Genomic DNA, 89,323 nt, shown 5'->3' on the forward strand with positions numbered 1-89,323 from the left:
AACCGGCCCCGATGACGCACCGGTTGCCGATGGTGACGCCGGCCAGGATCATCGCCCGCATGCCGATGTAGACGTCGTCGCCGATGGTGATCGGCGCGGTCCAGTCGAGGTCGGGATGGTCCTTGCGCAGGATCAACGTGCCACCGTCGTGGGTGACGAACTGGACCTCGGAGGTGATGTAGACGTTGTCGCCGATGGTGATCAGCCACGGCTCCGAACCGAACATCGCCCGGTTGACCCCGTAGAACCTGACCCGACCGGTCAGGTTGACCCCCAGGGACCGGACGAACGCCTCGGGGTCACGGGACGCGGCCAGATGGTCCCGCACCCGCCGGGCCATCGTACGAACACGACTGGGCACTGACTGTCCTCGATCGCAGGGGACGGCTACGGACCACCGGACCGGGCAGGCGGGCCCGGTCACTGGGGAAACGAGTCGGGTCCGGCCAGGGTGACGCCGGTTCCGCCCCGGACGGGATCAGCGACAGAACTGGCGGGCATGCGCCAGCACGTTCGGTTCCCGATGGCGTTGCCGCCAGTGCCGGTACCGCCGTCCGGCGGTGCCCTTCGCCTCGGCCCGCTCCTCGGGCGACCGGGCGGCGAGCAGGTCGAGAGCCCGGCTGAGGCCGGCCGCCGTCGCCGGCCGTACCACCAGCCCGCCGGTGTCGGCGATCAGCTCACTGAACGGCGTGTTGTCCGAACAGACGACCGGGCAGCCGGAGGCCAGGCTCTCCAGGATCACGTGACCGAAGTTCTCGCCGAGGGTGGGGAAGAGGAAGGCGTCGTACCGGCTGAAGGTCGGCAGGACGTCCGCCGCCGCGAGTTCGCCGAGGTAGCGGACCCGGACGTGGCCCGGCATGGCCGCGATGATCCGCTGGCATCGCGACCAGTAGTGCGGGTCCTCCGGCGGCCCGAAGATGTCGAACTCCATCGGCCGGGTGGTGCCGGCCACCGCCTCCAGGGCCGTGGACAGGTTCTTCATCGGCGAGATCCGGCCGACGAAAACCAACCGCAGCGGCCCGTCGTGCGCGCGGGCCGGCGGTGCCGGGTGCTCCGGGATCGGGCTCTCATTGCCGTTCACCATCACCTGCGCCCACGGCATGTTCGCCCGGATCTGCTTCTCCTCCAGACCGCTGCACGCCTGCCAGCGCACCCGCAACCGGCGCAGCAGCGGTGCCCACACCGCCAGGAAGAGCCGCTTCTTGGCGGTCCTGATCGCGAGGGCGCCGGGCGACAGCTCACCGCGCGGGGCGACCAGGATGGCCCCGACACGCACCAGGCGCAGCGCCACCACCAGGATCGACAGCACCGAGAACAGCGACCAGATGCTGTTGACGTAGAGCAGGTCGATCGGGCGGGAGCGGACGTGCCGGATCAGTCGGACCCAGTGCCGCGGTGCCCGGGGGTCCAGGTAGAACACGGCGGAGCGGTCGTCGCGCCGCAGCAACCGTCCGGACAGCCCGGGGTAGGGTGCTGGCGAGTGGAGATCCCGGTCCCGGGTGATCAGGGTGACGTCGAGGTCCCCCGGCAGGGTGTCCAGGATGAACCGCAGGGAACGGATCGGGCCACCACCACGGAAGCCCGGCTCGAACACACCTGCGGTCGCCACCACCCGGTAGTTGCGCGCGGTGTCGGCGGACCGGACCGCCCGCTTCGACGACGCCGCAGCATCGTCGGGGGGACGGGTTCTTGTCAGCTTTACCATCGGGCCCACCTTCACCGTGCCGTCCGCGGATCGGCACTCCACCTGAGTATCGGGAACGCAATGACAGCGAGGAGGGCGTCGGAAGCCGTCGGGCGCGGCCCGTACCGGATGCCCTCGCGACCTACGGACACCGGCCACCGCTGCCCTGCCGGCGCGGTCGGTGCCGCGAGGGGGTCCAGATGACGGAGAGCGACCGGCGTTCTCCGTGGCCGAGGGAGCAACGGTTGACTACCGACGTGGTAATCGTAGGTGTGGGCGGGATGGGCCGTGAGATATACGGCGTAATTCGACTGCTGAACGCCCGGCCGGTCGACGGGACCAGTTGGCGGGTGCTCGGCTTCGTCGACGACCACCCCACCGAGCCCAATGTGGAACTCGTGCGTCGGCTCGGTGTTCCGTTCCTCGGGCCGACCCGCTGGCTGGCCGGGCAGCCGTCCACCACCCGGGTGGCGCTGGGGGTGGGACACCCGCAGCTGCGCCGCGAGACCGACCAGGTGCTCGCCCGGTACGGCCTGCCCGCCGCCACCGTGGTGCATCCGGCTGCCGAGATCGGCCCGGACTGCGTCTTCCAGGAGGGCCTGTTCGCCGCCGGCGGTGCCAGGGTGACGACGAACGTGGCGCTGGGCCGCCATGTACACCTCAACCAGAACTGCACCGTGGGCCATGACGCCGTCCTGGGTGACCATGTCTCGGTCAACCCGCTCGCGGCGATCTCCGGCTACTGCCGCCTGGGCGACGGCGTCATGGTGGGCACCACCGCCGCCGTCCTGCCGAGGCTGACGGTCGGCCGGGACGCCATCGTGGGGGCGGGCGCCTGTGTGACCCGGGACGTCCCGGCGGGCACGGTGGTCACGGGCGTGCCGGCCCGGCCGGTCAGCCGGTCAGCGGCGGATGCCCGCCCAGTCGTGATGCCGGCGCACGGTCGAGAGGATGAAGTCGACCACCCGGCGTGACGTGTCCGGGACCTGGTAGTCGAGCGGGCAGGCGACCGGGCCGGCCGCCACCTGGGCCACCACCACCCGCACGCCCTCCACCACCCCGGCCGGGTCCAGACCCGTCATCACGATCGCCCCGCAGTCCAGCGCCTCGGGGCGCTCGATGGACTCGCGCAGGGTCACCGCCGCGAACCCGAGGATCGCCGCCTCCTCGCTGACGGTGCCGCTGTCGGACAGCGTGCACCGGGCGTGCCGTTGCAGGGTGACGTAGTCGAAGAAGCCGAACGGCTCGTGGAAGGTGATGCCGTCCAGGAGCGTGCCGTCGACGGCGAGCGACTCCAGGCGCTTGCGGGTGCGCGGGTGGGTGGAGACCAGCAGCGGCAGTCGCCACTCGTCGCGGACGGCGCAGAGGCAGTCCAGCAGCCGGCGGAGTCGATCCGGGTGGTCGACGTTCTCCTCGCGGTGGGCGCTGACGACGAAGTAGCCGCCCGGTTCGAGTTCGAGCTGCGCCAGGATGGCGGACCGTTCGATCTGCGGCCGGTAGTGGTCGAGCACCTCCCGCATGGGTGAGCCGGTGTGCAGGATCCGGCGGGGGTGCAGGCCCTCGGCGAGCAGGTTGCGCCGGGCGTGCTCGGAGTAGACCAGGTTGAAGTCGGCGACGTGGTCGACCAGCTGGCGGTTGGTCTCCTCCGGGACGTTGAGGTCGAAGCAGCGGTTGCCCGCCTCCATGTGGTAGACGGGAACCTTCATCCGTCGCGCCATCAACGCCGAGATGGCGCTGTTGGTGTCGCCGAGCACCAGCAGCGCGTCCGGGCGCAGCTCACCGATCGCCTGCTCGGTGCCGACCAGCACGGCACCGAGCAGGCTGCCGAGCGACCGGGTGTCGGCCCGCAGGAAGCGGTCCGGGGACCGGACACCCAGCTCGGTGAAGAAGATGTCGGACAGTGCGGGATCCCAGTTCTGTCCCGTGTGCACCAGGGTGTGCTCCACGGTCCGGTCCAACATGTCGATCACCCGGGCCAGGCGGATGATCTCCGGCCTGGTCCCGACGACGGTCATCACCCGGGTCACTGGACGCCTCCTCGTAGCCGATGGTGGGATTGGGGGCACCGCCCGGCGGGCGGTCGGGTCGGTCTCACGACGACCGGCCCTGTGGGGGCACCCGGCGCACCGGGTCGGTGATCGTCTGCCGTGCCTGGTCGAGAACACTGATCCGCGGCCGGCTCGCCCGCCACCGGCGGTAGGCGGCCCCCGCCGCCGCCCGGGCCGCCTGCCGCTGCGCGGGCGAGGCGGTGGCGAGCTGGGTGACCAGTGCACCCAACGCCGCCGGGGTCAACTCGGTGAGGACCTGCCCGCCACCGTCGCGCAACACGGTCGTCCACGGTGTCCGGTCCGAGCAGATCACCGGGCAGCACGCCGCCAGGCTCTCCGCGATGGCGTTGCCGAAGTTCTCACCCCGGGTCGGCAGGACGAACGCGTCGTACCGGGAGAAGGTCTCGCCGACCTGCTCGGGGCGCAGCTCTCCCCGGTAGCTGACCACGGACGGGTCCGGCAGGGCCGCTCGCAGCTCCACACAGCGCTGCCAGTACTTCGAGTCCTCCAGCGGGCCGTAGATGTCCAGCCGCACCTGCGCCCGCACCTGGGCGAGCGCGGCGATCAGCAGGTCCAGGTTCTTTATCGGGGAGATCCGTCCGATGAAGACCAGTCGTGCGTGGTCGGTCGCCGGCAACTCGGCCGGCGCGCGACGCGGCTCCGGGCCACTGGCGATCGCGACGACACCGATCCGGGCCCGGGGCAGCGCCCGTCGGATGTCGACGGCCTCCAGCGGCGTACTGGCGTGCCACAGCACCCTGGGCCCCCGCAGCATCCATCGCCAGCCGGCCAGGAACATCCGCTTACGGGCCCGGTGCAGGCCGAGAGCGGCGGCACCGAACTCGCCCCGTGGAGCCACCAGGATGCGATCCACCCGCAGCAGGCCGAGCCGGGCCGCGACGATGGGCAGAATCGAGAAGGTCGACCAGACGCTGTTCACGTAGAGCAGGTCGAATCGCACCGCCCGCAGGGAACGCCAGAGCGTCCGCCAGTGCGCCGGGTGTCGGACACCGAGGTAGAAGATGCGCGTCCGGCCACGTCGTACCCAGGTGCCGGAGAGCCCGGCGTAGGGATCGCTGGCGCCGAGGTCACGGTCCCGGGTCAGCAGGGTCGTCGAGACGTCGGCGCTGGCCGTGTCGAGCACGTCGGAGATGGAGCGGACCGGGCCTCCGGCCCGCCAGCCGGGGCTGAAGTAGCTCGCCGTGACCAGGACCCGGAACTTCCCCCGGTCGACACTCGCCAACCGTGTTCTGACGTCCGCCGCGGGGGTGGTGTCGCTGGCCATCCTCGCTCCTCGCTCAAGAGGTGGAACTGAGTGGGCCAACGAGCGAACGGCCATTCAGTGACCACGCCTCGCAATTTTATTCAATTCGCCGCCACGGGCCGAGGAATGGTGGCCGGCCGCCCGGATGAGGGTATAAGGATGTCGCGGAAAAAGTCTCTGGCACAGCACGAGAGGACCTCCATGTCGCGAGTGGCACTCATATCCGGCACCACCGGCCAGGACGGCAGCTACCTGGCGGAGTTCCTGCTCGACAAGGGATACACGGTGCACGGGATAAAAAGAAGATCGTCTTCGTTCAACACCGAGCGGATCGACGGCGTGGATGTGCATCCCCGCAGTGGCGACGCACGCCTTTTCCTCCATTACAGCGACCTGTCCGACCCGGCCTCGTTGACCTCGCTGATCCGGGACATCCGGCCTGACGAGATCTACAACCTCGGCGCGCAGAGCCATGTCCGCGTCTCCTTCGACATCCCGGGTTACACCGCGGACGTCACCGGGCTGGGCGCCCTGCGGATGCTGGAGGCGGCGCGGGCGGCCGACATCGGCTGCCGCTTCTACCAGGCGTCCTCCTCGGAGATGTTCGGCTCCACCCCGCCCCCGCAGCGCGAGGAGACCCCGTTCCACCCCCGCAGCCCGTACGCGTGCGCCAAGGTCTACGCCTTCTGGTCGGCGGTCAACTACCGCGAGTCGTGGGACATGTTCTGCGTCAACGGCATCCTGTTCAACCACGAGAGCCCCCGGCGGGGCGAGAACTTCGTGACCCGCAAGATCACTCGCGCGGTGGCCAGGATCGAGGCCGGCATCCAGGACAAACTCTACCTGGGCAACCTCGACGCGGTCCGGGACTGGGGTTACGCCCCGGAGTACGTCGAGGCGATGTGGCTTGCCCTGCAGCAGGACACCCCGCAGGACTACGTGGTGGCCACCGGCGAGGGACACTCCGTCCGCGAGTTCGTCGAGGCCGCCTTCGACCGGGTCGGGCTCGACTGGCAGCGGTATGTGGAGATCGACCCCGCCTACTTCCGGCCCGCCGAGGTCGACGCGCTCATCGGTGACTTCAGCAAGGCCCGGCGGCACCTGGGCTGGGCGCCGAAGACCCTGTTCGGCGACCTGGTACGGGTGATGGTGGACGCCGACCGACAACTCCTGGAGGACGAGCGGATGGGACGCCTCGTGCGGGTGGACCGATGAGGATCACCGTCGAGGCCACCCCGATCCGGCCCGGCCACGCCGCCGGGGTCGAAGCCTTCACCTACGGCCTGCTGACCGGCATGGCCGCCGACCCCTCCCACGACCTGCGGGTGAACGTCCTGCGCGGCACCCTCGACCAGTGGCGTGACCAGGTGTCCGCTGATCAGATCGGTTGGAGCGAAATCGGCCAGCCACTGCGCTCGGACACCGCCCCCGGGCAACTGCTGCGCCGTTGGACACCCACGCGGGTCCGCGACTCGCTCGCCGTCCGGAGGGCGGTCAACGTGGTCCGGCAGCGCTCGGTCCCCCGGCAGCGTGGATCGGACATCACGCTGTACCCGTTCCACAGCGCCCCGATCGGGCCCGGCCCGTCGGTCGTCGTCGTGCATGACCTGCGACACCTGCACGCCGCCTTCCACGCCCCCGGCTTCGCCGCCGTGGTCCGGGAGAACGTGGCCCGCGCGTCCGCCCTCGTGGTCACCTGGCCGCACCCGTACCGGGAGACCCTGCGGCTGTTCCCCGAGGCGGCGGAGCGGACCGCGCTCATCCCGACCCCGACGTTCCAGCCCGCGCCCGCCCGCGCCGCCGCGCGACCGGAACCGGGCCTGCTGGTCTACCCGTCCTCCACCGCGGCCCACAAGAACCACGCGACGCTGCTGGAGGCGATGGCGTCGCTCCCGCAGTGCCGGCTGGTCTGTCCCGGCCCGCTGGTCGAGCCCGAGGCCAGTCGCCTGCTCGCCCGCGCCGCGCTCCCCGACCTGCGGGGCCGGGTGTCCTTCCCCGGGTTCGTCACCCTCGACGAGTTGAACGCCCTCTACGCCCGCGCCGACGCCGTGGTGATCCCGTCGCTCTGGGAGGCGGCGAGCGGGGCGATGCTGGAGGCGTTCAGCTGGGGGTTGCCCGTCGCCTGCGCCGACGCCGAGCCACTGCTGGCGCAACTGGAGTTCACCGGCGCCGAGGCGGCGGTCTTCCGGGCCACGGAGCCGGCGTCCCTCGCCGAGGCGGTCCAGCGGCTGCTGGCCGACCGGGCGCACTACGCCACCGCCGCCCGGCACGCCAACGGCCGGTTGGCCGCCCGCACCTGGACGGCGACCGGTGGCGACTACCTCGACGTGCTGCGGTGGGTGGCGCAGGGACGACCGGGACCGATGCCCAGATCCACGTTCGCCGCCGAACTCACCAGGGAGGAAGCACCGTGAGCATGGGGGACGACCGCTATCCGGTAGCCCGACCGAGCCTCTCCGACCTGGAGGAACGGTACGTTCTCGATGCTCTCAGGAGCGGATGGGTATCCTCCCAGGGCCCCTACCTCAACGACTTCGAGGACCGTTTCGCCCGGCGGTGCGCCACCGGGACGGCGGTCGCGACGACGAACGGCACGGTCGCCCTGCACCTGGTCCTGGCCGCCGCCGGGATCGGTCCGGGCGACGAGGTCATCGTCCCCGCGATGACCTACGTGGCCACCGCCAACGCCGTCGCGTACTGCGGGGCACGCGCCGTCTGTGTGGACGTGCTGCCACAGAGCTGGTGCATCGACCCCGCCGCGGTCCAGGCCGCGATCGGGCCACGCACCCGGGCGGTCATCGCCGTCGACCTGTACGGCCACCCCGCCGACTATCCCGCCCTGCGCGCGCTGTGCCACCGGCACGGCCTGCTCCTGGTGGCCGACGCGGCGGAGTCCTTCGGGGCCACTGTCGACGGGCACCCGACCGGTTCGCTGGCCGACGCCACCACCTTCTCGTTCTTCGGCAACAAGGTGATCACCGCAGGTGAGGGTGGCTGTGTGACCACGTCCGACGAGGCGCTGGCCGACCGGATGCGCCTGTTGCGCAACCAGGGCATGGACCCGCGGCGGCGGTACTACTTCCCGGTGCTGGGCTACAACTACCGGATGACCAACCTGTCCGCCGCGCTGCTCTGCGCCCAGCTCGACCGGGCCGACGAGATCATCGCCCGGCGGGACGCGGTGATCGCCGGCTACGAGGCGCAGCTGGCCGACGAGCCGGCGCTGTCGGCACAGCCGGTGGTCGCCGGCGTCCGCCGCGCACCGTGGATGGCCGCCTTCCTGGTCGGGCCCGAAGGGGACGCCGTCTCCCGGGACGCGGTGGCCCGGGCGCTCGACCGGCTCGGCGTGGAGACCCGGCCCTTCTTCGTGCCGATCCCCGACCTGCCGGCGCACCGTGATCCGGGCGCGCACTGCCCGGTGACCGTCGACCTAAGCAGGCGCGGCATCAACCTGCCCACCTATCCGGAGCTGACCGACGCGGGGGTCAAGACGGTGGTGGAGCGCGTCCGCGCCGCCCTGTCGACCGTCGCCTGACCCGTCGGCCGTCCCCTGCGGCCCGCCCGGCTCACCCGCCGGGCGGGCCCGGGTCGGCTCACCCGCCGGGCGGGACCGGGTCGAGCCGGCGGTGTGCCGGCGCGCGGTGCGCCGCACGGTGCCGCAGCAGCAGCAGGTAGCTGCCAGCCCAGGCGACCGCGCTGACCAGAGCGAGCGCCGCGAGCGCACCGGCCGCGCCGGTGGCCCCGAACAGCACCGCCGCGCCGACGACCACGGGCACCCGTAATCCGCCCAGCAGGATGCCGAGCAGAATCGCCCGCCGGTTCGCCTGCTCCACCCGCAGCCCGGCGAAGCCGACGGCAGCCGGCACCGCGAACAGGCTCTCCAGCGCCAGCAGTACCAGCAGGCTGCGGGCCAGGTCCCAGTTGCCGCCGAGCAGCGTTCTGCCGACCGCGTCGGGCAGGAGGGCGACCGCAGCCGTCATCGGCAGGATGCCGGCAGCCACGAGCAGCGAGACCCGAACGGCCGCCCTGGACCGCACCGCCCGGGACTCGGTACGGCTGCGGGCCAGGTACGGCAGGGTCAGCGTGGCGGCGGTGGACAGCACCAGGTTCACCGGCCCCAGCAGCGTCCTTCCGGCGCTCAACGCCCCGACCACCGAGGTGCCCGCGAAGGCGGCCACCGCGCTCAGCGACAACTGCGCCGATCCGGTGGTCAGCAGGAACTGCGTGCCGAACCCCACCGCGACGCGGCTCTCCACCCGGCCGACGCGCCAGCCGGGTCGCAGGGCGTAGCCGCGCCGGACCCCGACGACCACGCCGATCAGCCCCCCGCCGAGCGCCCAGACGCCGACCACGGACGGCGCGTCGACCCACCGGAGCAGGCCGGCCAGCGCGGCACCACCGGTGACCGCCGCCCAGGTGGCCTCCTGCACCAGCGCCCCCGACGGGGTGCCGACGCCGACGGCGATCGCCTTGGTGTAGTCGTAGAGCACCAGACCCGGCAGGGCGAGGCCCACACACACCAGATAGGGCGAGCCGTACCCCGCACCGGCGGCACCGAGCACGGCGCCGCAGACCGTGCCGAGCAGGGTGACCCGCCGGGCGGCGGAGGTGACGCCCGTCCCCGCCGCCAGGACGGCATCGGTCACCATGCTGCGGACCAGCCCGGAGCCGAGAACGTAGAACGAGAAGGCCAGGGCGAACTCGCCCACCCCGCCGATCGACTCCAGCCGGGTGACAGTGATCGCCACCAGCAGGTTGCCGCCGCTGGACAACCCCCCGACGAGCAGGGCGAGCACGGCCCGACCACCGCTGCGGGGGACGACCGGGGCGTCGCTACGACCGACGCGGGAGCGGGCCCGAACGGTCACCGGGCGGCACCCACCGGCAGCGGCACCGGGCCGTCCCGCCGGGGGTACCGGGCGGTCGCCTGTCGCATGCCCTGCCGCCACTGCGGATCGGGACGCCCGGAGGACACGATGAACACCGCGTACGGGGCGAGCACGAGGAAGCTGACGGGATAGCACCGCAGCAGCCCGCGGACGAACTCCCGCTGACGTTCCACCCGGGCACCACACCCCGGACGGGTCATGCGCGCGCCCGCGCGGGGAAGCTGCGGGCCAACCACAGCAGAGAGAAGACCGCCATCGCCGACACCACGTGTTGCACGAACCCGATCATCGAGTCGGGATAGGTGCCGGACCACAGCAACGCGTCGGAGAACACCAGACAGACCAGACTCAACCGGGCCGGGCCGGGCCGGCCCCGCCAGCGCATCAACAGCGCCACGAACCCGGCCCAGAAGGCGTGTACGGCCACCACCCCGTCGGGACCGTCGAAGAACCACATGTTGCCCAGCAACAGGAAGTTGGAGGCCGACGTCCGGCTACCGCCGAGGTACTGGTTGATCTGTTGTCCGGTCGTCAGAGCCGGCCGGTCGGGGTCCAGGATCCGTGGCACCAGACCGTACCTGAGGTAGTCGATGCCCTCGGGCTGACCGAGGTCGACGGGAACCTCCGTCTCCGAGACGACAGTCAGTTGCCGGTCCAGGCGCATCCGGTCCGTCGCGGTGACCGCGTCGTCCACCGCGACGCCCTGGTCCTCCCGTAACCCGTTGCGGTAGTCGAACATGGCCGGCCACAGCAGCACCAACATCAGCGTGCCGACCATCAGGTACCGCAACCGGAACACGCCGCAGACCACCCCGGCGGTGACCGCGAAGAAGACGAAGGCGATCAGTGGCGCCGTGAGGGCGGTCAGCACGGTGACGACAGCCTTGCTGACGACGAGCGCGCCCAGCCAGGCGCACAGCTTCGCCTTGGACAGGTAACCGCCGAGGTGGCTGGCGACCAGCAGCGCGAACCCGAGCGCCGCCCAACCGGAGAACAACTTGGTCACCGCCACCATCGGCGTGTCGGCCGTCTCCCCGGAGATCTGCGCGACGAGGTTCCCCTCCCCGAGGTGCGCCCCCAGCAGTTCGGCCCCGATGCTGATCAGCACGACCAGGCGGGCCACCGGATAGATCCCGGGGTGCCGGGCGGTCGCCTGGCGCATGCCGCGCCGCCACTGCGGATCGGGCCGCCCGAGGAGCAGGCAGAACGTCTCCACGGTGACGGTGCCCAGCAACGCCAGGCCCACCAGGAACATGATGAAGCCGGTGCGCGGATTGTCATTGACCACCGCCATCGGCAGGATCAACAGCGCGTACGGGGCGAGCACCAGGAAGCTGACGGGATAGCAGCGCAGCAGCTGGCCGACCAGTTCCCGCTGACGTCCCGACGACGCGGCACGGGCCGGACGGGCTGCCCGGGGCTCGACGACACCGATCTCGGAACCAGGGTTGGAGACCGCCCTGGACCAGGTCATCGTCCGCCCCCCTCATCCCGTTTTCGGTCGCCTCATGGGCAACGATCGAGTCGAGATCACGAAACGCCCCGGAGCGGAAACTCCGGGTACCGGGGGCAGCACGACGTGCGCCCCGCCCGGTGGCCGGACGGGGCGCAGGGCAACCTCCGGGACTACTCCAGCACGGCGTCGACCAGGGCCTTCGCCTCCTGCTGAAGCTGGGCCAGGTGCTCCGGCCCCTGGAACGACTCGGCATAGATCTTGTAGACGTCCTCGGTGCCGGACGGCCGGGCCGCGAACCAGCCCGACCCGGTGGTCACCTTCAGCCCGCCGATGGATGCCCCGTTGCCCGGGGCGCTGGTCAGGGTGGCGGTGATCGGCTCACCGGCCAGCTCGGTGGCGGTGACCTGCTCCGGGGAGAGCCGGCCGAGCACCGCCTTCTGCTCCCGGCTGGCCGGGGCGTCGATCCGGGCGTACGCGGGTGCGCCGAAGCGTTCGGTCAGCGCGGCGTAGTGCTCGCTCGGGGTCCGGCCGGTGCTGGCGATGATCTCGGCGGCGAGCAGGCAGAGCAGGATGCCGTCCTTGTCGGTGGTCCAGGTGCTGCCGTCGCGGCGCAGGAACGACGCCCCGGCGCTCTCCTCGCCGCCGAAGCCGACAGTGCCGTCGAGCAGCCCGGGGACGAACCACTTGAAGCCGACCGGCACCTCCAGCAGCGGTCGGCCCAGGTCGGCGGCGATCCGGTCGATCATCGAGGAGGAGACCAGGGTCTTGCCGACGGCCGCCGACGGGCTCCACCGCGTCCGGGTGCGGAACAGGTGGCCGATCGCCACCGCCAGGTAGTGGTTGGGGTTGAGCAGGCCCCCGTCGGGGGTGACGATCCCGTGCCGGTCGGCGTCGGCGTCGTTGCCGGTGGAGACCTGGAACCGGTCCCGGGCGGCGATCAGCGACGCCATCGCGTTCGGCGACGAGCAGTCCATCCGGATCTTGCCGTCCCCGTCCAGGGTCATGAACCGCCAGGTCGGGTCCACCAACGGGTTGATCACGGTGAGGTCGAGCCGGTGCCGCTCGGCGATCTCACCCCAGTAGGCGACGCTGGCCCCGCCGAGCGGGTCGGCGCCGATCCGCACCCCGGCGTCGCGGATCGCGTCGATGTCGAGCACCGACGGCAGGTCGTCGACGTAGCCGGCGAGGAAGTCGTACGTGCCGGTGGTGTCGGCGGCGCGCGCCCGCGCGTACGGGATGCGTCTGACCTCCTTGAGCCCGGCGGCCAGGATCGCGTTCGCCCGGTCCTGGATCCACGTCGTGACGTCGGTGTCGGCGGGCCCGCCGTTGGTCGGGTTGTACTTGAAGCCGCCGTCGTCGGGCGGGTTGTGCGACGGGGTGATCACGATGCCGTCGGCGAGCCCGTCGGTGCGGCCCCGGTTGTGGGTGAGCACGGCGTGCGACAGCGCCGGGGTGGGGGTGTAGCCGTCGCGGCTGTCCCGCAGCACGGTCACCCCGTTGGCGGCGAGCACCTCCAACGCGCTGACCTCGGCGGGGGCGGAGAGCGCGTGGCTGTCCCGGGCGAGGAAGAGCGGGCCGGTGAGACCCTGTTCCCGGCGGTAGTCGCAGAGCGCCTGGGTGACCGCGAGGATGTGATCCTCGTTGAAGGCGTTGCGCAGGCTGGACCCCCGGTGGCCGGAGGTGCCGAAGGAGACCTGCTGCGCCGGGTCGTCCGGGTCCGGGTGCTCGGCGTAGTAGGCGGTCACCAGCCGGGGCACGTCGACCAGGTCGGCGGGCTCGGCGGGCTGTCCGGCACGGGGGTGGGCCACTGCGGAAACCTCCTTGGGGTACGGGTCGGTGCGCTGTCTTCCCCGGCGTCGGCCGGGTCACACCCGGCTCAGGGCTCGACGCGCTGACCCTTGCCGATGACGACGATGCCGTTGTCGGAGACGGTGTAGCGCTGCCGGTCCTTCTCCAGATCCACGCCGATCTCGGCACCCTCGGGCACGAAGACGTTCTTGTCGAGAATGGCGTTGCGCACCACCGCGTGCCGGCCGATCTCGACGCCCTCCATCAGCACCGCGCCGTCGACCTGCGCCCAGGAGTGCACCTTGACCTTCGGCGAGACGACCGAGTTCTCCACCAGCGAACCGGAGACCACCGCGCCGGGCGAGATCATCGACCCGACCGCCCGACCGACCCGCTCGCCCCACTGGTGGACGAACTTCGCCGGCGGGTAGGGCGGCTGGTCGGTGTAGATGGGCCAGTCGAAGTTGTAGAGGTTGAACACCGGGTGCACGTTGATCAGATCCATGTGCGCGTCGTAGAACGAGTCGAGCGTCCCCACGTCCCGCCAGTAGCCGCGGTCCCGGTCGGTGCTGCCGGGCACCTCGTTGTCCTGAAAGTCGTAGACGTTGGCTTCGCCCCGCTCGACCAGCATCGGGATGATGCTGCCGCCCATGTCGTGCTTGCTGGTCTTGTCGGCCGCGTCCCGCTCCACGGCCTCGCAGAGCGCCTTGGAGGAGAAGACGTAGTTGCCCATCGAGGCGTAGATCTGGTCCGGGGCGTCGGGCAGGCCGACCGCGTCGGTGGGCTTCTCCCGGAAGGCCCGGATCCGCTTGCCGTCCTCGCCGACCTCGATCACGCCGAACTGGTCGGCCATCGACAGCGGCTGCCGGATGCCGGCGACGGTGACCGCCGCGCCGGAGGCGATGTGGGCGTCGACCATCTGCCGGGGGTCCATCCGGTAGATGTGGTCGGCACCGAAGACGATCACGTGGTCCGGCTGCTCGTCGTTGATCAGGTTGAAGCTCTGGTAGATCGCGTCGGCGGAGCCGGCGAACCACCACGGGCCCCGGCGCTGCTGGGCCGGCACCGGCGTGACGTAGTTGCCGAGCAGCGTCGACATCCGCCAGGTCTTGGTGATGTGCCGGTCCAGCGAGTGGGATTTGTACTGGGTCAGCACGACGATCTTGAGAAAGCCGGCGTTCGCCAGATTGGACAGGACGAAATCGACCATGCGGTACATCCCGCCGAACGGGACGGCCGGCTTGGCCCGGTCCGCGGTGAGCGGCATGAGGCGCTTGCCCTCTCCGCCGGCCAGGACGATCGCGAGCACCTTGGCAGCCATGACCAGACGCTATCCATACCGCTGCGACTTCACCACTCGTACGGGCACAGTTCCGTGACCGGTGCGCGGCCGGATTCTGCACTAGGGTGCCGGGCATGACCGACTCCGCCCCGCTGCGCGTGGACCTGCTGACCCGCGAGTACCCGCCGGAGGTGTACGGCGGCGCCGGGGTGCACGTCGAGTACCTGGCCCGGGAGCTGCGCCGGCTCGCCGACGTCCGGGTGCACTGCTTCGGCGCGGAGCGTGCCGAGCCGGGCGTCACCGCGTACCCCGAGCCGGCCGGCCTGGACGGCGCGAACGCCGCGCTGCGCACCATGGGCGTCGACCTGGCGATGGCCGCCGGGTGCGCCGGCACCGACGTGGTGCACAGCCACACCTGGTACGCCAACCTGGCCGGGCACACCGCGAAGCTGCTGTACGGGGTGCCGCACGTGGTGACCGCGCACAGCCTGGAGCCGCTGCGCCCGTGGAAGGCCGAACAACTCGGCGGCGGCTACGCGCTCTCCTCCTGGTGCGAGCGGACGGCCATGGAGTCCGCCGACGCGATCGTCGCGGTCAGCGCGGGGATGCGGCGGGACGTGCTGACCGCCTACCCGGCGGTGAACCCGGACCGGGTCCGGGTGGTCTACAACGGCATCGACACCGCCCAGTACGCCCCGGACCACGGCACCGACGTGCTCGACCGGCTCGGCATCGACCCCGCCCGCCCCAGCGTGGTGTACGTCGGGCGGATCACCCGGCAGAAGGGCCTGCCCTACCTGCTGCGCGCCGCCCGCGAGCTGCCCGCCGACACCCAGCTGGTGCTGCTCGCCGGCGCCCCGGACACCCCGGAGATCGCCGCCGAGGTGGAGGGGCTGGTCACCGAGCTGCGGGCCAACCGGTCCGGGGTGGTCTGGGTGGCCGAGATGCTGCCCAAGCCCGAGGTGATCCAGGTGCTCACCCACGCCACCATCTTCGTCTGCCCCTCGGTCTACGAGCCGATGGGCATCGTCAACCTGGAGGCGATGGCCTGCGAGACGGCGGTGGTGGCGACCGCCACCGGCGGCATCCCGGAGGTGGTCGCCGACGGTGAGACCGGGCTCCTGGTCCCGATCGAGCAGGCCGGCGACGGCAGCGGCAACCCGCTGGACCCGGACCGCTTCGTCGCCGACCTCGGCGCGACGATCAACGAGTTGCTGGCCGACCCGAAGCGCACCGAGGCGTTCGGTCTCGCCGGCCGGCAGCGGGCCGTCGACCACTTCTCCTGGGACGCCATCGCCGTCCAGACCCTGGAGCTGTACCGCTCGCTGCGCGCATAGGGAGAGGTCCGGTACAGTTTTCTGTACTTACCTCGGAGGTGGTCATGCGGACCGTGAACTTCACCCAGCTACGGCAGAACCTGGCCGCCGAACTCGACAGCGTCATCAACGACGCGGAGGAAGTGGTGGTCACTCGGTCGGGTCACGAGCCGGTGGTGATCGTGCCGCTCGCGGAGTACGAGTCGATGAAGGAGACCGAGTACCTGCTGCGCAGTCCGAGCAACGCCGCGGCCCTGCGCCGATCGATCGCGGAGCTCGACGAGGGTGACGCGGCCGAGCGGAACCTGGTCGACCCGGCGACCGTACGAGACGTCGCGTGAGGCTGGTCTTCACCGCGACGGCGTGGAGCCAGTACCTCAGCCACACGGATCGCAAACTGGTCAAGCGCATCAACGACCTCATCGCGGACGTCATGCGCAACGAATACGAGGGCATCGGCAAGCCGGAGCCCCTGCGGGGTGAGCTGTCCGGCTTCTGGTCCCGCCGGATCGATCGCGAACACCGGTTGGTGTACCGCATCACCAAGGACGACGTCGAGATCATCGCCTGCCGGTACCACTACGGTGACCGCTAGCCGGGTCAGGTGACGCGGAGGGTGGCGGCGAGGCGGGCCAGTTCGGGCGGGGCGGCGGCGGAACGGGCCACCACGGCGACCAGGGGCCGTACCGCCGGGCGGTCGTGCACCTCGCTGCGCGCGGTGCGCTCCGCCTCCAGCACCGCCCGGCCGGCGCGGAGCAGGTTGCCGCCGAGCACGTAGGCATGGGCGGCGTCGAGCAGGTACGCGGCCCGGTGCTCGGGGGGCAGCCACCGCCACTCGTCGCCGGCCACCAGCCGCTCGTGGCGTACCGTCGCCGCCGTGACCTCGCCGAGGGCGGCCTCGGCGACCACCCGCGCGGCCTCGACCGCCGCGCCGCCGCCCTCGGCCCCGGCTTCGCGGGCGGCCCGGCCGGCCCGGTCGAGCAGATCCCGGGCGGCCCGCCCGTCACCCCGCCCGGCGGCGGCCAGGCCGGCCTGGAGCAGCAGCGTCCCGAGCAGGGCCGGGTCGACCGACGGGCCGTCACCGGTCGTCGACGAGGTCGCCCAGGGCGTGCCCGGTGAACGCCCCGACAGGAGGCGGTGGGCGGCGACGGCGGCGGCCTCCATCGCGGCCCGCCCCCGGCCGCCGTGGCGCAGGGCCTGGGCCAGCGGCACGGTGGCGGTGGCGGCCACCCCCGGGTCCCTGGTGACCTGCGCGGCGGCCACCGCCCGGTCGGCGGCCAGCCAGGCCACCTCCGGCCGGTCGACCTTGAGCAGCACCAGCGCGACCAGGCCGTACCCCCGCACCAGCAGACAGCCGGTCGCCCGACCGGGCCGGCGGGCCCGCGCCGCGCGGACGGCGTCGACCAGGCCGGGCAGCAGGACGAGCAGTTCCGGGTACCGGGCGTGCCGGTAGCTCTGCTCCGCGTGGGCCAGGCGGGTGCGCAACTCCGCGACGTCGGGCGGCCGGGCCGGCGGCTCGACGTGGTAGCGGGCCAGCGCCGCCAGCACCGCGTCGACACCGGTGGTGGCGGATTCCGGTCGCGCCGACTCCCCCGCCGACCCGGCGAGCAGCACCTCCAGGTCGATGCGGAGCGTCTCGGCGACCATCCGGAGGTTGGACACCTGTTCCAGCCGGCGCACCCCGCGCTCGACCTTGTCGACCCAGCTCTTCGACTTGCCGAGCTGGTCGGCGAACTGCTGTTGCGTCATGTTGCGCCGCACCCGCCACTGGGCGACCCGGCGGCCCACCGGCAGCTCGTTCACCGCCGGCCCGTCCCGCTCACACCGTGTCGCGCCTGGTGAGATTCTGGACCGGCTGACGAGAGGTGGTCCCATGCCCCGCAAGCCCGTCTATGAACAGGTCGTTGACGACGTCATCGCGTCGGTCCGCAGCGGCACACTCAAACCCGGCGACAGACTGCCGACGATCGCTCAACTCGCCCAGCAGTACAGCTCGTCCGACAACCCGATCAACGAGCGCTCTGGATCCTGGATGAGCGGGGCTGGATCGAGGTGCACCAAGGCAAGGGGTCGTTCGTCGCGCCGAAGCCTCCCGCCTAGCGCGGAAACCGCTGCTGGACACCCAACAGCCCGGAATAGATAGCCCGCCCGCACAATGCGTAACCCCGACGGGGGTACCACTCTCCAGAAGGTCGTATGACTGTCAGGCATAAGAATGCCTGACAGTCATACGGGTCTCCGACGAAAGTACTGCCGGACGGAGGCAGACTCCATGACCATCCCGATGGGCTACCGGAAGATCGCCGCCGACCTGCACGCCCGTATCCAGCAGGGCGAGTACCCGCCGGAGAGCCGGCTGCCCACCTACGCCGAGTTGGCCCGGCTCTACTCGGCAAGCGTCTCGACCGTGCAGCGAGCGGTGATGCTCCTACAGGCCCACGGGATCATCGTCGGCGTTCAGGGGGCCGGCCTGTACGTCGCCGCGACTCCCGCCACCTGAACATCCCCGCCCAGCACAGCGGATGCGGCCGGCTACCCGGCGGTGGGAGCCGGCACCCTGCGCCACTCACTCGCAGGTACGACGTGTGCCCGGCTGGCAGGGGGATGCCAGCCGGGCACACGTGTCTCCGGACAGGTGACGCGGGGAGGGGATCCGACGCGGGGCAGGGGCCTGAGAGGGGGCAGGGACCTACCGCACGGCTGGGCCGCGTGCAGCACCGCCGGAGAGCTACAGGCGGGACGGATGCCCGCCGCAGCGGGGAGGGCTACGAGCAGGGTCGGACCCAGGCGGTGCTGACCCAGCCGTTGGTGTCGCCGCTGTCGTTCCACAGCGAGACGTGGTAGCGGCCGTTGGCCTCCTGCGCGGCGAACATCCGGGTGTTGTAGCCGACCGAGTGCGGCCACTTCGTGGTCGACGAGGTGCTGTCCACGAACACGGACAGGCTGACGGCGGTGGAGCACTTGCTGTACTGGTAGTAGGCCGCCTGGGCGGCACCACCGGTGGCCACGGTCGCGCCGAGGCTGGTCAGGGCGGTCACCGTCAGGAGGGCGAGCGCGCGCTTGCTGGTCGTTCTCACGGGGTACCTCCGGGTCGTCGGGTGTGGTGGGTGCGGGGCCGCGGCGGCGTCACCGCCGGTGCGGTGCGGCGGCCGGGCTCAGCAGGCGCGGACCCAGGCGGTGCTGACCCAGCCGTTGGTGTCGCCCGACGTGTCCCAGAGCGAGACGTGGTAGCGGCCGTTGGCTTCCTGCGCCGCGTACATGACGTTGTTCCAGCCGATCGAGTGCGGCCACCGCGTGGTCGACGAGGTGCTGTCGACGAAGAAGGAGAGCGAGACCGCGTCGGAGCACTTCCGGTACTGGTAGTAACCGGCCTGGGCGGCGGTGCCGGGCACCGCGCCCACGACGAGGCCGGCGATCGTGGCACCCGCTACGAGGGCCGCCGCGCGGGATTTGAGGCGATTCATCATACCTCCAGATCATGATCCGTCGATTGACCCGGCCGACCATACACACGTGGTGATCAACCCGCAACGCCACGTGTCCGGAGCTGGGGAAACGGCCGCAGGCGACGGCCGGACCGAGAAGGAGACGCTTGATTGAGCGCGAGAGGATCTCGCACAGTAGGTTGAGCGGGTGAGCGGACGGTTCCCGATCGAAGACGTCTCCCCCGTCGTCGCCTGCGGTCGCTACCCGGCCAAGGCGGTGGTCGACGAGGTGGTACCGGTGTCGGCACGCGCCTACCGGGAAGGGCACGACGCGCTCGGCTGCAACGTGGTCTGGTACGGCCCGGACGGCGCGGCCCGCCCGTTCACCCGGATGCGGCCGGGCGAACCGGGGCAGGACCGCTGGCACGCCACCATCCGACCGGACGCCGTCGGCGAGTGGACCTTCACCGTCGAGGCGTTCCAGGACCCGTATCTGACCTGGCAGAACGCGGTGACCAAGAAGGTCGCCGCCGGGCAGGGGGCGGCCGAACTGGCCAACGACCTGGCCGAGGGCGTCCGGGTGCTGACCGCCGCCCTGCCACTCGTGCCGGCCGCCGAGGCCGGACGGCTCACGGCGGCGGTGGCGGCGCTGGGCGACCAGCAGGCCGACCTGGCCCACCGGGTCACCCCGGCCCTCGACCTGGCCGACCTGCTCTGGGCCCACCCGGTGCGGGAGTTGGTCACCACCGGCACGCCGCACCGGCTCTGGGTGGACCGCCCCCGGGCGCTCTTCTCCGCCTGGTACGAGTTCTTCCCCCGCTCCGAGGGCGCGGTCCCGGCCACCGTCGACGCGCCGGCCCGCTCGGGCACCTTCGTCACGGCACTGGACCGGCTGCCCGGGGTCGCGGCGATGGGCTTCGACGTGCTCTACCTGCCGCCGATCCACCCGATCGGCCGGGTCAACCGCAAGGGCCGCAACAACGCGCTGACCGCCGGCCCGGACGACGTCGGCTCGCCGTGGGCGATCGGCGCGGCCGAGGGCGGCCACGACGCCATCCACCCCGACCTGGGTACGCCGGCCGACTTCCGCGCCTTCGTCGCCGCCGCCGCCGAACAGGGCCTGGAAGTGGCGCTGGACCTGGCGTTGCAGTGCGCCCCCGACCACCCGTGGGTCACCGAGCACCCGGAGTGGTTCACCACCCGCGCCGACGGCAGCATCGCGTACGCGGAGAACCCGCCCAAGAAATACCAGGACATCTACCCGGTCAACTTCGACAACGACCCCGACGGCATCCGGGCCGAGGTGCTGCGGGTGGTGCGGCACTGGATCGGCGAGGGCATCCGGATCTTCCGGGTGGACAACCCGCACACCAAGCCGTTCGACTTCTGGCACCGGTTGATCGCCGAGGTGAAACGGACCGACCCGGACGTGCTCTTCCTGGCCGAGGCGTTCACCCGGCCGGCGATCATGCACGGGCTCGGCAAGATCGGCTTCACCCAGTCGTACACCTATTTCACCTGGCGCACGACGGCCGCCGAGATGCGGGAGTACTGCGAGGAACTGGTCGCCTCGGTCGACTGGATGCGGCCCAACTTCTGGCCCAACACCCCGGACATCCTGCACGAGTCCCTGCAACACGGGGGACCGCCGATGTTCAAGATCCGGGCGGTGCTGGCCGCGCTACTCAGCCCCTCCTGGGGCATGTACGCCGGCTTCGAACTGTTCGAGCACGTCGCCCGCCCCGGCGCGGAGGAATACCTCGACAACGAGAAGTACGAGCTGCGCCCCCGGGACTGGGCCGGCGCGCAGGCACACGGCCGCTCGCTGGCCCCGTTCGTCGCCACCCTCAACCGGGTACGGCGCGAGCACCCGGCCCTGCACCGGCTGCGCAACCTGGTCTTCCACGACATCGACAACCCGGCGCTGCTCTGCTGGTCCAAGCGCGACCCGGACACCGGCGACACGGTCATCGTGATCTGCTCGTTCGACTCGCACACCGTGCAGTGGGGCAACACCACCCTGGACATGCCGGCGCTCGGCTTCGACTGGCACGAACGGTTCACCGTGCACGACGAGCTGACCGGGGCCAGCTACGAGTGGGGCCAGCGCAACGCGATCCGGCTCGACCCGTACCTGCAACCCGCGCACGTGCTGACGGTCCGCCGCCCGCCGACACCACCCACCACGATGCCGGCCGGCGCGGAGCCGGCGGAGCTGACCGTGGCGGACGTCCCCGACGAACTCTCCGGCGGCACCGCGCCGACCACCCCCGCCCCGGAGGTCGACCGGTCGCCCGGCCCCACCGCGACCCGCACCGCCGGCACCGGCCGCAAAATCAAGAACGGCCGGGCCAGGACCGGCCGGACCCCGCACGGCAGCACCCCGACCGACCCCGCCTCGAAGGACGTCAGATGGACCAGCTGATCGCCGGCGCGACGCACGACCCGCACGCCCTGCTCGGCGCACACCCCGCCGACGGGTGGACCACGATCCGCACCATGCGGCGGGGTGCCGGTGACGTGGCGCTGCTGGTCGGCGACGACCGGCACCCGATGAAGCGGGTGCACGACGTCGGCGTCTTCGAGGCCCGCGTCGAGGGCAGCGTGCTCGACTACCGGGTCGAGGTCGACGGCGGGGTCACCGACGACCCGTACCGTCACCCGCCGACCCTGGGCGAGCTGGACCTGCACCTGATCGGCGAGGGCCGGCACGAACGGCTCTGGGAGGCGCTCGGCGCGCGGGTCCGCGACGGCGGCGTCGCCTTCTCGGTGTGGGCCCCGAACGCCCGTGGGGTACGGGTGATCGGCGACTTCACCGGCTGGGGCGCCGACGACGGCTGGCCGATGCGCTGCCTCGGCTCCAGCGGCGTCTGGGAGATCTTCGTGCCCGGCGCGCAGGAAGGTGCCCGGTACAAGTACCGCGTCCTCGGCGCCGACGGGCAGTGGCGGGACAAGGCCGACCCGATGGCCGCCTACGCCGAGGTGCCGCCGGCCACCGCCTCGGTGGTGCACCGGTCCCGCTACGAGTGGTCCGACGCACTCTGGCTGGAGCGCCGGGCCCGCCGGCAGCCGCACCGGGAACCGATGAGCGTGTACGAGGTGCACCTCGGCTCGTGGCGGCCCGGCCTCAGCTACCGGGAGCTGGCCGAGCAGCTCACCGCGTACGTCACCGAGATGGGCTTCACGCACGTGGAGTTCCTGCCGGTGATGGAGCACCCGTTCGGCGGTTCCTGGGGCTACCAGGTCACCGGTTACTTCGCGCCGACCTCCCGGTTCGGCGACCCGGACGACTTCCGGCACCTGGTGGACCGGCTGCACGCCGCCGGCATCGGGGTCCTGCTGGACTGGGTGCCCGCGCACTTCCCCAAGGACGAGTGGGCGCTGGCCCGCTTCGACGGCACCCCGCTCTACGAGCACCCCGACCCGCGCCGCGGCGAGCACCCCGACTGGGGCACGTACGTCTTCGACTTCGGTCGCCGCGAGGTGCGCAACTTCCTGGTCGCCAACGCGCTCTACTGGTGCGACGAGTTCCACATCGACGGCCTGCGGGTGGACGCGGTCGCCTCGATGCTCTACCTGGACTACTCCCGCCCCGAGGGGCAGTGGCTGCCCAACCAGCACGGCGGCCGGGAGAACCTGGAGGCGATCGCCTTCATGCAGGAGGTCAACGCCACCGTCTACAAGCACCACGCCGGGGTGGTGCTGATCGCCGAGGAGTCCACCGCCTGGCCCGGGGTGACCCGACCCACCAGCGACGGCGGGCTCGGCTTCGGCTTCAAGTGGAACATGGGCTGGATGCACGACACCCTGCTCTACACCGCGAAGGACCCGATCTACCGGCAGCACCACCACCATCAGCTCACCTTCTCCCTGGCGTACGCCTGGAGCGAGAACTACGTGCTGCCGATCAGCCACGACGAGGTGGTGCACGGCAAGGGTTCGCTGGTCGCCAAGATGCCCGGCGACACCTGGCAGCGGCTGGCCAACGTACGGGCGCTGCTGGCGTACATGTGGGCGCACCCGGGCAAGCAACTGCTCTTCATGGGCTGCGAGCTGGGCGACGACCGGGAGTGGAGCGAGGAACGCGGCCTCGACTGGTATCTCCTGCACGATCCGGCACGGGCCGGGGTACAGCGGCTGGTCGCCGACCTCAACGCCGCCTACCGGGACACCCCGGCGCTGTGGGCGCAGGACACCGACCCGGCCGGGTTCCGCTGGATCGCCGGGGACGACGTCGCCAACAACGCGGTCTCCTTCGTCCGGATCGCCCCGGACGGCGCGACCCTGGTCTGCGTGGCGAACTTCTCCGCGAGCCCGCTGGAGGACTACCGGGTCGGCCTGCCGGCCGGCGGCACCTGGACCGAGGTGATCAACACCGACGCCCAGCACTACGGCGGCTCCGGCGTGGGCAACCTCGGCGCGGTGCACGCCCAGGACGTCCCCTGGCACGGCCTGCCCGCCTCGGTGGCGCTGCGGGTCCCCCCGCTCGGCGTGCTCTGGCTCCGCCGCGACTGACCCACCCGCCCGGGACGCCGGTCGGGCCGGGGATCAGACCAGGCCGGCGTCGCGGAGCAGCTTCCACAGGCCGGCGCCGTCGGGGGCGGAGAGCCACTTCTGCCCCACCGGCCCCGCCGACGACGGCCGGTCGTTCGGCACGGGCAGGCTACCGGCGAGCACCGACTGGGTCGGGGAGAGCCGGCGGATCGCCACCCCGGCGACGTTCTCCGGGTGGGCGACGGCGAACTCCCGGTAGATCTCCTGGTCGTGCTGCCCGTCGTCGCCGATCAGCAGCCAGCGCACGTCGGGGAACTCGGTGGCCAGCCGGGCCAGGGTGGCCCGCTTGTGTTCCCGGCCGCTGCGGAACCAGCGGTCGGCCGTCGGCCCCCAGTCGGTGAGCAGCAGCGGGCCGGCCGGATAGAGGTGCCGGGACAGGAACCGGGTCAGCGTCGGCGCGACGTTCCACGCGCCGGTGGACAGGTAGAACACCGGGCTGCCCGGGTGGGCGGTGACCAGGCGTTCATAGAGCACCGCCATGCCCGGCACCGCCGTGCGGGCGTGCTCGTCGAGGACGAAGGTGTTCCACGCGGCCAGCATGGGTCGGGGCAGCGCGGTGACCATGACCGTGTCGTCGATGTCGGAAAGGATGCCGAGGCGCACCTCCGGGTCGATCACCCGCACCAGCGCCTCGACCGGTTCGGCGTCGGCGACCCGCAGCCGCACCGAGGCCCAGCCGGGGTTGAAGTCGGCCTTGACCACGGTGTCGACGAAGCCGCTGCGGTCGGCGCGGGCGGTGTGTACGCCGTCGCCGGCCTCGATGGTGACCTCGACGTGCTTGGCGGGCAGGGTGGTGAAGCTGCGCCAGCCGCGTACCTTCTCCAGCCGGCCCTGCCGCCGGTCGGGGCGGCTGAGCAGCACCCGGCACAGCACCCGGGCCCAACCGGGGGCGCCGTAACCGGCGTACGCGACGATGTTGGGTTGCCAGCCGGTGCGGCGCAGCCGGCGCTCCACCAACTGGTGCAGGGCGTCCTCGATCCGCGCGGCCCGGTGCAGGGTGGGTACGGCCAGCTGGCTCGCGGTGGTGGAGGGCACGCTGCAACCCTGCCACAGGAGTCCGGCAGCGGCCAGGCGAGCGACCAGGAGCACCGCGGGTCGAGCGCCCCAGGTGAGCGGCGGCGCACACGGCAGACGGCCGACGCCCCGGACCGGGCGGAAAACGAGCCGAGCCGGGCCGGGCGGGAGACGAGCCGGGCGGGCGCGCTGGGCGGGGCGGGCGCGGCCGGTGTCGGGGTCAGCCGCTCCGATCCGGCCCGGGAGTCCCGGACGGCGTGACACACTCCGGTCGGGACGACGACGGGGGCGTTGGTCGTGTCGACACGTGTACCGCCCGACCGCGCGCGGCTGGACCGTCCCGCGCTGGTCGCGCTGCTGCTCGGGCTGGCCGGGGTGGGCTACCGGCTGGTCCTGACCCTGCTGACGGTGCCCGCCGCGAACAGCGACGAGGCGACCTTCGGGCTGGCCGCGATGCACATCGCCGCCGGCCGGGAGCACCCCGTCTTCCTGTACGGGCAGCACTACATGGGCATGGTCGAGTCCTACCTGGCCGCCCCGCTGGTGGCGCTGGCCGGACCGGGTTGGCCGGTGCTGCGGTTGCCGCTGGTCGCGTTGTACGCGCTCTTCCTCTGGTTGTCGTACCGGCTGAGCCGGCGGCTCTACCGGCCGTGGTTCGCCACCTTCACCGTCGGGCTGCTGGCGCTCGGCACCGAACGGGTGGTCCGCGACCAGCTCACCGTCGTCGGCGGGCGACCCGAGGGAAAACCGATGGTGCTGGCGATCCTGTTGATCGCGGTGGGGCTGGCGCAGCGGCGGGGCCGGTGGCGGCGGCCCGGGTGGCGGCGGGCGGCGGCGGGGCTGGCGGGGTGGTGCGCCGGGGCGGCGCTCTGGTCCGACTGGCTGCTCGCCCCCTACCTGGCGGTCGCCTGCCTGCTGCTGCTCTATGCCGCCCGCCGGGAGCTGCGGGGCTGGCCGGGGCTGCTACTGGTGGCGGGATTCGCGGTCGGGGTGGCCCCGCTGGTCTGGGACAACCTGGTCGCACCGCCGGGCGCGGACTCGTGGTCGGTGCTGCGCCAGCTCAGCGCCGGCACCGGGCCGACGCCGCCGCTGGTCGACCGGGTGCGCGGGGGCCTGCTGACGGGGGTACCGCTGGCCACCGGCCTCTGCCCGGTCACCGGTTGCGCCCGTCGGCAGGAGTGGTTCGGGGTGCTCTACCCGGCGCTGCTGGTCGCCGCCGCCGGGCTCGCCCTGGTCGGCTACCGCCGGACCGCGGGCCGGCCGACCGCCGCGCGGGTCCGGCCCGTCGCCCAGCTCGCCCTGCTCGCCGGTGCCGCCCTGACCCTGTTGTCGTACGTCCGCAGCCCGCCCGCCGCGACCGACCCGCTGGCCAACGCCCGCTACCTGGCGGTGTTGCAGATCTCCCTGCCGGCGGTGCTCTGGCCGCTCTGGCTGGCGGCGGTGGCCTGCTGGCGGGGCACCGTCGGGATGGTCGGCCGGCTGGTCGGGGCGGGTGCCACGGCGGTGCTGGCCGGGTTGACCGCCACCGCCCTGGTGGCGACCGGGCTGTTCCTGACGGCGCTGGACGCGCCCCGGGCCGACCAGCGGCGGGCCCGGGAGTTGGCCGACGCGGTACGTCGTACCGGGCTGCGGGAGGTCTACGGCGACTACTGGACCTGCAACCGGTTGATCTTCGACACCGGTGAACGGGTGGTCTGCGCGGTGCTCGACGGGCAGCTCACCCCGGGGCAGAACCGGTACCGGCCGTACTGGCGGCAGGTGGAGCGGGCGGAGCGGCCCGGGTACGTGCTGCCGGTCGACTCCCCGGCGGAACGCCGGCTGCGGGGGCTGCTCGGTGACCGGGCCGACCCCGCCCGGCTGGTCGAGGTCGCCGGATACCGGGTGTACCACCCGGCGAGCGCCGTCCGGCCGTGGCGCTGACCTCGGCCCGTACGCTTTCCGGGTGCTCATCCTGCTGCCGCCCTCCGAGGGCAAGGCCGACGCCGGCACCGGTCGTCGGCTCGACCTGTCCCGGCTCTCCCTGCCCGAGCTGACCCCGGCCCGCGAGGAGGTGCTGACCGCCCTGATGGCGCTCGGTGCCGCCGGCCGGTCGGACGGGCCCGGTGCCGCAGACGCCGCCCTGGCCGCCCTCGGGTTGACCACCGGTCAGCGGGGCGAACTGGCCCGCAACGCCCGGCTGGACCGGGCCGCCACCGCACCGGCCGGGCAGGTCTACACCGGGGTGCTCTACGAGGCGCTCGGTCTGGCCACCCTGCCGCCCGGGGCGCTGCGGGCGGCCCGCCGCTCGGTGCTGGTCAGCTCGGGGCTGTGGGGCGCGGTACGCCTCACCGACCGGATCCCGCCGTACCGGTGCCCGATCGGGGCGCGGTTGCCGGGGGTGGGGGCGCTGTCGGCGTACTGGCGGCGGGTGTTGTCACCGGTGCTGACGGCGGCGGCCGGCAGCGGCCCGGTGCTGGACCTGCGGTCCGCCGCGTACGCGGCGACCTGGCTGCCGCCGACGGAGCTGGCCGGACGGACGGTCACCGTGCGGGTGCTGCACGAACGTCGGCCGGGGGAACGCACGGTGGTGAGCCACTTCAACAAGGCGACCAAGGGTCGGCTGGTCCGCGACCTGCTGGTCGCGGGGGCCCGGCCGCGCACCGCCACCGCCCTGATCGGCGCGTTGCGTGACCTGAAGTATCCGATCGAGGAGCAGCCGGTGACGGCGGGCCGCCCCCGACAGGTCGACGTCGTGGTGACCGAACTCTAGGAACGCAAGATTTCCTCAAATCCGCTGCCGATGGCTGGAGGCGGGCGGACCGGCAGGCGACCGTAGGGGAATCCGACGTCGAGAAGGAGCGTTCCGATGACCTCCGAAGCCCGCCTGCTCGACCGGCCACATCTCCTGTCGTCCCCGCCGCCGCTGGACTGGCTGACGCTGGCCGACGCGTTCGAGGTGGCCTGCCTGGTGCGGTGCACGCCGGCACCGACCGTCGCCACGCACCGCCCGGCACCGCCACCGCACCGGGCAGTGGTGGAGTTCAACCGGGAGGATGCCGCGCTGCGGATGCGGCAACTGCTCATCCGGCTCGACGTACCGGTCGAGCACGAGGTCGCCACCGGTGGCCTGCGCCGCCGCTACCAACTGCACCGGTTGCACGTGCCGACGGCGCAGGCCCTCAGGTATGCGGCGTTACGCGAGGCGGGTTGGCGGCAGGGGCGACGGGAGCTGCTCGGGCCGGCCGTCGGTTCCTCCACCCCCCGGGCCGCCTGGCGGACCCGGCTCGCCTCGGCAGCCTGGCGCTCGGCGTTACTGGCCGGCGGCCGGCACGTGCGCCGGCACATCCTCGGCATCCGGCTGGCCGATCGGGAACTGGCCGCCGTGCTGGTCCGGTCGGCCGCCCAACTGGAGGTGCCGGCGCTGCTGCGCCCGGGTACCGGTTGCCTGGTGGTGAGCGTCGCCGACGGCCCGGACCGACTGCGGATCATGGAACGGGCCGCGTTGGCCCCCGCCCGGTTGCCCACCCTCGCCTGAGCGCGGCGGACGTCGACCGGCGTCCGCACTGACCCGGCGGTCAGGCCCCGCACCGGTCCCCTGAGCTTGCGCCGAGGGCGGTGACGGCGCAGAGTGCACCGCGTGAGCCGTAGCCGGACCGGGCGCGGCCGGCGGTCCGCCTCCGCCGGCGGGACGCTGCTGATGCTGCTGATCGTGGTGCTCGGCGGGCTCGGCGGCTGCCAGGACTCCCCCGACGAGCCGGTCCGGATCCGGATCGCCACCGGCAGCCCGACCGCCGTCTACCACGCCTTCGGCCAGTCGCTGGCCGCCGTCCTCAACCGCGAGTTGCCCGGCGTACGGGCCAGCGTGGTGGTGACCGCCGCCTCCGCCGAGAACGTCCGGCTGGTCGGCTCCGGCGCCGCCGAACTGGGCTTCACCCAGGCCGACGTGCTCGACACCAACCCGACCACCCCACCGAAGGTGCTCGCGGTGGCGCGCGTCTATGACGACCTGCTGCACCTGGTCACCCCCGCCGGTGGCCCGATCCGCGATCTCGCCGACCTGCGCGGGCGGCGGGTCTCGGTGGGTGCCCCCGGCTCCGGCACCGAGATCACCACGACCCGGCTGCTGGAGGTGGCCCGGCTCGGCGGTGACCGGGTCCGGCAGGAACATCTCGGTCTGGACGACTCGGTGGCGGCGCTGCGGGCCGGCCGCATCGATGCCTTCTTCTTCTCCGGCGGCCTGCCGGTCCGCGGGGTGAAGGGGCTGGCCGACGCCACCTCGATCCGGCTGGTGAACCTGGGCGAGTGGACCGAGCCGCTGCGCCGCACCTACCGCGAGGTGTACGTCTCCCGGGACATCCCCCGCTCGGTGTACGGGGTGGACCCGGTCACCACGGTCGCCAACCCCAACTATCTGATCGTCCGGGCGGACCTGCCGGAGCCCCTGGTCCGCGAGGTGACCCGGTTGTTGATGGAGCGTCGGGCGGAACTGGCCGCCGCACATCCGGCGGCCGGTCGGCTGAGCCCCCGCTCGGCGATCGCCACCACCCCGCTGCCGCTGCACCCGGGCGCGGCCGACTGGTACCGGTCCGCCAAGCCCTGACCCGTCAGCCCGCCCCGGTGCCTCCGGACCCCACCGACCCGTCCGACGCGGACCCCACCGACCCGTCCGACGCCGCCGGGCCGCCGGCGGACCTCCCCGGCCCGGCGGCTACAGGCCCGGCGACCACAGGAGCAGCCGGGCCGGCGGGCGGGGCGTCGACGGTCGGCGGAGGATCGGCGTAGGGCGGGGGGTCGGCAGTCGGCGGCGGGTCGGCAGCGGGTGGGGCGGGGAACCACAACTCGGCGACCAGGCCGCGCGGTTCCCCCGGATGCATGGTGAGCCGGCCGTCGGAGGCGTCCACCAACACCGCCACGATGGTCAGGCCGAGGCCGGCACCCTCGATGTTCTGCGCGTCCGGGGCCCGCCAGAACCGCTCGGTGGCCTGGTCGAGCTGGTCCGAGGTCATCCCCGGGCCGGTGTCGCGCACCTCCAGCGCGGTGCCCCCGTCGACGTGCCGGACCGCCACCGTCACCTCCCCGCCGTCCCCGCTGAACTTGATCGCGTTGTCGATCAGCGCGTCCAACGCCTGGTCGACGGCGGTCGGCACGGTCCGCGCGTAGGCCGGGCCGGACGCCGCCAGGCGCAGGACGACCGACCGGTGCCGGGCCAGCGGCTCCCACGCGGCGACCCGGGAGGCGGCCACCGCCGCCGCGTCCACGGTGACCCGTTCGTTCTGCTCGCGCTCGGCACGGGCCAGGGTGAGCAGCCCGTCGAGGACCAGCGCCAACCGGTCGGTCTCCTCCAGGGCCAGCCGGTGCTCGGCCCGGCCGTCCTGGTCGGTCACGCTCGGCCCCAGCTCCTCCACCCGCAGCCGCAACGCGGTCAGCGGGTTGCGCAGCTGGTGACTGGCGTGCGCGACGAAGGCCCGCTGCCGGTCCATCACGTCGGAGACCACCGCCGCCATGTGGTTGAAGCTGGCCGCCAGCCGGCGCAGCTCGGGCGGGCCCCAGCGGTCCTGCACCCGGGCCCCCCGGTCCCCCTCGGCGATCTCGTGGGTCACCGCGTCCAGCTCGGTCACCGGGCGCAACACCCAACCGGCCAGCCCGAACGCGGTGGAGACGCAGGCCAGCACGGCGAGCAACCCGATCCCGGCGAGCAGCAGCCACCAGGCGGTGACCGTGCGGCGGACCTTGCCCACCGGCGTGGTGGTGACCACCGCGCCGAGCACCTCACCGCCGTCGTTGATCGGCACCGCCACCACCAGCGGGCCGTCCACCCACGGCCACACCGAGTCCGGCCCGTTGAACTGCTGCCCGGCCAGCGCGCTGTCCAGCGCCATCCGGGTGTCCCGGCCCGCGCGCCAGCTGGTCGACATCACCAGCGCCCGGCCGTCCCGGTCGACGACTGCGGCGCCGATGCCGTACAGCTGGTCGTAGCTGACCAGTTCGCCGGTCAGCGGCCCGGCGACCCCGCCGCGCAACGCCGGCCCGGCCAGCGAGGCGAACCGGGTCGCGTCGGCGAGCCGGTCGGCGCGGACCCGGTCGGTCTCCCGGGACGCCAGGGTCGCCGCGAGCGGCGTCTCCAACGCCAGCAGCACCAGCACCATCAGCAGCAGGTAGCTGATCACCAGTCGACGCCGCACCGGCTGCCCCTCACTCGCCCCGGAGCCGGTAGCCGACCCCGCGTACGGTCTCCACCAGGCGGGGGTCGCCGAGCTTGCCGCGCAGCGAACCGACGTGCACCTCGACGGTGTGCCGGTCCGCCCAGGTGGTGCCCCACACGTCGAGCAGGATCCGGTCCCGGGGCACCGCCGTCCCGGGCTGGCGGGCCAACGAGAGCAGGATGTCGAACTCCTTGCGGGTCAGCGCCACCGGCCGACCGTCGACGGCCACGGTACGGGCGGACACGTCGATGCGGACCGTACCGACCTCGATCAGGTCCCGCGCCGGCACCGCGTGGGCCGCCCGGCGCAGCACCGCCTCGATGCGGGCCTGCAACTCCACCATGGAGAACGGCTTCACCACGTAGTCGTCGGCGCCGAGCCGCAACCCGAGCACCCGGTCGCGCTCCTCCCCCCGGGCGGTCACCGCGATGATGCCGAGCTGGCTGCTGCGCCGCCGCAGCTCCCGGCACACCTCGGTGCCGTCCCCGTCGGGCAGGGTGAGGTCGAGCAGCACCAGGTCACAGGGGGCGGCGGAGAGCGCGGCGGCGACGGTGGCCGCGTGCTCGACCTCGTAGCCGCGTCGGGTCAGCGCCGACGCGAGGGCGGCGGCCACCCGTCGGTCGTCCTCGACCAGCAGGATGCGCACCGGTGACCCCCATTCGTCGTACGGATGACGAGCGAATGGTGGCAGAAGCACCGGCGCGGAGGAAGCGGCGGGGAATCCCGGGACGGGCGGTGGACGCCCGGCCCGGCCGGCCACCGGCCCGGCCGGCCACCGGCCCGGCCGGGAGAACGGCGCGGGGCCCGGGGTGCTCGCCCCCGGGCCCCGCATCCCGGTCGGTCAGCGGCAGAGCCGGCCGATCTCCTCCTGGAACCGCTCCATCGGGTTGGCCTCGGCCGGGCCGAGCAGATAGGTCTTCAGCTCCCGGCGGGCGTCGGTCATCGGGTCGTCGCCGGCCCGGGTCAGCGCGAGGATCTTCGGCAGCTCGCCGCAGTCCCGCGAGAGCAGGTACGCCCCCCGGGAGGTGGGGAACTCGCGCCGGAACTCGTCCTCCGGCAGCCCGCTCGGGTTGGCCACCACGTACGGCCGCTGGCTCTGCACGAAGTCGGAGACCACGCTGGAGATGTCACTGACCAGCAGGTCGGTCTGGTTGAAGCAGTCGAACAGCGCGGGGACCCGGCCGGTGACCACCCGGTGACCGGGGCCGTCCAGCGAGCCGGCGTCCGGGTCGCCCCCGGCGGCGCGGATCAGCGACACCAGGCGGTCGTGCACCGCCTTGGCCTCCTTGGACCGGGAGCCGGTCAGCGGGTGCGGCTTGTAGACCAGCCGGACCTGCGGCGAGGCCAGCACACCCCGGACGATCCGCTCCCCCATCAGCACCAGCGAGGTGTGGTAGGGGTCGTCGTCGAGCCAGCCCTCCCAGGTGGGGGCGTAGAGGACGGTGAACGGGCGGTCGGGTGCCGTCGCGCCGAACGTGTGCACCCCGGCGAGCTGGGGCCGTCCGATCTCCACGATGTCGTCGTCCCGGACGCCCACCGCGGCCCGCGCGTAGCGCTCCCGGCCGGCCAGGCCGGCGACCCACACCTCGTCGTACACCTTGCTGTACGGGTTGACGCTGGCCTGCTTGTCGCTGTCGCCGTGGCCGACGAAGACGTGCTTCATGCCGGGCTCGCGCAGCATGTGGATGTTGGCGCCGACGTTCGCCGCGTAGAGGGCGGCCCGGACCGTGCCCAGTTCGAGATTCATGAAGTCCGGCCCGGTCGGCACGCAGATCACCGGCAGCCGGGTGTCGGCCAGCTCGAAGAACGCCTCCTTGCTGCGCATCAGCACGACCGCCCGCTGGTCCAGCGCCTCGGTCGGGGCCAGCCACATGTTGGCCTGGTAGACGTCCTTGGCCGGGCCGGCGAAGTAGAGCACGACCTCGGGCCGGTAGCCGTCGAGCCAGCGTTGCAGCACCGGCAGCACCGGGCTCTTGCCGGTGCCCCGGCCGCGCAGCCAGGTCACCGCGACCACCGCGCCGATCAGCGCGGCGAGACCGGCGGCCACCGCGGCGACCGCCAGGACGGGGGCGGCGTCGGCGCGCACCGCCGCGACCACGGCGGCCGGGATCAGCAGCACGTTGAGCACCGCGAGCGGGACGCCGGCGAGGTTGGCGATCCAGTCCGGCGGGCGGGGCGCCGAGCGGACCGGGCCCAGCTCGATGTTGCGGACCAGCGCGGAGATGGGGTTCCGCCGGTCGATCATGGTGTTCAGGGCGCCCGCGAAGACGGCGATCACCCAGACCGCCGCCGGGAGCACCAGCAGCCAGGTCAGCTCGGCCCCGGTGAGCGGGACCGTGGCGGCGACCAGGAGCACGGTCGCCAGGTCCCGGCTCAGCTGCCGGTAGCCCCCGTGGAGGCCGACCTTGTCCAGCAGCGTCTCCGAGGACGGCGACCAGCGGGTGAGGGCGAACTCACCGACCACCGCGACCAGCCCGGCCACGGCGAACAGGACCACCCATCCGAAGACGCCCGCGACGAGCATGACCAGGTAGGACAGCACCAGCAGCGCGCCTCGGGCGGCGGTGCCGGTGCGTTCCATCAACGTGCCGAACAAAGGAGGACGCTCCCTACGAGATCGATGACGGGCCGGACCGAGTCCTGGACGTCGAGCCGGACGCGCCCGCCCAGGGTGCTCGCACCGGGCCAGCGCAGGCTGCCACGTTCGCGGCCAGTGCCGCGCCGACGTGACTGCGACCTTAACGCGAAGGAACGAGAAGGTACCGCCCGGGTATCCCTTAGCATTCCGGCCAAAACGCCCGACGGCACCATCTCCGTGCCAGGTCTGACACCGCTGGTCAGGGACCGTCCGCCGGCGTGACCGGCCCACTGGTGCGGTAGCAGTACATGCCGCCTGGAGACTTCCTGGAGGCGAACCGCTCGATGCCCAGGGCCGGTGCGGCATCGGCGACGGCCCGGTTACTCTTCCACACGCACACCACGCTGACCCCCACCCGGCCCATGGCACCCTGCACATCGGACACCGGCACCGCCTCGGTGCCGTCGGCGAACTTGCCGAGCAGCAGCCGATCCCGGGAGAACTGGCTCGCCATGTCGTAGTCGGTGAGATAGAGGTCGCGCGCCATCACCACGCGAACGCGCGTGGTGACCTGGGGCAGCGCCCGCATCACCGGCGTGGGGGCGAGGACCAGGCCCGACGGACGGTCGAGCCGGGTGATCCAGAAGGCCACGTCCTTCCGGGTCTCGGGCATCCGCCAACTCGGCTCGGCCTGAAGGACGTTCGCCGTCCACATCGGTAGTCCCAAGGTGGCGAAGGCGAGCACCAGTGCGGTGGGGAGCCCGAAGACGAGCACCCGGTTCATCGCGTCCCACCGGGGCAGTCGGATCACCGCCAGCATGCCCACGAGCGCCGGAACGGGCACGATCCACGGCACCCGCCACAGGACCGCCGTCAGCCCGGACAGATTACCTACGGTGGCCGCCACCCCGGGGATGAGCAGGAGTGTCACGGCCAGCACCGCACCGGCGACCAGCGTCCGTGGCACGCCGCGGCGGAGCAGGATCGGCGCACACCACATGGCGATGCCGGCGATCACGCCGAGCACCCCCAGCCACAGGGTGAGCTCGTAGATGGTGCGCAGCGGCCGGAGCTCGATGTAGGTCGCCACCGCCTCCTCGAGTCCGCCGGTGGCGAGTCTCGCGCCGACACCGACCAGGAGGGGGTACGTCGACGCGGCGGCGAAGCACAGTGCCGCATCGCGCCACCGCCGGGCGAGGACCAGCATCGTCACCGCCGCCACCGCCAGCAGGGGCAGCAGGATGACCGCTGTGGTGGTCAGCCCGACGGCGGCGACCGACAGCAGGCCCAGCAGCACCAGTGCCCGCCGTGAGCGGGTCTCGAGGTAGTCGGTCAGGTACACCCAGGCGAGCGGGATGAGCGCATGGACGAAGACGCTCTTTCCCTGGGTCAGCCGGGGCAGGTGGTAGGTGTTCAGCACGTCCGGGTAACCGGCCACCAGCACGATGTAGGTCAGCGCGACACCGAACACCAGCAACGGCCGTCGCGGAGCCCAGCGCTGCACCAGCCGCCACAGGGCGAAGACCGCAAAGACCGCCAGTAGCGGCAGGACGACATACCAGGTGGTCGACGCGGCGTGTATGTGCAGGACCCGGGCCAGCGCCCCGATGAACACCTCGAAGGACGGGACCGGGGGGTTCGCCGATCCCGCCGGGAGAACGCCCTCGGTGAACAGGAAGTCCCGGTAGGGGATCTGGTCCCGCTCGGCCACCCAGACCGACTTGCCGACATAGAAGACGTCGTCGAGGGACACCCGGGCGATGAACGTCGAGAACACTGCGGCCGCGAGGGCGGCGAGCGTCACCACCAACGTTTGGATCGACGTGGTCCCTGTCGGGGCCGGGCCGGCCGAGTCACCGCGCACCCGGAACGACGCCCAGGCCGAGACGATCGCCACCAACCCGAGGACCACTGCCAGCCACCAGGTCAGCGACCCGGTGCCGAGGGCGGCGAGCAGCGCCGCGCCGACGCCGGCACCGATCGGTAGGCCGTACCGACGGAACAACGCCGCCCACCCGGCCTCCGTCGACGGCTCGGAGGCCGCTTCGGCCGGCTTCCCGTCCCCCGTGAGTCGGGCGTTCCTGCGGCGACGACCGACCCGCCATCCCCCGTATGCCGCGATCGGCAGGGTGAGGACCCAGACGGCGAACACGACGGACGGACGCAGATCGAGCGCGAGGTTGAGGTGGTAGAGCAGCGTCCACAGCGCGAAGCCCACGACGGCCGCGTCGGTGAGCAGAACGGGCACGGCCGACGCCAGGGCGTCGAGCCGGCGCAGAAGACCAGGATCCGACGGCGGCTGCTCACCTCGGTGCGCCGGCGCGGGTGCCCCGACAGTGACTTCGACTTCCGTCACGAGTCGTCCTTGTCGTCGTTCCGTACCTGGACCGGGCGGCAGCCCCGGCATCGGTACGGGAGGTGTCCGAATGGGCGGGAGCAGCCTAACGGGCGCTCCCTCGGGTCGATCTCGGCGGCGTTCGGCCGGCGAATCCGGTCACTCACCCTACCGAAGGTTCCCGCTGCCGGGGCACGGTGCCGTTCGCGGTCAGCCCGATGGCCACCGATTCCACCAGCTGCTCCAGGTAGGTCGGGGTGAGCGGGGTCCGGGCGATGGCCAGCCGCCAGTACAGCGGGCCGACGATCAGGTCGAAGGCCGCGTCGGCGTCGGTGTCGGCGGGCAGTTCGCCCCGCTCCACCGCCAGACCGATCAACCGTCCGCCGATCTCCTGCTGCTTGGCCCGCAGCAACTGCTGGAGGGTCTCGTCGATGGTCGGGTTACGGGCCGCCTCGGCCAGCAGGTCGGGGATGATCTGCGAGGCCAGCGGGTGGCGCAGCGCGTGGGCGACCACCTGGAACAGCAGCGTCAGGTCACCGCGCAGGCTACCGGTGTCCAGCGCCGGCAGCTTGCTGCCGGCGGCGGCGACCACGGTCTCGATCACCAGGTCGAGCTTCGAGCTCCACCGCCGGTAGATCGCGGTCTTGCTGACGCCGGCCCGCCGGGCCACCGCCTCGATGGAGAGCCGCCCGTACCCGACCGCGGCGAGTTCCTGCATCAACGCGCGGCGGATGGCCCTGGTGATGTCGCCCCTCAGCACCGCGGCACCGGCCGGCGCGCGCCTCTTGTCGCTGGTCATCGGGGACTCTTCGCACCTGTCACGTGGGCCAATGTAGCGCAACGACGGTACGGTTGCGTCCCGACGTGTTATGGACTACCGTCCACGCAGCGACGAGGCTGCCCCGGCACCGCGCCGACCCACAGCTCCCATCGTCGCGCGCATCCCGTTGGTACGAAAGATCGGAGCGCCCTTCCCATGGCCACCACCGCGCTGGTCGACCCCGAAACGGGCCTGACCCAGGCGCAGCTGGCCGCTCGGCACGGACTACGGGTCGCCGGCGAGCGCCCCTCCCTGACCGAGTACAGCCGCAGACTGTGGGCCTACCGGCATTTCACCGCCGCGTACGCCAACGCCAAACTGGTCGCTTCGTACAGCAACGCCAAGCTGGGCCAGATCTGGCAGGTGCTCACCCCGCTGACCAACGCCGCGGTCTACTACCTGATCTTCGGCGTGGTGCTCGGGCAGAACACCATCCCGAACTTCATCGCGTACCTGACCACCGGGTTGTTCATCTTCAACTTCACCCAGAGCGCGGTGCTGGCCGGCACCCAGTCGATCAGCGGCAACCTGGGGCTGATCCGGGCGCTGCACTTTCCCCGGGCCTGCCTGCCGCTGGCCGCCACGCTGACCCAGTTCCAGCAGCTGCTGGCCTCGATGATCGTGCTGGTCGGCATCGTGCTGGTGACCGGCGAGCCACTCACCCTGGCCTGGCTGATGCTGCCCCCGGCGCTGCTGCTCCAGGCGTTCTTCAACGCCGGGGTCGTCATGGTGGTCGCCCGGATGGGTTCGAAGGCCAGCGATCTCAAGCAGGTCATGCCGTTCATCCTGCGCACCTGGATGTACGGCTCCGGGGTGCTCTACAGCGTCAAGCTGTTCGACCGGCTGCCGGAGTGGGCCTCGACGCTCATCCAGTTCAACCCGATCCTGGTCTACATCGAGCTGGCCCGGTACGCCCTGTTGGAGCAGGCGCCACTGCTCAACGAGTCGCTGACCCAGCTCTGGCTGGTGGCGGCCGGCTGGGCGGTGCTGGGCGGGATCGCCGGGTACGTCTACTTCTGGCGCGGCGAACAGGAGTACGGCCGTGGATGACCGGTACGAGACGTCCAACGACGTCACAGTGACCCTGCCCCGGATCGTCGAGCGGATCCCCACCGTGGTGGTCGACGACGCGCACGTGATCTACCGGGTACACAAGGGCGCCGGGGGCGGAAACACCCCGGTGGCCGCGCTGCGCCGGCTGGTCAAGCGCTCCTCGGCACCGAACATCCAGGAGGTGCACGCGGTCAAGGGGGTCTCCTTCACCGCGTACCGGGGTGAGGCGATCGGCCTGATCGGCAGCAACGGCTCCGGCAAGTCCACCCTGCTGCGCACCATCGCCGGGTTGCTCCCGGTCAACCGGGGCGCGGTCTACACCCAGGGCCAGCCGTCCCTGCTCGGGGTGAACGCCGCCCTGCTCAACGACCTGTCGGGTGAGCGTAACGTCACCCTCGGCTGCCTGGCGATGGGCATGCAGCCCGACGACGTGGCCCGGATGACGCCGGAGATCATCGAGTTCTCCGGGATCAACCAGCGGGGCGACTTCGCCAGCCTGCCGATGCGGACGTACTCCTCGGGCATGGCGGCCCGGCTGCGGTTCTCCATCGCCGCCGCCAAGAAGCACGACGTGCTGCTGATCGACGAGGCGCTCGCCACCGGCGACAAGGGCTTCCGCAAGCGCAGCGAGCAGCGGGTCCGGGAACTGCGCGAGGGGGCCGGCACGGTCTTCCTGGTCAGCCACCAGCTCTCCTCGGTGCGGGACACCTGCGAACGGACGATCTGGTTGGAGTCGGGTGTGATCCGGATGGACGGGCCCACCGACGAGGTGATCCGGGCGTACGAGGCATTCGCCAACGGCAAGTAGTATTCCGGGCGCACGTACGGCATCGACCCGATGCCCCACGGACCGCGTCGTCCCGTGTGGGCGGCGCGGTCCGCGCGTTAAGGTTCATCCCGTCGCCAGGCTGGCGCAATCTTTCGTTCAGGGCGACCCCCGGGACGCGTGCACCCACCCCGAGAGTGAGGATCGGCAATGACGCAGGACCACACCACTGCCCCGGACGCCACACCGGAGACCCCGGCACCGTGGCGGCCCTCGCGGACGGTGGCGGTGGTGCTGGCCGGAGGCACCGGGACCCGGCTGGGCCTGGGCATTCCGAAGCAGTTGCTGAAGATCGCCGGCAAGCCGATCATCGAACACACCCTGGCCGTCTTCGAGGCCGCCCCGGAGATCGACGAGATCATCGTGCTGATGGCCACCGGCCACGTCGCCGACGCCCAGCAGATCGTCGACAAGGCCGGCTTCCGCAAGGTCAGCAAGGTCATCGAGGGCGGCGAGACCCGGAACGCCACCACCCGGGCCGCCCTGGACGCGGTGGGCGAGGGCGACGTCAACATCCTCTTCCACGACGCGGTCCGCCCGCTGGTCAGCGCCCGGATCGTGCGCGAGTGCGTGAACGCGCTGTGGAGCTACACCGCCGTCGACGTGGCGATCCCCTCGGCCGACACGATCATCCAGGTCGACGAGGACGAGTGCATCACCGACATCCCGGTCCGGTCCCGGCTGCGCCGGGGGCAGACCCCGCAGGCGTTCCGGTCGGGCACCATCCGGGAGGCGTACCGGCGGGCCGAGGGCGACCCGGACTTCGCCGCCACCGACGACTGCGGCGTGGTGCTGCGCTACCTGCCCGGCACGCCGATCAAGGTGATCGACGGGTCGGACGAGAACATCAAGGTCACCCACCCGGTCGACGTGCACCTCGCCGACAAGCTCTTCCAGCTCGCCGCCGCCCAGGCGCCCCGGCTGTCGCACCGCAGCTACACCGAGGAGCTGGCCGGCCGGACGATCGTCATCTTCGGCGGCAGCTACGGCATCGGTCACGATCTGGCCGAGCTGGCCCGGGGCTACGGCGCGCAGGTCTTCCCGTTCAGCCGCTCCAGCACCGGCACCCACGTCGAGCAGACCGGCGACGTCGAGGCCGCGCTGAAGACCGCCTTCGAGGCCACCGGCCGGATCGACCACGTGGTGGTCACCGCCGGCATCCTGGAGAAGGGCGCGCTGGCCGAGATGGACGAGGAGACCATGGACCGGGTGCTCCAGGTCAACTTCGTCGGCCCGGTGATCGCCGCCCGGCAGTCCCTGCCGTACCTCCAGCAGACCAAGGGTCAGCTGCTGCTCTACACGTCCAGCTCCTACACCCGGGGCCGGGCCCAGTACGCGCTCTACTCGTCGACGAAGGCGGCGCTGGTCAACCTGACCCAGGCGCTCTCCGACGAGTGGGCCGAGTACGGGGTCCGGGTCAACTGCATCAACCCGGAGCGCACCGCCACCCCGATGCGCACCAAGGCGTTCGGCGAGGAGCCGGAGCACACCCTGCTGGCTGCCGAGGCGGTCGCCCAGTCCTCGCTCGACGTGCTGATCTCCGACCTCACCGGCCAGGTGATCGACGTACGGCGGGCCCCCGGCGAGCCGGCCCCGGTGCCGGCGCAGCCGACGGCGGCCGAGCAGGACCGGCTGCCCAGCGGCGTCGACGCCGGCTGACCCGACCCCCGGAGACGGTACGACATGCGTGGTGACCTGGTCAGGAAACTGATCGCACGGTGCCTGACCACCGGCCTGGCCGTGGTCGCCTTCCTGGTGGTGGCGTTCACCGGGGCCACCGGTGGGGGCCTGGCCCTGGCGGTGGCCGCGCTGGCTGCGGCTGCCGTCGAGCGTCGGGTCCGCCCCGACGCCGACATCGTCGCCGAGACGGTCCTGCTGGCCGCCGGCATCCTGGTCGGCTACGCCCGCCGGCTCGACGACGGGTTCGACCCGGTGCTGGCGCTGACCGCGCTGGTGCTGCTGGGCCTGGTGCTGCTGGTGGGGCCGCTGCGCGACGCCGGCAACCTGGAGATCCGGGCGGCGAACCTGCCGGTGCGGGCGTGGACCCCGCTGGTCGCCGCCCGGCTCGGCGGCGTACTGCTGGGGCTGCTGGCCGTGGTGGCGGTGGCCGCCGCGTTCGCGCTGCCCGCCGTGCTGGCGCTGGTCGTCGCCCTGCTGGTGGCCGCCGGCTGCGGCGCGGTCGGCCTGGACCTGGCCCGGCGACGGTTCCGGCCCTCGGGCGGGGGCAGCCCGGTGGCCCGGGCGCTGCGGGCGTACCAGCCGGAGTTCCTGCTCTATTTCTCCGCCCCGCCCGGCTCGGAATACCAGGTCACCATGTGGCTGCCCTACCTGGAGCGGCTCGGCCGGCCGTTCCTGGTCCTGCTGCGCGAGCCGGAGTTCCTGCCCACGATCGCCGCCGCCACCCGCGCCCCGGTGGTCTACTGCCCCACCCTCAAGGCGATGGACGAGGCATTGGTGCCCAGCCTGCGGGTGGCGTTCTATGTCAACCACGGGGCGAAGAACAGCCACTGCATCCGGTTCACCCAGCTCACCCACGTGCAACTGCACCACGGCGACAGCGACAAGGCCCCCAGCGCCAACCCGGTCTCGGCCATCTTCGACAAGATCTTCGTGGCCGGTCCCGCCGCCATCGACCGCTACGCGCGGGCCGGCGTGGAGATCCCCGCCGAGAAGTTCGTCGTGGTCGGCCGGCCACAGGTCGAGGCCATCGAGGTACGCCGGGAGGTGCGGCCACTGACCGCCCCGACCGTGCTCTACACCCCCACCTGGACCGGCCACCACGCCGACGCCAACTACTGCTCGCTGCCGGTGGCCGAGCCGATGCTGCGCCGGCTGCTCGACCGGGGGGCCACGGTGATCCTGCGGGCCCACCCGTACACCGGGCAGAACCCGGCCTCGGCCCGGCAGTTGGCCCGGCTCACCGAGCTGCTCGCCGCCGACCGGACCCGCACCGGCCGGCAGCACCTGTGGGGCGCGGCGGCCGGCCGCGAGCTGAGCCTGACCGACTGCGTCAACCGCTCCGACGCGCTGGTCTCCGACGTCTCCGGGGTCATCTCCGACTACCTCTACTCGGGCAAGCCGTACGCCGTGACCGACCTGGGTGTCGACGGCGACGAGTTCCTGACCCGGTTCCCGCTGGCCCGCTCCGGTTACGTGCTGCGCCGGGACATGGCCAACCTGGACGAGGTGCTGACCGGGCTGCTGGACACCGACCCGCTGGCGGCGGCCCGCTGGCAGACCCGCCGGCGTTACCTGGGCGACTTCCCCGCCGACGCGTACGCCGAGGGTTTCCTCGACGCCGCCCGGCGGGAGCTGGAGCCGGGCTGGAACCCGCCGACCCCGCGGGGCGCCCGGGACACCGCCACCCTCTCCCCCCACGCCTGACCCCGGCCGGGGCACCGGCCCGTTCGCTGGGCCCGGGTCCGGCGTTGATCGACTCAGTGGGGCCGATGTAGCGGCATCCGAGTCCGCTGACACCGCTACATCGGCCCACGGCCAGCGCCGCCCGGCGCACTGGCGGGGCGGGGTCGGTGGCCTCTACGGGAACGGACCGCCCCGGCACCGATGGTCGGGTGCCGGGGCGGTCCGGTGCGCGGGTGGGATGGTCGGTCAGGCGGAGTAGCCCCGGGTGGCGATCCAGTTCGCCAGGGTGGTCACGCTGACCCAGTACGCCGGCAGCGACGGGTCCGCCGAGTCGGCGATCCGCACGGTACGGCCGTTGTCCCCGTAGCCCACCGCGGCGACGTAGTGGCCGCCGGGGAAGGAGTGCCAGCCGCCGTCGAGATCGGTGACGTCCCCGGCCACGTTCGCGACCACGGCCCGCTTGTCGGCGACCGCCGCGACCACGTCGGCCCGGAGCCGCTCGATCTGCCCGTCGCTCGGGGTGCCGGCGAACATCCGGGTCCGGTACGGGTCACCCTTCACCACGGCGTTGAGCACCCGGGTGGTGTCCTCGGCCGAGTTGGTGCCCATCTCGGTGGTGCCGAGCTGGGCGGCGAGGTCGTCCTGGCCGCGCTCGATGCCGGCCGCGCTGAGCGCGTTGCGCACCGCCGCCGGGCCGCAGTAGTAGTAGGTGATCTGGGCCTGGTAGTCGTAGCGCAGGACCTTGGACGACGGCGGCTTCGGGGCCGCCTTGCGGGTCAGGTCCGGGTCGACGGTGGCCCTGACCTTCGCCCTGGTGATGCGGGGCGACTGCGTCGGGCTCGCCGCCGGGCTGGCCGTGGGGGTGGCCGACGGGCTGGCCGACGGACTGGCCGGAGCGGGGGCGGCGACCCGGGCCTGGGCGCGGCTCGCGACGTCGTCGAGGCGGGGGGCGGACTCGGCGGTACGCCGCTGGTCGGTCGGGGCGTCGTCGACGCCGGCGGCCAGCGCGGCGGCGCCGGTGGCCAGGACGAGAACCGCCGCCGAGCCGACGATCATCTGGTACGGGCGCTGGGTGCTCAAACGGCGTAGCTGTCGCTTCATGTGGTGCGTCACGGGGTGTTCCTCCACGGGGCGAGGCGGCCGGGCACACCGGACCGGCACGCGGCACAGACGCCACGCGCGGATCGGGTGTTCAGCCGCTCGTTCGGCAGGGACCGTCCGACGGGGGGCCGGGCGGATCGGTGGGGGCCGCCCGACGGCGATCGGGCAGCGGGGCGGACAGCCGGGTCAGCGCGTCAGGCGCGACGGTCCGGCGGCACCCCGGCACCGAGGTGGAGGGACTACCGAAGGGGTGGGGTCATGCTGCACGAGGAGGGAACTCCTTCCGCTGCCGCCGACCGGGTTAGCTGACGGATTCGGGCGGGAAGATCGCCCTACCCCGGGCCGTGGCCCGGAGATTCACCCCAGTGGTGCATGTGGGTCCCCGGTTCGTGACTCGCACGATTGAGCGGGTCGGCACGGCGTCGCCTTCTTGCGATCGGAAACCGCACCGGACCGCAGCGACACTACTGGCCGGTTTCCCCCTCGCCAAGCCCGTTGAGCTGCGCAAACATGGGCTGGACGAGTCAATTTCGGGGCACTCGGGCACTGACCCGCCACGGGTGGGACGGCCGGAGCGCCCGGGCCCGTCCAGGCGACAACCGGACGGCCGGGCACCGACCACCGGTGATCGACGCAGTCGGTGTGACCGACTGTGACCAGGTGTCCGGTTCCCACCCGCAGTGACGGCACCCACAACCCTCAGATAACAATTCGGTCCCGCTGACCCGCTGACCGGGTCCGACGTCGCCAACCGGCGGCCGGCCGGCCGGAAGTGCCGGGTCAGCCGACCCGGGCCGGACGCCAGCGGGTGGCGGGGGCCGGGCGGGTGGCGGACGTCGCCGGGCGGGGCAGCGGGACCCGGGTCGGCCGCCACCGTTGCGCCGCCGCGTGCGCCTCGGCAGCCAGCGACCGGGCCGCCTCGGCGGCCAGTTCGGCGTCCCGCCACGCCGCCCGTTCCCGCCCGGCCGCAGCCCGGTACGCCGTACGCCGGTCCTCGCGGACCGCGCGGGCCAGCATCACCTCGTGCTCGACCGGGTGCCGACGCGGGTCCCAACCGTCGCGGTGCGCGAAGACGTCCCGCAGCCGCTCCACCGACAACTCGCCCCGCCAGTGCGCCGCCACGGCCTCCTGGTGCAGCCACCGCTCCCGACCGGCGTACTCGGTGGGGGTGCGGGGGGTCCGCGGGCTGGGCAGCGCCCCGGCACCGGCGAACCGGCGGGCCAGCGTCTCCGCCTCGTCGTACGCCTGCCAGGCCCGTTCCACGGCGTCGTGGGCCGCCAGCCAGGCCGTGCGGTGTCGGCGGGCCGTCTGGGCGGCCCCGGAGGCGGCGACGGCCACCTCCTCGGCGTAGCGGCGCAGGTCGGCGACCGGGGGTGGGGCGTCGGATGCCGGCGCGGCGGCGATGGCATCGGCCGGTTGGTCCCGCTCGGGCCGGGCCACCAGGATGGTGATCCCGGTCAGCGCCAGGACGAGCAGCGCGGACCAGATCACGGTGGCGGTCGGGACCTCGATCAGGAACTGGGAGAGCACGGTGTTCACGGTCGACACCTCGCAGGCGGGATGCGGAAGAGGAGGCCGTACCGGCGGCGGGAACATCGGCCGGGCGGTGCGGGGGTGTGGTGCGTGGCGGAGGCGGTCGCGGGTGGGTCGGCCCCCGCGTGGGCGGTCAGCCCGCCGGGGGTGCCCGGGGGGCGGTGGCGACGGGTGTTCGACCGGCCGGCACCGCCGGGGGCGGGGCGCTCCGCGCGACGCCAGCCGGCACGACGGCGTCGCGCCGGTCTGCCGTCGGCACGGCGAGCACGACGGCTGCCCGGTCTGCGGCCGGCACGTCGAGGGCGAGGGCCCGGTCCGCTGCCGGCACGGCGAGCACGACGGCGACGGCCCGATCTGCGGTGACCGCGCCGGCCGGGTCGGTCTCCTGCGCGCCGCTGCGGATGCCGGCGGGGCGGCCGGTCGGGGCGGCCGGGGCGCCGGCCACGGGGAAGGACAGCGACGCGTCGACCGGCAGGGCGGCTGCCGCCGGCCCCGGGTCGAACAGCGCCGACCCGGGTAGCGCCGGGCTGGCGACAGCGAACGCGATCGCGACGGCGAGGCCGGTCAGCAGCCGGGACCACCAGCGGGCGACCCACCACAGCGGACTGGTGGGTGCGGCCGGGAGCATATGTCCACGTTACCGCCGTGGTGACCGACCGGCAGCACCGCCGGGCGTGTCGCCGCGCCGACCACCGTGGACCCCCACCCGACCCGGCCGCGACACCAGGACCCCGCCCAGGTCGGGCGGAGAGAGTCAGTGCGGGTCACGCGGTCCCGCGTACTCGACGGGACGCCCGTCGCGTCCCCCCGCTGCCGACCCCCTCGGCCCCGGCAGCGCGGCACCGCCGCTACCGGCCCCGCCGCCGGGAGCAGCGTCGCCGGGAGCGGCCGGCACGGGTGGGGTACGGCGGCGGGGGGCGAGGCGGCGCATCATCGGGGTCTCCACCCAGCGGTGCAGGGCAGCGGCCAACGCCAGGTTCACCACCAGGAAACCGAGCACGGCCAGCGGCCCGGACCAGCCGGGCAGCCCCACGCCCCAGTGTCCGGTGAGCCGCAGCACCGTCATCATCACCAGTACGTGCACCAGATAGAAGGCGAACGACACCTCACCGAGCCAGATCAGGGTGCGGTGCCGCCACGGCGACCAGCGGCCCTGCACGTCCGCGCGGGCCGCCGCCGGGATGACCAGGATGTACGCCACCGACAGCAGCGCCGCCCACATCTCCGCCGGGATCCAGTGCGCCACCACCCAGACGGCCACGAAGAGCAGGCTGGCCAGCGGCAGGCCGGGGCCCCGCCAGTGGCCACGGCGCAGCAGTTCGGCGGCGGCGACGCCCAGCCAGAACTCGGTGGAGCGGACCAGCGGGAAGACCTGGGTGAACCACCAGTTGGTGCCCTCGGGCAGCAACTGCTGGCCGGGCCAGAGCGCCAGGATCACCAGCGGCACCGCCACCACCACGGCCCAGAGCAGGCCGGAGTGGGCCCGCCGGATCGCCGGCAGCACCAGCGGCAGGCAGAGATAGAAGAACAGCTCGCAGGAGAGCGACCAGCTCACGTTGTTGATGCTGTAGAAGTAGCCGGGGGTGGGGTCCCACGCCTGGACGAGGAAGAGGTTCTCCAGCGCGGCACGGGGCACCACCGGGTCGGCGAACCACCACATCACCAGCAGCGCCGCCGCCCAGGTGAACACGTGGTTGGGATAGATCTTGGCAAGTCGACGACGCCAGAAGTCCCGCCGCCGGTCGCCGTCGCGCGCCGACCAGACCAGCACGAAGCCACTGAGGATGAAGAAGAACTGCACCCCGGACAGGCCGAGGGTGAACAACCAGTCGACCACCGCCTTGGCGTCCGGCTGGGCGACGATCCGCATGGTGCCGGCGTGGTAGCCGAACACCAGCATGGCGGCGATCCAGCGCAGCCCGGTCAGCGACGGCAGCCGGCTCAGCGCCGGGGACGTGGTGGTGGGCACGCTGGTCACGCCGGGCACCCTACCGGCACAACCCACCCACGGTGACGCGCCGGGGTGGTGCGGATGTGCGGAAGGTGTACGAAACCACTCCACTGGCCTAACATCGCGGGACCCGTCGGTGTCGGCACGCCCATGGGGCAGCTCGGTGCGGCCCGTCGGAGGCGCCCGGGGACGAGGAACGGAGCAACGCGGTGCACCAGCGGATCCTGATGCGGGCGAAGAAGGACCCCTTCGACGTACGCGGTCCCGAGGAGGCGTACGAGGGGAACTGGATCGGGGAGAACAACGGCAACCTGGTCTTCAGCCACGCCGCGCACAAGCTGCTGCGTACCTCCACCGCGCGGATCACCTCCACCGAGTTCAAGGTCGACCTGCGCGACGCCGACCGGATCAACGAGCAGTACGACGTGTACGTCATCCCGCTGGCCAACGCCTTCCGGCGCAGCTACGCCCACCGCATCGAGCTGATGACGAAGCTGGTCGAGCAGCTGCGGATCCCGGTGGTGGTGTTCGGGGTCGGCGTACAGACCGATGTCAGCGGCGACCGGGAGTACCTGCGTCCGATCGACGACGTGGTGACCCGGTTCGTGCGGGCGGCGCTGGAGCGGGGGCCGAGCATCGGTGTGCGGGGGGAGATCACCGCGCAGTACCTGAGGACGCTGGGCTTCTCCGCCGTCGACGTGATCGGCTGCCCGTCGATGTTCCTGCACGGCGACCAGTTCCGGGTGGAGAAGTCCGCGCCGGACCTGACGCCCGACGCCCGGGTGGCGCTGACCGTCTCCCCGTACGTCAAGTCGATGGCGAAGATCATCGCCTCGCACCAGGCCCGTTACCCGAACCTGCGGTACCTCCCGCAGGACCTCAAGACGCTGGGCACCCTGCTCTACGGCGACGCCCCCGAGGACCGGGGCAAGACCAGCGCCATCCCGATCCACACCTCGCACCCGCTGTTCACGCAGGACAAGGTGCGGATGTTCCTCGACCCGTGGACCTGGATGGACTACCTCGCCGGTTTCGACTTCGCCTTCGGCACCCGGATCCACGGCACCATCACCGCGTTGGTCTCCGGCACCCCCGGCTACCTGTTCGCGCACGACTCGCGCACCCTGGAGCTGGCCCGCTACTTCGACATCCCGCACCGGCTGATGACGGACGTGCCGGCCGACGTGGACGCGGCACAGCTCTACGCCGAGGCCGACTACACCGCCCTCAACGCCGGGCACCGGGCCCGCTACGAGGTGCTGCGGGCCTTCCTTACCCGGCACGACCTGGCCAACGCGTTCGACGACGGGGACAGCGCGGCCCGGTTCGACGCGCAGGTCCGCGAGACGGTGTTCCCCCCGGCGGTCCGACCGGCCGGGGCCTGTTCGCCCGAGGAACTGCTGACCCGCGTCCAGTGGCTGCGCGACCGCAACGCGGCGCTCGGCGACGACGTACGGGAGCTGCGGGAACAGCGGCTGCGGGCCCGGGTCAGGCGGGCGGTCGGCGCACCGGTACGGCGGATCCTGAACCGTTAACCTGCCGCTCGACCGCTGTTCAGCAGCTCCATCTCCGCCGGATACGTCACGTTCCGTGGCCGTCCATACCCGTGCATCAGGGTGGCGGGGTGGTCAACCAGCCCGCGCCCACCCCGCTGCTCAGCGTCGTCGTCCCCGTCCACGGGGTGGAGGCGTACCTGCACCAGTGCCTCGACTCGGTGCGCACGGACGTACCGGCCGACGCGGCGGGCGCGGTCGAGATCGTCGCCGTCGACGACGCCTCGCCGGACCGGTGCGGCGAGCTGCTGCGCGCGTACGCGGCCACCCACCCGGGCGTACGCACGGTGCACCTGGACCGCAACGTCGGGCTGGGTCCCGCCCGCAACGCCGGCCTGGACGTGGCCGTCGGCGACTACGTCTGGTTCGTCGACAGCGACGACTGGTTGCCGCCGGGCACCATCCCGGCGGTGCTGGACCGGCTCCGGGCGCACCGCCCCGACGTGCTGATGCTCGACCACCTGCGGGTGCGCGACGACGGCCGGCGGGAGGTGGACGCGAGCAGTCACCTGCTGCGCGGAGCACCGGACGTGGTCCGCCTCGCCGACCGACCCGGGCTGCTGCGGGTGCAGCACACCGCGTGGAACAAGGTGGTCCGCCGGGAGTTCATGGCCCGACTGGAGCTACGTTTCCACCCCGGCTGGTACGAGGACATCCCGTTCAGCAACCCGCTGCTCATCGGCGCGGAGCGGATCTCCGTGCTGGACCGGGTCTGCTACCTCTACCGGCAGGGCCGGCAGGGCGCGATCACCTCCACCCGCAGCGGTCGCCACTTCGACGCCTTCGCCCAGTACGACCGGCTGTTCGACTGGGTCGCCCGCCGGTATCCCGACGAGCGGCTGCGCGGTGAGCTGTTCACCCTGATGATCAATCACATGCTGGTGGTGGTCGGCAACGACGGCCGGCTGCACCCGCACCTGCGCCGGGACTTCTTCCACCGGGTGGCCGCGCACTACCGCCGGCACCTGCCGCCGGGCGGCTACCCCCGGCCGGGCGGGGTGGCCGGGCTCAAGCACCGGCTGGTCGGCCGGGACAACTATCTCGCGTACGCGGTGCTGCGTCAGGCGCACCGGCTGGCCGGTTGGCTACGCCGCCCGGCCGCCGCGCCGGAACCGGTTCCGTCGGTCGCCGGGCCGGCCCCGCTGGCGGACTCCCCCGCCGACCGGGACGCGCTGGCCGGTCGCGGCACCCGGTGACCCACCACCACCGACGCGGTACGCCGGCATCCGAGCCGACCCCGTCGCGATGTCGGGGTCCACACGGCGTCCGCGTCGCTCCCGCACTCCACGAGCGGTCGGAGCCGGCGCGTATCGATGGCCGCATGGAGTCGGAGTCGCAGTCGGGTCGACGCGGTGCCGGAGTCGGCACCGGCGCGGTGCCGGTCGCCGCACGGTGCCGGTGGCGATAGCGGCGTGTCGACGACCGGCCATGAGTGACGAGGACAGGAAAAAGGGGTCGGAGATGACGATGACAGTGAAGATCGGGCCGCACCTGGTGGGGGCCGGGGAGCAGCCGTTCGTGGTGGCGGAGATGTCCGGCAACCACAACGGCGACCTGGGCCGGGCGCTGGCGATCGTGGACGCGGTGGCGGCCAGCGGGGCACACGCGCTGAAGTTGCAGACGTACCGGCCGGACACCATCACCATCGACGTGGACACCCCGGCGTTCCGCATCTCCGGCGGGCACGAGCTGTGGGGCGGGCAGAACCTCTACCGGCTCTACGAGCGGGCCCACACCCCGTACGAGTGGCACGAGCCGATCTTCGCGCGGGCCCGGGAGCGGGGGTTGACCGTCTTCTCGTCCCCGTTCGACCCGTCGGCGGTGGAGCTGTTGGAGGGGTTGGACGTCCCGGCGTACAAGATCGCCTCGTCGGAGCTGGTCGACCTGCCGCTGATCCGGCTGGTCGCGGGCACCGGCAAGCCGCTGGTCATCTCCACCGGCATGGCGACGGTCGCCGAGATCGACGCGGCGGTGCGCACCGCCCGCGACGGCGGGGCGGGTGGCATCGTGCTGCTGGCCTGCACCGCTTCATACCCGGCCCCACCGGCGGACAGCAACCTGCGCCGGATTCCGGTGCTGGCCGACGCCTTCGGGGTGCCGGTCGGCCTGTCCGACCACACCCCCGGGATCGGGGTGCCGCTCGCCTCAGTCGCCCTGGGCGCCTGCTTCATCGAGAAGCACGTCACCCTCGACCGCACCGACGGCGGGGTCGACTCCGACTTCTCACTGAACCCCGACGAGCTGGCCGCCCTGGTCGTCGAGTCGGCGCGGGCGCACGCGGCGCTCGGCGGCACCGCCATCGGGCCGACCCCGGCAGAGCGGGAGGGGCTGCGCTTCCGCCGGTCCCTGTTCGTGGTGGCCGACGTACGGGCCGGCGACGAGGTGACCGCCGCCAACGTCCGCTCGATCCGGCCGGCCGGTGGCCTGCCCCCGGTGGAGATCGACCGGGTCCTCGGCCGCACCTTCACCACCGACGTCCCCCGAGGCACCCCCCTCACCTGGACCCTCATCTGAGCACCACCCCTCTACACCCCCGCACCCCCGCACCCCCGCACCCCCGCACCCCCGCACCCATGATCAAATGATGAAAATGCACACGACATGCTGACAAACCTCGCCAGAATTGCGATTTGATCATGGTGTCCGCGCGCTGAACATCGGGGCAGCACGAGCAGCGCAACGCACGGCATGCCGGGGCAGCGCAGCGCGGGGTGGAGCAACGCGGGACAGCGCCGGGCAGGACCAGCGGGACAGGGCGGGCAGCGCCGGGCAGGGCAGCGCGGGCAGTACCGGCACTGCCAGGCAGGGCGAGGCAACGCTTGGCAGTGCCGGGCAGATCACGGCAGCACGGGACAGCGCCGGGCAGGGCAACGCGGGTGAAGCAACGCGGGGTGAGACGTCCGAGCGGGGGAACGCTCAGGGGGCGAAGGCGACCGTGATCACCAGATCGGCCAGGCGCAGGGTGCGCCATACCGCGCGGGTGTGCGGGGGCACCGCCAGGCCGTGCCGCCGCCACCAGGCCGCCACCGGCACCTCGGCCAGTTTGCACAGGCTCTCCGCCCGGGTCCATCGCGCCCAGAAGTCAGCTGGCCCGAAGCGCGCGGCCAACGCGGGTGGGACCGCTGCGGCGGCCCGTTCGGCATCGATCGCCACCCGCCAGCTGGGAGTGGTCGGCCCGTACCAGCCGACGCAGCGCCCGTCGTCGAGATGGCTGCGGGTCACCGCGTACCGCAGCTCGGTGGGAGTACCGACCCGCAGGTAGCGTTCGGCGGCGCTCAGCAGCGCCGGCACCGGCCGCAACCCCGCGCCCCCGGCCGGCCGAGCCGGGTCGGCCGCGCGTCCGGCCTCCCCGCCCACCCCGCTGCCGCCCAACCCCGACCCGGACCCGGTCAGCCCACCGCCAGCCGGCCGCAACCCCACCGGAACGCTGCCACCCACCCGCGCCCCGGACCCGACCACACCTCCGGTGCCGCCCTCGTCGCCGGCACCAAGGTCGACGGCGCACAGCGCCGGCCCCATCGGAGCACTGCCACCCGGCGTAGATCCCGGTGGAATGCTGGCGACGACCACGAACCGGACCGGAACACCGCCGGCCGCACCGCATCCGGCCGAGGAACTGTCGGCCGGCGCGGACCCGTGCCCACCGCCGTCGGGCGGAGCGCCGTCGGGGTGGGCGCGGTCAGATCGAGGCGGCACCGTCGACCACGATGACCTGGCCGTTGATGTTGGTGTGCTCGCGCAGCAGCATCCGCACCACCGGTACCACCTCGGCGGGCTCGGTCAGGTGCCCGGTCGGGGTACGGCGGACGATCTGGTCGAGCTGGGTGCTGCCCAGCACGGCGGACATCTCCGAGGCGAAGAAGCCCGGCGCGACGGCGTTGACCAGCATCCGGCCGCCCAGCTCGCGGGCCAGCGACCGGGTCGCCGCGTCCATGCCGCCCTTGGTGGCCGAGTACGCCACCAGGCCGGGGAAGCCACGCTGCGCGCAGATCGAGGTGACGTTCACGACGCGGCCGCGCCGCCCCTGGCCGAGCATCCGCCGGATCACCAGGCGGGTGAGCTGCAACGGCGCGGTCAGATTGGTCTCGACGATCCGGGCGATGTCGGCGGTGGCGGTGTGCGTGTGCATCGAGTCCTGCCCGACGGCGGCGTTGTTGACCAGGCCGTCGATCGGACCGAACCGCGCCTCGACCGCCCGGACGAAGCCCTGCGCCGCCGACAGGTCGGTGACGTCCACCGCGCCGACGTGCACCCGGTCGGGGTGCTCGGCGGCCAGCTTCTCCAACTCGGGGGTGACGGTACGGGCGAACGCGGCCACGGTGAGCCCGGCGTCGAGCAGGTCGGTGACGATGGCCAGGCCCAGCCCCCGGGACCCGCCGGAGACGAGGACCATGGTGCTGGGTGGGACGAGCGCGGACTCAGACATCGCTCTTCAGGGTCTCCTTGACGGGGATCTCGGTCAGTAGGCGGATGCGGCGTGGCACCGCGTAGTCGGGGAGTCGCTCGGCGCACCAACGCACCAGCACGCCCTCGTCGAGCGGCACAGCCGCCGTCGCGGAACCCAGCGGCGCAGCCGCCGTCACAGAGCCGCGCGGCACAGCCGCCGTCGCCGAACCCAGCGGCTCTGTGGTGGGGACGACCTCGGCGACCACCATCCGGCCGAGCACCGGCGCGCGTCGGCCGGTCACCCGGGCCCAGGCCACCCGGGGGTGGGCGGTGAGCACGTCGCGTACCAGCCCGGCGGAGACCTTGCTGCCACCGACGTTGATCTCGTCGGAGTCCAGCCGACCGGTGATCAGGACCCGGTCGTCGACGATCTGCGCCCGGTCGCCGGTGCGGACCGGGCCGTCGAGCCCTACGCCGTGGTGCGGGGAGGTGATCACCAACTCGTCGTCGCGCAGGGAGAGGGTGGGTCGGCCGGGGGCCACCCGGTCGAGCCAGCCGACCGGGAAGCCGGCCCGTCCGTCGTGCACCACGATCGACGCGCCCACCTCGGAGGAGGCATAGATCCAGGAGATCCGGGCGGTCGGGAAGAGCGCCCGGAGCCGGTCCAGGACGGTCTGGTCGACGGGTTCCCCGCCGAGGGTGAGTTGCCGCAGCGGCACCCGGGCCAACGCCTCGGGGTCGCGGTGCAGGGTGCGCCGCCAGAAGGTCGGGGTGCCGGAGACGGCGTCCACCCCGTGCGTGGCGGCCAGCGCCGGCCAGTCGTCCAGCTCGTCCGGGTCGACCACCACCAGGTGCTGACCGGGTTGGGTCAGCGACAGGGTGACCACCTGCCACCAGGCGTAGCTGCCCGGGGCGTACGGGCAGAGCCAGGTCCGTTCCGGCTGGGCCGCCCGCACGGTGGTCAGGGAGTCGAGGGTGTGCCCGACCCGCTTGGGCCGGCCGGTCGAGCCGGAGGTGAGCAGCCAGAGCCGGCCCGCCTCCGGCGACCGGGGGGTCGCCGGCGGCGTGGTCTGCGGCACCCCGTCGACGAACAGGGTGACGGCGAACCCGGCGGCGCGCAGTTCGTCCCGCATCGTCGCGTCGACCCGGGTGGGACCGGCGAGCAGCAGTTCGGTGCCGTAGCCGGCGTGGTGTCGGGCGACGGCGAGGGCGTCGGCGGCTCCGGCGGTGAGGACCGCGCCGGGTGACGGCAGCGCCGGGGCGGGCAGGTCGCGCCAGCTCCGGGGCGCCCCGGCGACGACGACCCGGTTGTCCAGCCCGGCCGGCGAGGTTGCGACGGTCACTGCCGCTGGAGTTCGGCGAGGAAGTCGAGGACGTCCCCGACGGTGGCGATCCGGCGCAGGCCGGGGGCGTCGAAGTTCAGCTCCTCGCCGGTGGCGTCCTCCACCCGCAGCGCCAGCTCCGAGAAGTCCAGCGACCGGAACCCGATCTCCCGCAGGTCGGCGGAGTCGTCGTCGGGCAGGACCCGGCCCTGGTGCTGCACCACCTGCGCCATGAGGTCGCGAATCTGCGCGCGACTCAATTCGTTCATGTGCCGGAGTGTACAGCCCGACAATTATCCCGCCCATTTACCCGGGTAGGGTCGGCCGGGGTCCACCGGGTGAATAAAAGGGGTGCCAGTGCTACGCGAGGCTACTACGGACGACGTTAACCTGATGTTGTCCTGGCGTAATCAGGAAACCAACCGGCAGGTCAGCAAGACCAGTCACGAGATCACCGCCGCCGAGCACGCGGCGTGGTGGTCCCGGGTCCGCACCGACCCGACCCGCCGCGTCCTGATCTACCTCCACGATGACCGGCCGGCCGGCGTGGTGACCTTCTTCGACCTGCGCCTGGACGGGCCGACCCGGTCCGGGGCATGGGGTTTCTATCTCGATGCCGACGGATTAGCCGAGCGGGGGGCCACCCTGCCCGCCTGGCTGGGGGTGATGCGGGCGGCGGTGGACCATGCCTTCGACGTGCTCGCGCTGGACCGGCTCGACGGCGAGGTGTTGGCGCACAACACCGTCGTACGCCAGATGAACCGTCGTTTCCGGTTCGTCGAGGGCACCGGGCGACCCGAGACGGTCGACGGCCGGGAAATCACCGTCGTCCCCATTTCCCTGACCCGGGACAATCGTCGCCGTCGGTGATGTCGACAGCTGTCCGGTGACAATTAACCGGTCGGCCATGCCCCGTTTACCGAATGCTGCACCCGGCGGATGGCGGACGCGGTGACTCGTACACGGTGATGGGTGTGTCTGCTTCCTGCTCGGCGGCGTTAATCCGCCTGCCCAAACCACGCATCGTGGACAGCGCGCAAGCCGTCATCCGAGGAGTCGGTCAACCGGAAGAACTTCCACGCATACCCGTACGGGTCCTCAAACTCGACGTACCTTTCCCCCCACGGTGCGTCCAGCGGACCGGCACTGATGACGCAGCCAGCAGCCCGGCACCGTAGGGCCGCCTCGTCGATGTCTTCCACTTCGAGCCCGATGACAACGCCAAGCCCACGCGGACCGGCCTTCGTCCGACGTTCCCGCACGCTGTCCGGGAACGGGATGCCTACCAACGCGTCGACCAGCAACTGCACCGGACCCCTGCGGAGGATTGCCATCACGACACCACCATCCGCGCCAGGCACCGTGCCCACCGGGACAAAACCGAAGCTCCGATACAACGTCGTGGCCGCAGTCACGTCACCGACACGCAACCCCACCCGAACCGACGGCTCACCGCTCATACCGCGACGGTAGCTAATCACCACACCGCATGAGCGCCTCACTCAACCTGTCCTCAACCTCTGTAGCGACGTGCCGGCAGCGCCCGGATCAGCGGCGACGCCAGGCGGCCCAGTGCTGCTCCGGGTTGCCGCCCAACCGGACGAACCCGTGCCGGTCGCCGTCCCAGTCGTCCGGCGCACCGGGTGCCCACCGGACGAGGACCACGTCGGCGTCGGCCGGCGGGTTGTCCACGAACCACCGCACGTCGGCCCAGGTGACCTGGTGGCTGAGGTTGAACCGGAGCACCCACTGCACGCCGAGCGACGCCCAGACCCGGTCGCCGGGGCGTACCCCGAGGTCGGCGACCCGGGGGGTCGGCGCGGTCGCCGCGACCATCGGCCGGACCAACCGGTCGGTGATCACCTGCATGGTGCCGAGGTTCACCACCACCAGCGCGGCGAGCACCGGCACCCGCAGCCGGGGCGACCGCACGGCGGCGACCAGCAACAGGCAGCCCGCCACCGCGACGGCCGCCCCGGTGAACGGTCGGAACTCCCGCCAGCCCCCGGTCAGCGCCATCAGGTCCGGTGCGCCGAAGCCGCCGTAGCGCAGTTCGTGTCCCCGGCCGGCCACCCAGGCGAGCCGGGCGGCGATCAGGGTGGCGCCGGCCAGCAGCACCCCTGCCGCGACCGCCGCCCGCCGCCACCGCACCCGTGGTGTCGCGGTCACCAGCATCGCCACCCCGACCAGCAGCCAGAACGGGGCGAGCATCTGCACGTACCGGCCGTAGATGGCGTCCAGTGGTTTGCTGGTGATGCCGGCCAGGATCACCGACGCGCCGGCAGCCACCCCGACGCTGGTCACCACCGCCACGCCGACCGTCCACCGGGTCGCCGCCTCATCGGCCGCCGACCCTCCTCCTGCGGCGGAGGTGTCGACCGGGGTCGCGGGGGTCGCGGAGGACAGGACAGCGGCGGAGGCCGGGGCAGAGGCGGAGGCCGGGGTGGGGGTGGGGCGGAGCAGGAGGCGGACGGCCCCGGCCCAGGCGATACCGGCCAGGCCGAAGGTGATGACCACCAGGTACCAGAGCTGGGTGGCGACCGCCGCGCCGACGCGCAGCAGCCCCGCGCCGGAGGCGACGGCCCGGACGGTGCCGCCGCCGGGCGGGTCACCCAGCAGGTAGACCCGGTCGCCGAGCAGCCGGATGACCGCCTCGTTGGCCAGCGCCAGCGCCAGCACCGGCAGCACCGCCGCGAGCACCTGCGCCGGGGTGGTCCGCCGCCGCAGGAACAGCAGCAGCACCAGCCCGACGTGCACCCCCACGATCACCAGGCCCCGGGAGTGCAGCAGGTGGAACACCCCGACCAGGGCACCGACCCCGGCGGCGGCCAGCGGGCCGGGTCGGCGTACCCAGTGGTGCACGGCGAGCAGCCAGGCCAGCACCAGCGGTGCCAGCACGGCGTCGATCATCGCCACGTTGGCGTAGAAGACGGTCGCCGGGAGGGTGGCCGCGACGGCGGCGGCGGCCAGGGCGACCGCGCGGCGTACCGGCACCAGCCGACGCACCAGCAGGTACGCCAGCGGCAGCACCGTCGCGTTCAGCACCGCATTGATCAACTGCACCAGCCGGTAGCTGTCGGTGAAGTCCCGCTCGCCGAGGAACGCCGGGGAGATCAGCAGCGGGTAGCCGACCCGGCGCAACGGGCCGTTCTCGCTGCTGAACCCGCCCGGCCCACCGGCCAGCGCGCGGGCGGTGTGCAGGTAGCTGTCCTCGTCGGTGTGGGCGATGGGCAGCGGCACGTGCCGGGACAACCACATCCGCCAGCCGACACCCACCAGCCAGCCGACCACCAGCAGCACCGGCACCAGTCGTCGGCGTCGCCCGGTCGGCTGCCCGGACGGGTCGACGATCGGGTGTCTCACCTCGGTGCCGGCCACCATGTGTCGCCTCCTGCTTCGTGGGGTGCGCCGGTCGCCGTCGGCCCGACCGGGCCTCGCGGGGGGTGCGCCCGTCGCCGTCGGCGCGACCGGGCCGTCGCCGGACACGAACCGGTCCGACGGGTGCTCACCGGCCGCGCCGGGCCACTGTAGTCAGCGACGTAGCCGCTGGTCAGCCGGCAGCAGCCGGGTCGGCAAGTGTTCGCCTGCCGGGGGTCCGGCATTCACGGGAGCAGCGCGGTCGGTTCACCCGGGGGCGTCGGGGTGTTAACCCGGCCTGGTTAGCGTCCGTCCGGTCGCCTGGCCCGAGCCGGTGGCGCACCAACCACGAGCTGGGGAGCACCAAATTGAGTGAGTTGAATGGGTCCTCCATTCTGGTCACCGGCGGGACGGGGTCCTTCGGGAAGACGTTCCTCCGGCACGTCCTCGACGTGGCCGACCCGGCCCGGGTGGTGGTGTTCTCCCGCGACGAACTCAAGCAGTACGAGCTGCGCCAGCAGCTCGGCGACGACCCGAGGCTGCGCTGGTTCATCGGTGACGTCCGGGACCGGCACCGGCTCACCCGGGCCATGCACGGGGTGGACCACGTGGTGCACGCCGCCGCCCTCAAGCAGGTGGACACCGCCGAGTACAACCCGTCGGAGTTCATCGCCACCAACATCACCGGCTCGCAGCACGTCGTCGACGCGGCCATCGAGGCCGGGGTGAAGAAGGTCATCGCGCTCTCCACCGACAAGGCGTCCAGCCCGATCAACCTGTACGGCGCGACCAAGCTCGTCGGCGACAAGCTCTTCGTCTCGGCGAACCACTACGCCGCCCAGCACCCCACCCGGTTCGCCGTGGTCCGCTACGGCAACGTGGTGGGCAGCCGGGGATCGGTGGTGCCGCTGTTCCGGCGGCTCGCCGACGAGGGCAAGAGCCTGCCGATCACCGACAAGCGGATGACCCGGTTCTGGATCACCCTGGACCAGGCGGTGCAGTTCGTCCTGGACAGCTTCGACCAGATGCAGGGCGGCGAGCTGTTCGTGCCGCGCATCCCCAGCATGCGCATCCTCGACCTGGTCGAGGCGGTCGCCCCGGCGGCCACCACCCACGAGATCGGCATCCGGCCGGGCGAGAAGCTGCACGAGGAGATGATCGCCCCGGACGACAGCCGCCGGACGCTGCGCGCGAAGGACCGCTTCATCGTCCAGCCGACGATCGCCACCTGGGGTTACCGGCCGCCGGTCGACTGCGAGCCGGTGCCGGACGGCTTCGCCTACCAGTCCGACGGCAACGACGAGTGGTTGAGCGTCCGACAGCTGCGCGACATGCTGGGCATCACGGCGTGACGGCGATGCTCCCGTACGGCCGGCAGTCGGTGACCGACGACGACGTCGCCGCCGTGGTCGCCACCCTGCGCAGCGACTGGCTCACCACCGGCCCGCAGGTCGACGCGTTCGAGGCGGACCTGGCGGGCTGGACCGGCGGGGCCGGCTGCACGGCGGTCGCCAACGGCACGGCGGCGCTGCACGTGGCGTACGCGGCGGCCGGGGTGGGACCCGGCGACGAGGTGGTGGTGCCGCCGATGACGTTCGTGGCGACCGCCAGCAGCGCGGTCGCCCTCGGCGCGCGAATCGTCTTCGCCGACGTCGAGGAGGAGACGTTCACCCTGGACCCGGCGGCGGCAGCCGCCGCGACCACCGCCCGGACGAAGGTCGTCGCGGCCGTCGACTACGCCGGCCACCCGGCCGACTACGACGCCCTGCGCACCGCCCTGGCCGGCACCGACGCGCTGCTGCTGGCCGACGCGGCGCACTCCATCGGGGCCACCTACCGGGGTCGGCCGGTCGGGTCGCTGGCCGACCTGACCACCTTCTCGTTCTTTCCCACCAAGAACCTCACCACCGCCGAGGGCGGCGCGGTCGCCAGCCTCGACCCGGAGCTGCTGACGCGGGCCCGCCGGTTCCGCAACATCGGGCTGGTCCGGGAGCGCGCCGAACTGCGCGCGCCGGACGAGGGCGGCTGGCACCAGGAGGTGCACGAATTCGGGTTGAACTACCGGCTGCCGGACGTGCTCTGCGCGCTGGGCCGCAGCCAACTGCGCCGGCTCGGTGACTTCCTCGCCGCCCGCGCCCGGCTGGTGGCCCGCTACGACGAGGCGCTGGCCGACCTGCCCGGGGTGCTGACCCCGGCCCGCCGGTCGTGGGCCGCCCCCGCCTGGCACCTCTACCCGGTCCGGGTCCTCGACGGCCGCCGCCGCGAGGTGTACGACCGGATGCGCGCCGCCGGCATCGGCGTACAGGTCAACTACCTGCCGGTGCACTGGCACCCGGCCTTCGTCGACCTCGGTTACCGGCGCGGGTCCTGCCCGGTGGCCGAGTCGTTCTACGGTCAGCAACTCTCGCTGCCGTTGTATCCGGGCCTCACCGACACCGACCAGGACCGGGTGATCGACGCGCTCGGCGCGGCGCTGCGCGGCGTCACCGCGCCCACCGCCGCCTGACCGGGGGAACCGATGCACCACGCGAACCACTTCTACGGGCACGCCCACGTGCTGGCCCGCTACTGCGGGCTGGACGACGGCCACCCGCCCCGGATCAACGGGTACGTCCAGCACGGCTGGAACATCGGCGACGGGCTCGCCCCCGGTCACCCGTACGCCGAGCGCACCCCCAGCCTGCTCTGGTCGGAGCAGACCCGACGGCGGGCCTGGTCGGTGGGGCGGCGCAACGTGGTGGTCACCGGCGCGCCCTTCGCGTACCTGCTCGACCTGCGTCGCGACGACCCGCCGCCGGCAGCCCGGGAGGGCACCATCTGGTACCCCTTCCACGGCTGGGAGGGTCAGCACGTCAAGGGCGACCACAAGGAGCTGATCGCCCGGATCCGGGACACCGAACCCGGCCCGGTCACCGTCTGCCTCTACTGGCACGAGTACGGCATGCGCCGGGTCCGGCGGCTCTACGAGAACGCCGGCTTCCGGGTGATCTGCCACGGTTACCGGGGGCACTGGTGGCGCGACACCGACCCGCTCTTCCTGGACAAGCAGCTCACCGAGCTGCGCCGACACGCCCGGGTGGCGTCCAACCGGCTGACCAGCGCCATTTTCTACGGCATCGCCGCCGGTTGCGAGCCCGCCGTCTACGGCGACCCGATGATCCTGGCCAAGGAGGACCCCACCTTCGGCGGCACCGCCCGGATCCGCCGGCAGTGGCCGCAGCTGCACGGCGAGTCGGTGGACCTGCCGACCGCCGTCGGGATCGCCCGCGCCGAACTGGGCACCGACCACCGCTGCACCCCGGCCGAGCTGCGTGAGCTGCTCGGCTGGGCGCATCCCGCAGGAGGCACGAGTTGACCACTGGAACCACCGCCCCCGTCGCCCTGCCCGGTGGGGAGATGCTGGCCTGGTCCGACCTGCCGGAGCAGCGGCTGGCCGACGGCGGGCCGCTGGGTGCGCTGGCCGCCCGGGTCGTACCGGCCGGGGCGCGGGTGCTGCTGGCCGGGCCGCACGATCCGGCGTTGCTGGACCGGCTCGCCCACGCCGAGGTGACCTGCCTGCTGCGCAGCCACCCCGACGCGGTGGCGTTGACCGACCGGGCCGCCCGGGTGATCGTCGGCGGGCCGGCCGGACTCGACCCGGCCGACACCTTCGACGTGGTGCTGGCCGGGGCGGGACTGGACGCCGTCGAGTCGGTGGAGGGCGACCGGCTGGGCTGGACGGGGGTGCTGGCCCGGCTGGCCGCCGCGCTGCGCCCCGGCGGCACGCTGCTGCTGCGGCTGGACAATCCGCTGGGGGTGTCCCGGCTGGTCGCCACCTCCCCCTGGTACGCCGACCGGGCCGACGCGGCGTGGAGCGTCGGCGGGGTGCTGGACGCCGGCCGCCCGGCCAACCGGGAGCAACTGCGTGCCCGGCTCGCCGAGGTGGGGCTGACCGCCGACGCCGGCTACGCCGCGTACCCCGATCCGGGTGCCGCGACGGCGCTGGTCGGCACCGACGCGCTGGACCGGTCCCCCACCTCGGGGTTGCTCGACGCGGTGCTGCACGGGGCCTGTGCCGGCGGTTTCGTCGGTGGCGCGGTGCTCCAGGACCCGGCCCGGCTGGCGGTCGACGCGCTGCACGCCGGGCTCGGCGCGACGCTCGCCCCCGGCTGGCTGACGCTGGCCCGACGCCCCGGACCCGACGCGCCCGTCGACCCGCCACTGCCGGTGGTGCTGGTGCAGACCGGACCGCCCGGGGTCGGGGTGGTCGAGGTGACCGACGGGCCGGCCGGCTGGCACTGGGCGGTCACCGGCGGCGGGGCCACCCGGGTCCGGCCGGCACCCTTCGCCAGCCGGGAGGCGGCCCACCGGGACCCGGCCGCGCTCACCGGGCCGGTGCCGCCGGGGCGGCTGCTGCGTACCCTGCTGCTCGACGCCTGCCTGCGCCGGGACCTGGACGCCCTGCGCCGGCTGCTGGGCGGCTACGCGGGTTGGCTCGCCGGGCAGGCCGGCCCGGACGGGCGGCTGACCGACGCCAGCGCGCTGGCCGACGCGGACAACGTGGTCGTCGACGGGGACTCCTTCGCGGTGCTCGACCCGAGCTGGCGGGCCACCGGGTCGCTGCCCCTCGAGGTGGTGCTGGCCCGGGGGCTGTGGCGGTGCGCGGTCACCCTGCTCACCGGCGGATACGCCCATCCGTGGCCGTCCACCCTGGACGTCGCCGGGTTGACCGTGGTCCTCGGCGGGGTCGCCGGGCACGACCTGGACCGGGCCACCGTCGACACGGCCGTGGAGACCGAGGCGGCGGTCGCCGCCGCCCTGCGCGGCCTGGACGCCGACGGACGGGGGGCGCTCGCCACCGAACTCCGCGCGGTCACCCCCACCGACCCGCCCGCCGGGCCGCGCGGCTACCAGCAGATGCGCGAGGCCTGGCTACGCCAGCGGGAGGAGCTGACCCGGCTCGCCGCCCTGCTGAAGTGGACCGAGGAGCTGCTCACCTCCCGGGAACGGGCGCTGCGCCGGGCCGACGCCACGATCAACCTGCTCAGCGGCTCGCTCAGTTACCGGGTGGGCCGGCTCGCCATCACGCCCGCCCGGCTGGCCAAGCGGGGCGCCCGGGCGGCCAAGCGACGGGCCCGCGAGGCGCTCGGCCCGAAGCCGCCGGAGGAACAGCAGTGACCAGCCCGGACACCCCGCCGACGGGCCGACCCGGCAGCGTGGCCGCTCCGGCGACAGGCCGACCCGGGAGCGCCGACACCCCGCCGACGGGCCGCCCCGGCAGCGTGGCCGCTCCGGCGACGGGCCGACCCGGGAGCGCCGACACGCCGGCGACGGGCCGCCCCGGCAGTGCCGGCACCCCCACGACAGGCCGACCCGGGGAGGCCGACGCCCCCGGGCGGGGTGCGGTCGTACCACCCGGCTCCGATCTCAGGATCGTCGGGATCGTGCAGGCCCGGATGGGCTCGTCCCGGCTGCCCGGCAAGGTGCTGCGTCCGCTGGCCGGGCGCAGCGTCCTCGGCCGGGTGGTCCGGGCCGCCCGGGACAGCGGGGTCCTCGCCGATCTGATGGTCGCCACCAGCGTCGACCCGGTCGACGACGCGGTGGTCACCGAGTGCGCGCGGCTCGACGTGCCCGTGCACCGGGGGCCGGTGGACGACGTGCTGAGCCGGTTCGTCGGCGCGCTCGACGCCCATCCCGGCGACGCCGTCATGCGGTTCACCGCGGACTGCCCGCTGCTCGACCCGGAGATCGTCAGCCTGGTGGCGGCGGTATACCGGGCGGTCCCCGGGCTCGACTACGCCAGCACCTCGATCGCCCGTACCCTGCCCCGGGGGCTGGACGTGGAGATCATCCGGGCGGACGCGCTGCGTACCCTGGACCGGCTCGCCACCGGCCACCACCGGGTGCACGTCACCTCGTACGCGTACACCCGGCCGGAGCTGTTCCGGGTGCTCGGGGTGACCCTCACCCCGGACCGGTCCGGGCTGCGGCTCACCCTCGACACCGACCAGGACTGGGCGCTGGTCAGCGCGGTCGTCGACCACTTCGGCGACGTCAGCGTGCCGCTGGCGAAACTCGCCGACTGGCTGGACGGGCGGCCGGACCTGCGTACCCTCAACTCCTCGGTACGCCAGAAGCGGCTGGAGGAATCCTGAACCCACCACGGATCGGGCTACGCTGCGACGCCGGCCCGCGTACCGGCGTCGGGCACCTGGTCCGCTGCCTGGCCCTCGGCGAGGAGTTCCTGGCCCGGGGTGCCCGGGTCGAGTTGTTCGGCACGGTGCACCGGGTCGGCTGGGCCGCCGCCCAACTGGCCGCGCGCGGCATCCCGGTCCACCCCGGTCCGGACACCCCCGCCGGGCTGGTCGAGGCGGCCCACCGGCACGCCCTGGACGCGCTGGTGCTCGACTCGTACGAGTTGGACCCGGCGGGTGCCGGGGCGCTGCGCGCGGCCGGCGTGGTCACCCTGGCCATCGTCGACGGCGACACCCGGGGCCAGGACGCCGACCTCTACCTGGACCAGAACTTCGGCGCGGACACCGCCGACGCGCATCCCGCCGACCGCGCACCCGGCGACGGCGCACCCGGCGACGGGCGGATGCTGGCCGGGGTCCGGTACGCGCTGCTGCGTGACGCGGTGACCGCCGCCCGGCCGGCCGCCCCACCGCCGGCCGGCCCGACGGACCGGCCCCGGGTGCTGGCCTTCTTCGGCGGCACCGACGCGGTCGGCGCGGCCCCGGTGCTGACCCGGGTGCTGCTCGGCACCGGCCACCCGATGGAGGTGACCGTGGTCGTCGGCCGGCCGGAGATCGGGGCCGAACTGACGCAGGTCGCCACCGGGCGGGGACAGTCGCTGCACCTCGTCGCGCCGACCGACGCCCTGCCCACGCTGATCGGCGCGGCCGACCTGGTGGTGAGCGCCGCCGGCACCTCCACCTGGGAGCTGTGCTGTCTGGGTGCGCCGGCCGCGCTGGTCTGCGTGGTGGACAACCAGCGCGACTCGTACCGTCGGGTGGTGGCGCACCGGCTCGCCGCCGGCCTCGGTGAGCTGCCGGACCTGGTCGCGTCGGGGCTGGCCGGCCGGACCGCGCGGGCCGAGGCGGGGCGGACGCTGCGCGCGCTGCTCGCGTCACCGCAGCGACGGGCGGCGCTCGCGGCCCGCGCCTGGGCCACCGTCGACGGGCACGGCCGGGCCCGGGTCGCCGACGCGGTCCTCACCCGGATCGCCGATCGTACGGGTGTACTAAAGCCCTGATAGGGTGCCGGGCATGTCGCAGGCCGCCTACCAGCCGTCGATGCTCGACCTCGCCGATGCCGGCCCGACGCTGACCCCGCTGGCCGGGCTGCGCCGCCGGGTGCTCACCCGGGGCGCGTGGGTCGACCACCTGCCCGGCTGGGTGCACGGCTCCGACGCCGTCCTCGACGCCCTGCGCACCGGGGTGCCCTGGCGGGCCGAGCGCCGCACCATGTACGACACGCAGGTCGACGTCCCCCGCCTGCTCTGCTGGTACGGCGACGGTCGCCCCCTGCCACATCCGCTGCTCACCGCCGCCCGCACGGCGCTGACCCGGCACTACGCGGCCGAGCTGGGTGAGCCCTTCGTCACCGCCGGCATGTGCCTCTACCGCGACGGGCGCGACAGCGTCGCCTGGCACGGCGACACCATCGGCCGCTCCGCGCACACCGACACGATGGTGGCGATCGTGTCCTTCGGGGCACCCCGCCCGCTGCTGCTGCGCCCCCGGGGCGGTGGCGGGACGCTGCGCTTCCCGCTGGGCCACGGTGACCTGGTGGTGATGGGCGGCTCCTGCCAGCGCACCTGGGAGCACGCCGTCCCCAAGACCACCCGCCCGGTCGGCCCCCGGGTCAGCGTCCAGTTCCGCCCGGTCGACGTCGCCTGACGCCGACCGGGCGGCCGACCGCCGGCCGCCGGGCGGCCGTCAGTCGCGTTCGATGAGGTGACCGACGACGGTCGGGCCGAGCATGACGGCGAAGCCGGAACCATCGCGGCGCGGATCGGCCGGTGGCAGCTCCACCGGATCACCGGTCACCGTCGCCCCGACCGGCCGCGCGCCGATCCAGGCCACCACCAGGTCCGTCTCACCCTTGAGGAAGCGTTGCGCCCGCACCCCGCCGGTCGCCCTCCCCTTCGGCGGGTACGACGCGAACGGCGTCACCTTGACCGTGGCCCCGGTGGAGGTGACCACCATCGGCTCCCCGTGCGCGTCGTCGTCGGTGCGGATCGCGCCGAAGAACACCACCCGGGCACCCGCCGGCAGGTTGATCCCGGCCATTCCACCGCCCTTGGGCCCCTGCGGGCGGATCAGCGTGGCGGCGAACCGCAGCAGGGCCGCCTCGCTGCTGACGAACACCAGCGTCTCGGTGTCGTCGGTCAGCCAGGTCGCCCCCACCACCTCGTCGCCCGTCCGCAACGAGATCACCTCGAACTCGTCCGAGCGGACCGGCCACTCCGGGGCGCAGACCTTGACCACCCCCTGCCGGGTGCCCAGCGCCAACCCCGGGGAGCCCTGCGCGGTCGGGCCGAGCGGCGCCAGCCCGATCACCGTCTCCCCCGCCTCCAACGGGACCAGCTCGGCGGCGGCCATGCCACCCCGCAGCGACACCGTGCCGGCCTGTTCGGGCAGCACCGGCAGCGGCAACACGTCGACCTTGAAGGCCCGGCCGGCGCTGGTGACCAGGAGCACCCGACCCCGGGCGGTGGTGTGCGCGACCGCGCGTACCGTGTCGTGCTTGACCCGGCCGTTGCGCCGCCGCCCCTCGGACGCCTCCTCCGACTCGGCTGCGGTGCGGGCGACCAGCCCGGTAGCGGAGAGGATCACCTGGCACGGGTCGTCGGCCACCTCCAGCGGGCCGGCCGGCGCGGACGCGGCGAGCACCTCCTTCAGGTCCCCGTCGACCAGGGTGGTACGCCGTGGCGCGGCGAACTGCTTGACCACCGCGGCCAGCTCGTCGGAGACGACCTTCCGGAGCACCTTCGGATCGTCGAGGATCTTGGACAGCGCGGCGATCTCCCCGCGCAGCTTCTCCTGCTCGGCCTCCAGCTCGATCCGGTCGTACTTCGTCAGCCGGCGCAGCGGGGTGTCCAGGATGTAGGTCGCCTGGATCTCGGAGAGCCTGAACTTCTGCATCAGGCCGTCCTTGGCGGCCTGGGCGTCGTCGCTGGCCCGGATCAGCTTGACCACCCGGTCGATGTCGAGCAGGGCGATCAGCAGGCCGTCGACCAGGTGCAGCCGCTCCTCCCGCTTGCGCCGGCGGTATGCGCTGCGCCGGGTCACCACCTCGTAGCGGTGGGCCAGGAAGACCTCCAGCAGCGCCTTCAGCCCGAGGGTGCGCGGCTGGCCGTCGACCAGCACCAGGTTGTTGATGCCGAAGGACTGCTCCAGCGGGGTGAGCCGGTAGAGGTCGGCCAGCAACGCCTGCGGGTTGACCCCGACCTTGCACTCGACGACCAGCCGGGTGCCGCTCTCCCGGTCGGTGAGGTCCTTGACGTCGGCGATCCCGGTGAGCCGCTTGGTCTTGTTGACCTCGTTGGTGATCGCCGCGATGACCTTCTCCGCGCCGACGCCGTAGGGCAGCTCGACCACGGTGATCGCCTGCCGGCCCCGGCTGCCCTCCAGCGGGCCGATCTCCACCCGGCCGCGCATCCGCACCACGCCGCGCCCGGTCTCGTACGCCCGGCGCACCTCGTCCAGGCCGAGCAGCAGACCGCCGGTGGGCAGGTCGGGGCCGGGGACGAACTCCATCAGCTTGTCGAGGTCGGCGTCCGGGTGGTTGATCAGCCAACGGGCGGCGGTGACCACCTCGCCGAGGTGGTGCGGGATCATGTTGGTGGCCATCCCGACCGCGATCCCGGACGCCCCGTTGACCAGCAGGTTGGGGAAGGCGGCGGGCAGCACGGTGGGCTGGGTCAGCGAGCCGTCGTAGTTGGGCTCGACGTCGACGGTGTCCTCGCCCAGCTCGCCGACGAGCAGCATCGCCTCCCGGGACAGCCGGGCCTCGGTGTAACGCGCCGCTGCCGGGCCATCGTCGGGGCTACCAAAATTCCCATGCCCGTCGATGAGTGGCGCGTTGAGCGAGAAGTCCTGGGCGAGCCGGACCATCGCGTCATAGATCGCGGTGTCGCCGTGCGGGTGGTACTTGCCCATAACGTCGCCGACGATCCGGGCCGACTTCACGTGCCCCCGGTCGGGGCGGTGGCCCTGCTCGTGCATCGACCACAGGATGCGGCGGTGCACCGGCTTCAAACCGTCGCGGGCGTCGGGCAGGGCGCGGGAGTGGATGACCGAGAAGGCGTACTCCAGGTAGGAGTCGGAGACCTCGGTGACCAGCGGGTTGTCGAAGACCCGAGCGCCGGCCTGGTCGAAGGCGGACAGGTCCGCCTTGGCGCGGTCGTCCTTACGGCGTGCCATCGTTCAGCTCTCTTCCGGGGGTGCGGCGGCCACGGTGCTGGTCATGCGTCGATCGCGTCCCGGTCGACCCGGTCGGAGGAGTCGATCAGCCAGTTGCGGCGCGGTTCGACCTTTTCGCCCATCAGCAGTTCGAGGATGCGCTCGGCGGCGTCGACGTCGTCGAGGGTGATCCGGCGGACCGCCCGGGTGGCCGGGTTCATCGTGGTGTCCCACAATTCGTCGGCGTCCATCTCACCGAGGCCCTTGAAGCGCGGGATCGGGGTGACGATCTGTTTGCCGGCCTTCTCCAGCTTGCGGACCGTCGCCTCCATCTCGGCCTGGGTGTAGGTGTAGGTGGTCTGCGGGCTGCGCCCCTTCGTGGTGATCTTGTGCAGCGGCGGCATCGCGGCGTAGAGCCGGCCGGCCTCGATCAGCGGTCGCATGTAGCGGGCGAAGAGGGTGATCAGCAGGGTCCGGATGTGCGCGCCGTCCACGTCGGCGTCCGCCATGATCAGCACCCGGCCGTAGCGCAGCGAGGACAGGTCGAAGGTACGCCCCGAGCCGGCCCCGAGCACCTGCACGATCGCCGCGCACTCGGCGTTGTCGAGCACCTGCTGGAGGTTGGCCTTCTGCACGTTGAGGATCTTGCCGCGAATTGGCAATAGCGCCTGATATTCCGAGGTACGAGCGACCCGCGCACTGTTGTGGACGAAGACGCCGGCTTCGAGGGCGAAGTTGTGGTAGCCCTCGACCGTCAGGTCGTAGACGTCTGCTGTCTCGTCAAGCGGCTCGACGGACACGACACGGTGATTCACCAGATTGACCGCCTCCCGGAGGCGGGCGTAATCGCCGTCGTAGAGCGCCAGGAGCCGGTCGAACCGGAGTCCCGTGCGTGGGAACCTCAGCCGCTCAGCCTCGTACGCCGCCGCCAGTTCCGCATCCGGCAGCACCAGCAGCGGAGTGAGCCGCTTGAGCGCGGCCCGCCGCCTGCCCTCCTGTTGGCGTCCAACCCGCTCTGCCCTGGGCACGTTGGCGACGTAGGCCGCCCGACCGGCCTGCGCCTTGGCAAGGTGACCGGTACCCGGGTCTGCCAGTCGCTGCTTCATCAACCGTGAGTGTCGGGCCCCGAATTCAGGGTTTTCCTCGTGCCAGGTCCGCACCGCGTTGCGCTGGCGTTCCCGCTCGGCGGGATCGCTGAATTGTTCGACGGTCTTCCGTGAACGCCGGGCACGCAACTCCGAGTTGTCCCACTGCCGCACCGAACGCGCCCGCCATTCGGAACGACGAGCAGGGTCCGAGAAATAGTTCCGGACGCGCTCCGCAGCGGCCTCGCGGTGCTCGGGCTGTGACCAGTACTGTGCCTGCCGGTCCCGCATCCGGTCGGCATAAGCGGCCTTTTCCTCGTCACCGAGCGCGTCGTACCAGTCCTGAAAGCCCTTGTTCAGCTTGGCCCGAAATTCGGGTGACTCGTTGAGCGCGAACAGCCGGGCGAGGCACGCCTCACGGAATGCGGGATCGCGCCACTGCGCGCTGAGCATGGCCGACTTAAACTCCCGGCCGCCGTTGGCAAACCACTCCCGCCAGCCCGCGTGGACGTGTTCACCCATCATCGCGGCGTGCAGTGCCGAGTGGTCGGCCCAGGTCATCCTTTGGATGTTTCGTGGATCGTTGTTGCGCTTGTTGATGTCGATGTGGTGACGGACGTTGCCGTTGGTCGCGCTGTCACGACCGTGACGAAGATTCCAGGCGTCCGCGAGGTAGTGGGTGTAGACCCACTCCTCCCGGTCGTTCATCCAGATCCGCTCGTACCCGCGCAGCTTGTGCCCCTCGGCCTTACTGGAAATGCTCCGGTACAGGGGCATCAGTGAGTCACCGGGGGTCAGGGCATCGGCCCGTCGGTAGGAACCGTCGCGCAGCCGGAAAAGGTGATCCGGTGTACAGCGGACCGACGCGCCGTTGTCGAGGTCCACCCGGACGAGCCTGGCAGCGCTCTTGGTGAGGCGTGGCTCCACCAGCGGAGCGACCACCACGCGCCCCGCCTTGTTGGTGGTGTAGCCGAAATGGGTCACCCCGCGCTGCCAGTCCGCTGCCAGGTCGGCGAAGGATCGGGCCTCGCCGGAGGCGAGCGCGACCATGGTGTCGCCGGTAAAACACCCCAGGGCGCTGTCCCCCTCCACGATGAACAGCTCACTGCGGTCCACCCCGGTGGCGCGGCAGTCGACCAGCTTGGCCGGCATCGACGCACCCTCCAGGGCGGTCTTGCGCCGGGCGGCGTCCTTCTGCTGCTTCTGGGTCAGCCGCACCCGGGCCGCGTCGACGATCTTCTGGAGCACCGTACGCGCCTCGGCCTTGCTGCGCTTGTCCTCCAGCCACGCCTTGACGTGCTGCTCGACCAGGGTCTGGAGCACCTTGGTGATGCCGGCGGTGGAGAGTTCGTCCTTGGTCTGCGAGGTGAACTGCGGCTCCGGGATGCGCACGTGCAGCACCGCCGTCATCCCCTCCAGGACGTCGTCCAGGGTGGGCGGGTCCTCCTTGGGCTTGAGCAGCCCCCGGGTGTTGCGGACGGCATCGGCCAGGGTCCGGGTCAGCGCCCGTTCGAAGCCCTTGCGGTGGGTGCCGCCGTGCGCGTTGCGGATGGTGTTGGTGAAGCACTCGACGGTGCGTTCGTAGCCCGTGCCCCACCGGAACGCGATCTCGACCTCGGCCCGGCGCTGCACGTTGGACTGCATCACGCCGTTGGCGTCGGCGGCGTTCTCCCGGTAGGTCCCCTCGCCGGTGACCAGCAGGGTGCCGGAGACCGGCCGGTCACCGGCCGGGGCCAGGAACTCCACCATGTCGGTGAGCCCGTTGGGGAAGTGGAAGCGCTCCTCGACCGACTCCTCGGCGGTCTCGTCGCGCAGCCGGTAGTCGACCCCGGGGACCAGGAAGGCGGTGTTGCGCAGCTTCATCCGGACGGCGTCGACGTCCAGCCGGGCGCCGGTCTCGAAGTAACGGGCGTCGTGCCAGTAACGGATCGAGGTGCCGGTGCGCTGGCCGCGCTTCATCGTCCCGACGACCTGGAGGCCGGGGCCGGGGGTGAACGGGGCGTCCGGACCCTCGCCGGTGAAGACGCCGGGCACGCCGTGCCGGAAGGACATCGCGTGCACCTTGCCGGCGCGCCGGACGGTCACGTCGAACCGGCGCGACAGCGCGTTGACCGCGGAGGCGCCCACGCCGTGCAGGCCGCCCGAGGTCTTGTAGCCGGAGCCGCCGAACTTGCCACCGGCGTGCAGCCGGGTGAGCACCAGCTCGACCCCGGAGATGCCGGACTTGGCGTGCACGTCGGTCGGGATGCCCCGGCCGTCATCGTCGACCTGCACCGAGCCGTCGGCGTGCAGGATCACCTCGACCGCGCCGGCGTGGCCGGCGACACCCTCGTCGGTGGAGTTGTCGAGGATCTCGTTGACGAGGTGACCCACGCCACGACTGTCGGTGGAGCCGATGTACATGCCGGGACGCTTGCGGACGGCGTCCAGGCCCTCCAGGTGGGTGAGGTCGTCTGCCCCGTAGAGGGTCTCAGGCTGTGCGGTCAACTGGTCGTACTCCCCGGTCTCGGCGGTGTGGTGCCGCTCACCGTCTCGATCTCCACGCGCGGCGTGCCGCAGCGAGCGTAGCCGTACGTCCCGACAGTGGCGTGCAGCCCCACGTCGGACTGCGGTTGCGCGTCTGCCGGAGACAACACCGCCGACCTCCGGGGCCTTCCCCGGCCGGTTGCACGCGGGGTCGGAAACGACCGTTTCCGCCATTCGACGATCGTGTTACGAGGCATTGACGTCCATCTCGCCAAGTGATCTGATCCGGCCCGGAAGGATCTTTCACATTTCCATGGACAGATGGGGGACGTCATGTCCAGGTTCCGTCGGACCGCCCTCGCGGCGATCCTCACCGTCGCCACGGCCGCCCTACCGGTCGCCGTCGGCCCACCCGCACCGGCCGCCGCCGCCCTGCCCACCGCCGCGGTCGCCCTCGGCGACAGCTTCATCAGCGGCGAGGGCGCCGGGGCGTACGCGCCGGTGACCGACCTCAACGGGGTGGCCCAGCCGTTCCCGGGCTGGTCGGCGGCGAACAACAACGCGTACTTCTGCCACCGCTCACCGAACGCCTCACTGTTCAAGGCGGAGCTGCCGGGGATCACCGACCGGTTCAACCTCGCCTGCTCCGGTGGCCAGCCCTACGACATCGCCAACGCCTCGGCCAGCCGGGCCAAGGGTCGGCAGGTCGCCGCCCAGCTCGACCAGTTGCGCGCGGTCGGGCAGACCCACGACATCGACCTGGTGCTGGTCGGCCTCGGCTCGAACAACAGCTCGTTCACCTTCGGCACCGTCGCCGAGAAGTGCGCGAACCGGTTCATCGCCGACGCCTGGACCGGGTGGTGGGAGTTCTGGGCGTACCTGGGCGGGCCGGTGGAGCAGAAGCCCTGTTCCGATGCCGACCTGGCCACCGCCGCCCAGGTCAACGCGGCCACCGCGGAGACCACGGCGGCGGTCCGGCAGATCCTCACCACGCTGGACCAGATCGACGCCGACGGCCAGCACCGGATCGTCTTCCAGGACTACACCAACCCGTTGCCGCCGGAACTGGCCTCGACCTACTGGGAGGAGGACAGCCGGGACGACACCCGGGACAAGTTCCGTGACCTGGGTGCCGAGCGGTACGCCGCCGGCTGCCCGATCCACCGGGCCAGCCTCGCCCCCGGCCAGCGCTTCTCGCAGGGCCTGGGCACCCTGGTGAGCTCGGTACGCAGCACGCTGTCCGCCGAGTTCCCCACCGCCGACCTGGTCTACCTCAACGTCCAGCGGGCCTTCGACGGCGCCCGGCTCTGCGAGTCGGCGGGCAGCCCCGGCAACGCGCTGGCCACCCCGATCCGGCTCCAGGACGGCACCTCGGGTGTCTTCGTGACCAGCCTCTCCGGCTACGACAAGCTGGACATCCAGCGAATCGCGAACACCTGCGGGACGTACTTCCAGACCTGCCAGGAGTCCTGGCACCCGAGCGCGGCCGGGCACCAGGTGCTCGGCCGGTGCCTGACCGGCGCGGCGGCGACCGCCGCCCGCACGGTCGCCTGCGTCCGGTCGACGGACGGCACGGTCCGGGTCAGCTGAACCGACGGCCGGTGGGAGCGACCAGCAGGCTCGCTCCCACCGGCCGCACCGCCCGCGCCACGCCCAGCCGCCCCCGCCCGGGACTTCTCCCGCCCACCGGGACTTCTCCCGCCCACCGGGACTTCTCCCGCCCACCGCCGCCGGCCGGGCCGCTCAGGCCGCTCTGCAGACCGGGCCGCTCAGCTCGCTATGCCGACCGGGCCGCTCAGGAGCCGCTCAGCTCGCTCCGCTGCCGGCCGGGCGTGGGGAAAGCACGGGGAGCGCCGACGCGGGTTCAGGTCGCCTCGGGAGCGGGCGGGGCGAGGGTGAGCAGCAGGGTGGCCGCAGGGTCGTCGACCAGGTCGCTCAGGGGCACCTCGTCGAGGACGGCGAGGAAGGCCGTCTGGGCGCGGCGGAGCTGGACCCGCAGCCGGCAACCGACGCGCAGGGCACAGCCGGACTCCTCGCAGGAGACCACCTCACCCTCCCCCTCGAAGGCGCGCACGACCCGGCCGACGGTGATCCGCTCGGCCCCCTCGGCGAAGGCCACCCCGCCGGAGCGGCCCCGGACGGTGACCAGCACCCCCGTCCGCTGCAACCGCTGTACCACCTTGGCCACGTGGCTGCGCGGCAGGTCCAGCCGGTCGGCCAGTTCGTCGACGGTGGTCCGGGCCGACGCGGGTGCGGTGAGCATGGCGATCCGCAGGGCCATGTCCGTCGACCGGTTGAGCTTCACCACCCGACCCTAGCCAGGGCCATCGGCGGCGGACAGGGTCGGACGGCCGGAACCGCCTCGTCCACGACCCGGGACTTTCGGCCCTTAAGAGGACTTTGAGATTCCTGTTTGAGTGTCCTCTGTAGCCGAACTGAGGAGGAGCCGTGCTCTCGGAGTCGTCCGCCGCCGTCGTCACCGCCACCCTGCCCGTGGTCCGGGCCCACGCCGACCAGATCACCGGCCGGTTCTACGCCCGGATGTTCACCGCCCACCCGGAACTGCTGAACCTGTTCAACCGGGGCAACCAGGCGACCGGCCGACAGCAGGCGGCCCTGGCCGCCTCCGTCGTCGCGTACGCCGGGCACCTCACCGGCGTCGATGCGACGGGGTGGACGGCGATCCTGGACCGGATCGCACACAAACACGCCTCGCTCGGCATCACCGCCGGCCAGTACCCACTGGTGGGTCGGCACCTGATGGCCGCCATCGACGAGGTGCTCGGCGCGGCGGTCACCCCGCAGGTCGCCGCCGCCTGGGACGAGGTGTACTGGCTGATGGCCTGCGAACTCGTCGCCCGGGAGGCCCGCCTGTACACGGTCTCGGGGCTGGCCGGGGACGGCGCGGTGTGGTCTGACTGGCGGGTCGCCGGGGTGACCCCGGAAGCCACCGACGTCGTCTCGTTCGTGCTCGTCCCGGTCGACGGCGGCCCGGTGCCGAACTTCGTCCCCGGGCAGTACGTCTCGGTCGCGGTGGACCTCGACGGCGGGCGCGGCCGGCAGATCCGTCAGTACAGCCTCTCCGGCCGCCCCGCCGCCGACCACTGGCGGATCACCGTCAAACGGGTTCACGGCACCGGCGGCGCCCCGGACGGGCTGGTCTCCCGCTTCCTGCACGAGCGCGTCGCCACCGGCGACATCCTGCGGCTGAGCCCACCGTTCGGCGAGGTCAGCGCGGTAGCCGGGGACGGGCCGCTGCTGCTGGTCAGCGCCGGGATCGGCCTCACCCCGGCGATGTCCGCCCTGGAGCACCTGGCGGCCACCGCGCCGGACCGGCCGGTGGTGCTGGCCCATGCCGACCGGGACGCCGCCGCCCACGCCCACCGGGCCGAGCTGGTCGCGCTGCACGCCCAGCTGCCCCGGCTGCAACTACGGCTCTGGTACGAGCAGAGCACCGCCGGGGACGACACCCCACCGACGGTCGCCCAGGTGTCCCGGGGATGGATCGAGCCGGAACTGATCCCGCTCCCTCCGGACGCGCACGTGCACCTCTGCGGACCGCTGCCGTTCATGAACCGGGTCCGGGGCGACCTGCTGCGCCGGGGCGTACCGGTGGAGCGGATCGGCTACGAGGTGTTCGGGCCGGGAATGCTGCCCGACGGGCGGTGAGCAGCCACCCCGTCGCGGCAGCGGCCGGCCCGGCCGTGCCGCGCCTGGCCCGACCCCCGGCCCGGCCCCCGGCCCACGCAGGGCGGTCGGACGGGCACGGAAAGTTGATGTTTACCGCCCCCGTGCTGGGCAACTGGTTCGACATGCAGGGCGGTGCGCGACGTCCGGGCATCGGCTCCTGACCGGCGGTCGAGCACCCGGTGCGCGGGGGCCGGTGCGCGGCCGGGGGTCGGCGCGACCGGCACCGCCTCGCCGGCGACCGGCCCACGGAGGAGGAAGCATGCGCATCGCGATGGTCTCGAGGCACGCCAGCCCGCTCGCCACTGCCGGCGGACAGGACGCCGGTGGGCAGCACCTGCACGTCGCGGAGCAGGCGGCGGCGCTGGTCGCCGAGGGCCACGAGGTGCGGGTCTACACCCGGCGGGACTCCCCCACGCCACCCGACACCGTGTCGACCGAGGCCGGATACCAGGTGTGGCACGTGCCGGCCGGCCCGGCCCGGCCGGTGCCGACCGACCAACTCCTGCCGCACCTGGGCGAGTTCGGCCGCTGGCTGGCCGAGCAGTGGCAGCACGGCGGCTGGCGGCCGGACGTGGCGCACGCCCACTTCTGGCTGAGCGGAATGGCCACCCTGCACGCCGGTCGCCGGACCAACACTCCGGTGGTGCTGACCTATCACGACCTGGGCAGCGCGCACCGACGCCGCTCGGGTGGCCGGGACCCCGGCCCCCGGGGTCGGATCGGCTACGAACGCGCCATCGGGCGGGCCGCCGACCGGGTCGTCGTCCAGTCGCACGACGAGTTGGGGGAGCTGGTCCGCCTCGGGGTGCCCCGGTCGAAGCTGACCCTGGTGCCGGCCGGGGTGGACGAGACCCTGTTCGGGCCGACGGGACCGGTCGCGCCGCGCGACCCGGCCCGGCCCCGGCTGCTCACCGTCGGGCGGATGCGCGACCGCAAGGGCTTCCAGGACGTGATCCGGGCGCTGCCGGCGGTGCCCGAGGCCGAGTGCGTGGTGGTCGGTGGGCCGCCCGCCGAGCTGCTGCCGGCCGACGCCGTCGCCCGCCGGTTGACCGCGCTCGCCGAGTCCTGCGGGGTCGCCGACCGGGTACGGCTGGTCGGGGCGGTGCCCCGGGACGAGTTGGCGGCCTGGTACCGCTCCGCCGACGTCCTGGTCGCCGCCCCCTGGTACGAGCCGTTCGGCCGTACCCCGTTGGAGGCGATGGCGTGCGGCGTGCCGGTGGTCGGCACGGCCGTCGGGGGGATCACCGACAGCGTCGTCGACGGGTTGACCGGGGACCTGGTGCCGCCGCGTGACCCCCGGGCGCTGGGCGGTGCGGTCCGCCGGCTGCTCGCCGACCGGGTACGCCGCTTCGCGTACGCCACGGCGGCGCTGGACCGGATCCGCGTCCGCTACTCCTTCCGGCACTGGGCGGAACAGCTCACCGCCGTCTACGCCTCGGTGAGCGGGATCGGCCAGGTCGCCACCGCGGCCGCCTGACCGCCCCCGCGCCGACCGGCCCGAAGTGCCCGAACGGGCAGGGTGGGGACGGGGTGGGACAGCGCACGGAGCCGTTATTACCGGCCGGTAGGCTGAGTCGGTGAGCGGTGAGCTGGAATACGCGCAGGAGTTCGTCGACGTCGACGGCGCACGGATCGGCATCCAGGTGTATCCGGAGCCCGTCGGGGCGCCCGCGGGCCCGGTGGTGGTGATCTGGCCGGCGATGGGGGTCCGGGCCCGGTACTACCGCCCGTTCGCCACCGCGCTGCGCGATGCCGGCCTGGCCGTGATCGTCGCCGACCTGCGCGGCACCGGCGTCAGCACTCCCCCACCCTCGCGGGCCTGCCGGTACGGCTACCGCGAGCTGGCCGCCGACGTCGGCGCGGTCCTCGACGCGCTGCAGCCCCGGCTGGACGGCCGTCCGACGCTGCTGCTCGGGCACTCCCTCGGCGGACAGGCCGCCCTGCTGCACCTGGCGCTGCACGGCACGGACCGGGTCGACGGGCTCGCCCTGCTCGCCGTCGGTGTCCCCTACTGGCGCAGCTATCCGGGACTGCGGGGCTACGGCGTGCTGCCGTACTCCCAGGGGATCGCGGCGGTCGCCGGGGTGCTCGGGGTCTGGCCGGGCTGGGGGTTCGGCGGCCGGCAGGCGCGCGGGGTGCTCCGGGACTGGGCGGGCACCGCCCGGACCGGCCGCCTCCCCACCCTCGACGGGGTGGACGGCGAAGCGGCCGTGGGCCGGCTGACCCTGCCGGTGCTGGCGGTCAGCGTGGACGACGACCAGTACACCCCGCACCCGGTCGTCGACCACCTCTGCGCCAAGCTCACCGCCGCGCCGGTCACCCGGCACCGGTACACGGTGGCCGAGGCGGGGGCCCCGCTGGACCACTTCCGCTGGGTCCGGGCCGGGCTGCCGCTGACCCGGCGGGTGGCCGACTTCGCCGCCGGTCTGCCGCGCCGCTGATCCCGGTCCCGGTCCCGCACCGGGCCGAGTCGGGTGCGTAGCCGCCGCCGTGCCGGGTATGCCGTTGCGCCCGCACACGGTGGAGGGGGATCAGATGTCTGAACGACACACCGCACTGCGCTCGATGCACGACCTGGGCCTGGCGGCCTGGTTCGGTGGCTCCCTGATGGGAGCGCTGGGCGTCAACGGCGCGGCGGCACGGATCAGCGACTCGACCCAACGGCTCCCGGTGGCCTCGGCCGGCTGGGCCCGGTGGACCCCGGTCAACGCGGCCGCGATCGGCGCGCACCTGGCCGGCGCGGTGGGCGAACTGGCCACCGAGAGCCCCCGGATGATGGCCCAGTCCGGGGTGGGTCGGATGAGCGCGGTGAAGACGGCGCTGACCGTCAGCGCGCTCGCGGCGACCGGCTACAGCCGGTTGATCGGCATGAAGTTGCAGAACGCCGGCAACACGCCGGTCTCGGGGACCACCGAGCCCAACTACCAGACGCCCACCGAGGTGGCGCACCGGCAGCGGCAGATGAAGGTCCTCCAGTGGACCATTCCGGCACTGACCGGGGCGTTGGTGGTGGTCACGGCGTACATGGGCGAGCAGCAGAAGCCCGGCCAGGTGTTCCGGGGGATGCTCGGTCGCGCCGGTGGGTTGATGGGCGCCCCGATGACGATGGGTCGGCTGGCCGCGACGGGGGCCCGTCGGCGGATGGCGATGGCCGGCTGACCGTCGGACCGGGACCGGCCGGTGCGGGACCTGCCGACGGGCTGTCGACGGCGGGTCCCGCACCGGCGGGTCGGTCAGTGGGGCCGGTGGCCGGTCGTGGGTCGGTACCCGGGTCGGCGGCACGCCGCCGTGGGTCGGTGACCTGGGCCGGCGGCACGCCGGCCGTGGTCGGTGAACCGGGTCAGTGGCCGGCCGCCGCCGTCGTGACGGTCACCCCCAGCAGCTCCGCCAGCCGGGCGGCGTCCCGCTGGGCCTGACCCGCGCAGCAGTTGTTGAACAGCACGTGCAGCTCCCCGGACCGGGCGGCCAGGTCGGCCAGGAGGTCGGCCCAGCGGCGCAGTTCGTCGTCGGCGTAGGCGTACCGGAACCGGTCCTCCTTGCTGCCGTCCGCCCAGTGCGCGCTGTGGCCGTGCATCCGGACGAGCACCGGCTCCGCGGTACCCACCATGATCGGCGGTACCGAGGAGGGGTGCCCCTGCGGCATGTCGACGCAGACCAGGCTGAGGTCGTGCTCACGCAGGAACGTCACCGTCTCGGCCGCCGCGACGCCGTCGAACCAGGACCCGTGGCGCAGTTCCACCGCGACCCGCCACGGCCGGCACCGGTCGGCCAGCTCCGCGATCCGCCGCCGGGCACCTTCCCCCCGCACCAGCCACGGCGGGAACTGCAACAGCACCGCGCCGAGCCGGTCGGCCGCCGCGAGTGGCTCCAGCGCCGCCCGGAACCGGTCCCACAGCTCCTCGTACGACGCCTCGGGCAGGTCCCGGCGGCGGACCCGGGACCCTCCGGTGGCCGGCCGCAGGTCCCTCGGCAGCACCTGCACCGGCGTCGGGTGCCCGGTGAAGAGGCTGAACGCCTTGACGTCGAAGGTGAACCCCGGCGGGGTGGCGGCCGCCCAGCCGCTGGTGGTCGCCGGCACCGGGATGGCGTAGTACGAGGTGTCCACCTCGACCAGGCCGAACTGCCCGGCATACCAGCCCAGCCGCTGGGCCGGGGTACGCGCCGACCGGGGATACCAGCCGGAACGCAGCAGCGTCTGATCCGCCCAGGACGAGGTGCCCACCCTGATCATTCCCATGTGTTCCAGTGCACCGCCCGGCGACCGGATCGGCAACCGCTGGCGTCGGGGTGGTGCACCGGGAGTGTCGGGGGGTGGCCCTAGCGTGGTCGGCGACGACATCGACCACGGAGGGTGGACGGGGATGACCATTTCGGAGCGGGTGCTCACCGGTGAACGGGCCGACCTGCTGCAGGCCCTCGGCATGCACCGCGGCTTCCTGCGGCACACCGTGCGCGGGTTGACCGACGCCCAGGCGGCGGCCCGCAGCACCGCCAGCGAGCTGTGCCTGGGCGGCCTGATCAAGCACGTGACCATGGTGGAGCACCGGTGGGCACGGTTCATGGTCGGCGGGGCCGAGGCGATGGAGAGCGAGCCGGTCGACTGGACCGGCATGTTCCGGATGGCGGACGACGACACCCTGGCCGACCTGCTCGCCCGGTATGCCGAAACGGCTGCCCGCACCGACGAGCTGATCACCACCCTCGACCTCGACGTGAGTCACCCGTTGCCGGTGGCACCCTGGTTCGAGCCGGGCGCGAGCTGGTCGGTGCGGCGCACGCTGCTGCACGTGATCGGGGAGACCGCCCAGCACGCCGGGCACGCCGACATCATCCGCGAGTCGATCGACGGCGCCAAGACGATGGGCTGACCCCGGCTGGTCACCGGGGACGGTCGACAACGTACCTGGTCAGTCCGAGCAGGAAGCGGCCGTCCTCGGTGCCGGCCCGGTCACCGAGCGCGGCCTGCCCCTCGGCCAACGCCGCGTCGGCCAGTTCGTGGGCGCTACGGCGGGCCGCCTCGACGCTGTCGTACGCCATCAGCCGGCGGTGCAGCCAGCGCACGTCGGTGGCGGCACGGTCGGCACGTGGGGTGCCGAGGAACGCCACCGTCCGCGCCCGTTCCCCGGTGGTGCAACGCCCCAGGAAGTCGATGAGGATCAGGGTGCGCTTGCCTTCCCACAGGTCGCCGGCGATCTCCTTGCCGTAGGCCGCGTACTCCCCCACCAGGTTCAACACGTCGTCGGTGATCTGGAAGGCCGCGCCGAGATACCAGCCGTAACGGTCCAGCCGGTCCCGACGTAGCCGACCGTCGCCGGCCGCCAGGATGCCGGTGCGGCAGGGATAGATGCAGGTGTACCAGGAGGTCTTCTTCAGACACATCCGGTAGTAGTCGTCAGGGGTGAGGTCGCAGGCGTTGTCCCGGATCCAGCCGATCTCGATCGCCTGGCCCTCCAGCGAGTGGCGCAGCATCAGCCGGCTCTCCTCGACCAGTTGCCAGGCGGTGCCGGAGCCGAGGCCGTCCCGGTTGGCCATCAGCCGGTCCAGGGCGAGCAGGTTGGTCATGTTACCCACGTTGAGGGCCACCCCGACGCCGTGCTCGGCCGACAGGGTCGGTGCGCCACGCCGCTGTTCACTGCCGTCCTGGATGTCGTCGTGGATGAGGAAGGCGTTGTGGAACAACTCCACGGTGGTGGCCACGTTGACCGCCGCCTCGTCCACCTCGGCACCGTCCCCGGCAAGCCGGCAGGCGGCCAGGCAGAGCGCAGCCCGGAGCCCCTTGCCGGAGCGGCGCGGATAGTCGGCGACCAGGTCGTAGAGGTAGCGGGGGCCACCGGTGGGCAGGTGGGCCAGCAGGGTCGCCATGGTTCGGGTCCGATAGCGGTCCAGCACCTCCTCGACCGGGTCGTCGAGGCCGGGAGCAGCCATCTGCTCAGGACACCGGGTCGGGTTCGCCGCCGGCCGGCGGCGCCCCGGCGGGCCGCCGGACGCGTGCCGGGCCGTCGTCGAAGGCCGGGGGGCGGCCCTGCGAGGACACCCGCTCGATCAGCCCGTTGGCCAGTTCCGGGGCGAGCCGGGCCAGGTCGATCAAGCTGTCCAGCACGTCGTGCGCGTCGGCGGCGTAGCGCCGGGTCAGCTCGCCGCGCTCGCCGGCGGCCGGCAACTGGGCGGCCACCATGTCGATCAGCGAGTGGGTGTCCTTGCGGACCCGGCCGGCCACCTCGTCGAAGGCGGCCGGGTCGACCCGTCGGTCGGCGGTGAGCTTCTCCTGAAGGCGGCGGGCGCTGGCGATGCCGGCGGACAGCTCCTCTTCCAGCACCGACGCCGCCCGGGTGACGGCCGCCGACACCTCGTCGCCGACCTGATCGAAGCGCTCGTCACTGTGCGTGTCACGTTCCGGCATGGTGTCAGCCTTCCTCGATGTGGCTTGTCCAGCGGAGTCTGACACCCAAAGGAACGATCCGGTCACTTACTGTATGGATGTCGACGCAGATTCGGCGCCACCGCCGCCGGCGGCTGTGATAGGAGCCACCTGCACCCCAATGGGCGTGACGTCCCACACCGCAGGGGCGCTGAGAGACACGAAATGACCGGACACCGCCTGGATCAGGAAACCGCCGAGCGACTGCTCAGCGGGCCACTCGCCGGTCCGGCGGGCGGCACCGGGCCACTGGTGGCGCTCCTGACGGCGGTCCGCGCCGCTGCCGACCCGGCCGAGCTGCGCGGGGAGTCGGCGGCGATGGCGGCGTTCCGGGCCGCCCGGGCCGACACCCTCCGGACCACCTCACCCGCCCCGCCCCACAGGGCTCAGCCCGACGGTCGGGCAGGCGGTCAGCCGTCCGGCTGACCGGATGGCGACCACTGCGCGGCTGACCTCGGCGGCGTCAGTTCTGCACAGTGTCCCGGCGGCCGTCCTGCGCCGAGGGACGAGCTGCGCCGCGCGGAACGACCGGGAACCCGGCTGTCTGCCGCTGATCAGCGCAGGCGGGCGCGACGGCCCCGGCGGGCGGCCGACCGGTCCCGGCCGTACGCGTCGGCCCGCCCCCACCGGCCGGGGACGTCCAGCAGCTCGATCCGGCCGAAACCCTCGGGCAGGGCCGGGTTCACCAGCAGATTGTCACCGCAGGGCCGCAACCCGAGGATGGTGCCGAGCAGCATCACCAGGGCACCGGCGGACCACGACTGCGGCCGGCCCGCCATCGGCAGCTGCACCGGATACCCGGTGGCCGCCCGTGGATATCCGGCGATCACCTCCGGCACCGATCCACCGGCCAGGTCCGCCATCGCGAGGATGCCGGCCGCGACCCGGGCCGCCTCCTCGTCGTGGTGGTAGCGGCGCAACCCGGCCGCGATCAACGAGTTGTCCGACGGCCACACGGCACCCAGGTGCGCGCCCACCGGGTTGTACGCCAACTGCCCGTCGGCGAACGTGCGCACCCCCCAACCGGAGAAGAGCTGCGGCCCCAGCAGGTGGGCGGCGACGGCGCGGGACCGTTCCTCGGGGACGATCCCGCTCCACAACAGGTGACCCAGGTTGGACGTCAACGCCTCCACCGGGGTGCCGTCCGGCTCCAGGGCCAGCGCGTAGTGCTCCTGCCGGGGCAGCCAGAAGTCCCGGTTGAACCGCTCCTTCAGGGCGGCGGCCTCGCGTTGCAGCTGATCGGCGTACTCCGGGTCGGCCCAGAACTCCCGGGCCAGGCGGGCCCCGCGGATCTTCGCGTCGTAGGCGTAGCCCTGGAGTTCACAGGTGGCCCTCGGCCCGGCCGGTTGCCGGCCGGCGGCGTCCGCGATCGCGTCCGGCGAGTTCTTCCAGCACTGGTTGACCAGCCCGGTGCGGGTGTCGCGCCGCTGGTAGCGCAGGTAGCCGTCGCCGGTGAGGTCGCCGTACGCGTCGATCCAGTCCAGCGCCATCCGGGCCGGGTGGCGCAACTCCCGGACCAGCGCCGCGTCGCCGGACCAGCGCTCGTACTCGTCGAGCAGGATCACGAAGAGCGGGGTGGTGTCGGCGGCCCCGTAGTAGGGCCCGGTCGGCTGGTCGCCGAAGGCGGCCGCCTCGCCGTACCGCAGCTCGGCGAGGATCTTGCCGGGCTCCTCATCGTGCTGGTCGTCGAGCCGACCGCCCTGGAGCAGGGCGAGCATGCGCAGGGTGTTCGGGGCGAGTTCGGGGGTGAACGGCAGGGTCTGCAGGCAGGTGATCAACGCGTCCCGGCCGTACAGGGCCATCGCCCAGGGCAGGCCACCCACCGGCACCCGCCCGGGGTAGGCCAGCGGGACGTAGCGCAGCGCGGCCAGGTCGGTCAGCGCCCGTTCGTACACCGCCGGCAGCCGTTCCTGCTCGCTCACCAGCTGCGGCGCGCGGTCCAGCCAGTCGCGCAGGTCGTGGCGCATGTCGTGGCGGACCCGCAGTCGGTGTGACTCCAGGCTCTCCCGCAGGTCGTGGCCGCCCTCCCCACGGATGGTCATGCCGACGTGCAGGTCCGTGATCCACTTCCCGTGCGCCGGTACGGTGATCCGATAGGTGAAGCCGCCCTCGTCGACGTCGGCCGGTGCGGTGCTGGAGACGGTCGCCTCCCGGGCGAAGCGCGCTCCCGTTCGTAGCGCAACCGCAGCACCCCGTCGGGTGGGGAGGCGGCGGTCGTGACCCGCCGGGGCGTCGGGCTGCGGATCTCCGAGGTGTCGGCGAAGTCGGCGCCGACCTCCATCCGGAGGACGAAGTCGGCGGGCGCGGCGGAGTGGTTCAGGACGGTGAGCTGTTCGGTGAAGCTGTCGTCGATGGAACGGTGCCGGATCACCGACACGTCCGCGTCGACGTAGTGGCTCGCGGTGCCGGGGACCAGGAAGAACCGGGTCTCGAAGTAGGTCATGTCGTCCCGGGACAGGGCGTGCAACCGCTGCCCGTCGATGGTGAGCACCCAGCGGGAGATGAACCGGGTGTCGAAGGAGAACAGCCCCACCGGCGTCCTCGGGTCCACCTCCATGTCACCGTGCGCGTCGCTGACCGCGAAGGCGTTGCCGGCGACGACGTGGACCCGCTCCTGCTTCACCGGTGACCGTCCCGCTCCCGGACGACCTGCCGGGGGTGCCGGGCCCCGGGCGTACCGGGGAAGATCCGCCGGAGCAGCATCAGCAACCGCATGTTGCCCCGCACCGACAGGTCGTTGCGCAGCAGCGCGGCGGCGAGGTGGGTCCGACCCGACGCCAACCGGTCGAACACCTCCCGGTCGGCGCGGACGATCAACTCGGCGTCCTCGGCGGACCTGCTGACCTCGACCCGCTGATCGCGGACGGTGAGCCGCCAGTGGGTGGTGTGCCCGCCCTCGGCGGCATCCAGTCGCAGGGTGCCGGAGGTGGTCTCCGGCAGGTCCGGCCGCCGGCCCGAATCCCACCGGTCCAGGAACTCCGCCACCGACGTACCCACAACCTGCCTCCCCGGGTGCCGTTGCGCTCGTGGCCAGCGTGCCGGCCGGCGGGGTGAGGCCGGCTCACCCGGACCGGGTGGGATCGGCTCAGGGCCGGAGCAGGCCCCGCAGGTAGGCGGCCTGACCGACGTGCTGGAGCCCGTCGGCGACGATGCTGACCAGCCGGACCCCGAGGGTCACCGGCGGGTCCCAGCTCTCGTCGACCACCCGGTCCAGGTCCGTCGGGCGCAGTCCGGCCAGGAACGTGCGGGTGCGCTCCGCCACCGCCCGGTGGTAGTCGACCAGCACCTGCGCGTTCTCCGGGCGGACCGCCGCGACCTGCTCCGGGGTGTGGCCGTAGCCGGTGTCGGCGGGGTCGGCGGAAAGCCCGAACCGGGCCGCCCGGTCACCGGTGACCCAGATCTGGTCGACCCCGCACAGCTCGGCGATCTGCTGGTCCTGGATCCGGCTCAGATGCCAGATCAGCCAACCGACCGGGTTGGCCCCCGGGCCGGGCGCCCGGCACAGCTCGTCGGGGCCGAGCCCGGCCACGGCGGCGCTCACCAGGTCGGGCAGCTGGTCGTAGGTCTCGGTCAGCAGGTCGTCGACGTTCACCGGTGCCTCCTCCGCGCAGGGCGTACCCGACCCGGATACCGCTGTCGGAGCCCGACAAACCGCCCCGGGGGGGGTTGATGACGTGGTCGCGTCGCGGGAGTGTCGACCGGACGCCGACGCGTCCGGGCCCGGCGGTACGCGCCGGAGGCCGGCACGTGGGCCGCGCACCCGTGCGGACGCGGAGCCGGCTCAGGCCGGGCGTTCGGGTCGGGTGATGGCCCAACTGCGGCCGTTCGGGTCGCGCAGCAGCACCTCGCGTGGGGTGCCGTTGGCGGCGCTGACCCGGGCACCGACCGCGACGGCGCGGCGCAGCACGGCGTCGGGGTCGACGGAATCCACGGTCAGCACCGGCAGCCGGGGGGTCGTCGCGGGTGGGTCGGCCCACTCGCTGACCGTGAACCGGTGGCCGTCGACGACGAGGTCGGCGGTGAGCACCCGCCCGTCGGCAAGACACTCCTGCGGGTGCGGGACCGCACCGAAGACGTGGGCGTAGAACGCGATGGCGTCGGACGCGTCGGTGACCATGAGGCACGGCGCGGCTGGTGGGTGCTCGGAAGTCATGACGTCGATGCCGCCTTCCCCGTCGACCGGCGACGGATCAGTCTGAATCGACGGTAGGTGGTGCGACTGTCGCACCGGCACCCTTACCCGACCCCTGAATCATCCTGGCTGCTGGTGGTGCCCGTCGGCAGGGTCGCGGCACCGACAGCCCGGGGCGGTGGGGGTGGTGACGGGCCGGCCGCCGCACTAGCGTCGGCGACACGGGGCCGCGCCGCGCCCCTGCCGACTGCCCGGAAAGGCGGGGACCGTGTCGCTGCTGGCCGCGATGTCATCGTCGATGGACGACCGCCCGGACCTGGTCCGGGTGGGTGACCGGTCGCTGTCCCGGTCCCGGTTGCAGGGGCTGGCCGCCGCAGTCGCCGACGACCTGCACGGCCTGGACCGGGTGGCGGTCGAGGCCACACCGACGCTGGAGACCGTGGTGGGGGTGGTGGGTGCGCTGCGGGCGGGTACGGCGGTGGTGCCGGTGCCGCCCGATGCGGGGCCCCGGGAACGGGAGCACATCCTGCGCGACTCGGCCGCCCAGGCCCTGCTCGCCGCGGCGGGCGGGACGTCGGACGGGTCCACCGGAACGGGCGCGTCCGCCGCGTCGGGCGGGTTGCCGGTGGTCCCGGTCGACCTGCGGCGCGTCTCGGGGAGCACGCATCCGGAGCCCGCCCCGGACCGGACCGCCCTGATCCTCTATACCAGCGGGACGACCGGTGCGCCGAAGGGGGCGCTGCTCTCCCGGGCCGCCATCGCCACCTGTCTGGACGGGCTCGCCGACGCCTGGGCGTGGACGCCGGACGACCTGCTGGTGCACGGGCTGCCGCTGTTCCACGTACACGGGCTGGTGCTCGGGGTGCTCGGGCCGTTGCGGGTCGGCAGCCGGCTGCACCACGTCGGTCGGCCGCAGCCGGACCGGTACGCGGCAGCCGGCGGGACGCTCTGTTTCGGCGTACCGACCATCTGGTCGCGGATCGGTGCGGTGCCGGCCGCCGCGCGGGCGTTGCGGTCGGCACGGCTGCTGGTGTCGGGCAGTGCGGCGCTGCCCACGGCGGTCTTCGACGGTCTCGCCGCGTTGACCGGGCACCGGGTGGTCGAGCGGTACGGCATGACGGAGACCCTGATCACGGTGAGCGCCCGGGCGGACGGACCGCGCCGGCCGGGCGCTGTCGGGGTGCCGCTGCCCGGGGTGCGCACCCGGATCGTCGACGAGCAGGGCCACGACCTGCCGACCGACGGCTCGGCAATGGGCGAGCTGCTGGTCGACGGCCCGACCCTGTTCGACGGCTACCTGAACCGGCCGGACGCGGACGCGGCGAGTCGCACCGCCGACGGCTGGTTCCGGACCGGAGACGTCGCCACCGTCGGCCCGGACGGCTGGCACCGCATCGTGGGCCGGGCGAGCACCGACCTGATCAAGAGCGGCGGCTACCGGATCGGTGCCGGTGAGGTCGAGGAGGCGCTGCTGGCCCACCCGGGGGTACGCGAGGCGGCGGTGGTGGGCCTGCCGCACCCGGATCTGGGGCAGCAGGTCACCGCGTACGTGGTCGGCGACGGGGTGACCGGGCCGGAACTGGTCGACTTCGTCGCCCGGCAACTGTCGGTGCACAAGCGGCCCCGGGAGGTCCGGTTGGTCGACGCCCTGCCCCGCAACGCGCTGGGCAAGGTGCAGAAGAAGCGCCTCGTCGACGGGTGAGGCGTCAGACCTGGACGGACGCCGGCAGCACCGGCCGCAGCCACGAGTCGGGGCGGGGCCGGGGCCGCCACTCCCGGGGGTAGCCGACGGAGACCTCCTCGAACCGCACCCCGTCGTGCCAGGTCACCCGGGGGATGTGCAGGTGTCCGTAGATCACGGTGCGGGCGTGGAACCGGCGGTGCCAGTCGGCGGTGAGTTCGGTGCCGCACCACTGGGCGAACTCGGGGTAGCGCAGGATGTCGGTGGGCATCCGGACCAGCGGGTAGTGGTTGACCAGGATCTTCGGCACGGTCGGGTCGCAGCCGGCGAGCCGGGCCTCGGTCAGCGTCACCCTGGTCCGGCACCAGGCGTCCCGGCTCGGGTGCGGGTCGGGGTGCAGGAAGACCTCGTCGGCGCAGACCACCCCGGCGGCGTGGGCGCGGGCCAGCGCCTGTTCCTTGCTGGTGACGCCCGGCTCGCGGAACGAGTAGTCGTAGCCGACGAACAGCGGCGCCACCAGCAGCGGGCCACCGGCCCCGGTCCACACCGGGTACTCGTCCTCGGGGGTGCTCACCCCCAGGCTCCGGCACTGCCGCACGATGGCCTGGTAGCGCTCCTCGCCCCGCAGCCGGACGGGGTCCTGGGAGTGGGTCCACAGCTCGTGGTTGCCGGGAGCCCAGATGACCTTGCCGAACCGTTCGCTGAGCAGCGTCAGCGCCCAGGTGACGTCGGCGAAGAGTTCGGCGACGTCACCGGCGACGATCAGCCAGTCGCCGGCGGCGCGGGGCCAGAGGCTCTCCACGATCTTCCGGTTCTCCGGGTACGCCACGTGCAGGTCGCTGACGGCGTAGATGCCGGCGTTCATCGGTGTGGTCCCCTCGTTGGTCCAGTGCTGTGTGGTGCGCGGCTCAGTTCGGGACGGCGACGACGGTCAGCGTCAGGCCGGCGTCGTGCAGATAGCGGCCGTCGAAGTCCCGACCGCGACCGGGGACCAGGACGCGGGCGGTGAAGGTGCCGTCGGTCGGGTGCAGGGTGATCCGGGCCTCGTCGAAGCCGAGGAAGACGCCGGTGATCGGGAACCACGCCTTGTAGAGGGCTTCCTTGGCGCTGAACAGCAACCGGTCCCAGGGCGGGCCGGGGGCCTGCGTACTCAGCCGGTGCACCATGGCCCGTTCCTCGGGCAGGGCGATGGCATCCAGGACGCCGTCGGGCAGTGGGGCGGCGGGTTCGGCGTCGATGCCGATGCTGCGGATGTCTTCCCGACGGGCGACCACGGCGGCCCGGTAGCCGGCGCAGTGGGTGAGGCTGCCGACGACACCGGCCGGCCAGAGGGGCGCGCCGCGTTCCCCGGTGAGCACCGGGACGGCCGGCTGGCCGAGGGCGCGCAGGGCCCGGCGGGCACAGGTGCGGGCGGTGGTGAACTCGCGTCGCCGCTTCTCGACGGCATCGGCCACCAGCGCGGCCTCCGCGGGGTGCAACGGCTCGGTGTCGGTGTCGTCGAACGCCTCGACGGCGACGACTCCGGGTGGCGTGAGCTGCTCGATCATGCGTCGGCCAGCGGCCTGATGGTCCAGGTGTCGCCGGTGGCGAGGAGGGCGGTGAGTTGTTGTTCGGGGGTGTGGGTGGTGGTGGCTTTGGCGGTGGTGAGTTGTTGTTGGACGAGGTTGTCGTAGGAGGGGCGGTGGGTTTGCCGGAATACGCCGATGGGGGTGTTGCGGAGGTCTGGTCCGGGGAGTCGGGATAGTGCGAAGGCGTAGGCGGGGTCGGTGATGGTGGTGTCGTGGATGACGATGTCGTCGGCGGGGGTGGTGGCGGTGTCGCGGACTTCGAGGCCGAAGCCGCGTGGTGGGTGGACGATGCAGTGTTGTCCGTTGTGGCCGAAGGTGATGGGTTGGCCGTGTTCGAGGGGGATGAGGTAGTCGTCGCGGGTGTCGGGTTGTTTGAGTTGTTCGAAGGCGCCGTCGTTGAAGATGTTGCAGTTTTGGTAGATCTCGACGAATGCGGAGCCTTGGTGTTGGGCGGCGGCGCGGAGGACTGATTGGAGGTGTTTGCGGTCGGAGTCGATGGTGCGGGCGACGAAGGTGGCTTCGGCGCCGAGGGCGAGGGAGAGGGGGTTGAAGGGGGCGTCTGCGGAGCCGGCGGGGGTGGATTTGGTGATTTTGCCGGTTTCGCTGGTGGGGGAGTATTGGCCTTTGGTGAGGCCGTAGATGCGGTTGTTGAAGAGGAGGATTTTGAGGTTGACGTTGCGGCGGAGGGCGTGGATGAGGTGGTTGCCGCCGATGGAGAGGGCGTCGCCGTCGCCGGTGACGACCCAGACGGACAGGTCGGGTCGGGTGACGGACAGGCCGGTGGCGATGGCGGGGGCGCGGCCGTGGATGGAGTG

At 72.8% G+C, this 89,323-nt stretch carries 76 protein-coding genes, 5 pseudogenes and 1 riboswitch (1 of these 82 cut by a window edge); of the genes and pseudogenes, 38 read left to right on the forward strand and 43 right to left on the reverse strand.

What is annotated here, in order from left to right:
* Positions 1–328 carry the 5' portion of an acyltransferase gene (locus GA0070216_RS36135; protein WP_281190433.1) on the reverse strand. It extends 179 nt beyond the left edge of the window, so 328 of the gene's 507 nt are visible here — the first part of the coding sequence; it begins with the start codon at positions 326–328; the stop codon falls past the left edge of the window.
* Positions 329–478: 150 nt separating this feature from the next.
* On the reverse strand, positions 479–1,705 hold the full coding sequence (locus GA0070216_RS16670) for a glycosyltransferase family 4 protein (protein WP_141723115.1): 1,227 nt from the start codon (positions 1,703–1,705) through the stop codon (positions 479–481).
* A 179-nt stretch (positions 1,706–1,884) separates the two neighbouring features.
* Here GA0070216_RS16670 and GA0070216_RS16675 point away from each other — a divergent pair, with 179 nt between their 5' ends.
* Positions 1,885–2,658, forward strand: a complete 774-nt coding sequence (locus GA0070216_RS16675) for an acetyltransferase (protein WP_218108216.1) — start codon at positions 1,885–1,887, stop codon at positions 2,656–2,658.
* On the opposite strand, the gene wecB is transcribed toward GA0070216_RS16675, so the two are convergent.
* Together wecB and GA0070216_RS16685 are read right to left on the reverse strand one after the other, a co-directional pair.
* The gene (gene wecB / locus GA0070216_RS16680; protein WP_091246700.1) at positions 2,587–3,711 is read right to left on the reverse strand and encodes a non-hydrolyzing UDP-N-acetylglucosamine 2-epimerase; all 1,125 of its coding nucleotides are present in this window, start codon (positions 3,709–3,711) and stop codon (positions 2,587–2,589) included. The genes GA0070216_RS16675 and wecB overlap by 72 nt on opposite strands.
* Before the next feature lie 64 nt (positions 3,712–3,775).
* A complete protein-coding gene (locus GA0070216_RS16685) occupies positions 3,776–5,017 on the reverse strand; it encodes a glycosyltransferase (protein WP_141723116.1) in 1,242 nt (413 codons plus the stop codon).
* Positions 5,018–5,197: 180 nt separating this feature from the next.
* Between GA0070216_RS16685 and gmd the strand changes: the two genes are divergently transcribed.
* From gmd to GA0070216_RS16700, 3 genes are read left to right on the forward strand one after another with little or no spacing between them, the layout of a single operon-like run.
* A complete protein-coding gene (gmd, locus tag GA0070216_RS16690; protein WP_091246705.1) occupies positions 5,198–6,211 on the forward strand; it encodes a GDP-mannose 4,6-dehydratase in 1,014 nt (337 codons plus the stop codon).
* Positions 6,208–7,410 carry a glycosyltransferase gene (locus GA0070216_RS16695; protein WP_091246707.1) on the forward strand — a complete coding sequence of 401 codons (1,203 nt, stop codon included), beginning with the start codon at positions 6,208–6,210 and terminating at the stop codon, positions 7,408–7,410. The genes gmd and GA0070216_RS16695 overlap by 4 nt, the downstream gene beginning before the upstream one ends.
* A 2-nt stretch (positions 7,411–7,412) precedes the next feature.
* Positions 7,413–8,531, forward strand: coding sequence for a DegT/DnrJ/EryC1/StrS family aminotransferase (locus GA0070216_RS16700; RefSeq protein ID WP_091246710.1), 1,119 nt, complete (start codon positions 7,413–7,415; stop codon positions 8,529–8,531).
* 58 nt (positions 8,532–8,589) lie between these two features.
* Here GA0070216_RS16700 and GA0070216_RS16705 read toward each other — a convergent pair whose 3' ends face one another.
* From GA0070216_RS16705 to glgC, 5 genes are all read right to left on the reverse strand, one after another.
* Entirely contained in the window at positions 8,590–9,864 is a 1,275-nt protein-coding gene (locus GA0070216_RS16705; protein ID WP_141723117.1) for an MATE family efflux transporter, read from the reverse strand.
* A complete protein-coding gene (locus GA0070216_RS16710; protein WP_091246715.1) occupies positions 9,861–10,058 on the reverse strand; it encodes a hypothetical protein in 198 nt (65 codons plus the stop codon). Before GA0070216_RS16710 ends, GA0070216_RS16705 begins: the two co-directional genes overlap by 4 nt.
* 23 nt (positions 10,059–10,081) lie before the next feature.
* On the reverse strand, positions 10,082–11,359 hold the full coding sequence (locus GA0070216_RS16715) for a hypothetical protein (protein WP_091246716.1): 1,278 nt from the start codon (positions 11,357–11,359) through the stop codon (positions 10,082–10,084).
* 152 nt (positions 11,360–11,511) lie between these two features.
* Positions 11,512–13,149: a phosphoglucomutase (alpha-D-glucose-1,6-bisphosphate-dependent) gene (gene pgm / locus GA0070216_RS16720; protein ID WP_091246718.1), complete on the reverse strand. Its 1,638-nt coding sequence runs from the start codon at positions 13,147–13,149 to the stop codon at positions 11,512–11,514.
* Positions 13,150–13,217: 68 nt separating this feature from the next.
* Positions 13,218–14,450, reverse strand: a complete 1,233-nt coding sequence (gene glgC, locus GA0070216_RS16725) for a glucose-1-phosphate adenylyltransferase (RefSeq protein ID WP_091246720.1) — start codon at positions 14,448–14,450, stop codon at positions 13,218–13,220.
* A 95-nt stretch (positions 14,451–14,545) separates the two neighbouring features.
* On the opposite strand from glgC, the gene glgA reads away from it, so the two are divergent.
* The 3 genes from glgA to GA0070216_RS16740 are packed head-to-tail and all read left to right on the forward strand — an operon-like array spanning position 14,546 to position 16,322.
* A complete protein-coding gene (gene glgA, locus GA0070216_RS16730; protein WP_091246722.1) occupies positions 14,546–15,748 on the forward strand; it encodes a glycogen synthase in 1,203 nt (400 codons plus the stop codon).
* A 44-nt stretch (positions 15,749–15,792) separates the two neighbouring features.
* Positions 15,793–16,068 (forward strand): type II toxin-antitoxin system Phd/YefM family antitoxin, encoded by a 276-nt coding sequence (locus tag GA0070216_RS16735; RefSeq protein WP_176738995.1) that lies wholly within the window; start codon positions 15,793–15,795, stop codon positions 16,066–16,068.
* Positions 16,065–16,322 carry a Txe/YoeB family addiction module toxin gene (locus GA0070216_RS16740; RefSeq protein ID WP_091246726.1) on the forward strand — a complete coding sequence of 86 codons (258 nt, stop codon included), beginning with the start codon at positions 16,065–16,067 and terminating at the stop codon, positions 16,320–16,322. Before GA0070216_RS16735 ends, GA0070216_RS16740 begins: the two co-directional genes overlap by 4 nt.
* A 5-nt stretch (positions 16,323–16,327) precedes the next feature.
* Here GA0070216_RS16740 and GA0070216_RS16745 read toward each other — a convergent pair whose 3' ends face one another.
* Positions 16,328–17,530: a helix-turn-helix domain-containing protein gene (locus GA0070216_RS16745; RefSeq protein ID WP_176738996.1), complete on the reverse strand. Its 1,203-nt coding sequence runs from the start codon at positions 17,528–17,530 to the stop codon at positions 16,328–16,330.
* Between the two features lie 70 nt (positions 17,531–17,600).
* On the opposite strand from GA0070216_RS16745, the gene GA0070216_RS33845 reads away from it, so the two are divergent.
* Positions 17,601–17,870, forward strand: a complete 270-nt coding sequence (locus GA0070216_RS33845; protein WP_245722539.1) for a GntR family transcriptional regulator — start codon at positions 17,601–17,603, stop codon at positions 17,868–17,870.
* A 129-nt stretch (positions 17,871–17,999) separates the two neighbouring features.
* Positions 18,000–18,227: a GntR family transcriptional regulator gene (locus GA0070216_RS16755; RefSeq protein ID WP_091246731.1), complete on the forward strand. Its 228-nt coding sequence runs from the start codon at positions 18,000–18,002 to the stop codon at positions 18,225–18,227.
* Between the two features lie 265 nt (positions 18,228–18,492).
* On the opposite strand, the gene GA0070216_RS16760 is transcribed toward GA0070216_RS16755, so the two are convergent.
* Positions 18,493–18,804: a hypothetical protein gene (locus GA0070216_RS16760; protein ID WP_091246733.1), complete on the reverse strand. Its 312-nt coding sequence runs from the start codon at positions 18,802–18,804 to the stop codon at positions 18,493–18,495.
* A gap of 78 nt (positions 18,805–18,882) precedes the next feature.
* On the reverse strand, positions 18,883–19,191 hold the full coding sequence (locus GA0070216_RS16765) for a hypothetical protein (RefSeq protein WP_141723118.1): 309 nt from the start codon (positions 19,189–19,191) through the stop codon (positions 18,883–18,885).
* Between the two features lie 169 nt (positions 19,192–19,360).
* Here GA0070216_RS16765 and GA0070216_RS16770 point away from each other — a divergent pair, with 169 nt between their 5' ends.
* Together GA0070216_RS16770 and glgB are read left to right on the forward strand one after the other, a co-directional pair.
* Positions 19,361–21,577, forward strand: coding sequence for an alpha-1,4-glucan--maltose-1-phosphate maltosyltransferase (locus tag GA0070216_RS16770; RefSeq protein ID WP_245722540.1), 2,217 nt, complete (start codon positions 19,361–19,363; stop codon positions 21,575–21,577).
* Entirely contained in the window at positions 21,565–23,667 is a 2,103-nt protein-coding gene (glgB, locus tag GA0070216_RS16775; RefSeq protein ID WP_091246737.1) for a 1,4-alpha-glucan branching protein GlgB, read from the forward strand. Before GA0070216_RS16770 ends, glgB begins: the two co-directional genes overlap by 13 nt.
* Before the next feature lie 33 nt (positions 23,668–23,700).
* On the opposite strand, the gene GA0070216_RS16780 is transcribed toward glgB, so the two are convergent.
* Positions 23,701–24,684: an App1 family protein phosphatidate phosphatase gene (locus GA0070216_RS16780; RefSeq protein WP_425413162.1), complete on the reverse strand. Its 984-nt coding sequence runs from the start codon at positions 24,682–24,684 to the stop codon at positions 23,701–23,703.
* A gap of 327 nt (positions 24,685–25,011) precedes the next feature.
* Here GA0070216_RS16780 and GA0070216_RS16785 point away from each other — a divergent pair, with 327 nt between their 5' ends.
* The 4 genes from GA0070216_RS16785 (at position 25,012) to GA0070216_RS16800 (ending at position 29,299) form a co-directional block, all read left to right on the forward strand.
* A complete protein-coding gene (locus GA0070216_RS16785) occupies positions 25,012–26,640 on the forward strand; it encodes a hypothetical protein (protein WP_176738997.1) in 1,629 nt (542 codons plus the stop codon).
* Positions 26,641–26,662: 22 nt separating this feature from the next.
* The gene (gene yaaA, locus GA0070216_RS16790) at positions 26,663–27,469 is read left to right on the forward strand and encodes a peroxide stress protein YaaA (RefSeq protein ID WP_091246896.1); all 807 of its coding nucleotides are present in this window, start codon (positions 26,663–26,665) and stop codon (positions 27,467–27,469) included.
* A gap of 96 nt (positions 27,470–27,565) precedes the next feature.
* Positions 27,566–28,234 (forward strand): hypothetical protein, encoded by a 669-nt coding sequence (locus tag GA0070216_RS16795; RefSeq protein WP_091246739.1) that lies wholly within the window; start codon positions 27,566–27,568, stop codon positions 28,232–28,234.
* Positions 28,235–28,336: 102 nt separating this feature from the next.
* A complete protein-coding gene (locus GA0070216_RS16800) occupies positions 28,337–29,299 on the forward strand; it encodes a TAXI family TRAP transporter solute-binding subunit (protein ID WP_425413160.1) in 963 nt (320 codons plus the stop codon).
* A 190-nt stretch (positions 29,300–29,489) separates the two neighbouring features.
* Here the strand turns inward: GA0070216_RS16800 and GA0070216_RS16805 are convergent.
* From GA0070216_RS16805 to GA0070216_RS16825, 5 genes and pseudogenes are all read right to left on the reverse strand, one after another.
* Positions 29,490–30,881, reverse strand: a pseudogene (locus GA0070216_RS16805) (sensor histidine kinase); the annotation flags it as partial.
* Between the two features lie 10 nt (positions 30,882–30,891).
* The gene (locus GA0070216_RS16810; RefSeq protein ID WP_091246741.1) at positions 30,892–31,548 is read right to left on the reverse strand and encodes a response regulator transcription factor; all 657 of its coding nucleotides are present in this window, start codon (positions 31,546–31,548) and stop codon (positions 30,892–30,894) included.
* A gap of 195 nt (positions 31,549–31,743) precedes the next feature.
* Positions 31,744–33,498, reverse strand: coding sequence for a CDP-glycerol glycerophosphotransferase family protein (locus GA0070216_RS16815; protein WP_176738998.1), 1,755 nt, complete (start codon positions 33,496–33,498; stop codon positions 31,744–31,746).
* A gap of 241 nt (positions 33,499–33,739) precedes the next feature.
* A complete protein-coding gene (locus GA0070216_RS16820; RefSeq protein WP_141723119.1) occupies positions 33,740–35,836 on the reverse strand; it encodes a DUF6077 domain-containing protein in 2,097 nt (698 codons plus the stop codon).
* Positions 35,837–35,978: 142 nt separating this feature from the next.
* Positions 35,979–36,614 (reverse strand): TetR/AcrR family transcriptional regulator, encoded by a 636-nt coding sequence (locus GA0070216_RS16825; RefSeq protein WP_091246747.1) that lies wholly within the window; start codon positions 36,612–36,614, stop codon positions 35,979–35,981.
* Positions 36,615–36,791: 177 nt separating this feature from the next.
* On the opposite strand from GA0070216_RS16825, the gene GA0070216_RS16830 reads away from it, so the two are divergent.
* From GA0070216_RS16830 to GA0070216_RS16845, 4 genes are all read left to right on the forward strand, one after another.
* Positions 36,792–37,685 carry an ABC transporter permease gene (locus GA0070216_RS16830; RefSeq protein ID WP_091246750.1) on the forward strand — a complete coding sequence of 298 codons (894 nt, stop codon included), beginning with the start codon at positions 36,792–36,794 and terminating at the stop codon, positions 37,683–37,685.
* Positions 37,678–38,496: an ABC transporter ATP-binding protein gene (locus tag GA0070216_RS16835; RefSeq protein WP_091246753.1), complete on the forward strand. Its 819-nt coding sequence runs from the start codon at positions 37,678–37,680 to the stop codon at positions 38,494–38,496. The genes GA0070216_RS16830 and GA0070216_RS16835 overlap by 8 nt, the downstream gene beginning before the upstream one ends.
* Before the next feature lie 168 nt (positions 38,497–38,664).
* Positions 38,665–40,173 (forward strand): bifunctional cytidylyltransferase/SDR family oxidoreductase, encoded by a 1,509-nt coding sequence (locus tag GA0070216_RS16840; RefSeq protein WP_091246756.1) that lies wholly within the window; start codon positions 38,665–38,667, stop codon positions 40,171–40,173.
* Positions 40,174–40,197: 24 nt separating this feature from the next.
* Entirely contained in the window at positions 40,198–41,898 is a 1,701-nt protein-coding gene (locus tag GA0070216_RS16845; protein ID WP_091246758.1) for a CDP-glycerol glycerophosphotransferase family protein, read from the forward strand.
* 225 nt (positions 41,899–42,123) lie between these two features.
* Here GA0070216_RS16845 and GA0070216_RS16850 read toward each other — a convergent pair whose 3' ends face one another.
* The 4 genes from GA0070216_RS16850 to GA0070216_RS16865 form a co-directional block, all read right to left on the reverse strand.
* Positions 42,124–42,990: a C39 family peptidase gene (locus GA0070216_RS16850; protein WP_091246761.1), complete on the reverse strand. Its 867-nt coding sequence runs from the start codon at positions 42,988–42,990 to the stop codon at positions 42,124–42,126.
* Positions 42,991–43,253: 263 nt separating this feature from the next.
* Positions 43,254–43,397, reverse strand: a riboswitch (cyclic di-AMP (ydaO/yuaA leader).
* A 361-nt stretch (positions 43,398–43,758) separates the two neighbouring features.
* Positions 43,759–44,517: a hypothetical protein gene (locus GA0070216_RS16855; RefSeq protein ID WP_245722541.1), complete on the reverse strand. Its 759-nt coding sequence runs from the start codon at positions 44,515–44,517 to the stop codon at positions 43,759–43,761.
* Between the two features lie 127 nt (positions 44,518–44,644).
* A complete protein-coding gene (locus GA0070216_RS16860) occupies positions 44,645–45,139 on the reverse strand; it encodes a hypothetical protein (protein ID WP_091246766.1) in 495 nt (164 codons plus the stop codon).
* Positions 45,140–45,265: 126 nt separating this feature from the next.
* Positions 45,266–46,489 (reverse strand): acyltransferase family protein, encoded by a 1,224-nt coding sequence (locus GA0070216_RS16865; RefSeq protein WP_245722542.1) that lies wholly within the window; start codon positions 46,487–46,489, stop codon positions 45,266–45,268.
* Between the two features lie 182 nt (positions 46,490–46,671).
* Between GA0070216_RS16865 and GA0070216_RS16870 the strand changes: the two genes are divergently transcribed.
* From GA0070216_RS16870 to pseI, 3 genes are all read left to right on the forward strand, one after another.
* Positions 46,672–47,997 (forward strand): polysaccharide pyruvyl transferase family protein, encoded by a 1,326-nt coding sequence (locus GA0070216_RS16870; protein ID WP_091246772.1) that lies wholly within the window; start codon positions 46,672–46,674, stop codon positions 47,995–47,997.
* 89 nt (positions 47,998–48,086) lie between these two features.
* Positions 48,087–49,211 (forward strand): glycosyltransferase family 2 protein, encoded by a 1,125-nt coding sequence (locus GA0070216_RS16875; protein WP_091246905.1) that lies wholly within the window; start codon positions 48,087–48,089, stop codon positions 49,209–49,211.
* Positions 49,212–49,476: 265 nt separating this feature from the next.
* Positions 49,477–50,529 (forward strand): pseudaminic acid synthase, encoded by a 1,053-nt coding sequence (gene pseI / locus GA0070216_RS16880; protein WP_091246774.1) that lies wholly within the window; start codon positions 49,477–49,479, stop codon positions 50,527–50,529.
* A 402-nt stretch (positions 50,530–50,931) separates the two neighbouring features.
* Here pseI and GA0070216_RS35525 read toward each other — a convergent pair whose 3' ends face one another.
* The 4 genes from GA0070216_RS35525 to GA0070216_RS16900 form a co-directional block, all read right to left on the reverse strand.
* Positions 50,932–51,534, reverse strand: coding sequence for a hypothetical protein (locus tag GA0070216_RS35525; protein ID WP_245722543.1), 603 nt, complete (start codon positions 51,532–51,534; stop codon positions 50,932–50,934).
* Between the two features lie 160 nt (positions 51,535–51,694).
* Positions 51,695–52,441: an SDR family NAD(P)-dependent oxidoreductase gene (locus GA0070216_RS16890; protein WP_091246776.1), complete on the reverse strand. Its 747-nt coding sequence runs from the start codon at positions 52,439–52,441 to the stop codon at positions 51,695–51,697.
* The gene (locus tag GA0070216_RS16895) at positions 52,434–53,744 is read right to left on the reverse strand and encodes an AMP-binding protein (protein ID WP_091246778.1); all 1,311 of its coding nucleotides are present in this window, start codon (positions 53,742–53,744) and stop codon (positions 52,434–52,436) included. Before GA0070216_RS16895 ends, GA0070216_RS16890 begins: the two co-directional genes overlap by 8 nt.
* Entirely contained in the window at positions 53,741–53,992 is a 252-nt protein-coding gene (locus GA0070216_RS16900; protein ID WP_176738999.1) for an acyl carrier protein, read from the reverse strand. Before GA0070216_RS16900 ends, GA0070216_RS16895 begins: the two co-directional genes overlap by 4 nt.
* Before the next feature lie 88 nt (positions 53,993–54,080).
* On the opposite strand from GA0070216_RS16900, the gene GA0070216_RS16905 reads away from it, so the two are divergent.
* Positions 54,081–54,593, forward strand: coding sequence for a GNAT family N-acetyltransferase (locus GA0070216_RS16905; RefSeq protein WP_091246783.1), 513 nt, complete (start codon positions 54,081–54,083; stop codon positions 54,591–54,593).
* 128 nt (positions 54,594–54,721) lie between these two features.
* Here the strand turns inward: GA0070216_RS16905 and GA0070216_RS16910 are convergent, their stop codons facing one another.
* Together GA0070216_RS16910 and GA0070216_RS16915 are read right to left on the reverse strand one after the other, a co-directional pair.
* Positions 54,722–55,183, reverse strand: coding sequence for a VOC family protein (locus tag GA0070216_RS16910; RefSeq protein WP_091246907.1), 462 nt, complete (start codon positions 55,181–55,183; stop codon positions 54,722–54,724).
* A gap of 88 nt (positions 55,184–55,271) precedes the next feature.
* Complete coding sequence (locus tag GA0070216_RS16915) at positions 55,272–57,104, reverse strand: hypothetical protein (RefSeq protein ID WP_091246784.1); 1,833 nt, start codon at positions 57,102–57,104, stop codon at positions 55,272–55,274.
* Positions 57,105–57,448: 344 nt separating this feature from the next.
* Between GA0070216_RS16915 and pseB the strand changes: the two genes are divergently transcribed.
* The 7 genes from pseB (at position 57,449) to GA0070216_RS16950 (ending at position 64,960) form a co-directional block, all read left to right on the forward strand.
* Positions 57,449–58,432 carry a UDP-N-acetylglucosamine 4,6-dehydratase (inverting) gene (gene pseB / locus GA0070216_RS16920; protein ID WP_091246785.1) on the forward strand — a complete coding sequence of 328 codons (984 nt, stop codon included), beginning with the start codon at positions 57,449–57,451 and terminating at the stop codon, positions 58,430–58,432.
* Positions 58,429–59,586, forward strand: a complete 1,158-nt coding sequence (locus GA0070216_RS16925; RefSeq protein WP_091246787.1) for a DegT/DnrJ/EryC1/StrS family aminotransferase — start codon at positions 58,429–58,431, stop codon at positions 59,584–59,586. The genes pseB and GA0070216_RS16925 overlap by 4 nt, the downstream gene beginning before the upstream one ends.
* 12 nt (positions 59,587–59,598) lie before the next feature.
* On the forward strand, positions 59,599–60,435 hold the full coding sequence (locus GA0070216_RS16930; protein ID WP_091246790.1) for a hypothetical protein: 837 nt from the start codon (positions 59,599–59,601) through the stop codon (positions 60,433–60,435).
* On the forward strand, positions 60,432–62,237 hold the full coding sequence (locus GA0070216_RS16935) for a class I SAM-dependent methyltransferase (protein WP_425413161.1): 1,806 nt from the start codon (positions 60,432–60,434) through the stop codon (positions 62,235–62,237). Before GA0070216_RS16930 ends, GA0070216_RS16935 begins: the two co-directional genes overlap by 4 nt.
* Before the next feature lie 263 nt (positions 62,238–62,500).
* The gene (locus GA0070216_RS16940) at positions 62,501–63,214 is read left to right on the forward strand and encodes a glycosyltransferase family protein (RefSeq protein ID WP_281190437.1); all 714 of its coding nucleotides are present in this window, start codon (positions 62,501–62,503) and stop codon (positions 63,212–63,214) included.
* Positions 63,211–64,314 carry a PseG/SpsG family protein gene (locus GA0070216_RS16945; protein WP_091246909.1) on the forward strand — a complete coding sequence of 368 codons (1,104 nt, stop codon included), beginning with the start codon at positions 63,211–63,213 and terminating at the stop codon, positions 64,312–64,314. The genes GA0070216_RS16940 and GA0070216_RS16945 overlap by 4 nt, the downstream gene beginning before the upstream one ends.
* Positions 64,315–64,327: 13 nt before the next feature.
* Positions 64,328–64,960 carry an alpha-ketoglutarate-dependent dioxygenase AlkB gene (locus tag GA0070216_RS16950; protein ID WP_091246797.1) on the forward strand — a complete coding sequence of 211 codons (633 nt, stop codon included), beginning with the start codon at positions 64,328–64,330 and terminating at the stop codon, positions 64,958–64,960.
* 39 nt (positions 64,961–64,999) lie between these two features.
* On the opposite strand, the gene GA0070216_RS16955 is transcribed toward GA0070216_RS16950, so the two are convergent.
* The 4 genes and pseudogenes from GA0070216_RS16955 to GA0070216_RS36425 all read right to left on the reverse strand — a co-directional run.
* Positions 65,000–67,489, reverse strand: coding sequence for a DNA gyrase/topoisomerase IV subunit A (locus GA0070216_RS16955; protein ID WP_091246799.1), 2,490 nt, complete (start codon positions 67,487–67,489; stop codon positions 65,000–65,002).
* Positions 67,490–67,530: 41 nt separating this feature from the next.
* Positions 67,531–68,169 (reverse strand): annotated as a pseudogene (locus tag GA0070216_RS36415) (toprim domain-containing protein); the annotation flags it as partial.
* Between the two features lie 6 nt (positions 68,170–68,175).
* Positions 68,176–69,645: pseudogene (locus GA0070216_RS36420) on the reverse strand (ATP-binding protein); the annotation flags it as partial.
* Positions 69,622–71,040 (reverse strand): annotated as a pseudogene (locus GA0070216_RS36425) (ATP-binding protein); the annotation flags it as partial. The pseudogenes GA0070216_RS36425 and GA0070216_RS36420, both read right to left, overlap by 24 nt.
* 312 nt (positions 71,041–71,352) lie before the next feature.
* Here GA0070216_RS36425 and GA0070216_RS16965 point away from each other — a divergent pair.
* Positions 71,353–72,609 (forward strand): SGNH/GDSL hydrolase family protein, encoded by a 1,257-nt coding sequence (locus GA0070216_RS16965; protein WP_091246910.1) that lies wholly within the window; start codon positions 71,353–71,355, stop codon positions 72,607–72,609.
* 274 nt (positions 72,610–72,883) lie between these two features.
* On the opposite strand, the gene GA0070216_RS16970 is transcribed toward GA0070216_RS16965, so the two are convergent.
* Entirely contained in the window at positions 72,884–73,324 is a 441-nt protein-coding gene (locus GA0070216_RS16970; RefSeq protein ID WP_091246912.1) for an RrF2 family transcriptional regulator, read from the reverse strand.
* Between the two features lie 143 nt (positions 73,325–73,467).
* On the opposite strand from GA0070216_RS16970, the gene GA0070216_RS16975 reads away from it, so the two are divergent.
* The 4 genes from GA0070216_RS16975 to GA0070216_RS16990 all read left to right on the forward strand — a co-directional run bounded on the left by GA0070216_RS16975 (position 73,468) and on the right by GA0070216_RS16990 (position 77,868).
* Positions 73,468–74,688: a globin domain-containing protein gene (locus GA0070216_RS16975; RefSeq protein WP_091246806.1), complete on the forward strand. Its 1,221-nt coding sequence runs from the start codon at positions 73,468–73,470 to the stop codon at positions 74,686–74,688.
* Between the two features lie 280 nt (positions 74,689–74,968).
* Complete coding sequence (locus GA0070216_RS16980) at positions 74,969–76,186, forward strand: glycosyltransferase (protein WP_091246807.1); 1,218 nt, start codon at positions 74,969–74,971, stop codon at positions 76,184–76,186.
* A 100-nt stretch (positions 76,187–76,286) separates the two neighbouring features.
* A complete protein-coding gene (locus tag GA0070216_RS16985) occupies positions 76,287–77,150 on the forward strand; it encodes an alpha/beta hydrolase family protein (RefSeq protein WP_091246810.1) in 864 nt (287 codons plus the stop codon).
* A gap of 94 nt (positions 77,151–77,244) precedes the next feature.
* Positions 77,245–77,868, forward strand: coding sequence for a hypothetical protein (locus GA0070216_RS16990; protein ID WP_091246812.1), 624 nt, complete (start codon positions 77,245–77,247; stop codon positions 77,866–77,868).
* Positions 77,869–78,049: 181 nt separating this feature from the next.
* Here GA0070216_RS16990 and GA0070216_RS16995 read toward each other — a convergent pair whose 3' ends face one another.
* Positions 78,050–78,946: a DUF72 domain-containing protein gene (locus tag GA0070216_RS16995; RefSeq protein WP_091246814.1), complete on the reverse strand. Its 897-nt coding sequence runs from the start codon at positions 78,944–78,946 to the stop codon at positions 78,050–78,052.
* A gap of 124 nt (positions 78,947–79,070) precedes the next feature.
* Here GA0070216_RS16995 and GA0070216_RS17000 point away from each other — a divergent pair, with 124 nt between their 5' ends.
* Positions 79,071–79,577, forward strand: coding sequence for a DinB family protein (locus GA0070216_RS17000; RefSeq protein ID WP_091246816.1), 507 nt, complete (start codon positions 79,071–79,073; stop codon positions 79,575–79,577).
* A gap of 10 nt (positions 79,578–79,587) precedes the next feature.
* Here GA0070216_RS17000 and GA0070216_RS17005 read toward each other — a convergent pair whose 3' ends face one another.
* The gene (locus GA0070216_RS17005; RefSeq protein ID WP_091246818.1) at positions 79,588–80,634 is read right to left on the reverse strand and encodes a polyprenyl synthetase family protein; all 1,047 of its coding nucleotides are present in this window, start codon (positions 80,632–80,634) and stop codon (positions 79,588–79,590) included.
* Between the two features lie 4 nt (positions 80,635–80,638).
* On the reverse strand, positions 80,639–81,109 hold the full coding sequence (locus tag GA0070216_RS17010; protein WP_176739000.1) for a hypothetical protein: 471 nt from the start codon (positions 81,107–81,109) through the stop codon (positions 80,639–80,641).
* Between the two features lie 183 nt (positions 81,110–81,292).
* Here GA0070216_RS17010 and GA0070216_RS17015 point away from each other — a divergent pair, with 183 nt between their 5' ends.
* On the forward strand, positions 81,293–81,553 hold the full coding sequence (locus GA0070216_RS17015) for a hypothetical protein (RefSeq protein WP_091246820.1): 261 nt from the start codon (positions 81,293–81,295) through the stop codon (positions 81,551–81,553).
* 128 nt (positions 81,554–81,681) lie between these two features.
* Here the strand turns inward: GA0070216_RS17015 and GA0070216_RS17020 are convergent.
* From GA0070216_RS17020 to GA0070216_RS17035, 4 genes and pseudogenes are all read right to left on the reverse strand, one after another.
* Positions 81,682–83,750, reverse strand: a pseudogene (locus GA0070216_RS17020) (amylo-alpha-1,6-glucosidase).
* Complete coding sequence (locus tag GA0070216_RS17025) at positions 83,747–84,124, reverse strand: SCP2 sterol-binding domain-containing protein (protein ID WP_091246823.1); 378 nt, start codon at positions 84,122–84,124, stop codon at positions 83,747–83,749. The pseudogene GA0070216_RS17020 and the gene GA0070216_RS17025 overlap by 4 nt, the downstream one beginning before the upstream one ends.
* An 88-nt stretch (positions 84,125–84,212) precedes the next feature.
* Positions 84,213–84,719 (reverse strand): mycothiol transferase, encoded by a 507-nt coding sequence (locus GA0070216_RS17030; RefSeq protein WP_091246825.1) that lies wholly within the window; start codon positions 84,717–84,719, stop codon positions 84,213–84,215.
* A gap of 189 nt (positions 84,720–84,908) precedes the next feature.
* Positions 84,909–85,280 carry a VOC family protein gene (locus GA0070216_RS17035; RefSeq protein ID WP_091246915.1) on the reverse strand — a complete coding sequence of 124 codons (372 nt, stop codon included), beginning with the start codon at positions 85,278–85,280 and terminating at the stop codon, positions 84,909–84,911.
* Positions 85,281–85,545: 265 nt separating this feature from the next.
* Here GA0070216_RS17035 and GA0070216_RS17040 point away from each other — a divergent pair, with 265 nt between their 5' ends.
* A complete protein-coding gene (locus GA0070216_RS17040) occupies positions 85,546–86,961 on the forward strand; it encodes an acyl-CoA synthetase (RefSeq protein WP_425413163.1) in 1,416 nt (471 codons plus the stop codon).
* A 4-nt stretch (positions 86,962–86,965) separates the two neighbouring features.
* Here GA0070216_RS17040 and GA0070216_RS17045 read toward each other — a convergent pair whose 3' ends face one another.
* The 3 genes from GA0070216_RS17045 to GA0070216_RS17055 all read right to left on the reverse strand — a co-directional run.
* A complete protein-coding gene (locus GA0070216_RS17045; protein ID WP_091246828.1) occupies positions 86,966–87,805 on the reverse strand; it encodes a metallophosphoesterase family protein in 840 nt (279 codons plus the stop codon).
* Positions 87,806–87,848: 43 nt separating this feature from the next.
* Positions 87,849–88,487 carry a 4'-phosphopantetheinyl transferase family protein gene (locus GA0070216_RS17050; protein WP_091246830.1) on the reverse strand — a complete coding sequence of 213 codons (639 nt, stop codon included), beginning with the start codon at positions 88,485–88,487 and terminating at the stop codon, positions 87,849–87,851.
* Positions 88,484–89,323 (reverse strand): thiamine pyrophosphate-dependent enzyme (locus GA0070216_RS17055; RefSeq protein WP_091246833.1); only part of this gene is annotated, 840 nt, incomplete at its 5' end. The genes GA0070216_RS17050 and GA0070216_RS17055, both read right to left, overlap by 4 nt.

The organism is Micromonospora matsumotoense, from assembly GCF_900091525.1.
GTDB lineage: Bacteria > Actinomycetota > Actinomycetes > Mycobacteriales > Micromonosporaceae > Micromonospora > Micromonospora matsumotoensis.

What these genes read in the sequence shown, in the direction of transcription:
- GA0070216_RS16670 (WP_141723115.1), bottom strand. Translation starts at nt 1,705, where the DNA reads ATGGTAAAGCTGACAAGAACCCGTCCCCCCGACGATGCTGCGGCGTCG.
- GA0070216_RS16675 (WP_218108216.1), top strand. Translation starts at nt 1,885, where the DNA reads ATGACGGAGAGCGACCGGCGTTCTCCGTGGCCGAGGGAGCAACGGTTG.
- GA0070216_RS16685 (WP_141723116.1), bottom strand. Translation starts at nt 5,017, where the DNA reads ATGGCCAGCGACACCACCCCCGCGGCGGACGTCAGAACACGGTTGGCG.
- gmd (WP_091246705.1), top strand. Translation starts at nt 5,198, where the DNA reads ATGTCGCGAGTGGCACTCATATCCGGCACCACCGGCCAGGACGGCAGC.
- GA0070216_RS16695 (WP_091246707.1), top strand. Translation starts at nt 6,208, where the DNA reads ATGAGGATCACCGTCGAGGCCACCCCGATCCGGCCCGGCCACGCCGCC.
- GA0070216_RS16700 (WP_091246710.1), top strand. Translation starts at nt 7,413, where the DNA reads ATGGGGGACGACCGCTATCCGGTAGCCCGACCGAGCCTCTCCGACCTG.
- GA0070216_RS16715 (WP_091246716.1), bottom strand. Translation starts at nt 11,359, where the DNA reads ATGACCTGGTCCAGGGCGGTCTCCAACCCTGGTTCCGAGATCGGTGTC.
- glgC (WP_091246720.1), bottom strand. Translation starts at nt 14,450, where the DNA reads ATGGCTGCCAAGGTGCTCGCGATCGTCCTGGCCGGCGGAGAGGGCAAG.
- glgA (WP_091246722.1), top strand. Translation starts at nt 14,546, where the DNA reads ATGACCGACTCCGCCCCGCTGCGCGTGGACCTGCTGACCCGCGAGTAC.
- GA0070216_RS16735 (WP_176738995.1), top strand. Translation starts at nt 15,793, where the DNA reads ATGCGGACCGTGAACTTCACCCAGCTACGGCAGAACCTGGCCGCCGAA.
- GA0070216_RS33845 (WP_245722539.1), top strand. Translation starts at nt 17,601, where the DNA reads ATGCCCCGCAAGCCCGTCTATGAACAGGTCGTTGACGACGTCATCGCG.
- GA0070216_RS16755 (WP_091246731.1), top strand. Translation starts at nt 18,000, where the DNA reads ATGACCATCCCGATGGGCTACCGGAAGATCGCCGCCGACCTGCACGCC.
- GA0070216_RS16765 (WP_141723118.1), bottom strand. Translation starts at nt 19,191, where the DNA reads ATGAATCGCCTCAAATCCCGCGCGGCGGCCCTCGTAGCGGGTGCCACG.
- glgB (WP_091246737.1), top strand. Translation starts at nt 21,565, where the DNA reads ATGGACCAGCTGATCGCCGGCGCGACGCACGACCCGCACGCCCTGCTC.
- GA0070216_RS16795 (WP_091246739.1), top strand. Translation starts at nt 27,566, where the DNA reads ATGACCTCCGAAGCCCGCCTGCTCGACCGGCCACATCTCCTGTCGTCC.
- GA0070216_RS16825 (WP_091246747.1), bottom strand. Translation starts at nt 36,614, where the DNA reads ATGACCAGCGACAAGAGGCGCGCGCCGGCCGGTGCCGCGGTGCTGAGG.
- GA0070216_RS16830 (WP_091246750.1), top strand. Translation starts at nt 36,792, where the DNA reads ATGGCCACCACCGCGCTGGTCGACCCCGAAACGGGCCTGACCCAGGCG.
- GA0070216_RS16840 (WP_091246756.1), top strand. Translation starts at nt 38,665, where the DNA reads ATGACGCAGGACCACACCACTGCCCCGGACGCCACACCGGAGACCCCG.
- GA0070216_RS16845 (WP_091246758.1), top strand. Translation starts at nt 40,198, where the DNA reads ATGCGTGGTGACCTGGTCAGGAAACTGATCGCACGGTGCCTGACCACC.
- GA0070216_RS16860 (WP_091246766.1), bottom strand. Translation starts at nt 45,139, where the DNA reads ATGCTCCCGGCCGCACCCACCAGTCCGCTGTGGTGGGTCGCCCGCTGG.
- pseI (WP_091246774.1), top strand. Translation starts at nt 49,477, where the DNA reads ATGACGATGACAGTGAAGATCGGGCCGCACCTGGTGGGGGCCGGGGAG.
- GA0070216_RS35525 (WP_245722543.1), bottom strand. Translation starts at nt 51,534, where the DNA reads ATGGGGCCGGCGCTGTGCGCCGTCGACCTTGGTGCCGGCGACGAGGGC.
- GA0070216_RS16890 (WP_091246776.1), bottom strand. Translation starts at nt 52,441, where the DNA reads ATGTCTGAGTCCGCGCTCGTCCCACCCAGCACCATGGTCCTCGTCTCC.
- GA0070216_RS16900 (WP_176738999.1), bottom strand. Translation starts at nt 53,992, where the DNA reads ATGAACGAATTGAGTCGCGCGCAGATTCGCGACCTCATGGCGCAGGTG.
- GA0070216_RS16910 (WP_091246907.1), bottom strand. Translation starts at nt 55,183, where the DNA reads ATGAGCGGTGAGCCGTCGGTTCGGGTGGGGTTGCGTGTCGGTGACGTG.
- GA0070216_RS16915 (WP_091246784.1), bottom strand. Translation starts at nt 57,104, where the DNA reads ATGGTGGCCGGCACCGAGGTGAGACACCCGATCGTCGACCCGTCCGGG.
- GA0070216_RS16930 (WP_091246790.1), top strand. Translation starts at nt 59,599, where the DNA reads ATGCACCACGCGAACCACTTCTACGGGCACGCCCACGTGCTGGCCCGC.
- GA0070216_RS16950 (WP_091246797.1), top strand. Translation starts at nt 64,328, where the DNA reads ATGTCGCAGGCCGCCTACCAGCCGTCGATGCTCGACCTCGCCGATGCC.
- GA0070216_RS16955 (WP_091246799.1), bottom strand. Translation starts at nt 67,489, where the DNA reads ATGGCACGCCGTAAGGACGACCGCGCCAAGGCGGACCTGTCCGCCTTC.
- GA0070216_RS16965 (WP_091246910.1), top strand. Translation starts at nt 71,353, where the DNA reads ATGTCCAGGTTCCGTCGGACCGCCCTCGCGGCGATCCTCACCGTCGCC.
- GA0070216_RS16980 (WP_091246807.1), top strand. Translation starts at nt 74,969, where the DNA reads ATGCGCATCGCGATGGTCTCGAGGCACGCCAGCCCGCTCGCCACTGCC.
- GA0070216_RS16990 (WP_091246812.1), top strand. Translation starts at nt 77,245, where the DNA reads ATGTCTGAACGACACACCGCACTGCGCTCGATGCACGACCTGGGCCTG.
- GA0070216_RS16995 (WP_091246814.1), bottom strand. Translation starts at nt 78,946, where the DNA reads ATGGGAATGATCAGGGTGGGCACCTCGTCCTGGGCGGATCAGACGCTG.
- GA0070216_RS17000 (WP_091246816.1), top strand. Translation starts at nt 79,071, where the DNA reads ATGACCATTTCGGAGCGGGTGCTCACCGGTGAACGGGCCGACCTGCTG.
- GA0070216_RS17005 (WP_091246818.1), bottom strand. Translation starts at nt 80,634, where the DNA reads ATGGCTGCTCCCGGCCTCGACGACCCGGTCGAGGAGGTGCTGGACCGC.
- GA0070216_RS17010 (WP_176739000.1), bottom strand. Translation starts at nt 81,109, where the DNA reads ATGCCGGAACGTGACACGCACAGTGACGAGCGCTTCGATCAGGTCGGC.
- GA0070216_RS17015 (WP_091246820.1), top strand. Translation starts at nt 81,293, where the DNA reads ATGACCGGACACCGCCTGGATCAGGAAACCGCCGAGCGACTGCTCAGC.
- GA0070216_RS17035 (WP_091246915.1), bottom strand. Translation starts at nt 85,280, where the DNA reads ATGACTTCCGAGCACCCACCAGCCGCGCCGTGCCTCATGGTCACCGAC.
- GA0070216_RS17040 (WP_425413163.1), top strand. Translation starts at nt 85,546, where the DNA reads ATGTCATCGTCGATGGACGACCGCCCGGACCTGGTCCGGGTGGGTGAC.
- GA0070216_RS17045 (WP_091246828.1), bottom strand. Translation starts at nt 87,805, where the DNA reads ATGAACGCCGGCATCTACGCCGTCAGCGACCTGCACGTGGCGTACCCG.
- GA0070216_RS17050 (WP_091246830.1), bottom strand. Translation starts at nt 88,487, where the DNA reads ATGATCGAGCAGCTCACGCCACCCGGAGTCGTCGCCGTCGAGGCGTTC.